At 73.0% G+C, this 115,343-nt stretch carries 94 protein-coding genes and 2 pseudogenes (1 of these 96 running past the window's edge); 41 read left to right on the forward strand and 55 right to left on the reverse strand.

Annotated elements, in window-relative coordinates; all coding sequences use genetic code 11:
* Positions 1 to 537 precede the first annotated feature (537 nt).
* The 5 genes from ACZ47G_RS27425 to ACZ47G_RS27445 all read left to right on the forward strand — a co-directional run bounded on the left by ACZ47G_RS27425 (position 538) and on the right by ACZ47G_RS27445 (position 7,227).
* The gene (locus ACZ47G_RS27425; RefSeq protein ID WP_465747050.1) at positions 538 to 1,287 is read left to right on the forward strand and encodes a G1 family glutamic endopeptidase; all 750 of its coding nucleotides are present in this window, start codon (positions 538 to 540) and stop codon (positions 1,285 to 1,287) included.
* 305 nt (positions 1,288 to 1,592) lie between these two features.
* Complete coding sequence (locus ACZ47G_RS27430; RefSeq protein WP_465747052.1) at positions 1,593 to 2,720, forward strand: NADH:flavin oxidoreductase; 1,128 nt, start codon at positions 1,593 to 1,595, stop codon at positions 2,718 to 2,720.
* Between the two features lie 51 nt (positions 2,721 to 2,771).
* Entirely contained in the window at positions 2,772 to 3,752 is a 981-nt protein-coding gene (locus tag ACZ47G_RS27435; RefSeq protein WP_465747054.1) for a carbohydrate kinase family protein, read from the forward strand.
* Positions 3,753 to 3,792: 40 nt separating this feature from the next.
* A complete protein-coding gene (locus ACZ47G_RS27440) occupies positions 3,793 to 6,042 on the forward strand; it encodes an HAD-IIB family hydrolase (RefSeq protein ID WP_465747056.1) in 2,250 nt (749 codons plus the stop codon).
* Positions 6,043 to 6,060: 18 nt separating this feature from the next.
* On the forward strand, positions 6,061 to 7,227 hold the full coding sequence (locus ACZ47G_RS27445) for an alpha-hydroxy-acid oxidizing protein (protein WP_465747058.1): 1,167 nt from the start codon (positions 6,061 to 6,063) through the stop codon (positions 7,225 to 7,227).
* 84 nt (positions 7,228 to 7,311) lie between these two features.
* Here ACZ47G_RS27445 and ACZ47G_RS27450 read toward each other — a convergent pair whose 3' ends face one another.
* Positions 7,312 to 9,906 carry a SpoIIE family protein phosphatase gene (locus ACZ47G_RS27450; protein ID WP_465747311.1) on the reverse strand — a complete coding sequence of 865 codons (2,595 nt, stop codon included), beginning with the start codon at positions 9,904 to 9,906 and terminating at the stop codon, positions 7,312 to 7,314.
* 266 nt (positions 9,907 to 10,172) lie between these two features.
* Positions 10,173 to 10,355 carry a hypothetical protein gene (locus tag ACZ47G_RS27455; RefSeq protein ID WP_465747060.1) on the reverse strand — a complete coding sequence of 61 codons (183 nt, stop codon included), beginning with the start codon at positions 10,353 to 10,355 and terminating at the stop codon, positions 10,173 to 10,175.
* A gap of 578 nt (positions 10,356 to 10,933) precedes the next feature.
* Between ACZ47G_RS27455 and ACZ47G_RS27460 the strand changes: the two genes are divergently transcribed.
* From ACZ47G_RS27460 to ACZ47G_RS27480, 5 genes are read left to right on the forward strand one after another with little or no spacing between them, the layout of a single operon-like run.
* Positions 10,934 to 12,196 (forward strand): phenylacetate--CoA ligase family protein, encoded by a 1,263-nt coding sequence (locus ACZ47G_RS27460; RefSeq protein ID WP_465747062.1) that lies wholly within the window; start codon positions 10,934 to 10,936, stop codon positions 12,194 to 12,196.
* Entirely contained in the window at positions 12,193 to 13,629 is a 1,437-nt protein-coding gene (locus ACZ47G_RS27465) for an MFS transporter (protein WP_465747064.1), read from the forward strand. Before ACZ47G_RS27460 ends, ACZ47G_RS27465 begins: the two co-directional genes overlap by 4 nt.
* Positions 13,626 to 14,771: a GNAT family N-acetyltransferase gene (locus ACZ47G_RS27470; protein ID WP_465747066.1), complete on the forward strand. Its 1,146-nt coding sequence runs from the start codon at positions 13,626 to 13,628 to the stop codon at positions 14,769 to 14,771. The genes ACZ47G_RS27465 and ACZ47G_RS27470 overlap by 4 nt, the downstream gene beginning before the upstream one ends.
* A 41-nt stretch (positions 14,772 to 14,812) precedes the next feature.
* Complete coding sequence (locus ACZ47G_RS27475) at positions 14,813 to 15,994, forward strand: LuxE/PaaK family acyltransferase (protein ID WP_465747313.1); 1,182 nt, start codon at positions 14,813 to 14,815, stop codon at positions 15,992 to 15,994.
* A complete protein-coding gene (locus ACZ47G_RS27480; RefSeq protein ID WP_465747068.1) occupies positions 15,991 to 18,540 on the forward strand; it encodes an acyl-CoA reductase in 2,550 nt (849 codons plus the stop codon). The genes ACZ47G_RS27475 and ACZ47G_RS27480 overlap by 4 nt, the downstream gene beginning before the upstream one ends.
* Before the next feature lie 291 nt (positions 18,541 to 18,831).
* On the opposite strand, the gene ACZ47G_RS27485 is transcribed toward ACZ47G_RS27480, so the two are convergent.
* The 3 genes from ACZ47G_RS27485 to ACZ47G_RS27495 all read right to left on the reverse strand — a co-directional run bounded on the left by ACZ47G_RS27485 (position 18,832) and on the right by ACZ47G_RS27495 (position 21,825).
* Entirely contained in the window at positions 18,832 to 19,965 is a 1,134-nt protein-coding gene (locus ACZ47G_RS27485) for an SPFH domain-containing protein (RefSeq protein ID WP_465747070.1), read from the reverse strand.
* 12 nt (positions 19,966 to 19,977) lie between these two features.
* Complete coding sequence (locus ACZ47G_RS27490; RefSeq protein ID WP_465747072.1) at positions 19,978 to 20,208, reverse strand: hypothetical protein; 231 nt, start codon at positions 20,206 to 20,208, stop codon at positions 19,978 to 19,980.
* Between the two features lie 276 nt (positions 20,209 to 20,484).
* On the reverse strand, positions 20,485 to 21,825 hold the full coding sequence (locus tag ACZ47G_RS27495; protein WP_465747074.1) for a GH1 family beta-glucosidase: 1,341 nt from the start codon (positions 21,823 to 21,825) through the stop codon (positions 20,485 to 20,487).
* A gap of 437 nt (positions 21,826 to 22,262) precedes the next feature.
* Between ACZ47G_RS27495 and ACZ47G_RS27500 the strand changes: the two genes are divergently transcribed.
* Positions 22,263 to 23,366: a serine hydrolase domain-containing protein gene (locus ACZ47G_RS27500; protein WP_465747315.1), complete on the forward strand. Its 1,104-nt coding sequence runs from the start codon at positions 22,263 to 22,265 to the stop codon at positions 23,364 to 23,366.
* Between the two features lie 158 nt (positions 23,367 to 23,524).
* Positions 23,525 to 24,700 carry a serine hydrolase domain-containing protein gene (locus tag ACZ47G_RS27505; RefSeq protein WP_465747076.1) on the forward strand — a complete coding sequence of 392 codons (1,176 nt, stop codon included), beginning with the start codon at positions 23,525 to 23,527 and terminating at the stop codon, positions 24,698 to 24,700.
* Positions 24,701 to 24,935: 235 nt separating this feature from the next.
* On the opposite strand, the gene ACZ47G_RS27510 is transcribed toward ACZ47G_RS27505, so the two are convergent.
* Together ACZ47G_RS27510 and ACZ47G_RS27515 are read right to left on the reverse strand one after the other, a co-directional pair.
* Complete coding sequence (locus tag ACZ47G_RS27510) at positions 24,936 to 25,643, reverse strand: response regulator transcription factor (protein WP_465747078.1); 708 nt, start codon at positions 25,641 to 25,643, stop codon at positions 24,936 to 24,938.
* Positions 25,640 to 26,890, reverse strand: a complete 1,251-nt coding sequence (locus tag ACZ47G_RS27515) for a sensor histidine kinase (RefSeq protein ID WP_465747080.1) — start codon at positions 26,888 to 26,890, stop codon at positions 25,640 to 25,642. The genes ACZ47G_RS27510 and ACZ47G_RS27515 overlap by 4 nt, the downstream gene beginning before the upstream one ends.
* A gap of 360 nt (positions 26,891 to 27,250) precedes the next feature.
* Here ACZ47G_RS27515 and ACZ47G_RS27520 point away from each other — a divergent pair, with 360 nt between their 5' ends.
* The 3 genes from ACZ47G_RS27520 (at position 27,251) to ACZ47G_RS27530 (ending at position 30,950) form a co-directional block, all read left to right on the forward strand.
* Positions 27,251 to 29,572 (forward strand): MMPL family transporter, encoded by a 2,322-nt coding sequence (locus ACZ47G_RS27520; RefSeq protein WP_465747082.1) that lies wholly within the window; start codon positions 27,251 to 27,253, stop codon positions 29,570 to 29,572.
* Positions 29,573 to 29,919: 347 nt separating this feature from the next.
* Positions 29,920 to 30,444 (forward strand): hypothetical protein, encoded by a 525-nt coding sequence (locus ACZ47G_RS27525; protein WP_465747084.1) that lies wholly within the window; start codon positions 29,920 to 29,922, stop codon positions 30,442 to 30,444.
* Entirely contained in the window at positions 30,441 to 30,950 is a 510-nt protein-coding gene (locus tag ACZ47G_RS27530) for a CinA family protein (protein ID WP_465747086.1), read from the forward strand. Before ACZ47G_RS27525 ends, ACZ47G_RS27530 begins: the two co-directional genes overlap by 4 nt.
* 32 nt (positions 30,951 to 30,982) lie before the next feature.
* Here the strand turns inward: ACZ47G_RS27530 and ACZ47G_RS27535 are convergent, their stop codons facing one another.
* Complete coding sequence (locus tag ACZ47G_RS27535; protein ID WP_465747088.1) at positions 30,983 to 31,189, reverse strand: hypothetical protein; 207 nt, start codon at positions 31,187 to 31,189, stop codon at positions 30,983 to 30,985.
* Positions 31,190 to 31,266: 77 nt separating this feature from the next.
* Positions 31,267 to 31,590 carry a plasmid stabilization protein gene (locus ACZ47G_RS27540; protein ID WP_465747090.1) on the reverse strand — a complete coding sequence of 108 codons (324 nt, stop codon included), beginning with the start codon at positions 31,588 to 31,590 and terminating at the stop codon, positions 31,267 to 31,269.
* Positions 31,591 to 31,889: 299 nt separating this feature from the next.
* Here ACZ47G_RS27540 and ACZ47G_RS27545 point away from each other — a divergent pair, with 299 nt between their 5' ends.
* The gene (locus ACZ47G_RS27545) at positions 31,890 to 32,450 is read left to right on the forward strand and encodes a hemerythrin domain-containing protein (RefSeq protein WP_465747092.1); all 561 of its coding nucleotides are present in this window, start codon (positions 31,890 to 31,892) and stop codon (positions 32,448 to 32,450) included.
* Between the two features lie 224 nt (positions 32,451 to 32,674).
* Positions 32,675 to 33,184, forward strand: coding sequence for a hypothetical protein (locus ACZ47G_RS27550; protein WP_465747094.1), 510 nt, complete (start codon positions 32,675 to 32,677; stop codon positions 33,182 to 33,184).
* A gap of 109 nt (positions 33,185 to 33,293) precedes the next feature.
* On the opposite strand, the gene ACZ47G_RS27555 is transcribed toward ACZ47G_RS27550, so the two are convergent.
* Positions 33,294 to 34,670: a histidine-type phosphatase gene (locus ACZ47G_RS27555; RefSeq protein WP_465747096.1), complete on the reverse strand. Its 1,377-nt coding sequence runs from the start codon at positions 34,668 to 34,670 to the stop codon at positions 33,294 to 33,296.
* A 264-nt stretch (positions 34,671 to 34,934) separates the two neighbouring features.
* The gene (locus ACZ47G_RS27560; protein WP_465747098.1) at positions 34,935 to 35,147 is read right to left on the reverse strand and encodes a hypothetical protein; all 213 of its coding nucleotides are present in this window, start codon (positions 35,145 to 35,147) and stop codon (positions 34,935 to 34,937) included.
* A gap of 918 nt (positions 35,148 to 36,065) precedes the next feature.
* Between ACZ47G_RS27560 and ACZ47G_RS27565 the strand changes: the two genes are divergently transcribed.
* Complete coding sequence (locus ACZ47G_RS27565) at positions 36,066 to 36,347, forward strand: helix-turn-helix domain-containing protein (protein WP_465747317.1); 282 nt, start codon at positions 36,066 to 36,068, stop codon at positions 36,345 to 36,347.
* A gap of 212 nt (positions 36,348 to 36,559) precedes the next feature.
* On the opposite strand, the gene htpG is transcribed toward ACZ47G_RS27565, so the two are convergent.
* Positions 36,560 to 38,476, reverse strand: a complete 1,917-nt coding sequence (gene htpG / locus ACZ47G_RS27570; RefSeq protein WP_465747100.1) for a molecular chaperone HtpG — start codon at positions 38,474 to 38,476, stop codon at positions 36,560 to 36,562.
* Positions 38,477 to 38,710: 234 nt separating this feature from the next.
* Positions 38,711 to 39,409 carry a hypothetical protein gene (locus tag ACZ47G_RS27575; protein WP_465747102.1) on the reverse strand — a complete coding sequence of 233 codons (699 nt, stop codon included), beginning with the start codon at positions 39,407 to 39,409 and terminating at the stop codon, positions 38,711 to 38,713.
* A gap of 108 nt (positions 39,410 to 39,517) precedes the next feature.
* Between ACZ47G_RS27575 and ACZ47G_RS27580 the strand changes: the two genes are divergently transcribed.
* The 5 genes from ACZ47G_RS27580 (at position 39,518) to ACZ47G_RS27600 (ending at position 42,127) form a co-directional block, all read left to right on the forward strand.
* The gene (locus ACZ47G_RS27580) at positions 39,518 to 39,952 is read left to right on the forward strand and encodes an Hsp20/alpha crystallin family protein (RefSeq protein ID WP_465747104.1); all 435 of its coding nucleotides are present in this window, start codon (positions 39,518 to 39,520) and stop codon (positions 39,950 to 39,952) included.
* A gap of 132 nt (positions 39,953 to 40,084) precedes the next feature.
* Positions 40,085 to 40,399, forward strand: coding sequence for an STAS domain-containing protein (locus tag ACZ47G_RS27585; protein ID WP_465747106.1), 315 nt, complete (start codon positions 40,085 to 40,087; stop codon positions 40,397 to 40,399).
* Between the two features lie 35 nt (positions 40,400 to 40,434).
* The gene (locus ACZ47G_RS27590; protein WP_465747108.1) at positions 40,435 to 40,839 is read left to right on the forward strand and encodes a DUF2267 domain-containing protein; all 405 of its coding nucleotides are present in this window, start codon (positions 40,435 to 40,437) and stop codon (positions 40,837 to 40,839) included.
* 54 nt (positions 40,840 to 40,893) lie between these two features.
* Positions 40,894 to 41,292, forward strand: a complete 399-nt coding sequence (locus ACZ47G_RS27595) for a DUF2267 domain-containing protein (protein WP_465747110.1) — start codon at positions 40,894 to 40,896, stop codon at positions 41,290 to 41,292.
* 631 nt (positions 41,293 to 41,923) lie between these two features.
* Positions 41,924 to 42,127, forward strand: coding sequence for a cold-shock protein (locus ACZ47G_RS27600; RefSeq protein ID WP_030918248.1), 204 nt, complete (start codon positions 41,924 to 41,926; stop codon positions 42,125 to 42,127).
* Positions 42,128 to 42,274: 147 nt separating this feature from the next.
* Here ACZ47G_RS27600 and ACZ47G_RS27605 read toward each other — a convergent pair whose 3' ends face one another.
* Together ACZ47G_RS27605 and ACZ47G_RS27610 are read right to left on the reverse strand one after the other, a co-directional pair.
* Positions 42,275 to 42,667, reverse strand: coding sequence for a hypothetical protein (locus ACZ47G_RS27605; RefSeq protein WP_465747112.1), 393 nt, complete (start codon positions 42,665 to 42,667; stop codon positions 42,275 to 42,277).
* A gap of 126 nt (positions 42,668 to 42,793) precedes the next feature.
* A complete protein-coding gene (locus tag ACZ47G_RS27610; RefSeq protein WP_465747114.1) occupies positions 42,794 to 43,021 on the reverse strand; it encodes a hypothetical protein in 228 nt (75 codons plus the stop codon).
* A gap of 480 nt (positions 43,022 to 43,501) precedes the next feature.
* Between ACZ47G_RS27610 and ACZ47G_RS27615 the strand changes: the two genes are divergently transcribed.
* The gene (locus ACZ47G_RS27615; RefSeq protein WP_465747116.1) at positions 43,502 to 44,593 is read left to right on the forward strand and encodes a LysR family transcriptional regulator; all 1,092 of its coding nucleotides are present in this window, start codon (positions 43,502 to 43,504) and stop codon (positions 44,591 to 44,593) included.
* 126 nt (positions 44,594 to 44,719) lie between these two features.
* Here the strand turns inward: ACZ47G_RS27615 and ACZ47G_RS27620 are convergent, their stop codons facing one another.
* The 12 genes and pseudogenes from ACZ47G_RS27620 to ACZ47G_RS27675 all read right to left on the reverse strand — a co-directional run bounded on the left by ACZ47G_RS27620 (position 44,720) and on the right by ACZ47G_RS27675 (position 62,128).
* On the reverse strand, positions 44,720 to 45,922 hold the full coding sequence (locus tag ACZ47G_RS27620) for a M6 family metalloprotease domain-containing protein (RefSeq protein WP_465747118.1): 1,203 nt from the start codon (positions 45,920 to 45,922) through the stop codon (positions 44,720 to 44,722).
* Positions 45,923 to 45,945: 23 nt separating this feature from the next.
* Positions 45,946 to 47,226, reverse strand: coding sequence for an alpha/beta fold hydrolase (locus tag ACZ47G_RS27625; protein WP_465747320.1), 1,281 nt, complete (start codon positions 47,224 to 47,226; stop codon positions 45,946 to 45,948).
* The gene (locus tag ACZ47G_RS27630; RefSeq protein ID WP_465747120.1) at positions 47,226 to 48,203 is read right to left on the reverse strand and encodes an ABC transporter ATP-binding protein; all 978 of its coding nucleotides are present in this window, start codon (positions 48,201 to 48,203) and stop codon (positions 47,226 to 47,228) included. Before ACZ47G_RS27630 ends, ACZ47G_RS27625 begins: the two co-directional genes overlap by 1 nt.
* Positions 48,204 to 48,223: 20 nt before the next feature.
* A pseudogene (locus ACZ47G_RS27635) lies at positions 48,224 to 49,012 on the reverse strand (ABC transporter ATP-binding protein); the annotation flags it as partial.
* The gene (locus ACZ47G_RS27640; RefSeq protein WP_465747122.1) at positions 49,009 to 50,001 is read right to left on the reverse strand and encodes an ABC transporter permease; all 993 of its coding nucleotides are present in this window, start codon (positions 49,999 to 50,001) and stop codon (positions 49,009 to 49,011) included. The pseudogene ACZ47G_RS27635 and the gene ACZ47G_RS27640, both read right to left, overlap by 4 nt.
* Positions 49,998 to 50,873, reverse strand: coding sequence for an ABC transporter permease (locus tag ACZ47G_RS27645; RefSeq protein WP_465747124.1), 876 nt, complete (start codon positions 50,871 to 50,873; stop codon positions 49,998 to 50,000). Before ACZ47G_RS27645 ends, ACZ47G_RS27640 begins: the two co-directional genes overlap by 4 nt.
* A gap of 20 nt (positions 50,874 to 50,893) precedes the next feature.
* The gene (locus ACZ47G_RS27650; protein WP_465747126.1) at positions 50,894 to 52,573 is read right to left on the reverse strand and encodes an ABC transporter substrate-binding protein; all 1,680 of its coding nucleotides are present in this window, start codon (positions 52,571 to 52,573) and stop codon (positions 50,894 to 50,896) included.
* A 177-nt stretch (positions 52,574 to 52,750) separates the two neighbouring features.
* Positions 52,751 to 54,010 carry an ATP-grasp domain-containing protein gene (locus tag ACZ47G_RS27655; protein WP_465747128.1) on the reverse strand — a complete coding sequence of 420 codons (1,260 nt, stop codon included), beginning with the start codon at positions 54,008 to 54,010 and terminating at the stop codon, positions 52,751 to 52,753.
* Between the two features lie 176 nt (positions 54,011 to 54,186).
* Entirely contained in the window at positions 54,187 to 56,319 is a 2,133-nt protein-coding gene (locus ACZ47G_RS27660; RefSeq protein ID WP_465747130.1) for a prolyl oligopeptidase family serine peptidase, read from the reverse strand.
* Positions 56,216 to 58,291, reverse strand: a complete 2,076-nt coding sequence (locus ACZ47G_RS27665; RefSeq protein ID WP_465747132.1) for an MFS transporter — start codon at positions 58,289 to 58,291, stop codon at positions 56,216 to 56,218. Before ACZ47G_RS27665 ends, ACZ47G_RS27660 begins: the two co-directional genes overlap by 104 nt.
* A 160-nt stretch (positions 58,292 to 58,451) precedes the next feature.
* Positions 58,452 to 60,806, reverse strand: a complete 2,355-nt coding sequence (locus ACZ47G_RS27670; protein WP_465747134.1) for a tetratricopeptide repeat protein — start codon at positions 60,804 to 60,806, stop codon at positions 58,452 to 58,454.
* Between the two features lie 359 nt (positions 60,807 to 61,165).
* Complete coding sequence (locus ACZ47G_RS27675) at positions 61,166 to 62,128, reverse strand: Lrp/AsnC family transcriptional regulator (RefSeq protein ID WP_465747136.1); 963 nt, start codon at positions 62,126 to 62,128, stop codon at positions 61,166 to 61,168.
* 189 nt (positions 62,129 to 62,317) lie between these two features.
* Between ACZ47G_RS27675 and ACZ47G_RS27680 the strand changes: the two genes are divergently transcribed.
* Positions 62,318 to 63,958, forward strand: coding sequence for an amidohydrolase (locus ACZ47G_RS27680; RefSeq protein ID WP_465747138.1), 1,641 nt, complete (start codon positions 62,318 to 62,320; stop codon positions 63,956 to 63,958).
* A gap of 84 nt (positions 63,959 to 64,042) precedes the next feature.
* Here ACZ47G_RS27680 and ACZ47G_RS27685 read toward each other — a convergent pair whose 3' ends face one another.
* From ACZ47G_RS27685 to ACZ47G_RS27715, 7 genes are all read right to left on the reverse strand, one after another.
* A complete protein-coding gene (locus tag ACZ47G_RS27685) occupies positions 64,043 to 64,789 on the reverse strand; it encodes a methyltransferase domain-containing protein (RefSeq protein ID WP_465747140.1) in 747 nt (248 codons plus the stop codon).
* Between the two features lie 3 nt (positions 64,790 to 64,792).
* Positions 64,793 to 65,542: an SDR family oxidoreductase gene (locus tag ACZ47G_RS27690; RefSeq protein ID WP_465747322.1), complete on the reverse strand. Its 750-nt coding sequence runs from the start codon at positions 65,540 to 65,542 to the stop codon at positions 64,793 to 64,795.
* Complete coding sequence (locus tag ACZ47G_RS27695; protein ID WP_465747142.1) at positions 65,539 to 66,408, reverse strand: TauD/TfdA family dioxygenase; 870 nt, start codon at positions 66,406 to 66,408, stop codon at positions 65,539 to 65,541. Before ACZ47G_RS27695 ends, ACZ47G_RS27690 begins: the two co-directional genes overlap by 4 nt.
* Positions 66,408 to 67,706: an aspartate aminotransferase family protein gene (locus tag ACZ47G_RS27700; protein WP_465747144.1), complete on the reverse strand. Its 1,299-nt coding sequence runs from the start codon at positions 67,704 to 67,706 to the stop codon at positions 66,408 to 66,410. The genes ACZ47G_RS27695 and ACZ47G_RS27700 overlap by 1 nt, the downstream gene beginning before the upstream one ends.
* A gap of 158 nt (positions 67,707 to 67,864) precedes the next feature.
* Entirely contained in the window at positions 67,865 to 71,992 is a 4,128-nt protein-coding gene (locus ACZ47G_RS27705; RefSeq protein ID WP_465747146.1) for an AMP-binding protein, read from the reverse strand.
* The gene (locus ACZ47G_RS27710) at positions 71,989 to 72,666 is read right to left on the reverse strand and encodes a DUF6309 family protein (RefSeq protein WP_465747148.1); all 678 of its coding nucleotides are present in this window, start codon (positions 72,664 to 72,666) and stop codon (positions 71,989 to 71,991) included. The genes ACZ47G_RS27705 and ACZ47G_RS27710 overlap by 4 nt, the downstream gene beginning before the upstream one ends.
* A gap of 20 nt (positions 72,667 to 72,686) precedes the next feature.
* A complete protein-coding gene (locus tag ACZ47G_RS27715; RefSeq protein ID WP_465747150.1) occupies positions 72,687 to 73,484 on the reverse strand; it encodes a phytanoyl-CoA dioxygenase family protein in 798 nt (265 codons plus the stop codon).
* Positions 73,485 to 73,862: 378 nt separating this feature from the next.
* Between ACZ47G_RS27715 and ACZ47G_RS27720 the strand changes: the two genes are divergently transcribed.
* From ACZ47G_RS27720 to ACZ47G_RS27730, 3 genes are all read left to right on the forward strand, one after another.
* Entirely contained in the window at positions 73,863 to 74,534 is a 672-nt protein-coding gene (locus tag ACZ47G_RS27720) for a TetR/AcrR family transcriptional regulator (RefSeq protein WP_465747152.1), read from the forward strand.
* Positions 74,535 to 74,642: 108 nt separating this feature from the next.
* A complete protein-coding gene (locus ACZ47G_RS27725; RefSeq protein ID WP_465747154.1) occupies positions 74,643 to 74,837 on the forward strand; it encodes a DUF1918 domain-containing protein in 195 nt (64 codons plus the stop codon).
* A 50-nt stretch (positions 74,838 to 74,887) separates the two neighbouring features.
* Positions 74,888 to 75,580 carry a DedA family protein gene (locus ACZ47G_RS27730; protein ID WP_465747156.1) on the forward strand — a complete coding sequence of 231 codons (693 nt, stop codon included), beginning with the start codon at positions 74,888 to 74,890 and terminating at the stop codon, positions 75,578 to 75,580.
* A 22-nt stretch (positions 75,581 to 75,602) separates the two neighbouring features.
* Here the strand turns inward: ACZ47G_RS27730 and ACZ47G_RS27735 are convergent, their stop codons facing one another.
* The 6 genes from ACZ47G_RS27735 to ACZ47G_RS27760 form a co-directional block, all read right to left on the reverse strand.
* The gene (locus ACZ47G_RS27735; RefSeq protein WP_465747158.1) at positions 75,603 to 76,352 is read right to left on the reverse strand and encodes a PIG-L deacetylase family protein; all 750 of its coding nucleotides are present in this window, start codon (positions 76,350 to 76,352) and stop codon (positions 75,603 to 75,605) included.
* A 127-nt stretch (positions 76,353 to 76,479) separates the two neighbouring features.
* Positions 76,480 to 77,688 carry an MFS transporter gene (locus tag ACZ47G_RS27740; RefSeq protein WP_465747160.1) on the reverse strand — a complete coding sequence of 403 codons (1,209 nt, stop codon included), beginning with the start codon at positions 77,686 to 77,688 and terminating at the stop codon, positions 76,480 to 76,482.
* Positions 77,688 to 78,245, reverse strand: a complete 558-nt coding sequence (locus ACZ47G_RS27745; RefSeq protein ID WP_465747162.1) for a GNAT family N-acetyltransferase — start codon at positions 78,243 to 78,245, stop codon at positions 77,688 to 77,690. The genes ACZ47G_RS27740 and ACZ47G_RS27745 overlap by 1 nt, the downstream gene beginning before the upstream one ends.
* On the reverse strand, positions 78,242 to 79,462 hold the full coding sequence (locus ACZ47G_RS27750; protein WP_465747324.1) for a type III PLP-dependent enzyme: 1,221 nt from the start codon (positions 79,460 to 79,462) through the stop codon (positions 78,242 to 78,244). Before ACZ47G_RS27750 ends, ACZ47G_RS27745 begins: the two co-directional genes overlap by 4 nt.
* 97 nt (positions 79,463 to 79,559) lie before the next feature.
* Positions 79,560 to 80,873, reverse strand: a complete 1,314-nt coding sequence (locus tag ACZ47G_RS27755; RefSeq protein ID WP_465747164.1) for a DUF6271 family protein — start codon at positions 80,871 to 80,873, stop codon at positions 79,560 to 79,562.
* Positions 80,855 to 81,931 (reverse strand): phytanoyl-CoA dioxygenase family protein, encoded by a 1,077-nt coding sequence (locus ACZ47G_RS27760; protein WP_465747166.1) that lies wholly within the window; start codon positions 81,929 to 81,931, stop codon positions 80,855 to 80,857. The genes ACZ47G_RS27755 and ACZ47G_RS27760 overlap by 19 nt, the downstream gene beginning before the upstream one ends.
* A gap of 476 nt (positions 81,932 to 82,407) precedes the next feature.
* Between ACZ47G_RS27760 and ACZ47G_RS27765 the strand changes: the two genes are divergently transcribed.
* Entirely contained in the window at positions 82,408 to 83,754 is a 1,347-nt protein-coding gene (locus ACZ47G_RS27765) for an FUSC family protein (RefSeq protein WP_465747168.1), read from the forward strand.
* An 89-nt stretch (positions 83,755 to 83,843) separates the two neighbouring features.
* On the opposite strand, the gene ACZ47G_RS27770 is transcribed toward ACZ47G_RS27765, so the two are convergent.
* Positions 83,844 to 85,247, reverse strand: a complete 1,404-nt coding sequence (locus ACZ47G_RS27770; protein ID WP_465747170.1) for an amidase — start codon at positions 85,245 to 85,247, stop codon at positions 83,844 to 83,846.
* Positions 85,248 to 85,528: 281 nt separating this feature from the next.
* Here ACZ47G_RS27770 and ACZ47G_RS27775 point away from each other — a divergent pair, with 281 nt between their 5' ends.
* Together ACZ47G_RS27775 and ACZ47G_RS27780 are read left to right on the forward strand one after the other, a co-directional pair.
* Entirely contained in the window at positions 85,529 to 86,881 is a 1,353-nt protein-coding gene (locus ACZ47G_RS27775) for a cytochrome P450 (protein WP_465747172.1), read from the forward strand.
* Between the two features lie 104 nt (positions 86,882 to 86,985).
* Positions 86,986 to 87,705 (forward strand): rhomboid-like protein, encoded by a 720-nt coding sequence (locus tag ACZ47G_RS27780; RefSeq protein ID WP_465747174.1) that lies wholly within the window; start codon positions 86,986 to 86,988, stop codon positions 87,703 to 87,705.
* Between the two features lie 124 nt (positions 87,706 to 87,829).
* Here ACZ47G_RS27780 and ACZ47G_RS27785 read toward each other — a convergent pair whose 3' ends face one another.
* Together ACZ47G_RS27785 and ACZ47G_RS27790 are read right to left on the reverse strand one after the other, a co-directional pair.
* Positions 87,830 to 88,411, reverse strand: coding sequence for a DUF421 domain-containing protein (locus ACZ47G_RS27785; protein WP_465747176.1), 582 nt, complete (start codon positions 88,409 to 88,411; stop codon positions 87,830 to 87,832).
* 60 nt (positions 88,412 to 88,471) lie between these two features.
* The gene (locus tag ACZ47G_RS27790; protein WP_465747178.1) at positions 88,472 to 89,254 is read right to left on the reverse strand and encodes a LysR substrate-binding domain-containing protein; all 783 of its coding nucleotides are present in this window, start codon (positions 89,252 to 89,254) and stop codon (positions 88,472 to 88,474) included.
* Between the two features lie 57 nt (positions 89,255 to 89,311).
* Here ACZ47G_RS27790 and ACZ47G_RS27795 point away from each other — a divergent pair, with 57 nt between their 5' ends.
* The 3 genes from ACZ47G_RS27795 (at position 89,312) to ACZ47G_RS27805 (ending at position 92,740) form a co-directional block, all read left to right on the forward strand.
* Positions 89,312 to 89,731, forward strand: coding sequence for a DUF5997 family protein (locus ACZ47G_RS27795; protein ID WP_465747180.1), 420 nt, complete (start codon positions 89,312 to 89,314; stop codon positions 89,729 to 89,731).
* Between the two features lie 160 nt (positions 89,732 to 89,891).
* Positions 89,892 to 91,673: a DUF885 domain-containing protein gene (locus tag ACZ47G_RS27800; protein ID WP_465747182.1), complete on the forward strand. Its 1,782-nt coding sequence runs from the start codon at positions 89,892 to 89,894 to the stop codon at positions 91,671 to 91,673.
* Positions 91,674 to 91,981: 308 nt separating this feature from the next.
* Positions 91,982 to 92,740 (forward strand): hypothetical protein, encoded by a 759-nt coding sequence (locus ACZ47G_RS27805; RefSeq protein ID WP_465747184.1) that lies wholly within the window; start codon positions 91,982 to 91,984, stop codon positions 92,738 to 92,740.
* A 103-nt stretch (positions 92,741 to 92,843) separates the two neighbouring features.
* On the opposite strand, the gene ACZ47G_RS27810 is transcribed toward ACZ47G_RS27805, so the two are convergent.
* From ACZ47G_RS27810 to ACZ47G_RS27835, 6 genes are all read right to left on the reverse strand, one after another.
* Positions 92,844 to 94,184, reverse strand: a complete 1,341-nt coding sequence (locus ACZ47G_RS27810) for a glycosyltransferase (protein WP_465747186.1) — start codon at positions 94,182 to 94,184, stop codon at positions 92,844 to 92,846.
* 724 nt (positions 94,185 to 94,908) lie between these two features.
* On the reverse strand, positions 94,909 to 95,163 hold the full coding sequence (locus tag ACZ47G_RS27815; RefSeq protein WP_465747188.1) for an ADP-ribosylglycohydrolase family protein: 255 nt from the start codon (positions 95,161 to 95,163) through the stop codon (positions 94,909 to 94,911).
* The gene (nadE, locus tag ACZ47G_RS27820) at positions 95,160 to 95,999 is read right to left on the reverse strand and encodes an ammonia-dependent NAD(+) synthetase (protein ID WP_465747190.1); all 840 of its coding nucleotides are present in this window, start codon (positions 95,997 to 95,999) and stop codon (positions 95,160 to 95,162) included. The genes ACZ47G_RS27815 and nadE overlap by 4 nt, the downstream gene beginning before the upstream one ends.
* 153 nt (positions 96,000 to 96,152) lie before the next feature.
* Positions 96,153 to 98,207: an ATP-dependent zinc metalloprotease FtsH gene (gene ftsH, locus ACZ47G_RS27825; protein WP_465747192.1), complete on the reverse strand. Its 2,055-nt coding sequence runs from the start codon at positions 98,205 to 98,207 to the stop codon at positions 96,153 to 96,155.
* Between the two features lie 302 nt (positions 98,208 to 98,509).
* The gene (locus ACZ47G_RS27830) at positions 98,510 to 99,127 is read right to left on the reverse strand and encodes a mycothiol-dependent nitroreductase Rv2466c family protein (RefSeq protein WP_465747326.1); all 618 of its coding nucleotides are present in this window, start codon (positions 99,125 to 99,127) and stop codon (positions 98,510 to 98,512) included.
* A gap of 109 nt (positions 99,128 to 99,236) precedes the next feature.
* Entirely contained in the window at positions 99,237 to 100,808 is a 1,572-nt protein-coding gene (locus tag ACZ47G_RS27835) for an alpha/beta hydrolase (protein ID WP_465747195.1), read from the reverse strand.
* Positions 100,809 to 101,331: 523 nt separating this feature from the next.
* On the opposite strand from ACZ47G_RS27835, the gene ACZ47G_RS27840 reads away from it, so the two are divergent.
* From ACZ47G_RS27840 to ACZ47G_RS27850, 3 genes are all read left to right on the forward strand, one after another.
* Positions 101,332 to 101,466, forward strand: coding sequence for a hypothetical protein (locus ACZ47G_RS27840; protein ID WP_465747197.1), 135 nt, complete (start codon positions 101,332 to 101,334; stop codon positions 101,464 to 101,466).
* 207 nt (positions 101,467 to 101,673) lie between these two features.
* Positions 101,674 to 101,901: a hypothetical protein gene (locus tag ACZ47G_RS27845; RefSeq protein WP_465747199.1), complete on the forward strand. Its 228-nt coding sequence runs from the start codon at positions 101,674 to 101,676 to the stop codon at positions 101,899 to 101,901.
* Between the two features lie 60 nt (positions 101,902 to 101,961).
* A complete protein-coding gene (locus tag ACZ47G_RS27850) occupies positions 101,962 to 103,131 on the forward strand; it encodes a hypothetical protein (protein ID WP_465747201.1) in 1,170 nt (389 codons plus the stop codon).
* Positions 103,132 to 103,299: 168 nt separating this feature from the next.
* On the opposite strand, the gene ACZ47G_RS27855 is transcribed toward ACZ47G_RS27850, so the two are convergent.
* The 4 genes from ACZ47G_RS27855 to ACZ47G_RS27870 form a co-directional block, all read right to left on the reverse strand.
* The gene (locus ACZ47G_RS27855; protein ID WP_247470271.1) at positions 103,300 to 103,737 is read right to left on the reverse strand and encodes a hypothetical protein; all 438 of its coding nucleotides are present in this window, start codon (positions 103,735 to 103,737) and stop codon (positions 103,300 to 103,302) included.
* Complete coding sequence (locus tag ACZ47G_RS27860) at positions 103,734 to 105,884, reverse strand: site-specific integrase (protein ID WP_465747203.1); 2,151 nt, start codon at positions 105,882 to 105,884, stop codon at positions 103,734 to 103,736. The genes ACZ47G_RS27855 and ACZ47G_RS27860 overlap by 4 nt, the downstream gene beginning before the upstream one ends.
* Positions 105,881 to 107,656: a hypothetical protein gene (locus ACZ47G_RS27865; protein ID WP_465747205.1), complete on the reverse strand. Its 1,776-nt coding sequence runs from the start codon at positions 107,654 to 107,656 to the stop codon at positions 105,881 to 105,883. Before ACZ47G_RS27865 ends, ACZ47G_RS27860 begins: the two co-directional genes overlap by 4 nt.
* 92 nt (positions 107,657 to 107,748) lie before the next feature.
* Positions 107,749 to 109,374: a site-specific integrase gene (locus ACZ47G_RS27870; RefSeq protein ID WP_465747207.1), complete on the reverse strand. Its 1,626-nt coding sequence runs from the start codon at positions 109,372 to 109,374 to the stop codon at positions 107,749 to 107,751.
* A gap of 63 nt (positions 109,375 to 109,437) precedes the next feature.
* On the opposite strand from ACZ47G_RS27870, the pseudogene ACZ47G_RS27875 reads away from it, so the two are divergent.
* The 3 genes and pseudogenes from ACZ47G_RS27875 to ACZ47G_RS27885 form a co-directional block, all read left to right on the forward strand.
* A pseudogene (locus tag ACZ47G_RS27875) lies at positions 109,438 to 110,082 on the forward strand (NUDIX domain-containing protein); the annotation flags it as partial.
* An 80-nt stretch (positions 110,083 to 110,162) separates the two neighbouring features.
* On the forward strand, positions 110,163 to 110,558 hold the full coding sequence (locus ACZ47G_RS27880; RefSeq protein WP_465747209.1) for a PadR family transcriptional regulator: 396 nt from the start codon (positions 110,163 to 110,165) through the stop codon (positions 110,556 to 110,558).
* A complete protein-coding gene (locus tag ACZ47G_RS27885; RefSeq protein WP_465747211.1) occupies positions 110,555 to 111,154 on the forward strand; it encodes an HAAS signaling domain-containing protein in 600 nt (199 codons plus the stop codon). Before ACZ47G_RS27880 ends, ACZ47G_RS27885 begins: the two co-directional genes overlap by 4 nt.
* A gap of 429 nt (positions 111,155 to 111,583) precedes the next feature.
* Here ACZ47G_RS27885 and ACZ47G_RS27890 read toward each other — a convergent pair whose 3' ends face one another.
* Together ACZ47G_RS27890 and ACZ47G_RS27895 are read right to left on the reverse strand one after the other, a co-directional pair.
* Positions 111,584 to 112,261, reverse strand: coding sequence for a DUF6461 domain-containing protein (locus tag ACZ47G_RS27890; protein ID WP_465747213.1), 678 nt, complete (start codon positions 112,259 to 112,261; stop codon positions 111,584 to 111,586).
* Positions 112,262 to 112,936: 675 nt separating this feature from the next.
* Complete coding sequence (locus ACZ47G_RS27895; protein WP_465747215.1) at positions 112,937 to 114,490, reverse strand: purine-cytosine permease family protein; 1,554 nt, start codon at positions 114,488 to 114,490, stop codon at positions 112,937 to 112,939.
* Between the two features lie 71 nt (positions 114,491 to 114,561).
* On the opposite strand from ACZ47G_RS27895, the gene ACZ47G_RS27900 reads away from it, so the two are divergent.
* Positions 114,562 to 115,343, forward strand: partial view of a TetR/AcrR family transcriptional regulator gene (locus ACZ47G_RS27900; protein ID WP_465747217.1) — the 5' portion only. It continues 4 nt past the right edge of the window; the window shows 782 of its 786 coding nt (coding positions 1-782); the start codon lies at positions 114,562 to 114,564; its stop codon lies off the right edge, out of view.

The following is a 115,343-nucleotide window of genomic DNA, read 5'->3' on the forward strand; positions in this document are numbered from 1 at the left end:
TCCTTCGAGCCGCCTTCCAGCGGGCCCTCCGGGCGCTTCGTTCTTTCGTGTTTCCAGCTTATCAGATGTTTTCCGCTCCGTTTCCGGGGCTTCGTTCATCCAACTCGCTTGTGTCTTCCGGGGCTTGACGCCCTGTCCGACGTTTCAAACTCTAGCCGACCCCCGCTCCGAAAAGCGAATCCGGCCGCATTCCCCATAAACAGCCACAGCGAATAAGCACCGGGCGAACCCGCGAGTACGCGGAAACGACCGGCACGGATCCGGAAGTGGTGTTTCAGGGGAGTGGCCGCCCCGGGACCGTCCGCGCTGACGCGTGTCCGGTGCTCCCTGCCGAGCGACTGGGAGACAGTACGCCCTGCCCGGCGCCCGGCACAAATCGCGGCGTGAGCGGCGCCGGGGCGGCCCGTCGGCCCGCCCCCGCTGGGCCGACCAGGGGATTCCGGGACCCGTCCCCGCTCCGCGCCCCGTCACCCCGGTCCCCGATCGCTACCTTTGTCGACGCTTGGTCAACTCCACCCCCCTCACCTGGGATCAACCATGCCCAAAGCCCGTCGGCACGCCCTCGTCACCACGACTGCCCTGCTGGCCCTGCTCGCCAGCGCATCACCAGCCGTCCCCGCACCCGTCTCCGCCCTCCTCCGGGCGCCGATCACCGCGCACCACCACGGCGACGGCGTGCTGCACGGCACCAGCAGCAACTGGTCCGGCTACACCGCCACGGGCGGCAAGTTCACAGCCGTCAGCGCCGACTGGGTCCAGCCGGCCGTCTCCTGCACCAGCACCGACGCCTGGTCCGCCTTCTGGGTCGGCCTCGACGGCGACGGCAGCAAGACGGTCGAGCAGATCGGCACCGAGGCCGACTGCTCCAGCGGCGCCCCGGTGTACTCGGCCTGGTACGAGATGTACCCGGCGTACCCGACCGACCTGAAGAACCCCGTGCGCCCCGGTGACCACTTCACCGCGAGCGTCACCACCAACGGCAGCGGCTCCTTCACCCTCACCCTCCGCAACACCACGGCCGGCTGGAGCCGCGCCGTCGCCAAGTCGCTGAAGGACGCCGCCCTGGCCTCCGCCGAGGTGGTCGCCGAGGCCCCGTCCAGCCTCTTCGGCGTGCTCCCGCTGGCCGACTTCGGCGCCGTCGACTTCACCGGCGCCGCCGTCAACGGGCACCCCCTCGGCGCCTCGAACCCCGCAAGCGTGGACATGGCCGAGGACGGGGTCGCCAAGGCCACCACCTCGGAGCTCAGCTCCGGCACCGACTTCTCGGTGACCTGGCACCACAGCTGACCCCTTCCCCCCGACCGGCGCCGTCGGCCACCGAACAGTGGTCGGCGGCGCCCCAGGTACCCCTCAGCCGCTCGCCGCCCACCACCAGCCACCAGCCGGCGGGCGGCGGGCGGTTCCCACGTCGTGATGCGCAGCGATGCGCAGTGGCGCTGTCGTGGCGCGTCGTGGTGCGTGGTGGCACGTAGTGGCGTGGATCACAGCGGGTTCCGCCCGCCCGGCGAAATGCGGGGGCCGCCGAGGTGGTTGGCACGGGCAACCGCTTCCGCCCCCCCGGCGCACACCACCGCTACCCGCGAGGAATCCGCATGACCGTCACCGAGCCCGCCGCCAACCGCGCGGCCGAGATCCTGTCCCGGCCCGTCACGATCAACGGGCTGACCGTGCCCAACCGCATCGCGATGGCGCCGATGACCCGCAGCTTCTCCCCGGGTGGCGTGCCCGGCGAGGACGTCCGCTCCTACTACGCCCGTCGCGCCGCCGCGGGCGTCGGTCTGATCGTCACCGAGGGGACGTACGTCGGCCACGAGTCCGCCGGCCAGAGCGACACCATCCCGCGGTTCCACGGCGAGGAGCAGCTCGCCGGGTGGGCCGAGGTCGCCGAGGCCGTCCACGCGGCGGGCGGCACCATCGTGCCGCAGCTCTGGCACATCGGCATGGTGCGCAAGCAGGGCGACCCGCCGTTCGCCGACGCCCCCGCCGTCGGCCCGTCCGGCATCCGGCTGGACGGCACCGAGGGGACGGGCCGGGCGATGACCCGGTCCGACCTCGACGCCGTCATCGGCGCGTTCGCCGAGGCCGCGGCGGCCGCCGAGCGGATCGGCTTCGACGGCGTCGAGCTGCACGGCGCCCACGGCTACCTGCTCGACCAGTTCCTGTGGGCCGGCACCAACCGCCGCACCGATGCCTACGGCGGCGACCCGGTCGCCCGGACGAAGTTCACCGCCGAGCTCGTCGCCGCGGTGCGCGCCGCCGTCTCCCCGGCGTTCCCGGTGATCTTCCGCTACTCGCAGTGGAAGTCGGGGAACTACGACGCCCGCCTCGCCGAGACCCCGCAGGAGCTGGAGGCGATCCTCACCCCGCTCGCCGAGGCCGGCGTCGACGCCTTCCACGCCTCGACCCGCCGCTACTGGGTGCCGGAGTTCGACGGCTCGGACCTCAACCTGGCCGGCTGGACCAAGAAGCTCACCGGCCGCCCGGCCATCACCGTCGGCTCGATCGGCCTGGACGGCGACTTCCTGCAGGCCTTCGCGGGCGAGGGCTCGCCGCTCCAGGGCATCGACAACCTGCTGGACCGTCTGGAGCGCGACGAGTTCGATCTGGTCGCCGTCGGCCGCGCGCTGCTCCAGGACCCGGAGTGGGCGGCCAAGGTCCTGTCCGACCGCTTCGCCGAGCTGCGCCCCTACGACGCCGCCGCGATCCGCACCCTGAGCTGACCCTCGACGGTCACAGCCCCCCGCCCGGGCCCGGGCCCGTATGCTCGCCGGATGGAGACGAACGGGGCCTTAGCGCCGTACGAAGTCCTGGTGGCCGGGCCGTACTTCACCGACCTGGTGTTCCACGGCCTGCCGCGGCCCGTGCGACCGGGCACCGAGGTCTTCGCGGACGGCTTCGGCCTGGTGCCGGGCGGCGCCTACACCCTGGCGATGGCGCTGCACCGGCTCGGGCGGCGGGTGGTGTGGAGCGCGGACTTCGGTACGGACCCGTTCAGCGCCCATGTGCTGTCCTGCGCCGGGCAGGAGGGTCTGGACGAGGCGGCCTTCCGCCGGCACCCGTTCCCGGTGCGGAGCCTGACCGTCGCCCTGTCGTCCGAGGGCGACCGGGCGATGGTCAGCTTCCAGGACCCGGTCGACCCGGAGCCGCTGGCCCCGCTGCTCCGGCGGTTCCGCCCGCGTGTCCTGATGATTCCCCAACTGCGCTGGGACGAAGGGACGGTGGCGGCCTGCCGGGCGGCGCGGCAGCTGGGCACCCTGGTGGTGATGGACTGCCACGACACGCCCGCGACCCTCGCCGACCCGGCCGTCCGCGAAGTCCTGGCGCTGGTCGACGTCTTCACCCCGAACGACGGCGAGGCCCTGCGCCTCACCGGCGCGGAGGAGCCGGACGAGGCGATCGCGGCGCTCGGCCGCCTGGTGCCCACCCTGGTGGTCACCCGCGGCGCGCAGGGTGCCACGGCCGTCCGGGGCGGCGAGCGCCATGACGCCGAGAGCGTCCCCGGGGTGGACGCCATCGACCCGACGGCGGCGGGCGACTGCTTCAACGCCGGTCTGGTGCACGGGCTGCTCGGCGGCTGGAGCCTGCCCGACTGCCTCGCCGCCGCCTCGGTCTGCGGAGCGGCGGCGACCACCGGCCCCGGCTCCGGCGCGGCCCTGCACGGGCCGGAGCTGGACCGCCGACTGGACCGCCGGCTGGTGGGCCGGACTGACCGTCAACTCGGCCTGGCCGCACCCGATATCAGCCCGAGGTGAACACTTCACTACCCGCCGTGATCGTGTTAGCGTCCGTCGGATGTCGAGGATTCTGGTCACCGATCTGGACGGCACCCTGCTCGGCGGCACCCGGGACGACCGGCGGCGATTACGGGACGCCCTGGCCCACCACCCCGAGCTGACCACGGTCTTCGCCACCGGACGCGGACTGGCCTCGATCCGTGCGCTCCTCCGCGACCCACTCGTCCCCCGCCCCCGGTGGATCATCGCCGACGTCGGCGCCACCGTCGTCGACGGCACCGACCTCACCACCGTCGACCCGGTCCAGGAGCAGCTGCGAGCCGGCTGGCCGGGCGCCGACCAGGTCCGCGCAGCTCTGCGCCGCTTCCCCCGACTCGCCTACCAGCAGGGAGTCCGCCAGGACGGCCGGTGCTCCTACCACCTCCCGCCGGAGGGCCTCACAGAGGACCTCACCGCCGCCGTCGAAGCCCTCGGCTGCGCCTGGGAGTACTCGGCGGACCGCTACTTCGACGTCCTGCCGCCGGCGGCCTCCAAGGGCAACGCCCTGCGGGCCCTGGCCGGGAAGCTCGGCTGGCGGCCCGACGAGATCCTGGTCGCCGGCGACTCCCTCAACGACCTCTCGCTGTTCCGCACCGGCACCCACGCGGTGGTCGTCGGCGGAGCCGAACCCGCCCTGCTCGCCGCCCTCGACGGGGACCGGCGCGTCCAGCGCCCCGGCCGGCCCGGCGCGGCGGGCATCCACGCCGCGCTCCGCAACCTCGGCTGGACCGCCACGGGCTCCACGAGCTCCACGGGCTTCACAGCCTCTGCGGGCTCAACAGGCTCCCCGGCCTCTGCGGGCTCAACGGGACCCACGAGGTCCACGGGCTCCGCGCCGATCCACACCCCCCGGCCCGCTCCCGAACGGCCCGCCGGCCCGCACGCCCTCGTGGTGGCCTACCACCGCCCGCCGCTGCACTGGAACGGCGAGAGCTGGCAGCCGCCGGGCAGCCCCAACGGCATCCTGCCCACCCTGACCAGCGCCTTCACCGACGACCTCCCCGGCGTCTGGGTCACCGCCCTCACCGGCCGCGACCGGCAGGCCCCGCTCCCGTACCCCGCCTCCGTGCCGCCACTGGCCGCCGTGCCCGTCGACCAGGCCACCTGGAGCGGCTACTTCCACCGCGCCTGCAAGGAAACCCTCTGGCCGGTCCTGATGTCCGAACCCGAGCGGGCGGTCTTCGACGAACGCTCCTGGACCGACTACCGCACCGTCAACGCCCGCTTCGCCCGTCACATCGCCGCCCAGGCCGCCCCCGGCGCCACCGTCTGGCTGCACGACTACAACCTCTGGCTCGTCCCCGGCCTACTGCGCCGGATCCGCCCCGACCTGCGGACCGGGCTCTTCCACCACACCCCGTTCCCCGCCCCGGAGACCTTCGCCACCCTCCCGGTCGCCGCCGAACTGCGCGCCTCACTGACCCGCCTCGACTGGGCCGGCTTCCACACCGAGCAGTTCGCCGCGCACTTCCGCCGGGCCCTGACCGGCCCGCCCCACCGGCCGCGCACCACCGCGCACCCACTCGGCGTCGACCGGCCCCGCACCACCGTCCACCCGCTCGGCATCGACCGGCCGGCCGTCGAGCGGCTCGCCCGCCGGCGCGCAGCGCACCGCCGCCCACCCACCGACCGCGTGGTGCTCTCGGTCGAACGCCTCGACTACGCCAAGGCCCCGGTCCAGAAGGTCGACGCCGTCGACCGCCTGCTCGCCCGCCGGCCGGAACTGCGCGGCCGGCTCACCTTCCGGCTGGTCTGCCCGCCGCCCGAGCCCGGCATCACCGCCTACGACACCACCCGCCACCACCTCGAACGCCGCATCGACGAGACCAACACCCGCTGGCGCCACAGACATTGGCAGCCGATCGACTACCTGCCGCACCGCCTCTCCAGCACCGAGGTCATCGACGAGTACCTCACCGCCGACGTCCTGTGGATCACCTCCTTCCAGGACGGGATGAACCTCACCGCCAAGGAGTTCATCGCCGCCCGGACCGCCCTACCCCACAGCGATGCCCCTGCCGACCCCGGAGTCCTCGTCCTCTCGCGCCACACCGGCGCCGCGACCCAACTCGGCGAGGCCGCCCTGCTCACCGACCCCTGCTCCCCCGAGGACCTCACCACCGTCCTGTCCCGGGCCCTCGACCTCACCCCCGCCGAGCGCCGCACCCGGATGGCCCGCCTGTCCCACCTCCTCGGCCACGACCGCCCCGCCGACTGGGCCCACGGAATCCTCCGCGCCATCCGCGGCACCGACACCACACCCGCATGACCCGAGAGGTTGAGAAGGATGACCCGGCAGTTCGGCGACTACCAGAACGAGATCTACCTCAACGGGCTCGGCGGCGTGCTGCCGACCATGCCGATGACCTTCGCGGACCTGGAGGCGCGGGCCCAGTCGGCGCTGCCACCGTCGGTGCTCTCCTACGTGGCGGGCGGGGCCGGGGACGAATCCACCCAGCGGGCGAACGTCACCGCCTTCGAACGGTACGGCCTGGTGCCGCGGATGATGGTCGGCGCCAAGCAGCGCGACCTGTCCGTGGACCTGTTCGGCCACACCCTGCCCGCACCGCTGTTCATGGCCCCGGTCGGGGTGATCGGCCTGTGCGCGCAGGACGGCCACGGCGACCTCGCCACCGCCCGCGCGGCCGCCCGCACCGGCGTGCCGATGATCGCGTCCACCCTGACCGTCGACCCGATGGAGCAGGTCGCCGCCGAGTTCGGCGGCACCCCCGGCTTCTTCCAGCTCTACACCCCCACCGACCGCGCCCTCGCCGAGAGCCTGGTCCACCGCGCCGAGGCCGCCGGGTTCAAGGGCATCGTGATCACCCTGGACACCTGGATCACCGGCTGGCGCCCGCGCGACCTCGCCGCCTCCAACTTCCCCCAGTTGCGCGGCCACTGCCTGGCGAACTACACCTCCGACCCGGTCTTCCGCGCCCGCCTCGCCAAGCCACCGGAGGAGGACCCGGGCGCGGCCGTCCTGGAGTGGGTGCGGATCTTCGGCAACCCGCTCACCTGGGACGACCTCCCCTGGCTGCGCTCCCTCACCGACCTGCCGATCATCCTCAAGGGCATCTGCCACCCCGAGGACGCCCGCCGCGCCAAGGACGGCGGTGTCGACGGCATCTACTGTTCCAACCACGGCGGCCGCCAGGCCAACGGCGGCCTCCCCGCCCTGGACGCCCTGGCCACCGTCGTCGAGGCCGCCGACGGCCTGCCCGTCCTCTTCGACTCCGGCATCCGCTCCGGCGCCGACATCGTCAAGGCCCTCGCCCTCGGCGCCACCGCCGTCGGCATCGGCCGCCCCTACGCCTACGGCCTGGCACTCGGCGGCACCGACGGCATCACCCACGTCCTGCGCTCCCTCCTCGCCGAGGCCGACCTCCTCATGGCCGTCGACGGCTACCCCACCCTCGCTGCCCTCCGCACCCCCGACGCCCTGCGCCGCCTCTGAACGGGACTCCGGCGTCGGGCTCCCGGGGACCGGGCTTCCGGCATCAGGTTTCCGGGGACCGGGCCCGGGAGCGGCCTTCACCGGCTACAGGCGCTGCTCGGCCCAGATGATCTTGCCCTCGGGTGTGTAGCGGACGCCCCAGCGTTCGGCGAGCCGGGCGACGAGGAACAGCCCGCGGCCTCCCTCGTCCTCCGCGGCCGCGTACCGCAGGTGCGGGGCGGTGCTGCCGGTGTCGGAGACCTCGCAGATCAGCGTGCGGTCGTACAGCAGGCGCACCTTGATCGGTCCGCTCGCGTAGCGGATGGCATTGGTCACCAACTCGCTGAGCACCAGCTCGGTGACGAAGCCGGCCTCGTCCAGGCCCCACTCGGTGAGCTGCCGGGTGGCGTCGGCGCGGACCCGGGACACGGCCTCGGGAGTCGAGTCCACCGCCCACTCGGCGATCCGGTCGGGCTCCAGCACGCGGGTACGGGCGACGAGGAGGGCGATGTCGTCGGTCTGCCGGGCAGGCAGCAGGGCCGCCAGCACGGCATCGCAGACCTCCTGCGGCGATCGGCCGGGGCGGGCCAGGGTGGCGCTGAGGACGTCCAGGCCGACGCCGACGTCGCGGGTGCGGTCCTCGATGAGGCCGTCGGTGTAGAGGACCAGACTGCTGCCCGGCGGCAGCCGCACCTCCGTGGCTTCGAAGGGCATCCCGCCCAGGCCGAGGGGCGGGCCTGCGGGGAGGCCGAGGAGCTCCACCGTGCCGTCCGGGTGGACGACCGCGGGCGGTGGATGGCCGGCCCGGGCCAGCACGCAGCCGGCGGTGGTGGGGTCGTAGACGGCGTAGAGGCAGGTCGCTCCGGTGATCGAGAGCTGCCCCTCGGCCGCGGCCGTCTCCTGGTCGATGTGGGCGACCAACTCGTCCAGGTGTCCGAGGAGCTCGTCCGGCGGCAGGTCCAGCGTGGCGAAGTTCTGGACCGCGGTGCGCAGCCGCCCCATGGTCGCCGCCGCGTGCAGGCCGTGGCCGACCACGTCGCCGACGACCAGCGCGACCCGGGTTCCGGACAGCGGGATGACGTCGAACCAGTCGCCGCCGACCCCGGCTTGGGCGGGCAGATAGCGGTAGTCGACTTCGAGGGCGCTCTGCTCGGGCAGCCCGCGCGGCAGCAGGCTGTGCTGCAGGGTGACGGCCATCGTGTGCTCGCGGGTGAAGCGGCGGGCGTTGTCGACGGAGACCGCGGCCCGGGCGGCCAGCTCCTCGGCCAGGGACAGGTCGTCCTCCTCGAACGGGCTCGTGTCCCGGCCGCGCCAGAAGCAGGCGACGCCCATCAACACACCCCGCGCCGTCAGCGGAACGGCGATCAGCGACGCCAGGCCGAACTCCAGCACCGCCTGGGTGCGCTCGGCGTCCTGCCTGCGCCACCCGGCGTCGACGGCCAGCTCGGGGACCAGCGTGGAGCGCCCGCTGACCAAGCCCGCCGCCTGCGGGGTGCTCCCGGCCCAGGTGACCAGCTCCCCCTGGGGGTACAGCGGCGAATCGTCCCGGACGCCGGTGACCGCCACCCGCCGCAGTACCACCGGGGCCCCGACCGTCAGTGCCGTCGGTTCGTCGCCGCGCAGGACCTCTTCGGCGAGGTCGACGGTGGCGTAGTCGCAGAACTCCCGGGTGGCCATCCGGGCGAGCTCCTCCGCGGTGCGCCGGACGTCCAGGGTGGTCCCGATGCCCACGCTCGCGGCGTACAGCAGCCTCAGCCGGCTGCGGGCGACCTCGGCCTTCCCCGCGAGGGCGAGCAGCTCGGTGGAGTCGCGCAGGGTGGTGACGCTCCCGGGCGGGCCTCCCCCACTGCCGGTGGGGCGGTGGTTGACGGCCAGCAGTAGGTCGCCGACCGGGATCACCTCGTCGGTGACGGCGCGGCCGGAGGTCAGCAGTCCGGTCGTACGGGGCGCGAGGCCGAGGTCGGCCACGGCGCGCCCCTCCGCGTCGGCGGGCAGGTCGAGCAGTCGGCGCGCCTCGTCGTTGGCGAGCAGGACCCGGCCGTCGCCGCCGACGATGACCACCCCTTCGCGCACCGCGTGCAGCACCGCGTCGTGGTGCTCGTACATCCGGGTCATCTCCTCCGGCCCGAGACCGCGGGTCTGCCGCAGGAGACGCCTGCCCACCAGCGCCGTTCCGGTCGTGGCCAGGCCGAGCGCGAGGACACCGGCGCCCAGGACGAGGGGCAGCTGCCGGTTGATCGCGCTGCTCACATTGGCGACCTTCATCCCGGAGGAGACGATGCCCACGACCGCGCCCCGGGGGTCCTCCACCGGGACCACCACCTGGTACTCCTGGCCGAGCGGGCCGTGCACCTGCTCGACGGTGACCCGGCCCTGCAGCGACGGCCCGATCGTGCCGACGAACTTCTTGCCGATCTGCTCCGGCTGGGGGTGGGTGAAGCGGATGCCGTTCCGGTCGGTCACCACGATGAAGTCGACCTGGGCGGCCTTGCGGGCCGCTTCGGTCAGCGGTTGGAGGACCGCGCTGGGATCGGGGCCCTGCATCGCCGCCACCAGGCCGGGGCCGTGGGCGAACGCCTCGGCCGCCGCGAGCGAGCGGTCGCGCGCCGCCGCGAACCGGTCGCTGCGGGACTCGACCAGCAACGCGCCGACCGCCACCACCACGAGCACCAGCACGATCAGCACCTGCAGGACGAACATCTGACCGGCCAGGCTGCGGACGCCCGTCACCGACCGCAGCCAGCGCGCGGCCGGACCCCGCGGGACCGGACGCGGCTGCCCACGCCCCCGGCGGCCACCCGCTCGGCCGGCGGACCGGGGGGAGGGCCGGGGAGAGGGACCCGCTTCCTTCGCCATACACCCATGGTCCCGCTCGTGCCCGGAACGGACCCGGCCACGGGCCGGCCCGCCGGGGCGCCCCGTGGACACCGGGCCCGTCTCACCCGAGGCGGCCCCTCCGACCGGGGTCAAGCGGGGCCGGGCCCGGTCGTCGGGACGGGCATGGCGTGCCAGGTGTTCGCGAGGACTTCCAGGGTCACCAGACGCATGGTGGTGTCGGCCTCGGGGAAGTAGCACCCGCTCTCGCCGGTGGGGGTGAAGCCGAAGCGGGTGATCGCGCGCAGGGCGTCGGTGTTCTCCATGGAGGTCATGCCTCGACGTCGAGGCGGATGCCGCCGACGGGGCACCGGTCCGACGCCGGATCCCGCCGAAAGGCGGAGGCCGTACCCCCCGGACGGCGGGTGGCAATTCCGACATCCGAGCCGCAATCAGGCAGCCTCACATGAAATGTCGTGAATTCAACTAAGGAATTCGCGTAAACCGATCGATCAGAGCGCGGGATCCTCGCCGATCCGACCGCGGCGAGATCCACCCCACCCTTCGCACACCGTGCGCCGGAGACGCGCCGACAAGGAGGCCTTGGGTCGTGTCCGCACCAGTCTGACGGTGACTCAACTTGGAATCCAATGGCATATGCGGGTGATAGCCTTGCTTTCTGCGAGCGGGTGACCCCACAAACCCCGATGTCGCATCAACCGGCGAACCATCAGCGCAGCGCCACCGAACCTCGGTGCGCGCGCCCGGTCCGTTTCCCATCCCGTGACCTGCCGAGTCGCAACGGAATCGAATTCCACCGATCATCGGCGCCACGAACACCCTCCGACCCGTCGGGCGAAGTCGCGCACCACATGGCCTCGCTCCGCCCTCGCACGCCCAAAAGCAGGAATTGATGCCCGTTCAACCCATTGCGGAACTCATACGCTTCGCGCGCCGCAACTCGCCTTTCTATGCCGACCTGTACGCCGGCCTGTCCGCCTCCGCCGCGCGGTTGACCGATCTTCCGGTCGTCCCCCAGGCCGAGTTCTGGCAGGCCAACACGCCTCGCGGCAACCGGCTGCTGACCGGGCCACTGGAGGAGGCGGTCGTCTTCAAGAGCGGTGGCACCACCGGCTCGCCGAAGTTCTCGTTCTACAGCAGGGAGGAGTGGCGGGAGTTCACCACCTCCTTCGGTGCCGGACTGGTCGACGCCGGGCTGCGTCCGGGGCACCGGGTCGCCGATCTCTTCTACGCGGGCGACCTGTACGCCAGTTACACCTTCATCCTCGACTCGCTGCACCGCTCGCCCGTCTCCAACGTCCGGCTGCCGATCGGCGGGGCGGCTCCCCTGGAGTCGACCGCGCAGACCCTGGAACAGTTCGAGGTCGAGGTGGTGGCCGGCACCCCGACGACGCTGTGCGCGCTGGCCGACCACCTCCTGGCCTCCGGTCGTGAACTCCCGTCCGTGGAGCTACTGCTGTTCGGCGGCGAGGGCCTCTACCAGGACCAGCAGCCGCTGCTGCGCAAGGTGTTCCCCAACGCCCGTGTCTCGTCGATCGGTTACGCCGCCGTCGATGCCGGGCTGCTCGGCCGGCCCGTACCGGGACCGGACACCCGGGTGCACCGGGTGTTCACCCCGGAGACGGTGGTGGAGATCCTCGACGACCACACCGGCGAGCCGATCGGCACCGAGGGCGTACCTGGCCGGGTCGTGGTCACCGACCTGCGGCGACGGCTGATGCCCGTGCTGCGCTACCCCGTCGGGGACCGCGCGGAATGGACCGACGCCGCCACCGGGCGGTTCCGCATCCTCGGCCGGGCCCAGGAGGGCGTACGGGTGGGGCCGGTGTCGCTGTACACCCAGGACGTCCTCGACCTCGTCCGGGCCGCCGACCCGGCCGGTCGGGTGATCGGTGTGCAACTGGTGGTGCGCCGCTGGGAGGGCCGGGACGGGCTGGTCCTGCGGCTGGCCTGCGACGGGAACCCCACCGGACTCCCCGAACTGGCCGCCGCCGTCAGGTCCGGGATCCACACGGCGCGGCCGCTGTACCCGGAGGCGGTCGTTGCCGCCCACGTCCACCCGCTGTCCGTCACATGGGTGCGTCCGCACGAGCTCGCCGTCAACGCGCGGACCGGCAAGCTGATCCGCGTCCTCGACGAACGGCCGCACTCGTGACGGCGGCCGAGGCGGCCGACCGCCGCCTACCGCTCGTGCTGCGCAACCGGCGCTTCGCCGCCGTCTGGGTCGCGCAGGTCCTCACCCAGGCCGCCGGACGGATGTTCCAGATCGGCGCCGTGTGGTGGCTGATCGGCTACGCCGCAGGCCCGGACCGCGGCCTCGCCTCGGGCGCCTTCCTCGCCGTCAGCACCCTGCCCGCCGTCGCGCTGGCGCCGCTGGTGGCCGCGCTCATCGCCCGACACCCGCACCGCACGGTGCTGGGCGCCTCGGCGGCCGTCGCCGGCCTGGTCGCCCTCGGCACGGCGGGCTGGACGTACGCCGCGACACCGCCGATGGCCGTCACGTACGGTGCCGCGCTGCTGCTGGCGGGCTGCCAGGCGGTCTTCGACCCCTGCCTGACCACGTCCGTTCCCGAACTGGTCCGGGACGCCGACATCGAGGCCGCGACCGGCTTCGAACTCGCCACCCAGTCCCTGGCCGGCCTCGCCGGCGGCCTGTTGGGCCCGCTGGTGGTCGACGGCTCGGGCCTGCCCGGCATCGTCGCCGGGAGCGCCGGTGCCTACCTGCTGGCGGCCGCCCTGATCGGCGCGACCCGGTTCCCCGCCGCCCCGGGCGCACCGACCCCGGGCGCACCGACCCCGGACGGTCGGCCGCCCGCCGGACAGGACGCACCGACCCCGGGCGCACCGACCGCGGGCGCACCGACCGCGGAGGGCCGGTCGACCGCCGCCCGGCGGCCGCTGCGCCGCATCCTGGCCGAACTCCCGTTCATCCGCCGAGTGCTCCTCTGCTTCACCGCCGCGAACGTGTTCACCACCGCGGTGTTCGTGGTGATGCCGCTGTACACCCGGACGGTGCTGCACGCGGACGGCTCGACCGTCGCGGCCCTGGAGGCGGCCCTCGGCGCCGGCACGCTGGTGGGCTCCTTCACGGGCGGCCGCCTCCCGGGCACGCCGACCGCGGTCGGCGCCGGGTGCCTCGGCCTGATGGCCGCCGCGCTCGGTCTGCCCGGCCTGGCCGCCGGACAGGCCCCGGCCGTCGGGTCGATGGCGGTCGCCGGCTGGTGCGTGGGCGTGATCGGCGTGCGGTTCGTGGCGCTGTTCCAACGGCTGGTACCGGCCGAGGACCGGCCCGGGTTCTTCGCCGTCATGCAGGCGTTGCTCGGGGCGACCTTCCCGGTGTCGTCGCTGGCGTTCGGCCTGCTCGGCGACCACCTGTCGCCGCGGACGCTGTGCCTGGTCCAGGCCCTCGGTCTGCTGCCGGTCGCCGCCGTGCTGTGGTGGACCGACCGACACGAACCGGCTGCCCGCGAGTCCGGCCGACGCGAACCGGCCGCCCCCGAGTCCGCGACAGTCGCGGCGAAGGCCTCGGCCACGGCCCCGGCGAGGGTCTCGGCCACGGCCGCGCAGCCGATCGGGGACGCGCGATGACCGCGACGATCGCCCCGGCGGTGCCGCAGGACGTCGCGCAGCTGCGGCAGCTCTACTTCGACGTCTACGGCCACGGCTACCCGGTCGCGCTCGGCAGTGACCCCGCGGAGATGCGCCGCCTGATCGACGACCCGCACACCCACTGGTTGACCGCACGCCACGCGGGCACCGGTCGGCTGGCCGGGTCCGTGGCGGTGCAGACCGACCCCGGCGGCCGGATCGGCAAGCTGGTGGGCCTGGCGGTCCACCCGGAGCAGCGGGGCGGCGGCCTCGCCGCACGGCTGACCGCCTCCGTCTGCGCGGACGTCTTCGCCACCGGCACACTGGACTCGGTCTACGCGACCGTCCGCGTGGTCACCCCCGGCCCCCAGCAGGTCTTCGCCCGCAACGGCTTCCAGGCCCTCGGCCTGATGCCGAACGCCGTCGAGGTGGCCGGATGCGAGAGCCTCGCACTGGTCGCCCGGCACGCCGACGGCGTCCTGGCCCGGCGGGAGAACGTCGGCGAGGTACCCCGGGCCCTGGTTCCGCTGTTGGATGCTGCCCAGCAGAGCACCGGCGTCGACTACGGTCGCCCCCGCCCGACGGACGCCCCCGCCCCGGCCGTCGACCGGACCGCGCCGGCGACGGCGCCGATGGAGCTGATCACCGCACCGGGCTTCGTCCGCCGCCGCTTCCTCGAGCTCTTCCCCGATCCGGGAGAACGGTTCTTCCCGCTGCACGTCCCGAACGCCGTACTCACCCCACCGGACGGAGCGTTCGAGGCGTACGCCGACCTGGACCGGGCCGCGGCGAGCTGCTCGCTGATCGCGGTACACCCGTCCCCGGCGGCCGTCGCCGGGGCGCTGGAGCCGCTGATGGCGGCCGTCACCCGCGCGGGCGCCGACTACGTCGAGACACTGCTGCCACTGGCCGACACCGCCGGACTCGACGCCTTCCTGGCCGCCGGGTTCATCCCGAGCGCCGTCTATCCGGCGATGCGCCGGATCGGCGACCGGTTCCACGACTACGTGGTGCTGTCCCGCACCAGCCGTCAGATCGACTTCCGGGCCGCGGCCGTCAGCGGTCGGCTCCAGCCGTACCTGCTGGCCTACCTCACCACCTGGACATCGACCTACCTACCCCTCCCCGAGGTTTCCCCGTGACCGTCCACCCCGAGAACGCCCGTCCCGAGAACGCCCGCCTCGTGAATGCCCGTCCCGAGAACGCCCACCTCGCGCCCGTCGAGGTTCCCGACCCGGCCACGCTCCCGCACGTCCAGCAGCTCTGCGACCTGGCCTCCCCGTACACGGCCGGGCCGGAGGCCGACGCCCTGTTCGCCGCCGCGATGGCCGAGTCCCACGCGTGGCACGCGCAACGCTCGCCGTTCCTCCGATCGCTGCTGGACGGACCGGTGGAGACCCCGGCGCCGACCGTCGGCGAGGGGGTCCGCACGCCCCTGGTGCACGCCAACTTCTTCAAACGGCACGAGGTGCTCTCCATCCCCCGGGAGGAGGTGTTCCTCCACCTCACCTCCTCCGGCACCACCGGCCAGAAGTCGCAGATGTTCTTCGACACCTGGACGATCCGCTCCGCCCAGCGCATGGTGGCCCGCATCTTCGACCACTACGGCTGGATCACGCCCGATCAGCCCGTCAACTACCTGCTGTACAGCTACGAGCCCGCTCCGCAGCTGAAGCTCGGCACCTCGTTCACCGACAACTACCTCTGCGACTTCGCCCCGGCGAACCACACCACGCACGCGCTGCGGCACACCGGCAGCGGCCACGAGTTCGACGTCCACGGCTGCATCGAGGCGCTGCGCCGCTACGCCGAGGACGGCCTGCCGGTACGGATCCTGGGCTTCCCCGCGTTCCTGCACTTCACCCTGGAGCGCATGCGCGCACTCGGCCTCCCGCCGCTCCGACTGCCGGCCGGCTCCCTGGTGCTGCTCGGCGGCGGCTGGAAGGGGCACGCCGACCGGCAGATCGGCAAGGAGCAGTTCTACGCCGGGGTCACGGAGCAGCTGGGCGTCCCCTCGGAACGCATCCGCGACACCTTCGGCTCGGTCGAGCACTGCGTGCCGTACATCGAGTGCGAGCACCACCGCCTGCACGTCCCGGTCTGGTCGCGGGCGGCCGTGCGCGACACCCGCACGCTGGAGCCACTGCCGTACGGCGAACGCGGCTTCCTCCACCTCGTCTCCCCGTACATCACCTCGGTGCCGGCGCAGAGCGTCGTCATGGGCGACCTCGCCTCGCTGCACCCCGCGCAGGAATGCCCCTGCCCGCTGCCCACTCCGTGGTTCACCGTCCACGGCCGCGCCGGGGTCAGCCGGAACCGCAACTGCGCGGCGGCCGCCGCCGAACTCCTGAAGGGAATGTCATGAACCCCCAGAACCTCGAACTCGCAACGGCCGGACCCCACTTCTGGCAGGGCTCGTTCATCGACGACGACGAGGCCGCCCGGCGGCTGGCCGAGCTTCCCGACCTCGCCGCACGAACCCTGGCCGAACCCCTGCCCACCGAACTGGTGCTGAGCGCCTGCGAACGCCTCGCCGACGCCCTCGGCACGTCGGGCAGCCCGGTCCGCACCCGGCTCCTCGCCGAACTCACCGGTGGCGGCGTCGAGCCGGACGAAGCGGCGGCGACGCTCGCCGAGATCACCGGTGCGATCGCCCGCCCGGCCCTGGAACGCAAGCTCCGTCGCGAACTCGGCGGACCGCGCCCCGAGCGGCTCACCCGGCCCGACGCCCGGGAGACCACCTTCGAAGCGTGGGCCCCGGTCGGGCTCCTGGTCCACATCGCCCCCGGCAACGCCGCCGCCGTGGCCCCGCTGAGCGTGATCGAGGGCCTGCTCACCGGCAACCTCAACGTGTTGAAGACCAGCAGCGCCGACACGCCGCTCGCCCAGCACCTGCTGGCCGAGCTGGCGGCCGCCGACCCGACCGGGGCCCTGGCCCGCCGGATCGTCGCGCTCCGCTTCCCCTCCGCACGCACCGGGTGGCTGCGGCTGATGTGCGAGGCCGCCGACGCGGTGGCGGTCTGGGGCGGCGAGGACGCCGTGCGCGCGGTCTCCGAACTGATCCCGGCCGGCTGCCGCCTGGTCGAGTGGGGGCACCGGGTCTCCTTCGCCTACCTGACCCGTGACGCCTGGTCGGACCGGTCCACACTGGACGCGCTCGCCGCCGACGTCTGCCGCTTCGAACAGCAGGCCTGCTCCAGCCCCCAGGTGGTCTACCTCGACACCGAGGACGACGACGAGGTCTTCGCCTTCGCGGAGCGCTTCGCGGCCCACCTCGCCGACGCCTCCGCCCAGCTGCCCCGGCCGGAACTCGAACCAGCCGAGCACGCCGAGATCACCACCACCGAACTGGTCGCCCGGTTGGAGGAACATCTCGGCCTCACCTGGGTCCTGGCCGCCGAGGACGGGTCCTGGCGCGTCCTCGCCGACACCCGCCCCGCCCTGGCCGCCTCGCCGCTCCACCGCAGCGTCTGGGTCAAGCCGCTGCCCCGCACCTCGGTCATGACCGTGCTGCGCCCGATGCGCCGGTACCTGCAGACCGCCGCGATCGCCGGCAGCCGCGCCGATGTCGCCCGGCTGTCGCAGGCGGTGGTCGCCGCCGGCGTGCTGCGGGTCACCCCGGTCGGCGGGATGCTCGACGGCTACCACGGCGAGCCCCACGACGGCGTCTACGCGCTCCAGCGCTACAGCCGCCGCGTCAGCGTCCGGACCGACGGGGCCTTCGCCGCCACCGCCTGCCTGGACGACCTGGCGGCCCCGGCCTTCGTCCCCGCCCCGCCGAGCGGCCCGCTGCTGGACAAGGCCGGAGTGCAGGAGCAGCTGCGCACCCTCGCGCCCGAGCACGCCCACCTCCACTTCCGCAGCGGCGGCAGCACCGGCGCCCCGGCCCTGTCGGTGTTCACCAACGCCGACTACGACACCCAGATGCGGGCCGCCGCCGACGGCCTGCTCGCCGCCGGGTTCGCCCCGGCCCGGGACCGCGCCGCCAACCTGTTCTACTGCGGCGGCATGTACGGAAGCTTCATCAGCTTCTTCTCGATCCTGGAGCGTCTCAACGCCACCCAGCTCCCGATCGCCGCCGGCCCCGACCACGCCGCCACCGCCGAGGCGCTGGTGACGCACCGGGCGGACACCGTGTTCGGCATGCCGTCCTACCTCTGGCAGCTGTTCCACGCCCAGAGCACCGTGCTGCGCGCGTACGGCGGGATCCGCAAGGTGTTCTACGGCGGCGAGCACTTCACGGCCGAACAACGCCGGGTGCTCACCGAGGAGTTCGGCGTCGAGCTGATCCGCTCGGCGGCGTACGGCAGCACCGACCTGGGGCCGCTCGGCTACCAGTGCACCCACGCCGAGGGCTCGGTCCACCACGTCCTGACCGACCTGCACTCCCTGGAGATCCTGGCCCCGGAGGCCGACCGCCCGGTATCCGCCGGCCAGCCGGGCCGCCTGGTCTTCACCAGCCGCACCCGGGCCGGGCAGCGCCTGGAGCGGTACCAGATCGGCGACCTCGGCCGTGCCGTCGAGGGCGTCTGCCCCTGCGGCAGCCACACCCCTCGCATCGAACTCCTCGGCCGGTACGGGGACGTCGTCCGGGTCGGCACGTACTTCCTCAACGTCCGGCGCTTCGCCGCGGTGGCGCAGGAGGAGCTCGGCTACCAGGGCGAGCTGCAGCTGATCCTGGACACCGGTGAGAGCCGCGAGCAGGCCGTCGTCCGGCTCGACGGGCGGTACGCCCAGGACGGGACAGCCGCCCGCGCCACGTTCCTGACCGCCATCCCGGAGCTGGGCTCGGCCGTGGCCGAGGAACTGCTCGACTTCACGGTCGAGACCGTCGACTCCGCAGCCTTCGAACGGACGCCCACCAGCGGCAAGCTCCGGATGGTGATCGACCGACGGCGGACCACCATGTGACGCCACCCGCGCTCGGCCGGGACACCCTTCTCCCGGCCGAGCCCGGCCGATCTCCGTCGAACAGGCTGTCACGCTGTCCGGGCCGGGATCCCCAGCGCGGTGGCCCGCCCCCCGGGGCCGTTGACGCGGCTCGGGCCGCACTGCGGGGCGCCTCCGACGACCACATCAGCCAGAACTCGCCGGCTGTGTGGAGGAGTTGCACGCCCCTCCGACCGCGCCGCAGGACGCGACACGGTTCAGGTGGATGCATCGCGGATCGGTTGTTCCGCGCAGCCGGAAACCTCCGCCTACCTACTGGCCTGCCTCGAGCCCGGCCCGCTCGTCGTTCCGGTCGGCGCGGCCCTGCTGCCCGCCCAAGCCTTGACGGACCGAGTCCAGGATCGTCAGGCCCTGGCTGACCAGGCCCGCGGCGATCTCGCCCAAGCCGTCGGTGCCATTGAGCACGTTGACGTTGGCGCCCGCGAGCCCGCCCGCCGCCTCCTTGACGATCTGCGGCAGCTGATCGATCAGCATCCGGTCCAGCGCCACCCGGCCGTGCGAGGCCGCTGCCTCGGCCTGGATCTTCATCCGCTCCGCCTCCGCCAGCGCCACGACCCGGATCCGCTCGGCCTCCGCCTCAGCCGGCTTCACGATCTCGGCGACCAGTTGCTGCTGGCGCAGCTCCGCCGCGCGCTGGGCCAGCTCGGTCTGCGCCGCCAGCACCTCCCGCTGCGCGTGCGCCTGCGCCAGCGGGCCGGCCTGAGCGGCCTCGGCCTGGGCGCGGTCCACCTCGGCGCTGTACTGCGCCTTCACCACCGCCGTCTGCCGGGCGTACTCGGCCTGTTGCCGGGCGGACTGCTGCTCGGCCTCCGCCGCGGCCTGGGCGGCCTGCGCCTGGGCGATCTGGGCCTGCCGCTGGATGGCAGCCCGGTGCGGGGCCGACATCGCGGCGATGTAGCCGGTGTCCCCGTCATCGATCGACTGGATCTGCAGCGAGTCCACGATCAGCCCGATCTTCGCCATCTCGGCCTTCGAGGTGTCCAGGACCTCAGTGGCGAGCTTCTGCCGCTCCGTGACGATCTCCTCGACCGTCATCGAGCCGATGATCGCCCGCAGGTGCCCGGCGAAGATCCGGCCGGTCAGCACGGACATCTGCTCCTGGTCGGAGAGGAAGCGCTGGCCTGCGTTGACGATGCTCTCTCCGTCGTTGCCGACCTTGAAGGCGATCACCGCCCGTACCGTCAGCGCGATGCCCTGCTTGGTGACGCAGGTCTCGGCGACCTCCGCCTCACACATCGCGAGGGTCAGGAAGCGGACCTTGCGGAAGACCGGCAGGACGAACTTTCCGTGCCCGGTCACCACGCGGAACGGCGCGCCCGAAAGCCCCCGCCTCCCACCGGAGATCAGCATCGCCTGGTCGGGCGCGGGGACGCGATAGCCGAACATCCTGGTTTCTCCTCAGAGAGTCTCGTCGGTCGGGTCGGTCCACTCGATGACGTCGACCTGGCGACTGCCGCGTGATTCGATCACCAGGACGGCCGTCCCCTCCGGCAGGGGCTCCTCCGACCAGGCGAGGAACGTCTCCGACCCGCCCCTGATCTTCACCAGCACCTCACCGGGACCGGCGGCTCCCCGGGTGCCGATCACCAGCACCCCCGGACAACCGATCACGGCCTGGTCTGACACCACCGGCGACCTCACTCTTCTGTCGAATGTCGCGCAAACACCCTGGGAGCCACCGGCAACAGCAGCGCACAGGCACACGACCACGTCACCGTACCGGAGCAGCCCGCCTTCCGGGATGTCACGCGGCACTCGCGCCGTCGAAGGGACGTGCGGGGGCGTGTCGAACCGTGCTGGAGGAAGTAGCACCGCGCGCAGGACCAAAGCCCGCCGGCGCGAGGGCTGCTCCAGCGCTCCCCGCTCGGTCGGCCTGGCCGTCCTTCTTGACCGATCGACCTACAACTACCGGCCGCTTCGCGCTCGATGAGTGGCGATCAGGTCGCGGTACCAGGCGTACGAGGCCTTCGGCGTCCGTTCCTGTGTCGCGAAGTCGACGTGGACGAGGCCGAAGCGCTGGTGGTAGCCCTCGGCCCATTCGAAGTTGTCGAGGAGGGACCAGGTGTAGTAGCCGCGGATGTCGATGCCTTCGGCGATGGCGGCGGCGAGGGCGTCGAGGTGGCTGGCGAGGTAGTCGATGCGGGGCTGGTCGGGGGTGGTGGACTCGTCGACGGAGCAGCCGTTCTCGGTGATGGTGATGGGCGGGAGGGCCTTGCCGTAGAAGTCGCGGAGGCCGAGGAGGAGTTGGCGGAGGGCGTCGGGGACGACGGGCCAGCCGAAGGCGGTGTGGGGGGCTTCGGGGATGGCGACCAGTTCGAAGGGGAGCTCGGGGTCGGTGGGGGCGGCGACGCGGGTGGGGTTGTAGAAGTTGAGGCCGAGGCCGTCGAGGCCGGGGGTGTGGATGAGGTCGAGGTCGCCGGGGTGGACGGCTCCGTAGATGTCGTCGGGGACGCCGAGGGCGGAAAGGTCGGGGTAGCGGCCGAGGAGGACGGGGTCGGTGAACAGCCGGTTGTGGAGGGCGTCGTAGGCCTGGGCGGCGGCGAGATCGGGCTCCGTCGGAGAGGCCGGCTCGACGGGGGTGAGGTTGTTGGAGAGCATCACCTCCAGGCCGCGGTCGTGCAGGATCGACGCGGCCAGGCCGTGGCCGAGGAGCTGGTGGTGGGCGGCCGGGAGGGCCTCGAACATCAGGGTGCGGCCGGGGGCGTGGGTGCCGAGGGCATAGCCGAAGACGGTGTGGACGAAGGGCTCGTTGAGGGTGATCCAGCTGGGGATGCGGTCGCCGAGGCGGTCGGTGACGATCGCGGCGTAGTCGGCGAAGCGGTACGCGGTGTCGCGGTTGAGCCAGCCGCCGTGGTCCTCCAGCGCCTGTGGGAGGTCCCAGTGGAAGAGGGTGGGCAGCGGGGTGATGCCGGCCTCCAGTAGCGCGTCCACCAGCCGGTCGTAGAAGGCGAGTCCGGCCGGGTTGACGGCGCCCGCGCCCGTGGGCAGCACCCGGGGCCAGGAGACTGAGAAGCGGTAGCCGTCCAGCCCGAGGCCCTTCATCAGGGCGATGTCCTCGGGGTACCGGTGGTAGTGGTCGCAGGCGACCGCGCCCGTGTGCCCGTCGCGGACGGCGCCGGGCCGGGCGGCGAAGACGTCCCAGACGGACGGGCCGCGGCCGTCCTCGTCGACCGCCCCCTCGATCTGGTAGGCGGCGGTGGCGGCGCCCCAGCGGAAGCCGGGCGGTAGGTCGAAGCGGTCCGGCATGGCAGCCTCCTGACGGAACATGAGGGTGACTCATGTTACCGACGCGCCCCCGAAACACCAGAGGCAGGCACCACCGATGACACCCGCGCACCCACGTGACCCCCAGTGGGTTGTGCCGCAGGTCCGCCAGGTCTGCCAGGTCTGCCAGGTCCGGCATCGCCGTCTCGCGCCGCCGAGTCCGACCGGCGCCCGCGGGCGGCGAGTGGTCCTCTCCCCGCCCTGGGCCAGGAGCACGGTCCTGCCCGGGGGCGTCTCCCGGAGCCGACTCCCAGACTCGGTCTCGTCCTGGGTGCGGACGAACTCCCCCACCTCCGAATGGTCCTCTGGATCAAGGCCGGAAATCACCGGAACGGTCCATCCAGAGGGGTTCCTCCGTGTACGAGAACACACCGCACAGCCGCGTCCAGCGTTCCCGCCGGGGCGGCCGGCACCGGGCGGTGGCGGTCGTGACCGCCGTGGCCGCCGGTGTCCTGGCGGCCGGCGTGCTGGCACCGACCACGGCGTTCGCCGGCGGCAGGCCGGACGGCGTCCAGCAGAGCCTGAACGCCCTGGTGAAGGACGACGGTCTGCCCGCCGCGCTCGCCTCCGTGAAGGGCCGTGACGGCCGCACCCGCACCTACACCGCTGGCGTCGGCGACCTCGCCACCGGGGCCAAGCCCCCCGTCGACGGTCAGGTACGCGCCGCCAGCAACACCAAGACCTTCACCGCCGTCGTCGTCCTCCAACTCGTCGCCGAGGGAAAGGTCGGCCTCGACTCACCCGTAGAGACCTACCTGCCGGGGCTACTGCGCGGCGACGGCATCGACGGACACGACATCACCGTCCGGCAGCTGCTCCAGCACACCAGCGGCCTGCCCGAGTACGTGGACAAGGACTCCATCCTCACCAGCCCGAAGCGGTACTACGAACCGCGCGAGCTCCTCGACGCGGCTCTGGCCCAGAAGGCCCACTTCGCCCCGGGCACGCGCTGGGAGTACAGCAACACCAACTACCTGCTGGCCAGCCTGATCATCCAGAAGGTCACCGGGCGGCCGCTCGGCGAGGAGATCACCAAGCGCGTCATCGACCGCATCGGCCTGCGCCACACCTACTTCCCCACCCCGGGCGACACCACCATCCACGAGGCCCACCCCAAGGGCTACAACCGGGAAGCCGACGGCTCGCTCCGCGACTACACGGAGCTGGACCCGTCCTGGGGGTGGGCGGCCGGGGCGATCGTCTCCACCAACACCGACCTCAACTCGTTCTTCACCGCGCTCCTCGGCGGCCGACTCCTGCCCCCGGCACAGCTCGCCCAGATGCGCACCACCGTCCCCGCCGAACTCCTGGGCCCCGGTGTCCGCTACGGGCTGGGCCTGCAGAGCAGGCCGCTCTCCTGCGGCGGCCTGGCCTGGGGCCACGGCGGGACCATCCCGGGCTACAGGACCACCGGGGGCGTCACCGACGACGGCCGCGCCGCCAGCATCGCGGTGACGGCGATCCCGAGCGACGAGGCCGGTCAGCACATCGAGGCCATGGTGGACGCGGCCCTGTGTCGCTGACCCGCTGACCCCGCCCGGTCGGGCCTGAGCATCCGCGTTCCGCACCGGCACCACCAACGGGTTCCGCGCGCCCCGGCACGCCTCGGCACGCCCCGGCACGCCCCGGCGCGCGGAACCCGCACACCCCGGCAGTTCCCCTTCAGCAGAGGAGTTCCTCCGTGAACGAGCACGTACAGCACAGCCCGGCCCGCCGGAACCGCCGCGGTCGGCACCGGGCGGTGGCGGTCGTGACCGCCGTGGCCGCCGGTGTCCTGGCGGCCGGCGTGCTGGCACCGACCACGGCGTTCGCCGGCGGCAGGCCGGACGGCGTCCAGCAGAGCCTGAACGCCCTGGTGAAGGACGACGGTCTGCCCGCCGCACTGGCCTCCGTGAAGGGCCGTGACGGCCGCACCCGCACCTACACCGCTGGCGTCGGCGACCTCGCCACCGGGGCCAAGCCCCCCGTCGACGGTCAGATACGCGCCGGCAGCAACACCAAGACCTTCACCGCCGTCGTCGTCCTCCAGCTCGTCGCCGAGGGAAAGGTCGGCCTCGACGCACCCGTAGAGACCTACCTGCCGGGGCTGCTGCGCGGCGACGGCATCGACGGACACGACATCACCGTCCGGCAGCTGCTCCAGCACACCAGCGGCCTGCCCGAGTACATGGAGGCCCCAGCCCTCGCGGACTTCACCACCGTGCAGTTCCGCTACTTCGAGCCCCGCGACCTCCTCGACGGCGCCCTCGCCCAGAAAGCCCACTTCGCCCCGGGCGCGCGCTGGGAGTACAGCAACACCAACTACCTGGTCGCCGGGCTCCTCGTCCAGAAGGTCACCGGACGACCCGTCGGCGAGGAGATCACCAAGCGCGTCATCGACCGCATCGGCCTGCGCCACACCTACTTCCCCACCCCGGGCGACACCACCATCCACGAGGCCCACCCCAAGGGCTACTACCGGAGCTCACCGGACGCACCGCCGGTCGACTACACCGACATGGACTCCTCGATGGCCTGGGCGGCCGGGGCGATCGTCTCCACCAACACCGACCTCAACTCGTTCTTCACCGCGCTCCTCGGCGGCCGACTCCTGCCCCCGGCACAGCTCGCCCAGATGCGCACCACCGTCCCCGCCGAACTCCTGGGCCCCGGTGTCCGCTACGGGCTGGGCCTGCAGAGCAGGCCGCTCTCCTGCGGCGGCCTGGCCTGGGGCCACGGCGGCACCGCCCCCGGCTACCGGTCCCGCGGCGGCGTCACCGACGACGGCCGCGCCGCCAGCATCGCGGTCACCACCGTCCCGTCCGAGGACGGCGCGCAGCACATGGCGGCCGCCCTGGACGCGGCCCTCTGCCGCTGACCCACCCCCAGGTCCGGCTCCCGCGCGGGGCCGGACGCCGAACGGCCTCGCGGCTCCCCTGGACGGGGCCGCGGGGGCCGTTCGGCTCGGGGCGGCTCGGCCCAGCTCGGCCCAGCTCGGCGCAGAGCGGCGCAGAGCAGCGCAGATCGGCCCAGCTCGGCCCAGCTCGGCCCAGCTCGGCCCAGCTCGGCCCAGCTCGGCGCGACTCGCGGCAACCGGCCCCGCTCCGCCCGCTTCAGCCGTCCGCGTTCCCGGACCGGACCTCGACCAGGCCGGTCTCGTAGGCCGCGATCACCGCCTGGGCACGGTCCCGGACGCTCAGCTTGGCGAAGACGCCGGTGATGTGGTTCTTGACCGTGGAGACGCTGATGCCCATCGCCAAGGCGATCTCGGCGTTGTCGAGGCCGGTGGCCAGCAGGTGCCACACCTCGACCTCGCGGGGCGTCAGTTCGCCCGGGCCGGACACCGAGGACGGCACCGGCGGCGACGGACGCGGCAGGTCCCGCGCGGTGACATAGGTGGAGATCAGCCGAGTGAGCAGGCGCGGCGCCACCGCGGCCTCCCCCGTGTGCACCGTGCGCACGGCGGCCGAGAGCTCCTCGGGGGAGCAGTCCTTGGGCAGGAACCCGGACGCGCCGGCGCGCAGGGCGGCCACCACGTACTCGTCCATGTCGAAGGTGCTCAGCGCGAGGACCCGACACGCGGGCAGTTCCCGGGTGAGCCGTTCGGTCGCCTGGATCCCGTCGAGCACCGGCATCCGGATGTCCATCACCACGACGTCGGGCCGGTGCCGGTGCGCCAGGTCGACCGCTCGCTGCCCGTCACCGGCCTCGGCGACCACGTCGAAGGCCGGGTCGGGCGACAGGATCAGGGCCAGGCCCCGGCGCACCAGCGGCTGGTCGTCCGCGATCAGTACCCTGATCCGCTCCAGGGTCTCCGTCATCCGAGTTGTTCCTCACCGTCGACCGGCGCCACCGGCAGGCTGGCCGCCACCCGGAAGCCACCGCCGTCCGCACCGCCTGCCACCAGGCTGCCGCCGAGCAGCGCGACGCGTTCGCGCATTCCGATCAGACCGTACCCGGTGCGGCCCGCCCTCGGTCCGGCCGCACCACTCGCCCCCGCCACGGCGCCCACCAGCGCGTCGGCCGGCGTGGCGGTGCCGTTGTCGGACACCTCGACGGTGATCCGGTCCGGGTGGTACGTCAGCCGGACCCGCGCCCGGACCCCCTGGTCCCCGGTCCGGCCGCCCGCCCGGGCGCCGCCGGCGTGCTTGCGGGTGTTGGTGAGTGCCTCCTGGACGATCCGGTACACCGCCAGGCCGGTGCTCGGCGGCAGCCGGCGCTCCTCCCCCAGGACGTCGAACTCCGTGGGCAGACCGGCCTTGCGGGACTCCTCGACGAGCCGTCCGAGGTGTCCGGCGCCGGGCTGCGGTTCGGCCGGCCCCTCGTCCGGCTCGTCGCCGGCCCGGAGCACGTCGAGCAGTTGGCGCATCTCGCGCAGCGCCATACGCCCGGAGCCCTCCAGGGTGACCAGGGCGTCGCGCACCACCTCGGTGTCACCCCCGAGGTTGGCCCTGGCACCGCCGGCCATCAGCTGCATGGTGGTGATGTGGTGGGCGACGATGTCGTGCAGCTCCCGGGCGATGCGGCGCCGTTCCTGCGCGACCGCGCGGTCCTCCAGCAGCCTGCGCCTGACCTCCACCTCGTGCTGCCAGCGCTTCAGCGCCTCGGCGGCGGCGACGACCAGCGCCGCGGCGAGCACGTTGACCGCCAGTCCCACGAGCGGCGGGGGCAGCGGGAGCCCCCGGCCCAGCAGCGGTACGGCGGCCGCCGCGAGGGCGGCCGGTACCACCACCACGGGGCCGCGCGAGTGGGCGACCGCGAACAGCGCGACGCAGAGCGTGCAGTTGAAGTGCTGCGGCACCGGCCCGCTCAGGTTCAGGGCCAGGCCGAGGACCAGCACACCCGTCAGTGACGCCAGCGGGTAGCGACGCCGGGTGAGCAGCGGCACGGCCGCCAGGACGAGCAGCGCCAGCGCGCTCAGGGCGATCGGCCGGCCCTCGCCCGGGGCGCCGAGCGAGTAGCCGAGCAGGTCCAGGACGGCCGCTCCGACGGCCACCAGCGCGTCGCTGGCCGTCCAGGGCAGGCCGTCGGATCTCGGCGGCGGCAGGGGCCGGTCGTGCGTCGACATGCTGGGGGTGGTCCTTTCTGTGGCCGGTCGGCCCAGGCTTCCGCCCGTTCACCGCAGCCGTCGTACCCGGCGAGCCGCCCCTGCGGAGACCTTCGCTCCCAGGGGCGTGCGCGTCCTGGAAGGGGGCGTCCGCGCCCCGGAAGGGGGCGTCCTCGGTCCATTCTCGCAGCGGCTCCCCGGCCCCGGACCGGCACCCGGGACCGATCCCCGACCAGGCCCCTGGTCCTGGTCCGGGCCCGGTGGCGGGCCCAGGTCCTGACGGCGTTCTCCTCCCCGGCACGGACGAGAGGGCCCGGTACGCCGTGATGGTCTGGAGACGTGCCGGGATCCCCGGCGACAGCACCACAGCCGGAGGACATCGTGATCCGCGCCCTGACCGGATTCTCCACCAGGAATCCGTGGAAGGTGATCGCCGCCTGGGCGGTCCTGGGAATACTCCTGACCGTCCTGAGCCAGACCCTGATCTACCGGGTGACCCAGACGCAGACAGCCGACTTCCTGCCGAAGAGCTACGACTCGGCCGCCGCCATGAAGATCGCCGAGGACCGCTTCGGGACGAAGCCCGACGCCAACCCGGTGACCGTCCTGGTCGCGCGGGCCGACGGCGGGAACCTGACCGCCGCGGACCGGCAGCAGATCGACGCCGGGGCGAAGCGGCTGAGCCGGCTCAGGATCACCATGCCCACACCCAAGGACGCCGCACCGCTTCAGCGGGACTACTCGCAGGTCCCCCGGGTCGACCCGGCCATGACCGCGCCCGACGGGACCTTCGAGCTGCTCTCCGCCAACCTCACCGGAAACCCCGCCGACCCGGGCCTGGAGAACACCTTCCGGGCGTTCCGGGACAGCACCCGGGCGGAGTTCGCCGCCCAGGGACTGCGGACCGGCTTCACCGGCGCCCTCGCCGACCAGGTCGACTCCGCCGACGACGGCAAGACCCTCGCGACCGTCGCGTCCGCCTGCGCCGTCGGCCTGATCATCCTGCTCCACGTCCTCGTGTTCCGCAGCGTCCTGGCCGCGCTGCTGCCGCTGATCGCGGTGGCCCTCATCAGCGGCGTGGCCGGCGGTGCCGTCGTGGGCACCGCCCTGCTCACCGGCATCAAGCTCGACCCGTCCGTACCGAGCCTGATCGGCGTGGTGCTGCTGGGCATCGGCATCGACTACTTCCTGTTCCTGATGTTCCGCTTCCGCGAACAGCTGCGGGCCCACCCCGAACGCCACCACCGTGCCACCGCCGCCGAGGTCAGCCGCAAGGTCGGCACCGCGATCACCTCGGCCGCGCTCACCATCGTCGCCGCCTTCGCCACCCTCGGGGTCGCCAGTTTCGGACAGTTCCGGGTGCTCGGCCCGGCCGTCGCGGTCTCGGTCCTGGTCATGCTGCTCGCCAGCCTCACCCTGATGCCCGCCGTACTCGCGGCCTGCGGACGCGCGCTGTTCTGGCCCTCACGTGTCCTCAAGACCGTGCCCCGCGACGGCACCGCCGCCCGCTTCGCCGACCTTGTGGCCCGCCGGCCCGTGGTCATGGTCCTCGCGTCGCTCGCCCTCCTGGCCGCTCTGGCCGGCGGGCTCGCCGGGATCAGGATGGACTACGGCCTGGGCGGCGGACCGCGCACCGCCTCCCAGACCACCGCCGCCGAGATCTCCCGTGCCCTGCCCGCCGGCGTGGCGGACCCGACCAGCGTCTACGTCGAGACCAAGGGCGCCGCCCCGCTCTCCCCCGGCGCGCTGGACGGCCTCGCCCAGGGCCTCACCCGGGTCACCGGCGTCGGCCAGGTCGCCGAGCCGGTCCTGAGCGGGGACCGGCAGGCCGCCAGGATCGACCTGTTCCTCACCGTGGACTCGCAGTCCCAGCAGGCCCGTGACCTGGTCTCCGGACCGATCCGCGCCGCCGTCTCCCGGAGCACACCGGCCGGCCTGAGCGCGCACGTCGGCGGGACCCCCGCCGTCTTCGCCGACGTCTCCACCGCCGTCGACCGCGACCTGCGGCTGGTCTTCCCGGTGGCGGCCGCACTCATCGGGGTGATCCTCCTCCTGCTGCTGCGCAGCCTGCTCGCGCCGGTGGTCCTGATGCTCTCGGTCGGCCTCGGCTTCGCGGCCACCCTCGGCGCGGCAGCCCTGCTGTTCCAGCACGCGATGGGCAAGCCGGGCGTCAACTTCACCCTGCCCCTGGTCCTGTTCCTGTTCGTGGTCGCGCTCGGCACCGACTACAACATCCTGATCAGCGACCGGATCCGGGAGGAGATGGAACACCCCGGGCCGCCCCGGGCCGCCGTCGCCCGAGCCCTCCGGCACACCGCCCCGGCCGTCGCGACCGCGGGCCTCGTCCTGGCCGGCTCCTTCGCCAGCCTCGCCGTGACCCCGCAGCCCTCGACCCAGCAGATCGGCTTCGCGACCGCGCTCGGCATCCTGCTCTCCGCGTTCCTGCTGTCCATCGTCCTGGTGCCCGCCCTGGCCGCGCTCCTCGGCCGCAGCCTGTGGTGGCCCCTGCGCCCCGGACGCCCCACCGGCCGGCCCACCACCCAGCACCGGGCCGACGCACCGCAGGCACCGGCGTGGGAGCAGGCACCGGCATGGTCGCAGCGGGCCACGCAGCACCCGCAGGCGGACACCTTCCCCCACCCGTACGCACCGCACGACGCAACGGACGCGAACCCGTCCTCGACCCCCTGGGGACACCACTGACCCCAACCACCACGGCCCCCCGGCGGAACCACCGCCGGGGGGGCACCGCCCGGGACACCGCGCGGGAAGGCCGCCACCGTCCTTTAGGCCGGGCTCCACATCGCCGGCGTCTTCATCCCGTCCGCCCGCCGATCCGAAGGAGAGGGCCCAGCCGCAGTAGGCGCCGGGCACACCCCGATGCGGCGGCTGTGTCGTGGGCGCACGAGCGCCGGGCGGCGGCTCGCGGCACGATGAGACGGACCGGACAGTTCGGCTCCCCTGGCCGGCTCGTGGGCACCGAGCGTCCAAGCGCTCGGTGGTCCCGCGGATCGGCCCTTCATCCGGGAGGAATCGTGGCCCCTCAGCCGTTGGCCGAGCCCCTGCACATCTACCTGAACGATCACCTGAGCGGCGCGTTCGGGGGCGCTGCGCTCGCGGACCGCATGGCCCGCAGTCACTCCGACGGCCGCCGCGCGGGCGACCTGCGGCGCCTGGCGCACGACATCGAGCAGGATCGCGACGATCTCGTGCGGATCATGACCCGGCTCGACGTTCCTGTCCGGCGCTACCGGACGTGGCTCGGCCTCGCCGGCGAGCGGCTGGGCCGGCTCAAGCCCAACGGGACCGTCGTTCGCCGCGCCCCGCTCAGCGACCTGATCGAACTGGAAACGCTACGGGCCGGGGTCGAGGGCAAGGCCGCGGTGTGGCGGGCGCTGCGCGCCATCGCCGACACCGATGAGCGCCTCGACCGGGCGGAACTGGATCGCCTGGCCGAGCGGGCCGCCGAGCAGGGCCGCACCCTGAACGGCTGGCACCAGGCGGTCAGCGCCGCCGTGCTCGCGCACCGAGCCAGGACGGGGCGGTCCGGTACCGGTTCGGACAGCGGGTGGTGAGCAGCCCGGTGCCGACCGACGAGGCGGGCGAGGGCCGGATGGTGCGTGAACTCCACGCGGCGCTCCTGGCGGCCGGGAGCACGGTGGCGGTGGCGGAGTCCCTGACGGGCGGTCTCCTGGCGCTCGTACTCACCGAGGCTCCTGGTGCGAGCGAGGTGTTCGTCGGCTCGATCACGGCCTACACCAACGGCGTCAAGCACGGCGTTCTGGGAGTCGACAGCGCCCTGCTGGAGCGGCACGGCGCCGTCAATGCCGAGGTGGCCCGGCAGATGGCGGCCGGCGTCCGGCGGCTGATGGGCAGCACCTACGCCCTGTCCACCACCGGCGTGGCCGGTCCGCAGTCGCAGGACGGCCGGCCGGTCGGCACCGTGTTCCTCGGGCTCGCCGACGCGCACGGCACTCGCGTCGTCTCCCCGCAGTTGCGCGGCGACCGGCACACGATCCAGCAGCAGTGCGTGGGCGAGGCGCTGCGCCTTCTGCAAACCCACCTGCGCCCATCGCCCTGACCTTCCGGAGCCCGGGCGCCGTACGCGCGGGGTCAGCGGTGAGGGTCAGGGTCGGCTTCCTCGTCGACGTCATCGGCCTTGGCCCGGACGTCTGCGGGGGTGGGAGCCGTGATGTTGCGCTCCTCCGCGGACCGCTTCCGGACCGAGCCGCCGTCAGCGTCGCCGTCGCCGTTGCCGTTGCCGTTGCCGTTGCCGGGCGAATCGTCGTCCGCGTCTCGGGTGCCCTTGTCCGTGCTCATCGCATCGTCCTCTCGTCATGTCCGGTGTCGGGTTCGGTGCGCCCGGGCCGGCCCGGGCATTGATGGCCGGTGCCTGGTCAGTGCCCGAGGGCGTTGGCGAGTTCCTTCTTGGTCATCTTCGAGCGGCCGTGGATGTTGCGCTGCTTGGCCTCGTTGTACAGCTGCTCCTTCGTCGGCCCCTGGGAGCCGGAGTGCGAACGCTGTCCGCCGCGCCGGGAGGAGGAGGTGTCGTGGGTGGAGGAGCGGCTGGCCGTCCTCGACTCGCCGTGCCGGGCCCGTTCCTTGTTCACGGTCCGGGCCGCGATCTCCTTGGCCCGCTTCTCGCTCTCTCCCCGATCCAGGGCACTGTCCTTGATGTGCTCGTACTGGCGTTCACGCTTCTTGCTCGATCCGGCAGGCATGGCTCCTCCTTCTGGTTCTGCGCAGCGGCGTCTACCCCGAACGTAAGGGCCGACTCGGGGGCACGCCCGTGCACATCCCGGCGGTGCGCCGTGCGGCACTTCCCAAACGCCGGCTCCGGCCACGTTCCGAGGGCTTGTTCCCGGCCTCGGGGCTCGGGGCCGGGGACCTGGCCGCGGTCGGCCTCCGTTCGGGTGGGGTGACGTCGCCGTCGCTCACCTCACGTGCCTGTTGGGGAACGACTGCCGGCTGGCCGGGACATGCCCGGCCCGGACTGATCAAGCGAGAGGCAAGGTGTGTCATGGGACACGGCGGAAACGTGATCGACGAACTGATGACCGACCACCGGGAGGTGGAGGAGATGTTCGCCCGGATCCAGGCGATGACCGGCGGCGGCCAGCAGCTACGGGATGCGGTCGACAAGGTCACCATCGAGCTGGTGCGGCACTCCGTCGCCGAGGAGCAGTACCTCTACCCGGCGGTGCGCGAGCACGTCCAGGGCGGCGACCGGCTCGCGGACAAGGAGATCGCCGACCACGGCCGGGTCGAGGAGATCCTCAAGAAGCTGGAGAACACGAAGACGGACGACCCGCAGATGAGCCCCCTGCTCCAGCGCCTCATGGACGAGGTCGCGGCCCACGTCCAGGACGAGGAGAACACGCTGTTCCCCATGCTGCGCCAAGCGTGTGAGCCGGAGCAGCTGAACGACCTCGGCGACAAGATCCGCCGGGCCAAGTCCATGGCGCCCACCCGTCCGCACCCCGCCGCACCCGACAGCCCCGCGGCCAGCAAACTGCTGGCGCCCGGTGTCGGCCTGGTGGACCGCGCCCGCGACTTCGTCACCGGTCGCGGCAAGGCCTGACCACCCCGCGGTCAGCAGGCGACCCAAGCAGCCGGGGCCGGGCCGGGCACGTCCGGCCCGGCCCCGGGCAGCCCGATCGGGCAGGCGTGATGCGCGTCATGCCGTCCTCCGGAGGAGGCGGCCTACACTGGTCGGCCACGAGCGGGGCAGCGCGGCTCCGCACCGGACGGCTCGCACCACCGGCAGCGGACACCGGCGAGCACCTTCCCGAGGGACCGATCCCCGTGCCCGACCTGACACCCGTCATAGCCGCCTGCACCCGCTGGCTGCTGAACGCCTACCCGACCCCGGCCGGCGCCTTCAGCCGCGCGCTCGCCGAGAGCCAGGCCCGACAGGCGACCGCCCTGGCAGCCGCCCTGCGCTATCCCACCCCGATGGACGTCCAGCTTCTGGACCTGCTCGGCCCCGGCGGCGCCGACCGGCTCGACTGGCTCACCGGCACCGACCCCCACCCGGAGGACACCGCCTGGCGGACCTGGGTGGACGAGACCGTCGTCAGCTGGGCCGCCTGCATGCTCGCCGACCCCGCCCTCGCCGCGCACGCCCACCAGGCCCTCGCCACGACCGGGCACCACACCGGAACCGGGGCACTGCGACGCCTCACCGAGCCCGGCACCCGCGACACCGAGGCCGCCGCCCTCCTGCGCCACCCCGACCTCCTCGAACCCGTCGCCGCCCTGCACCGGAGCCAGCTCGTGGAGCGGCTGAACGTCGAGGGCGCCCCGCTGGCGTGACACCGCCGACCGGGTGAGCCGGCCCTCCCGGGCCCGCGACGCGCACAACGGCGGCGGTATGCCCGGGACGGGCAGACGAGGACCCCGAACTCACGACGGCCGGACGGGGTCAGCCGTGCTGCAGGCAGCGCTTGAGCTCGTTGAGGTCGTAGAAGTGGCTGTCCTCGGCGACGGGCTTGCAGGAGGGCCTGAAGGCGGTCTCCTTCTCGTTGTAGAGCATGCGGACGAGGTACCTGGCGGGCTCTCCGTGCGCGGGCGTGTTCGCGAACAGATCCCACTGGACGTTCGCGGCCATCGGTGCGACCTCGGCGCCGCGCCAGGAGTTGTTCCGGTAGGAGTACGGCGTCCCGGGCTCGGCGGGTTCGGTGCTTCCGGGCAGGCCCATGAGGGCCGCGAGCGGTTCGATCTCCTCGGCGTGGGTGAACCGGAGCACCGCACCCTCGTCGCTGGTGCCGCCGGCCTTGGCCTCGGCCTGGGCGAGGAGGTCGTCCAGGAGGACGCCGGCCATCTTGTACGTGATCGTGCGACCGCTGAAGGCCGGGCCCTTCTGGTAGAACTCCTCGGCGTCGTCCAGGTAGGCGAACCACTGGGCGTCGCGCGGGGCGAGGAAGCGGGTGAGGTCGACACCCGGTGCCTCGACGCTCAGGTCGGGCGCCGCGCTGTAGAGCTGGTACAGCGAACGGGCGAAGGACACCTGCTCCTCGGTGGACATCGCCGCGGTGAAGCCGTCCTGGAACAGGCGCCCCGCGACGTGCCGCGCGGCTTCGGCGGTCCGTGGGTCGTTCCCGATCCGCGCGAGGACGGCGGTCAGATCCGGGTCGCTCTTCAGGTAGGCCTGGTAGTCGGCGTTCTGCGGCTGCTTGTGGAAGTACAGCAGGTCCTTGTCGGTGACCGGGGCCTTGATCAGAGCGGCCAGCGCGGGATCGCCGGAGGTGAGCCCGCTCGTGAACGCGTCGGCGCTCGCGACCGCTCGCGGGACGCCTGAGGTCTCCACCACGATGGGCTCGTGCCGGGCTGCGATGGTGTCGAACAGCGACGGCAGTCGCTCTTCCATGCGCAGCGCGGTCCGGCGGTGCTCGTCGGCTCCGCGTCCGGAGAGGTTGCCGTAGCCGAGCGTGGAGGCCGCGTCCAGGAGCGATCGCACCTGCGGACCGAGGTCCGCGCCGAGGCCGGTGAGGGCGTTCTGCTGCTGGGCCGTGCGCAGGACGGCGAGCACCGCGTCGCCGTCGTCGCCGTTCGTCATGGCGCGGGAGCCGTGGCGGGCGACGTTCTCGGTGAACACCGGGCTGAAGCCCTGCGGCGGCTTCTGGTAGTGGTTCGGCTTCTCCTGCGGTGCGTAGGGGGCCTTCGTGCCGTAGAGCTCCTGATGGGCGTGATGCGTACCGGTCCAGTCGCGGGCCGACGCCGCGCCCGCCGTGGACAGCACGCCGGCGCTCAGGGCGACCGCGACGGCGACGACGGCGGAGAGGGTGGCGTGACGATTCATGTCGTCCTTCGGGGTCGCTGTGTCCTGTCGGCCGGTGGTGGCGACCGGATCTTCGCAGGGGCGCGGGAAAGGTCGCGGACGCCCCATGGTGCCCCGGGTGAAGGGAAGTTGAACGCTGACAGACGCAGGCTTCCGGGGCCGGCCGGGTGTGACGGCGACGTCGAAACTCGGGCTTCGGGTGGGCGAAGTGCCGGTCGGCGACGGCGAGGCGGGCGGCCCGCTACCCGTCCGCGTCGGCCACCGGCAGCTCGGGCAGCGGCGGCGTCACCTCCGCCGGTGGTCGGCGGGTGGGCGGGCGGTGTCGAGGGCGTCGCGCAGGGCGTACAGGTCGGCGATGGTGGCCCGTTCGGCGAGGCGGGCCAGCAGCCGGCGGATGGTGCGGTCGTCGCCGTCGCGGACGGCCTCGGTGATCGCTTCGATCAGGACTGCCTGCCCGTGTCGGCCGGTCTCCGGTGCTGCGGCCACCAGGTCTTCCACTCCCGCCTCCTGCGCGGTGCTGCTCGGTCCTCGGCGAGCGCGGCGGCGGCCGGGGGGTACCGCCGCCGCGCAGCGGGAGACTACCTCACGCACGGCCGACGCAAAATCTATGCGCGCCGGAGTAGACATTGCTCGCGGGCGGGTCTAACGTTTCTCTCGTAGACAGCAGTCGGCGATACCGGCCAGACACGAACTGGCCGGGGTTGTTGGACAGAAGTTCGCAGTACGGTCCGGCAGCGGAGTTTCGAAGCCAGCAGGTGCAGGACGGCGACGGGACTGGCTGCCGGACCGGGCGGCCCTCAGGTATCAGGGGCCGCCGGCGGTATCGAGCAGTACGCAGTTCAGCAGTACGCAGTTCAGTGAGTGCGGTACCAGCAGTCGAGAGACAGGCAGGACCTCGGCAAAGGCGTCAGGCTGCGGGCGCGCGTGTCGAGGGGTCCGGGCAGTGAGGTTGCGGTCCATCGCCGGTGCAGGACGGCCGGCGGGGCCGGGCTGCCGGACGGGGTGGGCCACCACGGCCACCGACCAGCAGGTGCAGTACCGGCAGTACAGCAAGTGCAGTGCAGCAAGTGACAGTTCAGTACAGAGGATGAACGGAGGACGCAAGCGCCATCAGGATCGCCCGGCCGGTGAACACGCGCCCGGGCGGACACCGCAGACCCCCCGAAGGCACGAAGGACGGTGGTTTCCGGTCACGCATACGCGATCCCCGCACTCCCCCTCCCCCGGGGCAGTGCGGACGTAACAGGACCGGCCCAGGCCGGTAGATGGTGTTGTTTCCCCTTCGGGGCCCCGGAGCCGCAACGGCGCCGGGGCCCCTCGACGCGTTCTCCCGAGAACCAGAGAGGTGCAGTGACTACTACGGCCAGCCCCGACACACCCGACAAACTCGACGACGACGACTACCCCGCGTACACGATGGGTCGCGCCGCCGAGATGACCGGCACCACCGCCGGCTTCCTACGCGCCCTGGGCGAACACCGCCTCATCACCCCACTGCGCTCCGACGGAGGCCACCGCCGCTACTCCCGCTACCAACTGCGCATCGCCATGCGCGCCCGCGACCTCGTCGATCAGGGCACGCCCATCGAAGCCGCCTGCCGCATCGTCATCCTCGAAGACCAACTCGAGGAAGCCCTGCGCCTCAACGAACAACTCCGCCGCTCCCAGTCCGACCAGGAGCCCCCCGCGGACACCTGATCCGCGATCGTCCGGCCTGCGGCGCGGTTTCTCCGCGCGCAGGTCGGCTGTGCGGCCACCCGAGGAACCAGCGGCGCAGCGGCGCCGGAACTCGCGGTGCGCGCAGCCTGTGGCGCCCTGCGCGGCGGTGGGCCGCCGGGTGACGCGCCGGCCGGGACGGGATGCGGCCGGCCGGGCCTCGTCGTGCCGCGGCCGGCCGAACCCCGCGCCGGTTACAGGGTGCGGGTCAGGTGGTCGGCGAGGAGCCGGGTGAAGCGCGCGGGGTCGGGAAGGTCGCCGCCTTCGGCGAGCAGGGCGCTGCCGTAGACGAGTTCGGCGGTCTCCGCCAGCGCGGGGTTGTCGGGGTCGGCCTGGTGCGACGTGCGCAGCGCGGTGATCAGCGGGTGGTCGGGGTTGAGTTCCAGGGTCCTTTTGACGGAGGGAAGTTCCTGTCCCATCGCCCGGTACATCTTCTCCAGGGTGGGGGTCATGTCGTGGGCGTCGCCGACGATGCAGGCCGCCGAGGTCGTCAGCCGGGAGGACAGGCGGACCTGCTTGACGTGCTCGGACAGGGTGGTGGTCAGCCAGGGCAGCAGGACGGCGAAGTCCTGCTCGTGCCGGGCCTTGTCGGAGTCGGTTTCCCGGTCGTCGTCGGCGGCTTCGTCGAGGTCGACCAGGCCCTTGGCGATGGACTGCAGCTTGTGGCCGTCGAAGGCGGGGACCTGGTCGGCCCAGACCTCGTCGACGGGGTCGGTGAGGATGAGGACCTCGTATCCCTTGGCCGCGAACGCCTCCATGTGGGGGGAGTTCTCCACCATCGCCCGGCTTTCGCCGGTGAGGTAGTAGATGGCGTCCTGGCCGTCCTTCATGCGTGCGACGTACTCGCGCAGGGTGGTGGTCTTCTCCGGGTCGTGCGTGGAGGCGGCCGAGATCAGTTCGAGGAGGGAGTCGGCGTTGTCGGCGTCCTCGATCAGGCCTTCCTTCAGCACGCGGCCGAACTGGGACCACAGCTTGCCGTAGCGCTCGGTGTCCTTGGCCTGCATGTCCTTGATCGCGCCGAGGACCTTCTTGACCAGTCGCCGGCGCACGCCCTGGATCTGGCGGTCGTGCTGGAGGATTTCGCGGGAGATGTTCAGCGACAGGTCGTGGGCGTCGACGACGCCCTTGACGAAGCGCAGGTAGTTCGGCATCAGCGCGTCGCAGTCGTCCATGATGAACACGCGCTTGACGTAGAGCTGAACGCCGCTCCGGGTGTCGCGGGAGAACAGGTCGAGGGGTGCCTGCGAGGGGATGAACAGCAGCGCCTCGTACTCGAAGGTGCCCTCGGCGCGCATGTGGACGGTGGCGGCGGGGTCGACCCAGTCGTGGCTGATCTGCCGGTAGAACTCGTGGTACTCGGCCTCGGTCACCTCGCTGCGCGGACGGGCCCACAGTGCCTTCATCGAGTTGAGGGTCTCGACGGTGTGCGTGGTGGTTCCGTCGGCGTCGGTGCCCTCGGTGGCCATCCGGATCGGCCAGCGGATGAAGTCCGAGTACTGCTTGACGATCTGGCGGATCTTCCGCTCGGACAGGTAGTCGGCGAGCCCGTCCTCGCTGTCGGCGGGCTTGAGGTGCAGGGTGACCGAGGTGCCCGTGGGCAGGTCGTCGACGGCCTGGATGTCGTAGGTGCCCTGGCCTTCGGACTCCCACAGGGTGCCGGAGTCGGTGCCGGCCCGCCGGGTGCGCAGGGTGACCTTGTCGGCGACCATGAACGCCGAGTAGAAGCCGACGCCGAACTGCCCGATCAGGTTCTGTGCCGCGGCGGCGTCCTTGGCGTCCTTGAGCTTGGCCAGCAGGCCGGCGGTGCCGGACTTGGCGATCGTGCCGATCAGCTCCACGATGTCGTCCCGGCTCATGCCGATCCCGTTGTCACGGATGGTCAGCGTGCGGGCGTCCTGGTCGACTTCGAGGGCGATGTGCAGGTCGGAGGTGTCGGCCTCGAGGGCGGGATCGGTCAGCGATTCCAGCCGCAGCTTGTCCAGTGCGTCGGAGGCGTTCGAGATCAGCTCGCGCAGGAAGATGTCCTTGTTCGAGTAGATCGAGTGGATCACCAGCCGGAGCAACTGACGTGTCTCGGCCTGGAATTCCAGCGTCTCGACGGTGCTGTCCACTCTGGGGGCTCCTTTTCCGGGTGAGGCGTGAGAAACGGGTTCGGCGTGAGCAACGGGTTCGATGTGAGCCCGGGCGGCTCTCGCCGACGGCAGTGGCATGGTAGGCGACCGGGCGGCCGGCGACCGCGGGTGCACCTGGCGCACTCCGGTCGCCGGGGACCTGGCCGCCAGGTGTCGGACGGTCGGGGTGGACCGGTGCGCGGTGTCGCGTCGGCGGCGGCGGCGGCGGCGAGGTCAGGTACGCCGTTGGTCGCTGTCCTGGCGGAGCCGGTCGGTGTGGCGGGTGAGGTCGTCGAGGCGGGTGGCCAGGTCCGGGTGCGCCGGGCCGAGGTGGGGGCGCATGGCGGCCAGGGGGGTGACGAGCTCGGCCGGGTCGGGGGTACCGAGGGCGGTGGTGAGGGCGGCCTGGGCCGACCGGGCGCGGGGGTCGAGGCCGGTGAGGGCGGTGAGCTGGGCGGCGAGCACCCGCAGGTCGGCGGCGTGGTCACGGGCCCAGGCGGTGACGGCGCGCTCCGCGGCCCGGCGGTCGCGCGCGGCCTTGACGCGTTCGGCGCCGGTTTCGGTCTGCCGCGTCCCCGTGGTGCCGCCGGCGGGCTTGAGGCGCAGGTAGCGGTTCTCGGCCGCCTGGCGGCTGGCGACGCCCATGGGGTGGGCGAGGTCGGCCCAGGTGGCGCCGGCCTCCCGGGCCGTCTCCACCAGTGGAGCCTCCCAGCCGGCGAGCCGGCCGCGCAGGTCTCGCAGCAGCGCCAGGGCGGCCAGGGCCTGCTCGGGGCCTTCCTGCGCCTCGGGGCCGGCCGTGGGCTGGGGGGCGGGGGCCTGGGCGGTCCGGACGGCGTCGTCTATGGCGGCCAGGGCCGCGGCGGCGGCGAGGAAGGAGGCGGGCTCGACGGGCGCGGGAGGGCCGGCGGCGGGTGTGCGGGGCTTCTCGCTCATGAAGTCACTCTATAGGCGACACCAAGACTTGTCATCGGATGGATGACGCGCTAGAAAGGTGTCAGGTGAAGCGCACTGGCCCCCTGATCCTTCTGGAGGTGTTTCGCGATGCTGATGCGCACCGACCCGTTCCGCGAACTGGACCGTCTGACCCAGCAGTTCCTGAACACGACCGGCACCTGGTCCCGTCCGACTCCGATGCCCCTGGACGCCTACCGCGCCGGCGACGAGTACGTGATCTGCTTCGACCTGCCGGGCGTGGACCCGGAGGCGATCGACATCGACGTCGAGCGGAACATGCTGACCGTCAAGGCCGAGCGCCGTCCCCGCCGCGAGGGCGACGAGGTGAAGTGGGAGCTGTCCGAGCGCCCGCTTGGCGTGTTCTCCCGCCAGGTGATGCTCTCCGACACCCTCGACCCGGCCGGGATCAGCGCCGACTACGACGCCGGCGTGCTGACCCTGAGGATCCCGGTCGCCGAGAAGGCCAAGCCCCGCAAGATCGCCATCAGCCACAGCGGCTCCCCCAAGCAGATCCAGGCCTGACCCGCCCCCGTTGCCGTTCCGTGTCGCCCCGGTCCCCCCGCGGGGCGACACGGAACACCCCGGCCGAACTCGAGGCCCTACTTCCCGAGCGCGTGAGGCGTCGTGCAGGCCGTACTGGACCCGGAAGCTGCCATGCACACCCAGTTCTCGGCCCCGTTCGTGGTCAGGGCGAGCGGCGACGTCGACCTCGCCGCCGCCCCGCGGCTTCGCCGCGACCTGGCCCACGCACTGGCTGCGCACCACGACGTGGTGCTCGACCTGTCGGAGGTGGAGTTCATGGACTGCGCGGGTCTTGGCGCCCTCGTCGAGGCCCTCAACCAGGCTGACCGGCAGGGCCGCCGGCTCGCCCTGCGGGGGACCGGCCCCCGGGTGGCCCGGCTGCTCGAACTGACCGGCCTCCACCGGCGCCTCGCCGCGCGACCCCGAACGGCCCCGTCCCGCCGGTGACCACATCCTTCTCGACGACGGAGGGAGATGCTGCCGTGACTGTCCGCTGGGAGGCGTTCCTGGACCAGGTCCGAGAACGCGGCGAATACGACACACCCGAGGAGGCCGAACGGGCGGCGCGCGTCGTGCTGGCCCTGCTCGGCGCCCACCTCGTCGGAGACGTGCGGGCCGAACTCGCCGCGCGCCTGCCCGAGACCCTCGCCCTCGTCCTGCTCAACCCCCTCCAGGCCACCGAACCGCTCCCCCCGGACAGGTTCGTGCGCGCCACCGCGGCCTGGATCGAGGGTGCCACCGAACAGACCGCCCTGTGGGACATCGGCGCCGTCCTGTCCACCGCCGCGGACGCCGCCGGCGGCGACCTCATGGACCGCGTCCTGTTCCAGCTGCCCCCCGGCTACGACCTCCTCTTCGGCCGCCCCGCTCCAGGCCACCGCCTCTGACGACATGCCCGCGCCGCCGCCGCGCGGCCGGCCCGCCCCCGGAAGGCCACAGTCATGACCCGGCACCGCCACCTGATCCAGCAGGTCCGCACCCTGGGCCGCTACACCACCGACGAAGAAGCCTCACGCGTCCTCGACGCGGTCCTGGCCGTCCTCGGCTCCCAGCTCACCGGCGAGGAACGCTGCGACCTCGCCGCCGCCCTCCCCGAGCGGGCCCGCGCCGTGTTCGCCGCCCAGATCCCCCTGCCCGGACCGGTCGCAGCCCCCGCCTTCGTGGAGGCCGTCGCCCGCAACCTGGGCACCAGCCTCACCGCCGCCCGCTGGGACACCTCCTCCGTCCTGGCCGCCCTCACCGACCTCGCCGGCGACCACCTCACCGACCGCCTCCTCGCCCACCTGCCCCGCGGCTACGCGCTGCTGTTCGGCCGCGCCGACCTGACGGTCGCCGCCTGAGCGGCCGGAGTGGGCGGTCGGGAGCGGGCGGTCGGGAGTGGGCGGGAGTGGGGACGCCCGCCCATCGAGGCGTTCCCGCTCCCGACCGGGCGCCCGTTCCGGTGACGCTGTCGGCAACGGGTGCAACGGGCGCAACGGGCCGCGAACAAAAAGGCGAGCCGCGCCGCATCCGATGCTCCAATGCGCCGGAAGACGCGGCCCGGTGTCTTTGCAGCGCATTCGATCTTCGGAATGCACGGGCCCGGTACGTCGCCTTCGCGCGACCGACGCAGAGGAGGCAGCGGCTCCACAGCGGCGCGATTCACCCTCCCCGGGGATTCACCGGATCCCGGGTCCGGCGGCGCACTCAACCACCCAGCTGTCCAGGCGCATTGGCGGCGGCGCCAGGCCGGGCCGGACCACCCCGGAGGAGGGCTTCTGTCGGATGGGGGCTGAAATATCCCACCGCGGCGGCCCGTGGCCTGCTAGAGTCGTCTTAGTTGCAGTAGTGGTTCCCATGAACTTTGTGTGCGCCTGCTGATGTATCGCAGGCGCATTTCTGTTTCCCGGCTTTCCCCGGGTGGGCGCTCATCGCGGCGACTCGAAGCCCGCACAGTGCGGGCTTCGGACAGCCCCTTGAAGGAGAATTTTTATGGCTAATGGCACTGTGAAGTGGTTCAACGCGGAAAAGGGCTTCGGCTTCATCGAGCAGGAGGGTGGCGGCCCCGACGTCTTCGCCCACTACTCGAACATCAACGCCAACGGCTTCCGCGAGCTGCTCGAGGGCCAGAAGGTCGAGTTCGACGTCACGCAGGGCCAGAAGGGCCCGCAGGCCGAGAACATCCGCCCGCTGTAGTTTTTCCGCCACGGCACCCGCCTGGTAGCGAGGGGCCCGCACCGCGTGCACGACACGCGGTGCGGGCCCCTCGGCATAACGTCGGACGCCTAACCCGTTCGGCCCCGGCTGCCATCCGACCCGGGCGCGATCAGGTAGGCCCCGGCTTCACTGGTCGGAGTAGCTGAGGTCTCCCACCGTCCAGCTGTTGATGTCGGCGATCGCGATCCGGTACATGCCGCCGGCGTGCGGCAGTCCGTAGCTGCCCTGCAGGATGCGGGCGACGTGCAGGTGAAGGTGCGTTGGGCGTCCGGCGGCACGAAGTGCCGAGCCTGTGCCGTCCGCGCCGTCGGCGCTGGGCGGTGCGAACAGGGCCGCGAAGGGCTTCAGGTGCTCCGAGTCGGCCAGCACTTCGGCCACTCGCTCGTACCACAGGCTCTGCGGCGCGAGACGGCCGGTGATGACCGCCCCCGGGACGACTACGGTCAGGGGCATCTGGTTGCTGCGCTCGGTCTCCACCATTGCGGCGATGTCGACGAGCAGCCCATCGGGGTTCGACATGCCACCAGAGAATAGTGCCCCCGGGAGCCCGCACGCACGGACACCCCCGGACGGACCGGCTCGCCGGCCGGGGGCGCCGTCCACGGACCGGTGTCGCGGGGGTGGGTTCGTCGTTGCGCGAGCGTCCTACGGGCTGCGCTGCGGGCGGCGGGCGCCGTTCGACGTGGTGCCGGTCACCACGGTGCGAGGGGCAGCGGAGCCGACCACGGGGCCGACCACGGGGCCGGTGCCACGGACGGCGAGGAGCACGGGCTTGCGCAGCGCGGTGGCGCCGGTGCCCGCAGGGTCCAGGTGGCCGCTGCCGCCGAGCCCGCGATGTGCCGGCTCGCGGGCGGCGGCGTGGGGATCGGCCACGTGCTGGGTGTCGCCCACTCGGCGGGCGTGACGGCGGGGTCGGGCGTCCGGACGGCCCGGGTGGGCCCACGGCCGTTCACGGTCAGGCAGATTGCACTGTTCATGTCACCCTCCGAATGCCATCGACGGTGGTGCCGGGTCGTGAGCACGGACGGCCGCGTGGCGCCGGGAGATCCGGCTGAAGCCTCGGTGGGTCGGTCGACTCGGTGGCCGACCAGCCGTCCTGTCATTCACGCTAGCGGCAGCGCAAGGCCGGACCCGTGGTACCCGGGGCGGAACCTCGCAGCTGGGGCGGCACCTCGGTACTACGGCAGATCGGGACGGCGGGGTGAGCACCCGGTCAGCCGAGGAGGGGGCGGCACCCGGGCGCCCGGCAGCGCGGACGCGGCGGTGGCGACGGCATCGAGGGCGCGGTCGGCGGAGGGCAGCCGCTGCCCTGGCCCCCTGTCGGAAAGGACTTGATCTCCATACCATCTCGCCATGGAGCTCGAATTCCGGCACCTCCGGATCATCTGCAGCATCGCGGACAGCGGCAGTCTGACGCGGGCCGCCGCGTCGTTGCGGCTGACCCAGCCCGGCCTCAGCGCCCAGTTGACGCGGATCGAGCGGGTGCTCGGTGGTGAGCTGTTCAGCCGTGCGCAGTCGGGGGTCGTCCCGACCGCGTTCGGGGAGGAGGTCCTCAGCCGGGCGCGCGCGGTGCTGCCGACCGTCGACGAACTGCTGGAGGTCTCCGCCCTCACCGCGAAGACGGGCCGTTCGCAGCACCGGTTCCGGCTCGGTTCCGTCAACGCCCCGCTGTTGGGCGGGCTGATCACCGCGATCAGGTCGCACCATCCGGAGGCCGAGATCAGCTCGCGGAGCCAGGGATGCCCGGTCCCGCTCCTGGAGGACGTCGCGGGCGGTCGTCTCGAAGCGGCCGTGGTGGGCGACAGCCCCGGTTACGGGAGCGCGCTCCCCCCGAAGGTCGTCGCTGAACCGATCGCCACCGAACCGCTCTTCCTCGCGCTGCCGGCAGCTCATCCGTTGGCGGCCCTGGCGGAAGTCAGGCTGGAGGACCTCGACGACGAGGACTGGGCCGCTCCGCGACCGGACAACGACCGGATCCGTGAGTACTGGTCCAGGACCCTGCTCGGTCTGGGCCACCGCATGCGTGTCGTCCACGAGGTGGAAGGCCGGCTTCTCCTGGACGTCGTCCGCAGCGGCCACGCGGTGAGCTTCTGTCAGGCCACCTTCGAGGAGATGCCGGGCATTGCCGTCCGTCCGGTCGCGGGGAACCCCCTCTGGTACCGGCATCTGATCGCCTGGCACGAGGAGGGGCCACTGGCACCGCTGGGTCCGTTGCTCGTACGGGGCGCCGTCGAGGCGTACGAGCGGGCCTGCGCGCGAAGCGCGGTCTACCGGAACTGGCTCGAACGCCACGAGGGCGCCTCGCCGACCACCGAGGCGGGCCGTCGGTCGGGTATCCGTCAGCTCGGTCCGGCCGCGACCAGTTCGCGCACCATGGCGACCAGCGCCGGGACGGCCGAGTGGGTCGGAGTGCCCGCGTGCCAGGCGAGCAGCAGCGGCACGTGAGGGCGCCGAGCGCGGCCAAGGAGTGCCCGAGCCGCAGCGCATAGCCGCCGCCGAGTCGGCATTCCGTACCTGCGGGAGGGCGTGCTCGACGGCGTCCGCGTCGAGGAGTGGGACCCGGTGATCGGCTCACTGATCGGACGGCTCGACGGGTGACCGCTCGGTGACCTTGACGGTGTCGGACAGCGGTCCTCGGCGGAGCACGTCGATCCGGACCCCCGTGGTGGGATCGGTGAAGGACTGACCGGGCTGGTAGGCGGCCATGTCGAGGGCGGTGCAGCCGGTCGGCGGGGTGGCGCCCGGGTTGCCGTTGACCACCTGGACGGGGCCGTGGCCGGTCTGGGTGGAGGTGTCCACCTTGTAGATCAGCACGCCGGTGGAGCAGGCCCTGTCGTCCGCGCCGACGGCCCGGCGGGACTCGGCGACGTAGGCCGTCGTGTCACCGGTCCTCACCACGGCGATCTTGGTGCCGCCGGGCCGTTCGACGGCCTTCAGACGGACCGTCCGGCTGCCGGCGGCGGGCACGCAGGCGACCTGGCCGTCGTCGATCCAGCCGAACTTCCAACGCTCCCAGCCGGTGTGCTGCGGGGCCGGGCCGGCGATGTCGCCCATCAGGTCCCAGCCGCCGACGTAGGGGTGCACGTCGGGTCCGGTGAAGGCGTACAGGTCGGGCAGGCCGAAGGTGTGGGAGGTCTCGTGGTCGGCCACCCGGTAGCCCCAGTGGTACCTGTCCTGGCCGAAGGTGATCGCCCACTTGATCCGGGTGCCGTCGGCGGTGATGCCGGTGGTGGTCGGGTCGTAGAGGTAGGTGGGCGAGAAGCTGATCGCCGAGGCGGACTTGGTCGGGACGATGTAGAGCATGTCGTACTTCGAGAAGTCCACGTGCGGATCGGCCGCCTGGACGGCCTGCTTCACGTACAGCTCCTGCTCCTCGAAGGTGATGCCGCGCTGGAACCCGTACGAGGCGGAGGTCTGCGGCATGGTGATCCACCGCTTCAGCGGATCGATCTCCAGGTGCAGCCTGCCGTAGGAGTCCTGCTCCATCCAGTCCTGGGCGGGGGCGAGTTCGCGGTAGTAGTCGTCCGGGGAGCCGGTGGCCGGCGCGTCCGGGAAGTCGACGAACAGCATCAGCACGTGCTTGGTGCCGAGCGGTTGCTGGAACTGCGTGTAGTCGGTGGTGTGGCCCTCGTCCGTCCAGCCGGTCCTCCCCGGCAGGGCGCACTCCGAGGCCGGGGCGCCGCCCCTGTCGCGGGCGGTGCCGGCCATCGCCGGGGTGGTCGCGGCCAGGGTGAGGGTCAGCGCCAGGGCGGCGGCGAGCGGGTGCAGTCTCATCGGTGCCTCTTTCCGGTGATGCGTCAGCCACGGTGGGCGGCGAGGTCCATCAGGCGGGCGAGTACGCGGTCGCCGGAGGCGGTGATCCCGTCGTGCTCCCACTCGTTGGTGACCCAGGCGCGCAGCGAGCCGACGGAGCGGGCGGTGCGCAGTGACAGGCCGGCGTCCACGTACATGTCGTCGTGGTAGACGGCCGCGGCGATCGGGACCCGGTTGGCGGCCAGCCGGTCCGGGGCGTAGAGGGCGGGCCAGTCGGTGCGTTCGGCGAGCAGTTGGACGGCCTCGGCGAACGGGCGCAGCCCGGTGACCTCCTCGAACATCCAGGGGTAGAACATCTCGCCGGTGAACAGCAGCGGGTCGGCGTCCTCGGCGAACCCGGGGTGCCGGGCCATGGCCCGGGCGGCGGCCCAGCCGGTGGCCGCTCCCGGGCGGCCGTAGATCGACTCCTGGAGGGCCGCGAAGAGCGGGTTGTCCGTGAAGCCGGTCAGGTTCGCGACCTGCTGGAGGAAGGTGGCCGAGGGCTCGCCGTCCGGGTCGAGGGCCTCGTCGAGGAGCCAGTGCAGGCGCTCGAAGCCGTCGCCCATGCCGAGGGCCAGCCCCAGGGTGCGCAGCCGGCGGACGGTCAGCCGGTCGCCGTCCGGGAGGTGGACGGCCCGGTGGTGGAGCAGGTCGGCGATCCGGCGGACCAGGCGGCGGTCCTCGGGGTAGCGGGCGTAGTAGGTGCCCACCTTGTCCCGCACGCGGGGGTAGGTGGCGGCGTAGACGTCCTCGGCGGTGGCGTCGAGGCCGGGCAGTCCGCCGGTGACGTAGCAGGCGCGCAGGCCCTCGGGGGCGAAGGAGAGGTAGCTGAGGGTGATGAAGCCGCCGTAGCTCTGCCCGAGGGTCTCCCAGGGCTCGTCTCCGCACAGGTGCCGGCGGATCAGTTCCGCGTCGGCGACGATCGAGTCGGCGCGGAGGCGGGCAAGGTGGTCGGCCAGTGCGCGGGCCGAGGGGAACCGGGCGGCGCTCCTCGCGGTGAGCGGCGTGGAGCGGCCGGTGCCGCGCTGGTCCAGCAGCAGCACCCGGTGGGTCTTCAGCGCGTGGCCGAGCCAGCCGGCGGTGGCGTTCAGCGGGCGGGGGGACTTCCCGCCCGGCCCGCCCTGGAGGTAGAGCAGCCAGGGCAGCCGTTCACCGGCCCGTACCGGGTCGACGACCTCCCGGGCGAACAGCTCGATGGTTCCCCGCGCGGGTTCGGTGTGGTCGAGGGGCACGGCGAAGGCGTGGTCGGTCACGGCGAGCCCGGGCAGCCGGTACTGGGCGCGGATCACGGCGTCCTCTCGGGGTAGCGGCAGGGGTAGTGGCAGGCCACTTGCTGTCCGAGGGCGATCGTCCGCAGCGGCGGGCGCTCGGTGGCGCAGAGTTCGTCGGCCTTGGGGCAGCGGGTGCGGAAGCGGCAGCCGCTGGGCGGGTCCAGCGGGCTGGGAAGGTCGCCGTGCAGCACGATCCGCTCCCGGGAGGCCTCCAGGTCCGGGTCGGGTCGCGGCACGGCGGACAGCAGGGCGTGGGTGTACGGGTGAGCGGGGGCGGCGAACAGGGTGTCGCGGTCGGCGGTCTCGACGACCGAGCCGAGGTACATCACGGCGATCCGGGTGCTGATCTGGCGTACGGCGCCGAGATCGTGGGCGATGAACAGGTAGCTGAGCCCGTACTCGTCCTGGAGGTCCTTGAGCAGGTTGAGGATCTGCGCCTGGACCGACACGTCGAGCGCGGAGACCGGCTCGTCGCACACCACCAGTTTCGGGCGCAGGGCCAACGCCCGGGCGATGCCGATGCGTTGGGCCTGTCCGCCGGAGAACTCGTGGGGGTGGCGGTCGGCGTGCTCCGGCCGTAGGCCGACCCGGGTCAGCAGTTCCTCGGCCGGCCGGTCGGGCTCCAGCCCCTGGTAGCGGTAGGGGCCGGCGAGGATCCGGCGGACGGTGTGCCGGGGGTTGAGTGAGGAGAACGGATCCTGGAAGACCATTTGCAGGTCCCGGCGGACCGGCCGCAGGGCGTTCTCGTCCAGTGCGGCGAGATCGCGTCCGGCGAACTCGATGCTGCCCGACGTGGGGTGCTCCAGGCGGGTGATCAGCTTGGCGACGGTGGACTTCCCGCAGCCGGACTCGCCGACCAGGCCCAGGGTCTCACCGGGCTCGACGGTCAGGGAGACCCCGTCGACGGCCGCGACGTGGCCGGCCCGCCGTCGGGTCAGACCGTGGCGCACCGGGAAGCGCTTCACCAGGTTCCGTACGTCGAGCAGGCTCATTCTGCGGCTCCCAGGGTGGGCAGGCGGTCCGGCAGTGGTCCGTCGATGCGCGGCACGCAGGCCAGCAGGCCGCGGGTGTAGGGCTGTTGGGGCCGGTGGAAGACGTCCCGGACCGGACCGCGTTCGACCGCGCGGCCCTGGTGCATCACCACGACCTGGTCGGCCAGTCCGGCGACCACGCCCATGTCATGGGTGATCAGCATGATGGCCGTGCCCTTCTCCTCCCGCAGCTCGCGCAGCAGTTGGAGGATCTGCGCCTGGACGGTGACGTCCAGCGCGGTGGTCGGCTCGTCGGCGATCAGCAGGTCGGGTTCCAGGCACAGGGCCATCGCGATCATCACCCGCTGCCGCATTCCGCCGGAGAACTCGTGCGGGTAGCTGCGGGCGCGCCGTTCCGGTTCCGGGATGCCGACCCGGTCCAGCATGCCCACCGCGACCCGGTGCGCCTGTCGGCGTCCGGCGCGGTGGTGCGCCCGGTACGCCTCGGCGATCTGGAACGCCACCGAGTAGTACGGGTTGAGGCAGGACAGCGGGTCCTGGAAGATCATCGCGATCCGGTCGCCGCGCAGCCGGCGCAGCGAGCGCCGGTCGAGTGCGGTCAGCTCCCGCCCGTCGAAGCGGATCTCGCCGCTGACCCGGGCGTCGCGCAGCAGGCCGAGGACGGCGAGGCTGGTGACCGACTTGCCGCTGCCGGACTCCCCGACCACGCCGAGCACGTGACCGGCGTCCAGGTCGAGGTCGAGCCCGTCCACGGCGCGGACGCCGGAACGGAACTCCACGGCCAGGTTCCGTACCGTCAGCAAGGTCATCCGACGGCCCTCACTCTCGGATCGAGCACGGCGTACACGAGGTCCACCAGCAGGTTGGCGAGCACCACGAAGGAGGCGGCGAACAGCGTCACGCCGAGGATCACCGGCTGGTCGGCGGAGGCGATCGCGTCGGCCGCGAGCTTGCCGACGCCCGGCAGGCCGAACACCGACTCGGTGATCAACGCGCCGCCCAGCAGGGCGCCCAGGTCCATGCCGAAGATGGTCACGATCGGCATCAGGGCGGGCCGCAGGGCGTGCCGCCGCACGACCGTGATCTCGGGCAGGCCCTTGGCCCGGGCGGTGCGCACGTAGTTCTGGCCGAGGCTCTCCAGCATCTCGCCGCGGGTGACCCGCGCGTAGATCCCGGCATACAGCATGGCCAGCGTGATCCAGGGCATCACCATCGACTGCGCCCAGCCGACCGGATCGGCGGTGAACGGTACGACCTGCGGGTACGGCAGCAGTTCGAGCCGCACCACCAGCAGGTACTGCAGCACCAGGGCGGTGAAGTAGATCGGCAGCGAGACCCCGCCGAGAGCGGCCGTCATCGCGGCCCGGTCCCACAGGCTGCCGCTCCGCAGGGCCGAGACCACGCCGGCGCCGACGCCGACGGCGAGCCACAGCACGGCGGCGCCGACGGCGATCGAGAAGCTGACCGGCAGCCGGCTGGTGAGCACCTGCCAGACCGGCTGGTTGGTCTGGAAGCTGAACCCCAGGCACGGGAAAGGGCAGTTGACGGCCTGCGCACCGCTGCCGAAGGTCCGCCCCGAGACGATGCCGGCCAGGTAGTCGCGGAACTGGACCAGCGGCGAGTGGTTCAGCCCGAGGGTGGCGCGGATCTGCGCGATCCGCTCCGGACTGCACGCCTTGCCGCAGGCGCCCTGCGCCGGGTCCGCCGGCATCAGGTAGAAGATGGCGAAGGTGGCGGCGCAGACCACCAGCAGGATGGCCGCCGTGACGGCCAGTCTTCGCAGCAGGTAGAGGATCATCGTCGCTGGCTCCGGGGGTCGAGCGCGTCGCGGACCGCGTCGCCGAGCACGTTGAAGGCGAGCACGGTGACGAACAGGAAGGCGCCGGGGATCAGGAAGTAGGCGGGGTCGGCGGCGTACCAGGGCACGGCGGTGGCGATCATCTGCCCCCAGGAGGGGGTCGGGGCCTGGACACCCACGCCGAGGAAGGACAGGCCGGCCTCGGTGGCGATGTAGCCGGGGATCGACATCGTGGCCACCACCAGGACCGGGCCGGTCAGGTTGGGCAGCACCTCGCGCAGCAGCAGCGCCCGCCGTGAGGCGCCGAGCACCCGGGCGGCCGCCACGAACTCGCCCCGCGCGAGCACCATCGCCTGTCCGCGCACGATCCGGCCGACGTACGGCCAGCCGAAGAAGCCGAGGACCACGACCAGGAGCAGCCTGCGGTCCACGCCGGGCGCCGCCGAGATCAGCGCGATCATGAAGATCAGGCTGGGAAAGGACAGCAGCAGGTCCATGGTGCGTCCGATCGCGGTGTCGACCCACCCGCCGAAGAAGCCGGCGACCAGGCCCAGCACCGTTCCCAGCACCACCGACAGCACGGTGGCGAGCACGGCGATCAGCAGTGACACCTGCGCGCCGTACACCACCCGGGCGAGCACGTCCCGGCCGTTGACCGGCTCCACGCCCAGCCAGTGCCGGGTGCTGATCCCGCCCGCGGCGCCGCGCGGCAGGCCGCCGAGCGCCGGGTCCACCGCATCACCGTGGAAGGCCGTCGGCGAGCTCCCGGCGATCCAGCTGATCAGCGGCGCGGCGACCGCGACCAGGAGCAGCACCGTCACCACGGCCAGCGCGAGGGCCGCCGAGCGCTGGGCCGACAGTCGTCGCCACACGGTCGTTCGAGGCAGCGCGGTCACTTGCGCAGCCCCAGCGAGACCAGGTCGAGCCGGCCCACGTAGGCGATGTGCCCGTACGCTCCGGCGACGTCCGGACCGACCAGGATCGGCGCCTTGTCCCACAGGAACGGCACCACCGGGGCGTCCTGCGCGATCTGCCGGGCGAGCTGCCCGTATGCCGCCCGGGCCGCTTCCGGGTCGCCCATCGCGGCGATCTCGTCGATCCGCGCGTCGACGGCCGGGGAGTCGTACTGCGCGTAGTTGTTGTTGCCCTGACCGGTGATCAGACGGCCGTCGAACACGATCGGCAGGTACGTCGAGGCACCGGGCCAGTCCGGGGACCAGCCGGCGATCACCAGGTCGTGCTCCTGGGAGGTGTTGCCGACCGTGCTGTAGAAGGCCGAGGAGCTGATCTCGTCGATCTTCACGGTGATGCCGGCCCGACCGAGCGAGGCCTGCACCGCCTCGGCCTGCGCCTTGCCGGCGGCCGAGGCGGGCGCGTCGAGGGTCAGGGTGAGGCCGGAGGCGTGTCCCGCCTCGGCGAGCAGCTCCTTGGCCTTGCCCGGATCGCCCTTGCCGTCCTGGCTCGGGTACGGGTCCTCGCTCTGGTAGCCGAGCGAGGGCGGCAGCAGGCTGGTCGCCAGGTCACCGGCGATCGGGCCGCCGCGGGTGGTGCGCAGGGCGTCCTTGTCCAGCGCGTACGCGATGGCCTGCCGCACCCGGACGTCGTCGAGCGGCTGGTGCCTGGTGTTGATGCTCAGGTACCGGGTGTTGATCGAATCACCGGTGACCAGCCGGCTCTTCACCTGCGGGTCGTTCAGCACCCGCCCGACCGAAGCCGGGCCGATCGGCTCGAACGCGACCGCGTTCGCGTCCTCCCCCTGACCGGCGATCAGCCGCTGGTCGACCACCGCCGCGTCCAGGCCCAGGTCGATGACGACCTTGTCGGGCAGGCCCTTGCGGACGGTGTCGGTCGCCGGGTCCCAGTCGGTGTTGCGCACCAGGGTGAGCTGCTTCTTGGGATCGAAGCCGTCGATCTTGTACGGGCCGGAGGAGAACGGCCTGGAGTCGTAGGTGACTCCGGTGTCCTTGTCCTGCGGCACCGGGGCGAACATCGGGAGCGACACCGCCGAACCGAAGTCGGCCACCGGGCGGTTGAGATGGAAGACGATGGTGCTGTCGTCCGGAGTCCCGATCGAGGCCAGGCCGCCCGGGTCCTTGTACGGCCCGTGGTAGCCGTCGCCGCCCACCAGCCACATCCGGGCGTACGGCGGCCCTTCGGGAAGCTCGGCGGCGAAGGTCCGCTCGACCCCGTACTTGATGTCCGCGCTGGTGATCGGGCGGCCGTCCTCGAACTTCACTCCCGGTTTGAGGGTGAAGGTCCAGGTCTTCGCGCCGTCGCTGGGACGGCCGGTGTCGGTGGCCAGGTCCGGCACGGTCTTCCCGCCCGCCTGGCCCGGTGCGGCGGCGAAGGTGGTCAGCGTCCGGTAGATCAGCCGGCCCACGTCCTGCGAGGACGTGACGTAGTTGCGCGCCGGATCGAGGTGCTCCAGGTTGAGGGTGGACAGCACGTGCAGCGTGCCGCCCTTCACCGCGGCCGCGTTCGACCCGGTCGCACCGCCGGATCCGGTACAGCCGGCAACCGACAGCAGCCCCAGGGCCGCGCCGAGGGCCAGCCCGGCTCTTCCGTGTCTCACGTCTCCTCCATGCACGATGTGACATTTCGTGTGTGGCAGGAGGATGTCCGACGGGAGGGCCTTCCAGAAGATCCCAGCACCCCATCACATCGTGTTATGGAGCACCGGCAAGGCGGGTGCTCGCACTGGTCCCGATCGGCCGGCGCGACGCGTGGCTCCGCTGTGCTCCCGGGACGGTCACTCGACCTCGTAGAAGCCGTCACCGTCCAGGTAGCGCGCCGTCAGGATGTCGTGCAGCACGGTGCTCTCCGTCTCGTGCACCAGGTAGACCCGCATCGGGTACGTCCAGTCGTCCACCGACCGGTGGATCCGGCCGCCGGGGCGGACGGTCAGGAGGAGGTCGTGGAAGCTGTCGAGGGCTTGCAGCCGCGCCAGCTTCGGGTAGTCGCGCAGGACGCCGGAGACCGGCGAGACCATGTTCACCAGCCCGGCGTGCCGGGGCAGTTCGTAGCCGCTCTCCCAGCGGGCCAGGAACCGATCCGGGTCCACGTACGCGTCGACGGTCCAGTCCAGCTGGCTCTCGCCGATCGCGGCCTTCACCGGGACGTGGAGGTCGGCGCCGCAGGCCCGGGCGGCCGTCTCGATCAGGCGCGGCCCGTGCGGGGTGAGCTTGAGCTCGGTGTGCGCGGGACCGTCGAGCACGCCCAGGGCGTCGAGGACCCGGCAGGTGTACGCGGCCAGCGCGTCCTGGTCGGCGCCGTGCCGGCGCAGCAGTGCGGCGCTGGCCCCCAGGTCGCGGACCCCGTTGGCGCTGATGTGGTGCATCTGCCAGATGTCGGTGACGTGGTGCCGGCCGCCCAGGCTCACAGTGTTCACGATGTACTCGCCGCCGACGAGGTACTCCTGGGCGAGCACCTCGCGGTTGCGGGCGCCCAGGGCGCTGTCGGCGCCGATCAGCGCCTCGAAGGCCGCGCGGACCTGCCCGGCGTCGTCGCAGAAGTGGATGCCGTCGTTGCCCGCGCTGCGGACCGGCTTCAGCACCACGCGGCCGCCGGCCTTGGCGTACCAGTCGAGCAGGGTCTCGAGGTCGGTGGCCAGGATCTGTTCGACGGCGGGGACCCCGGCCGCGCGCACGGTCTCCATCATCCGGTACTTGTCCCGGCGGGCGCTGCTCAGTTCCGTCCCGTTGGTCCGCAGCCCCAGGGCTTCGCTCAGGACGTCGGCCAGTTCGACGCCGCTCTCGATCCCCGGCAGCACGCACCCCGGCGCGAGCCGGGCGACGGCCTCGGCCGTGCGCGCGGCATCCCCGTGGTGCACGACCTCGGCGACGAAGTCGTCCGGCCGGAAGCTGCGCTCGTACGCGGGGTTGGTGGTGGCGGCGCTGCGGATGTGGACGCAGTCGAAGCCCCGCTCCCGGAAGATCGGGGCGAGGCAACGGCCGCTGGAGTAGGCGTCGACGATCGCGACGACGCGGCGGGCGGGCGGCTGGGCGGTCATGCGGACCTCATTGTCGTCAGGGATGTCGGGACGGCGTTCCGTACGGCACTCGGGGCGGTGCCCGGGGCGGTGCTCGGCGCGGTGCCCGGGGCGGTGCCCGGGACCGTGCTCGGGGCAGTGCTCGGGGCACGCTCGGGCGGGACTCGGGGCACGCTCGGGGCGGCGCGCGTGCGGCGTCAGGGCAGTTCGAGGCCGGTGTGGTGGGCGAGGAACGCGAGGGTGTCGGCGGCCAGCGCGGCCACCCGGGTGGTCGACCGGCCCCGGTGCCCCACCTCGGACTCGCTGCGCAGCAGGACCGGCGCCGTCCCGCTGGTGGCGTGCTGGAGCGCGGCGCACATCTTCCGCGCGTGCATCGGGTCGACCCGCGCGTCGTTCTCGGAGACGGTGAACAGGACGGCCGGGTACGCCTCCCCCTCCCGCACGTGGTGGTACGGGGAGTAGCCCAGGAGCCAGTCGAGTTCCTCGGGGTCGTCCGCGGATCCGTACTCGCCGGCCCACAGGTGCCCGAGCCCGAAGTGCTCGTACCGGACCATGTCCAGCAGCGGTGCCTCGCAGACCACGGCCCGGTAGAGGGCGGGCCGTTGGGTGAGCGCGGCGCCGACGAGCAGGCCGCCGTTGGAGCCGCCGTGGATCCCGAGCCGGGCCGGGGTGGTCCAGCCGCCGTCGACCAGGGCCCGCGCGGCGGCGTGGAAGTCGTCGAACACCTGCTGCTTGTGCTCGCGCATCCCGGCCCGGTGCCAGTCCTCGCCCTCCTCGCCGCCGCCGCGCACATGGGCCACCGCGTAGACGCCGCCGGCCTCGACCCAGGCCAGGACCGACGGGTCGTAGGCGGGGACCAGGGAGGAGCCGAACCCGCCGTAGCCGAAGAGGATCGTCGGCCGCGGCCCGTTGCGGTCGGGCGGCTCGACCACCAGCATGCGGACCGTCGTGCCGTCGGTGGAGCGGTAGGCGACGTGCGAACTCCGTACCTCCGGGACCCGCACCAGGCCGGGTGCGGCCGCCCAGACGCCGGTGGTGCCCGAACGCGCGTCGTAGCGCAGGATCGACCCCGGCGAGGTGCTGTCGGTGTAGGAGAACCAGGCCTCGTGACCGCCCTCCGGCCGTTCGTGGAGGCCGCCGATCGCCCCGACGCCCGGCGTCGGCACGGTACCGAGGCGCTCGCCGGTCTCCAGGTCGTGGACCGTCACCTCGTTGACGGCGTGCCGGGTCCAGCAGACCAGCAGCCGCGGCCGGTCCAGTTCGGGGCCGTCCAGGATCGCGAAGTCGCTCAGCACCGCCTCCGGGTCCTCCGGCACCAGGTCGCGCCAGGACGCGTAGGACAGGTCGGCGGGGGCGGCGACGCAGAGCCGCGAGCGCGGAGCGTCCCGGTCGGTGAACAGGTAGGCCCGGCCGTCGCGCCACACGTACAGGCCGGTGTCGGCGTCCTCCCCCACCTGGACGGGGCGGAACACCGGCTGCTGCGGCGTACCGGCGGAGAGGTCACCGAGCCAGAGGTCGCTGCGGTTCTCGGTGCCCCGGGACGCACCGAGGCTCAGCCAGCGTCCGTCCTGGCTGACCAGGATGCCGTAGTCGGTGCCGTCCGGGAGGCCCTCCCCGAACACCAGGACGTCATCCCGCTCGGGATCGGTGCCGACCCGGTGCAGGTAGACCCGGCGTCCGCGCACCGGCGGGACGGCGGTCGGTCCCTCCTCGTCGGCCGCCGGTCGCTCCTCGTCGGCGGCCGGTCCCTCCTCGTCGGCGGCGGGCAGCTCGCGGACGTAGTAGTAGGCGGCGCCGCCGGGGAGCCAGGCGACGGCCGAGTGGCGGGTGCGCGGGACGGGGCCTTCCAGCAGGGCGCCGGTGGCGACGTCCAGCACATGGAGGTGGGACTCCTCGTTGCCGCCCCGGGAGACCTTGTAGGCGAGCCGCCGCCCTTCGTGGTCCGGCTGCCAGGCGTCCAGGGTGGTGCCCCCGGAGGGGTCCAGCCGCAGGGGATCGAGGAGCACGCGCTCCTCCCCGGTCGGCTCCACGGTGAGCAGCACGGCACGCTCCTGGTCCGGCAGACGGCGGGTGAAGAACTGCCGCCGGCCCCGCCAGACGGGGGCGCCCACCGCGCCGGTCCCCAGCAGTCCGGCGATCCGCCCGCGCAGACCGGCCCGGCCGGGCAGCTCGCCGAGGACGCGGTCGCACAGCTCGCGCTGCGCGGCGGCCCAGCGCCTGGTCTCCTCACTCCGAGGGTCCTCCAGCCACCGGTAGGGGTCCTCGACCACTCTCCCGTGCAGCTTCTGCGCCTCGGAACTCCGGTGTGCGGGCGGGTAGTCGAAGGTCACTGTCCGGCTCCTCGGCGGATGGCTGCTCGACGGATCGGGCCTCGGCGGGTGGCTGCTCGACGGATCGGGCCTCGGCGGGTGGCTGCTCGACGGATCGGGCCTCGGCGGGTGGCTGCTTCGGCGGCAGGCGCTCGGCGAGGGTGTGGAACCCGCCGCCGAAGAAGACCAGGGGCGCCTGCCGCTGCCCGTACCGGTCCGGCTCGGTGCAGGAGGGGGCGTCGGTGAAGGAGAGGACCTCGGCCAGGACGATCGAGTGGTCGCCGGCCGGGACGACCGTCCGCACCGCGCATTCGAGCCACGCGGTACCGGCCTCCAGCAGCGGGGCGCCGGTGTCCTTGCCCGGTCTCCAGGGATGCCCGTCGAACTGGGCCTCGCCCGACGGCCGGTCGCGCTTGGCGAAGTGCACCGCGGTGTCCCGCTGCCCGGCCGAGAGCACGGTGATCCCCAGCGGGGCCTTCTCGGCGATCAACGCGTCCAGGCGCGAGCCGCGCTCGACGCAGACCAGGACGAGCGCCGGGTCGAGCGAGACGGTGACGAAGGAGTTGACCGTGGTGGCGTGCGGGATCCCGTCGTGGACCGTCGACGCCACCGTCACGCCGGTGGCGAAGGCCCGCCCCGCCTGCCGCACCAGCGGTGCGGCCGACGCCGGGTCGGGCTCGGCCGTCCCGTACGCCACCACAGGGGTCTCGCGGTCCTCCGGGGCCTCGGGCGCGTCGGGCGCGTCGGGAGCGTCCGGGGCCTCGGGCGCCCGGTCCCCGTGGCGGCGCAGTGCGGCGGCGCCCACCAGGGCCGAGGCCAGCGCGGAGGCCGCGGCCACCAGCAGCAGGACGGTGAAGGAACGCCGCATCGATCCGGTGCCCGTGCCGAAGCCGGTGACCGCCATGAACAGCAGGATGCTCACCGTCACGCCGGCGAAGGTCCCGAGGGTGAAGAGCCCGGACACCCGGCCCGCCACCGCGACCGGCTCGTTCTCCAGGATCCGCGACTGGAAGAGCACCGCGAACACCTGACCGGCCGCCAGCATGACGGAGCTGGCGGGGACCGCGACCCAGGCATTGGTCACGAAGGTCATGCAGGCCAGCGACCCGGCCACGACCAGGGCGGCGAGCACGCCCGGGCGCTGCCCCCGCTGCTTGCGCAGCCGCCCGGCGAGGGTGGCACCGATGACCGCCCCGGTGCCGTTGGCGAGGTTGATCACGCTCAGCCAGGTGGCGCCGCCGCCGAGGAAGTCCCGGGCGACCACGTTCGGGTAGACGTTGATGAGCCCCGCGCCGGCGTTCAGCGCGAAGACGCTGACCAGCAGCAGCCTGCTGTTCCCGGTCAGCCGCGGCCTGCCGGAGCCGGCCGCGGCGGAACCGTGCCGGGCGGTCGTCACCGCGGGCGCCGGCATCAGCCGCAGCAGCAGCAGCCCGGAGACGACGAAGGTGGCGATGTCCAGCGAGGTCAGCGTGGGCAGGTCGCTGACCTGGAGCATCAGGGGCGCGGCGGCGGTGCCCAGGATGAACATCGACCAGTCGATCCTGGACAGCGACGCCAGTGCCGCGGGCAGCCGGTCGTCCGGCAGGACCCGCCGCAGGTAGGCGGTCTGCGAGGCGGTGAAGAACGGGGTCAGCAGGCTGAGGAACGCCATCACGCCGATGGTGGCCGCCGAGGTGAAGCCGGCGCCGGCCGACACCACCACGAGCAGCACCGCGAGCACCGCGGCGCGCAGCGCGTCCAGCCCGATCAGCGTGCGCCGGGTGTCCCGGCGGTCGGCCAGCGGGGCCAGCAACCGCGAACCGAACAGGATCGGCAGGTACACCAGCACGATCGCCGTGGTGAGCACCGCGTTGGAACCGTGGTTCTGGTTGTAGGCGTAGTACACGACCCCGGTGCGGAACAGCCAGTTGCCGAACTGGCTGACCGCGTAGGCCGACAGCAGCGCGCGGAGGGAACGGCGTTCGGACGGTTCGCTGCGCTCAGCGGGTGGCACGGTGGTGCTCCTTGTCGATGCCGGCGGTGCACGCACCCGGAAGCCGCGCGCTGATCAGTCGGGGTCAGTCGGAGTCAGACGGGGTCAGAGGGGGGTCAGACGGAAGCCGATCGGATCCGATGGACGCCGATGGGCTCCCATCGGAGGTGCCGGAGCTGCGCTAATCCGCCGCGCCGGCCGAGGCTTTGGCGAGCCGGGCGTGCAGGTCGTCCAGATCGGTGGCGTCGGCGCCGCGCTCGGCGGCGAGTTCGACGTCCGCGCGGGCCCCGGCCGGGTCGCCGAGTTCGAGGCGCAGCACGGCCCGGTTGTAGGCGTAGTCCGGGTCGTCGGAGAGTTGGACCGCGCGGTCGAGGCAGCCCAGCGACTCCTGCGGGCGGCCGCTCGCGTGCAGGACGTGGGCGAGGTTGTTCCAGGCCTCGGTGAGCTTGGGGTTGCGGGCCACCGCGGTCCGCAGGCTCTCCTCCGCCTCGTCCGCGCGCCCGAGTTCGGACTGGGCCAGGCCCCGGTTGCTCCACGCCTGGGCGTTCTTCGGGTCGTGGTAGACGGCGGCGTCCAGGCTGACGAGTGCTTCGGCGGGGTTGCCCCGCTTGAGGTGGAGCACCCCGAGCCCCAGGTGCGCCCGCGCCTCCCCGGGCTTGAGTTCCACCACGCGCCGGAAGTCGCGTTCCGCGCTGTCCGAGTCCCCCCGCTGGACGTGCAGCCGGGCCCGGTTGAGGTGGGCCTCGTAGTACGGCGGGCACAGCGCGATGGCCCGCTCGTAGTACTCCAGTGCCTCCTCGAACCGGCCGGTGCGCTGCAGCATGTTGGCCAGGTCGTTGGCGTACTCCCCGTAGTTCGGGTCGAGGCCGATGGTCCGCTGGTAGACCTCGTAGGCCTTCGGGAAGTCCTTGACCATTTCGTGGATCTGCGCGGTGTTGTAGACGAGGATCGACTGGTGCAGCGCGTACTTCTCGTCGCCGTAGATCTTCTGCATCCGGTCCATGCCCTCGGTGCAGAGCGCGAGCGCCTCGTCCATTCGTCCCTGCCGGGCGCGGATGTAGGCCAGGGCGTTCTCCGCGAAGACCTTGATGTACTCGAATTTGGGGTGGTCCTGGAATTCGGTGCCGAGCTTCTCCAGATTGAGCAGGGCGAAGCGTTCGGCGGTGTCGAGGTCGGGCGGCGACTGGTAGCGGCCGTGCGCCATGCTCTGTGAATAGAGCACGGTGGGGGTGTAGAGGCTCTGTGGGAAGTGCTGGTAGAAGGCGTCCAGATACGGAATGGAGACGTGCGCCAGTCCGAGCGAGTACAGCACGAAGGACATGCGCAGGTAGACCAGGTTGTGGGTCTGCCCGCCGCCGGGGAGGGTGCGCAGCTGGGGGTCCGCCCAGAAGCGGGAGAACAGGTCGAACCAGGTGTCGTAGAGGCCGATCTCCTGGAGTGAGATCGACAGCGGGGCGAGCGCCACCATCCGGTCGGCGGCGTCGCGCAGGCCGAGGTGGTGGACGGGGTGGAGGACCTCCTCCGGCTCTCCGGCGAGTCCGGCGAGCACCTCCCGGTGGACCCTCTCCCTGGTGCCGCCGTCGTACGTCTCGTAGTTGCGCAGCACGATCGGGTCGTCGTCCGCGCAGTGCGCCTGGACGTACCGCTCCAGCAGCTCGTACCTGGGCCGTTCGCCGAGCAGGCTCAGGTAGAGGTCGAGGTGGGTCTCGAAGGTGAGGTAGTCCGGCAGCGAGACCTTGGCGTCGAGGCACCGCAGCAGCGCCGAGAGCCGGGCCGGCCTGCCCTGCGACAGCCGCCACAGGTGGTCGAACTGCTTGGCGGCCAGGGTCCCGTAGCCCCAGGCCTCGATGAGTTCCCGGGCCTCGTCCTTGGAGAGCGGCGGCAGTACGGCCTGTGCGGCGTGCTCGACGAGGCCGATGTCCGGTTCGCCGTTGACCAGCAGGACGATCCGCAGCCGGCGGCAGAGCGTGCGGCGGCGGGCGACGATGTCGAGGAACCTCATCACCGTGGGCGGGAGCCGCTCGGCGTTGTCGATGACCAGGGTGTGCGGCTGCCCGTCCCGGGCGAGGAAGCCCTCCAGGAACTCGTACACGCCGTTGAGCAGCTTGTCCTGGTACTCGTGGAAGTAGAACCTGGTCCGCTCGTCGCGGTCGGCCACGCCGGTGAGGTCCTTCGGCATCCGGTAGGCCGGGGACTCGCGGTGCGGGAAGAGCCGTTTCAGTGACTGTTCGGCGGCCGCGACCAGTTCAGGGGCCTCGGCTTCCGCGACGGCGATCGCCCGGTCCAGCAGGGGCTGCAGCCCGGCCAGGTATCCGTGGCTCAGTTTGTCGCCGTTGCCCTCCACCGCGGTACCGGCGGCCCGCCCGTTCGCCCCGGATTCCAGCCAGGCGCGCACCGTGTCGGCCTTTCCGCTGCCGTCGGGCGCGGTGACCAGGAGGAACAACGGGCCGTCCGGGTCCGCGGAATCCAGTCGCCTGTCCGCCGTGTCCAGCTCACCGAAGAAAGCGGCGCGCACCCGCGAATGAAGAGCAGTCATACTGGATTCTCCCGGTCTCCCGAATCGTCGCGTCCGTGGGAGTGGGAGGCCCCGCGAAGGACCTCCCACCGAATTCGCCTTAACCGGCGACGTACGGCGTGGTGGTGCGCACGGTGTCCTGCTTCTCCGCGACCTTGACCTTCATCCTTTGTCACCTCCTCACCCTGTCGTGGGCACCCGGGCGATGGCATCGGGCGCCCACAGCGTGCAACTGAAGACATGATCATGTCAAGGTATTCATTCGATTATTGACGCCTTTTCCGGGAACTCCGATAGCGATCGAATAACCTCCGCCGGCCTTTTGCGCGCCCTCGGTGATACGGGCGGTGTTCACGCGACGGAAGGGGCTCGTGGTGGACTCACCGACGGATGAGGCCGGTGCGTTTGGCGGTGGCCAGGAGCGGGGTGGTCTCGACGGTGGTGATGCCGGTCAGCGGGCCGATGATGGCGACCAGGAAGGTGTAGAGGGCGTCGAGGTCGGCCGCCGCGAGCGCGATCAGCAGGTTGGCGGGGCCGGTGGTGGCGGCCGCGAAGCGGACCTGGGGGTGGGCGCCGAGGGTGCGCGCGGTGTGCTCCAGCGCGCCGGGTCGCACGGTGATCCACAGCAGGGCTTCGGCCTGGGCACCGAGCAGGGCGAGGTCCAGTTCGGTGGCCAGGCGCAGGACTTGGCCGCGGAGGAGGGCATCGAGCCGGCGGCGGACGGTGAGCGCCGTGGTGCCGGTGCGGCGGGCGAGGTCGGTGTAGGTGGCGCGGCCGTCCTCGGTCAGGGCGGCGATCAGGGCGGCGTCCTGCGGCGTGACCGAGGAGGCGGCCGGGATCGCCGCCGGCGGGTCGGGGGCGAGCCGGGCGGTCTCCTCGGCCGTGAGCAGACCGGCCGTCCAGCGGAAGGCGGTCGGGAAGACCCGCAGCAGGGTGTGGGCCGTCCAGGAATCCACTCCGTCGGTGGCGGGCAGGTCGCGCAGCAGCAGGGTGTTGCGGGCGTCCGGGCCGTCCAGGAAGAACACCGCGGAGATCTCGTCGCCGCCGCCGAGGACATCGACCCAGACGGTGTCGGGGCGCCGGGCCAGGGCGCCGGCGAGCTGCCGGATCCGGTGCGGGCGGCAGCGGACGCGCAGCGCGACGGGGATCAACCGGGGAAAGTGCGCGGGGTTGCGGACGGCCGTGGCGCGCAGGGTGCCATCGGCGTACAGCGGGGCGGCGTGGCGGACGACGGTGCGCTCCGACAGGCCGAGGCAGTGGCCGATCTCGCGCCAGCCGGCCCGTGGGGAGGCAAGCAGGGCGGCGGCGATCCGGCGGTCCGTCTCGTCGAGCGGTTGGCGCATGATCGGCATCCTAGGGCGCCTGTGTGACCGGCTTCCTCGCCGAACGGCGCCACGCGTACCGGAAACCGTCGATCGGCGCCTACAACAGAGGCACCTGGTCCACGGGTGGGCCGGTCCACGGGTCCGAGGGGGGACCGGCCCACGGGTCCGATGGTGGGCCGGTCGCCGAACCGCTACGGGAGGAAGACCATGACCGAGCACGGAGCCGATCTGCTGATCCGGGCCGCCGCAGTACACACCCTGGTGCCCGGCCAAGCCCCCCAACGGGCCCTGGCCGTACGGGGCGAGCGCATCGCCGCGGTGTCCCCCGACCCGCACGGACTCGACCACCTGGTGACGGCACGCACCACCGTCCACGAGCTGCCCGGGGCCACCGTGCTGCCCGCCTTCGACGACACCCACACCCATCTGATCTTCGCCGGGCACAGCGCGTACGACGTCCCCGTCCACCGGGCGCGCACGATCGCCGAGTTCCTGGGCCTGATCCGGGAACGCGCCGCCCACACCCCCGAGGGGCAGTGGATCCGGACCACCACCAACTGGCAGGAGCTCGACCTCGCCGAACGGCGCCTGCCCACCGCCGCCGAACTCGACCGGGCGACCGACCGCCACCCCGTCCTGGTCAAGCGCGGCGGGCACAACGACGTCGTCAACTCCCTCGCCCTGCGCCTGGCGGGCATCACGGAGGACACCCCCGCCCCGGCCGGCGGCGTGATCGGGCGCGGCGCCGACGGCCGGCTCAACGGCCGGCTGATCGACAACGCCCAGGGGCTGGTGGAACGGCTCGTCCCCCCGGCGGACCGCGACCGGCGCATCCACGGGCTGCGTCTGGCGAGCGGCCGGTACGCCGCCACCGGGATCGGCACCGTCCGCGACTGCGCCGTCTCCCTCGACGACTACGCCGTCCTGTCGGCCGCCCGCGCGGCCGGCGCGCTGCACACCCGGGTCCGCGCGCTCATCTCGGCGCTCGGCCTGACCGCCGCCGCCCAGGTGGAGGAACTGCTCGACGCCATGGAGGGCCTGCGCCACGACGCCGACCCGTGGCTGCGGGTCTGGGGCGTGAAGTTCGGCCTCGACGGCGGCCTGGAGGCCGGGGCCACCGAGGAGCCCTACGCCTGCGACCACACCTTCTCCGGCACCCTGACCTGGGACCCGGACGCCCTCGTCGAAGCCGTCGGGGCCGTGGTCCGGCGCGGCTGGCGGGTCGGCACCCACGCGTACGGCGACCGCGCCGTCCGCGTCCTCCTCGACGTCTACGAGCGGGTGCTGCACGACATCCCCGGGCTGCCGGCCGGCACCCTGGTCATGGAGCACGGCGGCCTGGCCGGCCCCGAACAGCGGGCCCGCGCGGTGGCCTTGGGCATCCCGGTGACCATCCAGCAGCCGCTGCTGCACGACACCGCCGAGGTGGAGCGGGAGTTCTGGGGCGCCGATCGGGTCGCCGCGCTGTTCCCCGCCCGGGGCTGGCTCGACCAGGGCGCACTGGTCGCGGCCGGATCCGACTTCCCCGTCGGCCGGTTCGGCGCCATGCGCTCCGTCTGGGGCCTCACCACGCGCCAGACCGTCATCGGCGTCCAGGGGCCCCAGCACGCCATCGGGTACCACGAGGCCCTCGCCCTGCACACCACCAACGCCGCCCGGCTGCTCGGCGAGGGGCACCTGCGCGGCACCCTCACCCCCGGCCGGCTCGCCGACCTCACCCTCTGGGACCGCGACCCGGCCCACTGCCCCGCCGACGAACTGCGCGACCTCGAACCCACCCACACCCTGCTCGGCGGCCGGCCGGTCCACCAGCCCGGGGCGACGCCGGCCGGCGGTCCGGTGGGCTGACGGACCGGTGGGTTGGCGGACCGGTGGGTTGGCGGACGGGTAGAGCCGGTCCGGGCCCGCCGTCGGGCCGACGGTCGCCGCCCCTCAGGCCGCCGGTTCCCGGTGCCGCCACCGCACCGGGTCGAGGGCCGCCGCCGCACCCGGGGCGGTCGGTGCCGGGGCCCGGTACCCGGCGCAGCCGAGCACCAGCATCTCGCCGTCCCCCGGCTGGAACTCGTACGCCACCCGTTCCACCCGGCTGCCGATGCCGACGCCCGCCAACTCCTCCCGCAGCCGCTCCAGCCCCCGGTACCGCTCCCCGGTGTCGTACACCATGACCGGGAAGAGCCGGACCTCCCGCCGGGCCACCCGGGCGAGTTCCAGCAGCGCGGCCCGCACCACCTCCCTGCCGAGCCGGTTGCCGTACGAGAAGACCAGGTGCGAGCTGAGTACCAGGTCGAAGGAGTCGTCCGGGAAGGGGAGTTCGGGCAGCGCCCCGGCGACGTAGTGCTCCGGGCGGGCGGCGATGTCGGCCCGGAACAGCCGGGCGTTGGCGGTCCACTGCCGGATCATGTCGTCCGCGTCGGCGTACCAGGCCCGGGACCAGCCGCTGGTCTCCTGGACCAGGAGGTCCCGCTTGAAGCCGGTCTCCCGTTCGACCAGCAGGCCCAACTCCTCGCGGTGCACGGCGTATTCGCGGTCGACGGCGACGGCGTCGATGCCCTGCCGGCCCGCTTCCGCGACGAAGCTCGCCGCGCCGCCCGGGCAGTCCAGGACCCGCTGGGCGAGGTCGCGGTCGGTGAGCGCGAACATCGCCCGGTACTCCGCGAAGGAGCGGGCACTGACCAGCACGGTTCAACCCCTTCCGACGAACGGCATGGTGGTCGGCAGCACCACCAGGGACTGGATGGTGGTGTCCGGCGGCTGCGAGGCCATCAGCAGCAGCGCGTCGGTGAAGCGCTCGACCGGGATGGTCGCCTCCACCGCCATCGAGCCGTCGGCCTGCATCGCGGCGGGCTGCGGTCCGCCGTCCGTCGGGGTGACGTTGCCGACGTCGATCTGCCCGCAGGAGATGCCGTACGGGCGGCCGTCCAGGGCGAGCACCTTGGTGAGGCCGAGGACGGCGTGCTTGGCGGCGGTGTAGGCCAGGGAGTTGGGGCGCGGCACGTGGGCCGAGGGCGCGCCGTTGTTGATGATCCGGCCGCCCTGCGGGCTCTGGGCGCTCATCAGCCGGAAGGCCTCCCGGGCGCACAGGAAGCTGCCGGTCACGATGGTGTCCAGGACGCGGTTCCAGTCCTTGAAGGGCGTGTCGGTGATCGGCCGGCGCGGGGCGGCGGCGCCCGCGTTGTTGAACAGCAGGTCGAGCCGGCCGTAGCGGTCACGGACGGCGTCGAACAGTCGGGCGACCTCCTCGGGGCTGCGGATGTCGGTCGGCACCGCGAGCACGCGTTCCGGGTCGACCGCCGCGAGCGCGGCGGTCTCCTCCAGCGCGTCCTTGCGGCGCCCGGCGAGCACCACCGTCCAGCCGGCGCCGAGCAGGGCGAGCGAGGAGGCCCGGCCGAGGCCGCTGCCGCCGCCGGTGACCAGCGCCACCTTCGGGTTCACGGCGTCCACGTCTCCCCCTCGTTGAGCCAGATCCGCAGCATCCGCCGGGCGTACCGGCCGGGTTCGTCCAGGTACGCCGAACGCCCGTGCAGCACCCGGCTGTTGCGGATGATCAGCAGGTCCCCGGCGGCCATCGGCAGGCCGAAGGCGATCTCCGGCCGGTAGAGCACCTCGTCCAGCACGCCGAGCGCCTCCCACTGACGGTCGGTCAACTCCGGTCCGCCACGGTCGGGCGAGGAGCGGACGGTGCGGGTCTGGTAGTAGCAGCCGATCGTGCCGTCCTTCCGGGGGTACAGGATCGGGGTGACGACCAGCTGCGGGCCGGCCCGGCCGGTGCGGTCGAAGGTCCAGTCCTCGGCGAGGGTGGCCAGGGCGTCCGGCCGCTCCCGCCCGATCAGGTCGTGGACGTGCCGGGCGCTCGCCAGCTTGGTCAACCCGCCGCCACGGTAGGCGGGTTGGAGGCAGAGCAGGATCAGCAGGTCGCAGGTGTCGCAGTGGAAGCCGAGTTCGGTGTTGCCGTCGCCGTCCTGGTCGCGCAGCACCGAGGTGAGGTCGCCGCGCCCGTTCTGCGGGACGATCCGGCCGTAGTCCCGGAGCAGGAAGGCGAGCGCCTCGGTGATCTCCTGCTCGGGCCGGTCCGGGTCGACCACGTTGGCGAGGTGGGTGAGCCCGACCGAGTCGACGCTCTCCCGGACGAAGGCCCGCAGCCGCTCGCGCACCGGCTCGGCGGCGCCCCAGCGCCCGGCCCGGGCGTCGGCCCACAGCAGGTCCCGTTCGTCGTCGCCCAGCGGCAACGACCACATCTGCCGCCGGGCCTCCAACTCCAGGCTGTTCCAGCCGATTTCGGTCACGGTGTGCTTGTTCACTACGCCTCCTCGGGCCGGGCCCCGGCCGCGACGGCCTTGGACCAGAGTGCCAGTGCCTCGTCGGTCTGCGCGGCCGTGACGACCAGCGCGGGGATCATCCGGACCACGTTGAGGTGGATCCCGCAGAGCAGGAGCAGCAGTCCGAGGTCGGCGGCGGCCTGCTGGACGCGCAGGGCGGCGGCCGGGTCGGGCGAGCCGTCCGGCCGGCAGAACTCGCTGGCCGCCATCAGCCCGAGGCCCCGGACGTCGCCGATGCCGGGCGCCCCGGCGGCGACCGCCCGCAGGCCGTCCAGCAGTCGGGTGCCCTGTTCGGCCGCGTTCTCCACCAGCTGTTCCTCGCGCAGCACGTCCAGGGTGGCCAGCGCGGCGGCGCAGGCCAGCGGGTTCCCGCCGTAGGTGCCGCCCTGGGAGCCGGGCCAGGCGCGCCGCATCAGGTCGGTCGGCGCGGCGAGCGCGGACAGCGGCAGGCCGCTGGCCAGGCCCTTGGCGGTGATCAGGACGTCGGGCCGGAAGTCCTCCTCGTGCGGGCGGGCGGGCTCGTGCTGGTGGGCCCAGAACCGGCCGGTGCGGCCGAAGCCGCTCTGCACCTCGTCCACCACCAGCAGGAAGCCGTGCCGGTCGGCGCGCTCGCGCAGCCCCGCGAGGAACCCGGCCGGGGCGGGGACGTAGCCGCCCTCGCCGAGCACCGGTTCGACGAACAGGGCCGCCGTCTCGGCGGGCGCGGAGACGGTGGCCAGCACCTCGTCCAGCCCGCGCAGGGCGTGCGCCACCGCCTCCTGCTCGGACAGGCCCAGCGAGAGCCGCAGCCGGAAGGCGGCCGGGAACGGCGCCACCGCGACCCCGGGCACCAGCGGGCCGATGCCCGCCCGGTAGCGGATCCCGGCGGTGCTGAGCGAGGCCGCGCCCATGGTGCGGCCGTGGAAGGAGCCTTCGAAGACGATCACGTTCGGCCGCCCGGTGGCGTGCCGGACCAGCCGCAGCGCCGCCTCCACCGCCTCGGTGCCGGCGGTGGCGTAGCACACCGAGTCCAGGCCGGGCGGCAGTACCTCGCCCAACCGTTCGGTGAGGGTGAGCAGTTGGTCGTGCAGCACGGTGGTGTACTGGCCGTGCAGCAGTCGGCCGGCCTGTTCGCGGACGGCCTCGACCACCCGGGGGTGGCAGTGGCCGGTGCTGGTCACCCCCACACCGGAGGTGAAGTCGAGGTAGCGGCGGCCGTCGGCGTCGTAGAGGTGGAGGCCTTCGCCGCGCACGGCGACGACGGGGGTGGCCTGCTTCAGCACGGGGGAGAGCTGGGACAACGGAGTCTGCCTTCTCTCGGAGCCTGTCGGGTCGGAGCCTGTCGGGTCGGAGCCTGTCGGATCGGAGCCTGTCGGACGGTTCGAGCGGTTCGGTTCGGTTCGAGCGGTTCGGTTCGGTTCGAGTCGGGCCGGATCGGGCCGGGCCGGGCCGGGCCGGGTCAGCGGGGTGGCAGGTGGCCCGCCTCCGCCGCCCAGGTCTGCGCGGCCGACCACCACTGCGGGGTCGGCGCGCTGAAGCGCACGCCCAGCCGGTCCAGCACCGAGGTGGTGTACGCGCCGTCCACCCGGACGTTGCGCTCCTCCTGCTGGGCCCAGGCGGCGGCCAGCCGGGCGGCCGTCGGGTGCTGCCGCTCGACCCGGGCGAGGGCGGCGGCGAAGGTCGCGTCGTCGGTGAGCCGGACCGGGTGGCCGTGGGCGGTGAGCCAGCCGACGAGTTCGTCGTGCGGCGTCTCGTACGGGGTCTCGACGTGGTAGGCGCCGGGTGCCGCGTACGGGTCGAGGGCGATCGCGGCGATCCCGGCGGCCACCGTGTCCACGTGCGAGAACGCGAAGGCGGTGGCCGGCCGGCTGGGGGCGGCGCCGGCCAGCAGGTAGCCGCGGACCAGCTGGTAGATCCGGTTGTCGCCGAGGTTGGCCTGGAAGGCGCCGGTCCGGCTGTGCGCGGCGATGTGGCCGCTGCGGTGCAGGTAGGCGGCGTGCCCGGTGGCCGCCCAGGCCCGGACGGCCTGCTCGGCACGGTACTTGGAGCGTTCGTACGGGGTGCGGAAGTGCTGGCCGATCCACAGGTCGGCCTCGCTGAACCGGCGCGGCGGGCCGTCCACCCCGCCGGACACGGCCAGCGTGGAGACGTGGTGCAGCCGGGCCTGCGGGGTGTGCTCCTCGACCCAGCCGAGCAGCCGGCGCACCGCCGTGTGGTTGGCGCGCTCCAGCTCGTCGGGCGAGGCGACCAGCCGGACGTCCGCGGCCGCGTGCACCACGATCCGGGCGTCCCTGGCCCGCTCCAGCCCGGCCGGGGAGAGGCCGAGGCCGTCCCGGTCGAGGTCTCCGGCGACGACGTGGGCCCGCTCGCCCGCCAGCCGCCGTACGGCCGCGGCGTCGTCGGCGGCCCGCACCAGGCAGGTGACCACCGCGCCGCGCCGCCGGAAGGCGTCCAGCAGGTGGCGGCCGAGGTAGCCGGTGGCGCCGGTGAGCAGCACCCGGGCGGGTTCGCGGACGGCGGCCCGGGGGGTGGGGGCCACCCGGGCGTGCAGCAGTTGCCCGGAGGTGGAGAGCGGTGAGCGGACGGGCTGGGCCGCGGTGGGCCCGGCGAGGGCGGTGGCGAAGCCGTCGAGGATCCGCCGGGCGGCCGGGTGCGCCGTGGCGGGCCGGCCGTACACCAGGTCGGCGACCAGCCGCTGCTCCACCACCCGTGCGGTGAGCCGCAGTTGGTACAGCGGGTCGCCGCCGGTGCAGCGGGCCGTACCGGCCTGCTCGTCGGCGACGGTCCATTCCAGCGCGGGTTCCTCGGGCAGCCGGAAGGTGCCGAGGAAGTTGAAGCCGACGTCCGGGCGCTCGCCGGGCGCGTCCATCGGCCGGACGGGTGTCTCGCGCAGCCGCCGCGCCGTCTCGGCCGGTCCGGCGGCGGCCGAGGGGTCCAGGGCGACGTGCTTGACGGCGGTGAACCAGCCGACGGTGTCCAGGTGTTCGCCGGGGTCGTCGCCGGTGTCCCGGCCATGGGTCTCGACCTCCACCGTGAGCCGGGGCTCGCCGCGCCAGTCGGCGACGGCTCCGGCGAAGGCGTCCAGCAGGACCGCCTCCAGTCCGGCCCCGCCGCCGTGCGCCGCGACCAGTCGGGCGGTGGCGGCGGCGTCCAACGCCCAGCTGAGCGCGGCCGGTCGGGTGGGCGCCCCGACCCCGGGAGCGGCGGGAGCGGCGGGAGCGGGAGCAGCGGGATCGGAAGCAGGAGGGGCGGCGGCCGCCCACTGGTAGAAGTCGCCCGTGGGCGGCGGCTCGGCCACCCCCGGACCGGACCCGGCCCCGTCGAGCACCGCCCGGTACGCCTGGGCGAGGTCGTCCAGCAGGATCCGCCAGGACAGCCCGTCGACCACCAGGTGGTGGGCGATCAGCGCGAGCCGCTGGTCGGTGCCGGGCGGGCCGGTGAACAGGTGGGCGCGCAGCAGCCGGCCGGCCGCCGGGTCGAGGCTGCGGTGGAGTTCGGTGCAGACCCCGGCGACGGTGTCGGCGATCGCGCCGGCGGCGCGGGGGATGCGGGAATGGGAGAGCGGGTCGAGGTCGGTGACGGCGAGCGGTTCGCCGGGGCCGTCGGGGCGGACGGGCCGACGCAGCGCCGCGTGGCGTTGCAGGACGGCCGCGAGGGCCGCCGCGAGCGCGGCCGGGTCGACGGTGGCGCGGCAGCGCAGCAGGACGGACTGGTTCCAGTGCCGCAGGTCGTCGACCGACCGCTGCTGGTACAACCACCGCTGGGCGGGCGCGAGTTGGCCGCCTCCGCCCGGCCGCGGCGCGGCGGCAGCGCCGACGGGCACGGCCACCGCGGCCAGTCCGGCGGCCGTCGGGTGCCGGTAGAAGTCCTCGTAGGCGACCCGCAGTCCGGAGCGCCGCAGCAGGGCGATGGTGCGCATGGCGAGGATGGAGTCCCCGCCGAGGCCGATCACGTCCGTCCGCGGTCCGACGGCGGGCAGTCCGAGCGCGCCGGCCCAGAACCGGGCGATGTCCCCGGCCAGGCCGTCCGCGGCCGGCTCCGCCGACTCGGCGCGGGCCTCGACCAGGTGGTCCACCAGCTCGCCGAGCCGGGCCCGGTCCAGCTTGCCGTTCGACCCGTACGGGAAGTCCGGCAGCACCAGGATCGGCTGCGGCACGGAGTAGCCGGGGAGCCGGTCACGCAGGTGGTCGACCAGCCCCGCCACCTCGACGCCCGGGTCCAGCAGCCTTACTGTGCCGATCAGTTGGTTTCCGAGCGCGGCCTCCCGCAGCAGCGCCGCGGAGCCGGCCACCCCCGGGTAGCCGTCCATCGCCCGCTCGACCTCGGCGAGGTCGACCCGGTACCCCCGGACCTTCACCTGGCGGTCCACCCGGCCGAGGAACACCAGCTGCCCGTCGGCCCGTCGGCGGCACAGGTCGCCGGTGCGGTACGTGCGCCGGCCGTCCCGCCGGACGAAGCCCCGGGCGGTCTCCTCGGGCCGCCCGAAGTACCCGGCGCTGACGCCCCGCCCGCCGATCAGCAGCTCCCCCGCCGTACCGTCGGGCACCGCCCGCCCGGCGCCGTCGACCAGGGTGAGCCGCACCTCGCCGATCCCGCTGCCGATCGGTACGGTCGGTTCCCCGTCGGGCAGTTGGCGGGCGGTGGTGGCCAGGAAGCAGGTCGCGCCGACGGTGGTCTCGGTCGGTCCGTAGTGGTTGACCAGCCGCTCGGTGACGCCGCCGTCGAGCAGGGCGGCGGCGAGCGGGCGCGGCAGGGCCTCGCCTCCGAGCAGCAGGGTGCGCAGCGGCGGGGTGCCGGCCGGGCGGCCCTCCAGCAGGGCGGTCAGGTGCGAGGGGGTGGTCTTCAGGGTGTCGGCCCCGGCCCGGCGCAGGGTGGTCCAGAAGGCGGCCGGGTCGCGCACCTCGTGGTCGGGGACCACGTGCACGGAGCCGCCGGTGGCCAGGGCGAGCAGCCAGGCGGTGTGGCCGAGGTCGGCGGCGAGCGTGGTGACGTGGGCGAGGACGGGGGCGTCGGCCTCGGTGAGTCCGAGCCGGTCGGCCAGCGCGTGCGCGTAGTGGACGGCGTTGGCGTGGGTGACGGCCACCGCCTTGGGTTCGCCGCTGGATCCGGAGGTGAAGGACAGGTACGCGGGGTCGTCCCCGGTGGGCTCGTCGCCCGACCAGGACGGATCCGCCGGGGGGAGGCCCAGGACGTCCACCACCTCCCGGCGGGGCCCGTCGAACCCGTCCTCGGTGGCGAGCACCCGCCCGACCCCGACGGCCGCCAGCCGCCGGGCCAGGTCGGCCGCCGTCCAGTCCGGATCGGTCAGTACGGCGGCGGCGCCGGAGCGCAGTACCCCGTGCAGCAGCACCAGCATCCGGGCGTCCCGGGGCCCGAGCAGGGCGACCCGGTCGCCGCGCCCGGTGCCGCCGGCGGCCAGTCGGGCGGCGATCCGCCCGGCGGCGGCGTCCAGGGTGCGGTGGTCGAGGCTGTGGCGGCCGTCGCTGACGGCGGGCCGGTCGGGGTGGGTGCGGGCGAGGTGGGTCAGCAGCGCGCTGAGCGAGCCGGTGGCGGGCGTGGACCGGACGTGCTGCGTCGCGGAGGTCACGCCGGTTCGTCCCCCGTCCGGATCGGGGCGTCCGGTGGGGCGAGCCCGGCCCGTTGAGCGAGGGTGTCCGGTGGGGCGAGGGCGTCCGGTTGAGCGAGGGCGTCCGGTGCGGCGAGGGCGTCCGGTTGAGCGAGGGCGTCCAGTTGGGCGAGGTCGGCCGGGTCGCCCGCCAAGTACCCTTCCAGCTCGGTGTGTTCGGTCAGCCGGCCGGCCAGCTCCCAGGCCAGCATGCGGTGCAGGCCGTCGACGTGGATCAGCCCGTGACGGATCGTCAGGTCCGCGTAGTCGGGGTGGTCGACCGGCGCGGTGGCGAGGTAGAGCGTGCTGAAGGGCTCCCGGCGGAGCAGCCGCAGCTTCGCCGAGCAGACCGGGTTGGCCGCCGCCCAGTCGGCGCCGCCGGTGCGGACGCGTTCGGCCGCGTCGGCGACGGTCAGCCCGGTGCGCGGGACGAGTTCGAGGTCGCCGCCCTCGCTGAGGTGCCAGGGCAGCACGACGCCGAGGACATCGGCCCGGGTGAGCCGGATCCGCCACCAGCCGCCGGGGATCACGGCGGCGCGTTCGAGGTTCTCCTCGCCGTACAGGTTGGTGTTCGCCTCGTGGGCCCGTTCCACCGGGTGGTCCCGCAGGTAGGCGTCGTGCACCTCGGAGTGGGCGACGGCGGTGACGATCTCCACGGCAGTGCTCCTCAGGCGGTTCAGACGGTTCCGGTGTACTCGGTGAAGTGGTGTTCCGCGAACAGGTCGGGCCACTGGCCGTCGGCCAGGTCCAGTTCGCGGGCCCGGGCGAGCATCCGCCGCCAGTGCGGCTTCACCGGGCGCCAGCGCGCCCCGACCTGGCAGTAGGAGGCGTCGATGAAGTAGCGGGGCCGGCCGGGCCCGTCGAGCGCCGGTCTGCGGGTGTGGAACAGCGCCGAGTTGAGCAGCACCGTGGTGCCGGGCGGCAGCCGGTCGAGGACCACCTCGCCGGGCAGTTCGCCGGTGCCGTGGTGGGCGTAGGCGGTCTTGCCGGCGGCGGTGCGGTGCGAGCCCGGCAGCACGGCCAGGCTGCCGACCCGCTCGTCCAGGCCGCCGAGGTAGTGCAGGGCGTGGACCATCAGCAGCGACGGGTCGGCGCCGTCGTTGGGCTCGCAGTCGTGGTGCCAGGGCTTGCCGGGGATGTCGGGGGCCTGGCGGTCGCTGTGCAGGTGGTGGAAGACGAAGTTCGGGCCGATCAGCCCGGTCAGCGCGCGCAGCAGCGGCGGGTGGGTGAGCAGCTCGCCGTGGGCGGGGAGCTCCAGTTCCAGCACCGGGGGCGGCCCGTGTCGTTCGGGGTCGGCGCAGGCGGCGATCGAGCGGGCCCGCAGGCCCTCGTCCACCCACCGGTCCACCTCGGGGGCGAGGCGTTCGCGCAGTGTCTCGGGGAGCAGCCCGGGCAGGACGAGGTAGCCGGACTCCAGGAACTGACGGCGGTGCTCGGCGTCGAGGGCCTCACGCCCCGTGGAGAACAGCGTCACCGTTCCGACCGCCTCCTTCCGTTCGACGGGACGCACAGCCGGTGCGTCGGGTGCGGGCACAGCGGGACTCGGTACGGGCAAGGGGGCTCACGGGTCCGTCCAGACTTCGGGTGGCGGCGGTGTCGCCCGTCGTCGCCACAGACAGCTGGGATCGCGGTCACCACGAAGAGGCACGCAATGATCACGCAAGGTGATCCGCCCCAGGAGTATGAACCGGCCATCGCGTCCACGACAAGAGCAAAGCCAACCCGTGGACACCTTCCCGCCACCGTGCCGTTCAGCTCCGGCCACCAGTTGATTCCCTCCCCACCGGAAACTCCGGCGCTCCCCCGCCCCGATGATTCGCCGTCGGAACAGCCGATGCGGCAGAGTTGCGCCATGAGCGTCGACGCCCGGAGTCTCCAGCACAGCCCAGGTCCGGCCAGGCGGCGGCCGGTCCAGCAGCGCAGCCAGGAGCGGTACGGCCGCATCCTGGACGCCTGCGCCGGGCTGCTGGACGAGGTCGGGGCGACCGCGCTCACCACCAAGGAGGTCGCCCAGCGCGCCCAGGTGCCGATCGGCACCCTGTACCAGTTCTTCGCCGGCAAGGAGGACCTGCTGGCCGCCCTGGCCACCCGCAACCTCGACCACTACCTCCAGCGCCTGGACGCCCAGCTGGCCCGGTCCGCCCCGGTCGGCCCGGCCGGGTTCACCGACCTCGCCGTGGAGGAGTTCGTCGCGATGAAGCGCGCGGTGCCCGGCTTCGGCCAGGTGGACTTCGGGCTGGCCGGCACGGTCGTGCCGTCCGGGGTGCGGGACGAGACCCACCTGCTGGACGCGGGCGTGGACAACAACACCGCCGTCGCCCTGCGGCTGCAGGCGCTCGGCGGCGAGCTGTTCGAGGCGGGCGACCCGGCGGCCACCACGCTCGCCCTGCGGGTCGCCCTGGAGGCGGCCGACGCGGTGCTCAAACTGGCCTTCCGGGGAGACCCCCAGGGCGATCCGGCCCTGATCGCCGAGTGCAAGCGGCTGGTGCGCGGTTACCTCGCGCAACAGCTGCCCGTCCGCTGACGCCCGGCCCACCGGCCCCGCGAAGCCCGTCCGTCCCGAGCCGTTGCGAGGCCGTCGCCCGCGCAGCACAGTGGATAGCGGAACGGCCTACGACCCGAGGAGCAGACCATGCACGCAGCGGTAGGTGACCAGCTCCACATCCACAGCAGGTCGGTGGGCATGACCGACCAGAAGGGCGAGATCATCGAGGTGCGCGGCACCAACGGCGAACCGCCGTACGTGGTCCGCTTCGACGACGGCCACGAGGGCCTGATCTACCCCGGCCCCGACTGCAACATCGAATCCCGCCTGGCGGAACGCTGACCCACTCCCCCACCATCCCGCGCCGGTCCCGGGCGAGGTGGTGAGGAGCGGTGTCCGCACCGACGACCCCCCTGCCCGGGGCGCTCTCCGGGCTCGCGCCACTGCTGGACCACTACGGGTACCTGGCGGTGGCGCTGCTCGTGCTGCTCGACAACTGCGGCATCCCGGTGCCGGGGCAGACCATCCTGGTGCTCGCCTCGGTCTACGCGGGCACCGGGCACCTGGACTTCGCCGCCGTGCTGCTGATCGCGGCGGTCGCCGCCACCCTCGGCAACAGCCTGGGCTACCTGATCGGCCACACCGGCGGGCGCGCCTTCGTCCACCGCTGGGGCCGCTACGTGCTGCTCACCCCGGCCCGGATGGAACGCGCGGACGGCTTCTTCGCCCGGCAGGGCGGCAAGGTCGTCACGGTCGCCCGCTTCGTGGACGGGCTGCGCCAGTACAACGGCATCATCGCCGGGACCACCGAGATGCCCTGGCGCCGCTTCGCCGTCTTCAACCTGCTCGGCGCCGTGCTGTGGACGGGCGTCTGGGGCACCTTCGGGTACGTCGCCGGGGCCAACATCGGGACGGTGTACCGGACGGCGCTGCGCTACCAGCTCTGGTTCGCGGTCGGGCTGGGTGTGGTGGTCGCGGCGCTGCTGCTGCGGCAGGTGCTGCGCTACCGGCGCCGGCGCCGCGAGGACGCCGACGCCTCCGCCTCCGCCTCCGCCTCCGCCGATGAGCCCCCCGCGAGTGACTAGGTCCTGTCCGGCCGGACAGGGCCTAGCGCAGCGGGAACACCTCGAACGGCACCGCGAAGCGCGTCCCCAGCCGGGTGCCCGCGCCCCGGCCGAACCCCTCCAGGAACTCCCGGGGCTCCGCCATCGCCCCGCCCAGTCCGGCGAGGTACGCCTTGTGCTCCGCCAGTGAGGCGACGCCCAGGTCGAAGGTGTCGGTGGTGTCCACCGCGTGCCGGGCCTCGGGCGAGGCGGCCGCCCAGATCTGCCGGACCCCGTTCCAGGGCTCGTGGCCCTCGTCCAGCAGCTCGCGGAACACCCAGCGGTTCCCGGCGTCGCGCACGCCGTCCAGGGTGGCCCGGCCGACCGCGATGTGGTCGGCCTGGTTGAGGAACACCCCGCCGTAGGTGTCCCGGAAGTTGCTGGTGATCACGATGTCCGGGCGGTGCCGGCGGACCACCCGGGCGATGTCGCGGCGCAGCGGCAGGCCGTACTCGACCACGCCGTCCGGGTGGCCGAGGAACTCGACGGTCTCCACCCCGACGACCCGGGCCGAGGCGATCTGCTCGGCCTCGCGCAGCGGCCCGCACTCCTCGGGGTCGAGCGAGTCGATCCCGGCCTCGCCGCTGGTGACCATCACATAGATCACCTGCTTGCCCTGGGCCGTCCAGCGGGCGACGGCCGCCGCGCCGCCGTACTCCATGTCGTCGGGGTGGGCGACGATCGCCACGGCGGTGCGCCAGTCCTCGTCGACGGGCTCGAAGGGCTCGAAGGGCTCGGGGGTCTGCTCGGTCATGCTGTTCCCTCTCCTGCGGCTCGCACGGCTCATGGTCATACGGTCATACCGCAGGTGACTCTAGAAGCTCGCCTCCCCCACACGCTGTCGGAAACCCTCCCCCGGGCGGGCGACAACCGGCGGGCCGTCAGCTCGCCTCGGGGGCGAGCTGGGCGGCAGGCCGGGGTTGGGGCCGCGGCCAGCTGATCCGGGTGGCGCACAGGGAGACCACCGCGGCGGAGACGGCCACCGCGGCCATGCCCCAGACCAGGCTGGTGCCGCCGGCGATGAAGCCGATCACCGCGGGGCCGGCCAGCAGGCCGGTGGTGCCCATGGCGGCGACCAGGGAGAGCGCGTCCGGGCCCTGCCGGGCGGCGGCGACGTAGACGCACGGGGTGACGGCGGCGACGCCGAGGCCGACGCAGGCGAAGCCGAGCAGGGTCGGCACGACGCCGCCGGCCAGCAGGGCGAGCGCGAGGCCGAGGCCGGCCAGCAGGCTGCCGGTGCGCACGATCCGGCCGTCGCCGAGCCGGGTGCGCCAGCCGTCGGCGAAGATCCGGGCGCAGACCATCATCACCGAGACGACGGCGATGCCCAGCGGGGCGATCCCGGCGCCCGCGTGCACCACGTCCTTGAGGTAGAGCGCCGACCAGTCGTTCATCGCGCCCTCGGTGACGGTGCCGAAGACCATCGCCAGGCCCATCCAGAGCGTGGCCGCGGCGGGCAGGGCGAAGCCTCGGCGCCCCTTCTTCCGCTCCGTCTCAGCGGCGGCCTGCGGCGGCCCGTCGGCCAGCAGGCCCGGCCGGGCGGCCACCACCAGCAGCACCAGCAGCAGGGCGGCCAGGCCGAAGTGGACGGCGAGGGTGCCGGTGAAGGCGTTGACGCCGGAGGCCAGCAGGGCGGCCAGCAGCGAGCCGGCGCTGAAGGTGGCGTGCAGCCTGGACATCGTGGTGCGCTCGAAGCGGGCCTCCAGCGCGGCGCCCTGGGCGTTCATCGCGACGTTCAGGCAGCCGACCGCCACGCCGTCGCAGAACAGCACCAGCAGGGTGACCGGGTAGTTCGGCACCACCGACAGGGCCAGCAGGATCACCCCCAGGGCCAGCGCGGACAGCACCGAGAGCAGCCGGGAGCCGAGCCGCCGCATCAGCACCGCGACCAGCGGGAAGGACACCGCCGCGCCGATCCCGCAGGTCATCAGCAGCAGGCCGATCTGGGCCTCGCCCAGGTCGAGCCGGGCCTTGAGCGCGGGCACCCGGGAGACCCAGGTCGCGTACTGCAGTCCGAGGACGAAGAACAGTGCGCCGATGGCCAGTTGGGACCGGCGGAACTCGTCGCGTGCGGGGGAGGACATCTGCATCAGCCCACTTCGGCTCTGGGCGCGGATCCGGGGCTCGGGTCCGCGGGGTTCGGGGCGGCGCGGTCCAGCGGCTTCGCCATGTAGACCGCCTCGGCGCCGTAGCTCGCGGGCAGCCCGACCTCCGGCCGGGCGCGGTAGCCCAGCCGGGTCCACAGCACCTCGGAGCCGCGCACGGCGACCAGCGAGAGGGTGCGGTGGCCGGCCGCCCGGCCGGCCGCCTCCAGGTGCCGCAGCAACCGCGGGGCCAGGCCCCGGCCGCGGGCCCGCTCGGCGATCACCAGGTCGTGGGCGTGCAGGTTGCTGGACCGCACGGCGCCGTCCGAGGAGGCCCGGCTGAGGTCCGGGCAGCGGAACAGCGGGTACGGCAGGGCGAGCAGGTAGCCGGCGAAGCCGTCCGCGTCCTCCAGGACGAAGCAGGTCGACGGCGAGGCACGGTGCCGGGAGCGCAGCGCCGCACCGCCCTCGGACAGGCCGCTGGCGGCGTAGGCCCGCTCCTCGGCGGCGATCACCGCGGGCCAGTCGGTGTCGCGGAGCAGCCGGATCCGGGTGTCGGTCATGTGTCACCCCGCTCGGTGGAGCGGCCGCCGACGCAGGTGTACGGCAGCGGCGCGAAGCCGTTGAACCCCTGGGTGGCGTAGGCGGTGGCGTACGCGCCGCAGGAGTGGATCCACACCGGGTCGCCGGAGGCGATCGCGCGCGGGACCCGCACCCCGCCGCCGTCCTGGGCGTACGCGTCGTCGCTGTCGCAGGTCGGGCCGGCCACCACGGCGTTGACGAACTGGCCGCCGGGGTGGGTGGGGAACTCCAGGCGGTACTGCAACTGGTCCATCTCGTAGAGGCCGTTGAACTTGCCGCAGCTCAGGTAGAGCCAGTCCTCCCGGGTGCCGTCGAGCCGGTGGCGGGAGGAGAGCCGGGCGACGTGGGCGCGGATCGCGCCGTGGTCGGCGACCAGGTGGCGGCCGGGCTCCAGCAGGAAGTCCAGCGGGGCGGCGTTGACGGCGCGCAGCCGTTCCATGCCCTCGCGGAGCACCGTGAACATCTTGTCCAGCGGTGGTTCGAGCGCTCGGCCGCCGCGGTCGAGCACTCCGAGGGCGGGCAGTCCGCCGCCCAGGTTGATCCGGTCCGGGGTGATGCCGCGCCAGTTGAGCGCCTCCAGCACGGCGGCCAGCGACTCGATCGCGGCGGCCCAGGCCTCGGCGGTCATCTGCTGGGAGCCGACGTGCACGGACAGCCCGGAGGGCACCAGTCCGGCGGTACGGGCGGCGCCGAGCACCCGCAGGGCGTCCTCGGGCGAGCAGCCGAACTTGTGGCTGAGACCCCACAGGGCGCCCTCACCGGTGGTCGCGATCCGGCAGAACACCCGTGAGCCGGGGGCGTGTTCGGCGATCGCGGCGACGTCCTCCAGGCTGTCGGTGGCGAAGTCGCGCACGCCCAGCCGGTAGGCCTCGGCAATGTTGCGGTCGGACTTGATGGTGTTGCCGTAGTGGATCAGCTCGGGTGCCACCCCGGTGCGCAGCGCCTGGGCGATCTCCTGCGGGCTGGCCGCGTCGAAGCCGGAGCCGAGCTCGGCGAGGTGGCCGAGCACCTCGTCGACGGGGCAGGCCTTCATCGCGAACCGGACGGCCACACCGGGTAGTTCGGCGCACAGGGCGGCGTACTGGCGGCCGATGCCGGCCAGGTCGTAGATGACGGTGTCCTCGGTGGCGGCGGCGAGCGCGGAGCGCAGGGCGGCGTGGTCGTGCTGGTCGGGGCGGGGCGCGCGGTCGGCGTGCACGGTCTCGGCCGCGGTCGGGGCGCGGTGGTTGGTCCGCCCCCGCGCATCGGCGTGCGGTTCGGTGGTCTGACGTATCACGGATGAACTCCCGGTGCGGCTAGCGCGGCAGCCGGTCGGCGGGGGTGGTCCTGCTCGCCCGCACCAGCGGGCCCCACGCGTCGATCAGCAGGGCGAAGTCCTCGATGTCCGCCTGCGCCTCGTCGAGCAGACGCGCCCGTCGGGGCGCCAGGTGGTCGGCGAACTCGGCGTACTTGCCGCCGAGTCGCCGGTAGCAGCGGTCGAGTTCGGCGAGTCGCCGGTGGTTCTCGGCGCGGTCCGTCGCGGCGCTGCGGCGGGCGGCGTCGGCGATCGCCGCCGGGCGGACGTGGTGGTGCTCGTCGAGCAGGGCTTCGCCGGCCCGTTCCAGCTCGGAGTAGACGGGGTGGAGGTAGAGCATGGAGAGCAGGAACTTGGCGTAGCGCTCCTGGTAGGCGGTGAAGCCGGGGCCGGTGCGCCGTTCCGGGGTGTAGTAGTTGACGATGTGCCGGTTGTGGGTCACCCCGGGCAGGGTGGCGTCGTGCACGAGGTGGTGCAGGAAGTAGTCGCTGCCGATGGTGTCGGTGGCGGGCGGCAGCGGGACGCGTTCGTACAGCTCGTGGTCGAGGGCGATGTTGCACATGTCGATCCGCCAGATGTCGGGCCGGTCGAGCACGGCGCGGTCGGCGGTGAAGGGTTCGGTGCCGCCGCCGGTGAAGGATTCGGCGACGAGTTCCCGCCGCTCCTGCTCGGTGGCCCCGGTGGGCGCCCAGAGCGCGACCACGTCGTGGTAGGCCTGCGGGTCGAGGGCGCGGATCTCGCCGAGGTCGACGGAGAGTTCGCCGATGAAGGAGGCGCCGACCAGGGCGACCGGCTTGTCGGCGTGCGCCGGGTCGAGGGTGTGCTCGGTGACGGCGGCGGCCGCGTCGGCGGCCTTGAGCCCGATGGTGGCGAGTTCGTGGTCGATCGGGAACACCGGTGCGCCGTCGTGCCACTGGTAGCGGCTGTCGGAGTCGCGGCGGTGCACGGAGGTGCAGCCGAGGGCGGCGGCCAGCAGGAACGCCCGGTTGGTGCAGGCGCCGTAGGAGACGGCGTCGGGCAGCATCAGGTCGAGCAGCTTGTCGGGGCCCGGGGCTCCGGCCCGCTCGATCGCGGCGCGCAGGAAGGCGCGCTGGGCGTCCTCGTCCAGGTGGTGGGTGACCACGCCCGCGGTGGGCGGCAGCGCGGCGAGGGCCGCGGCGTGCCGGGCGCGGGCCGCCGGGTCGGCGGAGTCGAGCACCAGGTAGTGCACCAGGACGCCGAACTCTCGGGCGGCGTGGGCGGCTTCGGCGCCGATCGCGGTGATGGTGTCCGCGCACTCGCGGTTGGTGGGCAGGGTCAGGCAGACGGCGCGCACGGGCGCTCCCCTTCGGCCTGCTCGAAGGTGCGGCCGGTCCAGGACCGCAGGCCGAGCAGCTTCTCGCCGAGTTCGGTGAGTTCGGCCGGTCCGTAGCGCAGTGCCTCGGGCCGGTCGGCGTCCCCGACCAGGGTGCGGTTCCAGTCCGGGGTGGCGAGGGTGCGCCAGGACTCCACCCGGGAGCGGCGCAGCGGCTCGGCCTCCTCCAGGGCGGGCATCATGGAGAGGTACTGCACCGAGCGCACGCCGTTCGCGGAGGTGTTGGGGGCGACGCCGTGGGCCAGCAGGCCGTTCCAGATCAGCAGGTCACCGGCCTTCAACTCGGGCCTGACCACCGGGAACTCGTCGCGGTCGACATCCGGGCGGATCGGGTCGCGGTCGGCGGGCTGGGTGGCCTGCCACTCGTTGTGGCGGCGGAACAGCTCCGGGTCGCACTGGAAGCCGCCGTGGTCGGGGGCGGTGTCGTTGAGCGCGATGATGCCCTGGACGCGCTGCGGGAGCATGGCCCGGGTGGTGTCGACGTCCCAGTGGAGTTCGATGTCGAAGCCCTTGTCGGTGGGTTCGATGAGGGCGCGGTCGCGGTTGCGCACGTTCGGCGGGTTGAGGTTGAGCCGGTCGAGGGTGACCCACAGCTCCTCGCAGTCCCAGACGTCCACGAAGGCGTCGTAGACGCGCTGTGACTGGCGGCTGTCCCAGATGAGTTGGTGGTGGTAGGCCTCGACGAAGCCGTAGATGTGCAGGTGCCGGTCGAGTTCGTCGCGGTGGTCGCGCTCGCGGTACCAGTCCTCGGGGCGGTCGGGCGACAGGCCCTGGAACTCCCAGGCGAAGTCGAGCAGCCGGCGCGCGGCCTCGGTCGGGATGGCCTGCTCGACGACGACGTAGCCGTAGGTCTGCCAGTGCGCGAAGTCCGCCTCGGAGAGCACTCGCAGCGGGTGCTTCTTACGCAGTTCGCGCAGGGCGGTGCCGGCGAGGTAGCTCTCGGTGTCGGCGCTGAAGTAGGGGCGCTGCGAGGCGGCCCGGTACAGATATTCCTCGGGGTGTTCGTCAGGGCTCGGCATGGGCGGTCACTCCGTGGTTCGTGGTCGGTGCAGCGCTTCCTCGGGCGCCCGGTGCGGGCGCGGCGAGCCGGTGGCCGGTCGTCGGCCGGAAGGGGAATTCGGGGCGCGGACCGGATGCCCGTCCGCATGCGCTCCGTCTCGCCTCGGCCCCCGAGCAGCGCACAACGCCACGTCAGGGGGCCAACTCACCCGTCCGGCAAGGGCACTCACCCCACATCAGCCTCGGCCGGACCGCGCTTCCCCATACGTTGGACTAGACCAACTAATGGTGTCAACCCTTTCCCACTGGTAACCGATTGGGAAATCAGCGCAGTTCACAGCGCCTCTGGGGTTCGCTTTATGTTTCGCAGACTGACATAAGGGCGGGTATGTTTCGGGAATTGACATAACCGCGAAGGGTGAACCGAACCGGCCCGCCGTACGTTGGGTCTGTGGCACGCACCCGCCCGGCACCTTCCCGTCCGACACCTTCCCGGTTGGCACGCACCCGGTCGGCGGCTTCCCGGCTGGCCCCGCCCCGCTGGCTGACCGAGGGCCTGCGCCCCCGGGACGCGCCGGTCCCCTGGGCCGCGATGGCCCGCGCCTCGGTGGCACTCGCCGCCCCGCTCGCCGTCGGCACCGCCACCGGCCGGACCGGGTACGGCGCGCTGGTGTCGATGGGCGCGCTGTCCGGCGTCATCGGGGACACCGCCGACGCCTACCGGATGCGGGTGTTCAACATCGCCGTGCCGCAGCTGTTCGGCGCCCTCGGGGTGCTGGTCGGCACCCAGGTCTACGGCTCCGGCTGGACGGCCGTGGCAGTGCTGACCCTGGTCGCGCTGCTCTCCGGCATGATCTCCTCGGTCGGCGCGGTCGCCTCCGTCTCCGGCCTGCTCCTGCTGCTGAACACCGTGGTCGGGGCCGGCCTGCCGATGCCCTCCCCGTGGTGGCTGCCCCCGGGCCTGCTGCTGCTCGGCGGACTGCTGGTGCTCGCCCTCACCCTGCTGGCCTGGCCGCTGCGCGGGGGCACCCCCGAGCGCGCCGTGGTCGCCGACACCTACCGTGCGGTGGCCGCGCTGCTGGAGGCCACCGGCTCCCCCGGCTACGAGGACCGGCGCCGGGCGCTCACCCAGTCGCTGAACCAGTCCTACGACCTGCTGCTGGCCCGCCGGGCCCGCCGGCACGGCCGCTCCGCCACCCTGGTGCGCCTGCTCGCCCAGCTCAACGCGCTGATCCTGCTGCTCTCCGACCTGCTCAACCACCAGGGCTTCCACCTGGTGGCACCCCGGCTCTACGACTCGCTGATCGGCTGCGGCATCGCGCTGGTGGCCGGCTACCTGCTCTGGCCGGAATCCTGGCACACCCGGATCGGCGACCGGCTGGCCGACGCCGTCCAGGACACCGCCTCGTACGTGTCGCTGGCCTTCACCACCGCGCCCGGCCGGGACGAACCGGCCCGGGCCCGCTACCGGCGGCGGCTCTACCGGGACCTCTCCGCGGTGCGCAGCGAGTTCCAGCGGGCGCTCACCGAGCCCCCGCCGGTCGGCGCCCGGGCGGAGGCCTGGTGGCCGCTGGTGATCGCGGTGGAGCGGATCGTGGACACCACCACCGCGACCAGGGTGCGGATCGAGCACGGCGCGGCGGTGCCGACCCCGGCCGAGGTCGGTGCCGTCGCCCGGGAGCTGACCGACCTGGCCGAGGCGCTGCGCGGCGGCGCGCCGCTGCCGCCGGGCGGCCCGGACGCGCCGGGCGCGCCGGCGCCGGACTGCGCGATGGCACCGGACTGCGCGCTGGCCCGGCTGCACCACGAGGTGCACGCGGCCCGGTCGGTGGCGGCCGGCTGAGGGCGGGTCCTGCTCAGTCCCGGACGCGCCGCTCAGTCCTGGACGCGCCACCCAGTCCCGGACGCGCCACCCAGTCCTGGATGCGCCGCTCAGTCCTGGATGCGCCGCCAGGGCCGGTCCGCCTCCAGTGCGAAGGCCAGCTCCAGCAGCAGCCGCTCCTGCCCGTGCGCGGCCGACAGGTGCACCCCGATCGGCAGCCCGCTGGGCGCCGCCCCGGCGGGCAGGGCGATGCCCGGGCCGCCGGTCACGTTGTTGACCGGGGTGAAGGCGACGTAGCGCAGCAGCCGCTCGACCAGCTCGTCGAAGGCGACGTTGGGGCTGAGGTGCCCGATCGGCGGGGCGGTGTGGGCGAGCACCGGGGAGAGGATCGCGTCGTGCTCGCGGAAGATCCCGGCGTAGACGGCCTCGGCCCGGCGCAGCCGGCGCAGCACGCCGGGGATGCGCGGGAACTCGGCCTGGAAGCTGCGGCGCAGCCCGGTGGTGAGGCCGTCGAGCCGGCCGGCCCGGAAGCTCGGGTCGAGCATGACCCGGCCGGTGAGCGCGATCACCCAGGCGATGTAGCCCCAGTAGGAGAGGAAGTCGCGGGAGAACTCCTCGCCGAAGGGCAGGGTGGCCGGCTCCACCCGGTGGCCCATCGCCTCCAGCCGGGCGGCGGTCTCCTCGACGGCCCGGCGGGTCGCCTCGTCGGTCTTGGCGGTGGGCGAGTCCACCACCAGGCCGATCCGCAGCCGGCGCTCGCCGGGGCCCTCGACCAGGCCGAGCGGGGGCAGTGCCGGGTTGCGGTGGTGGCGCTCGGCGGCGGCGAAGAAGGCGGCGGTGTCGCGCACCGTGCGGGTGACCACCCCGTCGGTGACCAGGTCGATCGGCAGTTTGCCGCCCTGGGCGTTGGTGACCAGCCGGCCCCGGGTGGGCTTGAGGCCGACCAGTCCGCAGCAGGCCGCCGGGATGCGGATCGAGCCGCCGCCGTCGTTGGCGTGGGCGATCGGCACCACGCCGGCGGCCACCAGGGCCGCCGAGCCGCCGGAGGAGGCGCCGGGCGAGTGGGAGGTCTTCCAGGGGTTGCGCACCGGCTGGGCGGTGGCGAACTCGGTGGAGGCGTTCAGCCCGAACTCGGGCAGCCGGGTCTTCCCGAGCACGGCCAGGCCGGTGGAGAGGAACTGGTCGGCGAAGGGCGCGTTGCGGCGGGCGGGGCGGGCCCGGTAGGCCTCGCTGCCCATGGCGGTGGGCAGGCCGCGCAGGTCGACGTTGTCCTTGAGGTAGGTCGGTACGCCCCAGAGCGGGCCGCCGATGCCCTCGCGGCTGATCCGGGGCCGGTCGTGGCTGGCGTGGGCGACGGGCAGCAGCGTGCCGTCGATCCGCCCGGCGCGGGCGACGGCGGCCGCGACCAGTTCCCGGGGGTTGACCTCGCCGGCCCGGACCATGGCGGCCAGGGCCACCGCGTCGTGCGTGCCGAGGGCGTCGTCGGTGAACGCGTGGGCCCGCTCGTCGGCCATCCCAACTCCCAACCGGTAGTACCAACTGGCTTTACCGGTCGGTATACCAGCCGGTAATCGTACGGAGGTTCGCAGTGTAGGCGCGCGGCACCGCCCCCGGATACCCCCACGCGACGGCCCCGAACCGGCCGTCAGGTCCGTCATGGCGCACGGCCGTTCTACGTACGCCCCCGCGTTCACCCCACCCGCCGGGCGCCGGCCGTTCCACCGGCCGTTTCGCCGACGGGCGCCGGGAAAGATCACGGACGCCCGACGAACCCGCCCTCCCCGAGGTGACGCCCGTGCCCACCCAGTACCGACCGACCGCCGCCCAGTACACCTCGGCCACCGCCCCCGGCGCGCTCCCGCTGCTCGGCCACGCCCCCGCCCTGCTCCGCAGCCCGCTCGACTTCGTGGCCGGCCTGCCCGCCCACGGCGACCTCGTCCGGCTGCGGCTCGGCCCGCTCGACGCCCACGTCGTCTGCCACCCCGAACTGGTGCGCCGGCTGCTCACCGACGACCGCACCTACGACAAGGGCGGCATCGTCGTCGAGAAGGCCCGCGCGGCCTTCGGCAACGGCCTCGCCACCTGCCCCGCCGCCGACCACCGGCGCCAACGCCGCATGCTCCAGCCCGCGTTCCACCGCGACCGGCTGCCCGGCTACGCCACCATGATGGCCGCCGAGATCGCCGGCACCACCGCCCGCTGGCGCGACGGCGACGTGGTCGACGTCCCCGCCGCGATGTACCGGCTCTCCACCGCCGTCACCGCCCGCTGCCTGTTCGCCGCCCACGAGCGGGCCGGCGCGCTGCCCGTCCACACCGCCATGGACGTGGTCGCCCGCGGCGTCGCCCGGCGGACGGTGCTGCCGCTGCCCGGCGCCGACCGGATCCCCACCCCCGGCAACCGCCGCTTCGCCCGCGCCCGACGGGACCTCCGGGAGATCACCGACCGGCTGGTCGCCGACTACCGCGCCGCCGGCACCGACCACCACGACCTGCTCTCCACCCTGCTCGGCGCCCGCGACGAGGACGGCCGGGGCCTGACCGACGACGAGATCCACGACCAGGTGGTCACCTTCCTGCTGGCCGGCATGGAGACCACCGCCGCCACCCTCTCCTGGGCCTGGACGCTGCTCGCCGCCAACCCGGCCGTCCGCGAGCGCCTGCACACCGAACTCGACACCGTCCTCGACGGCCGCCCCGCCCGCCACCAGGACCTGCCCGCCCTGCCGCTCACGGCCAGGATCGTCAGCGAGACCCTGCGGCTCTACCCGCCCGCCTGGATCCTCAGCCGCACCGCCACCACCGACACCGAACTCGGCGGCCACCCCCTCCCGGCCGGCGCCACCCTCCTCTACAGCCCCTACCTGCTGCACCGCCGCGCCGACCTCTTCCCCTGCCCCGACCGCTTCGACCCCGACCGCTGGCTCACCACCGCCCGCCCGGCCGCCGGCAACTACACGCCCTTCGGCCTCGGCGCCCGCCGCTGCATCGGCGACGCCTTCGGCACCACCGAAGCCGCCCTCGCCCTCGCCACCATCGCCGCCCGCTGGACCGTCACCCCCACCCGCGGCCGGCCCATCCGGCCGCACCGCAGCGTCTCGCTCTCCCCCCGCCCGTTCACCGCGACGCTCGCCCGCCGCATCCGCTGAGGGGCGCCCTCACCCGTCGTCCGCCGGCATTCGGTACTGTCCCGAGGTGGCCGACCGCATCCGGGCCGGCCGGACCAGCCGCTCGACCGGGACACCATCAGACCATGAACGCTCGACGCCCGTTGGGGCTCCTCACCGGGCTGCTGCACGCCGTCCGCACGTACCCCCGCCGCTCGCCGCTGACGCTCGTCTACGTCGGGCTGCTGCTGCTCGGACACGCCTGGGTCGAGTACGGACTGTCCGAGGCGCAGGCCGACGACCTGCGCGGGTACATCAGCACCAACCTCGACAACCTGCACGACCACCCGGTCCGCGCCCTGCTCGGCAGCGCGCTGCTGTACGACGGCACGCTCACCGACATCGCCTCCACCGGCTTCGGCGGCACCCTGATCACCCTCGGCCTGGGCATCGTCGTCGGCCTGGCCTGGGCCGAACGCCGCTTCGGCACCCCGCGCGCCGCCGCGGTGTTCTTCGCCGGGCACGTCGGCGCCACCCTGGTCACCGCCCTGGTGATCCTGCTCGCCCTGCACCAGGGCTGGTACCCGGAGAGCGTGCGCGAGGCCTCGGACTACGGCATCAGCTACGGCGCCCAGGCCGCCCTCGCCTTCGCCACCCTCGCACTGCCCCGCTGGGCCCGGCTGCCCTGGGGCGCCTTCGTGCTCGTCTGGCCGCTGGCCGGCGACCACGACTGGCCAGGACCGCTCCCGGAGTTCACCACCGTCGGCCACCTGCTCGCCGCCGCCCTCGGCTTCGCCCTGGCCGCCGCCACCGCCCGCGGCCGGCGCCACGGCACCAGCCTGGCCGCCGCACCCACCGAGGGCTGACCCGCCCCGGGCCGGGGTCCGCCGTCGTGGGCGTGGGGCGTGGGGCGTCTCAGCACGGGGGCCGTCAGTACGGGACCCGTCAGTACGGGATCCGTCAGTACGGGATCCGTCAGCGCGGGATCCGTCAGCGCGGGGGCCGGCGGTCGGCGGCGATGGCGGCCAGCAGCCGCTCGATCGACTCCAGCCGCTCCCGCAGCTCCTCGACGTCCCCCTTGGTGGCACTCCGCTCGACCGCCCGGAGGGTCACCAGCAGCTGCCCGTCCGGCTCCAGCCGCGCCCGCGCGACGTCGCTCACGTCGTCGCCGTTCTGCACCCGGATCGCGTGCTCCAGCTCGGAGGGGCGCAGCGCCAGCTGGTGCAGCGCGCCGGGCACCAGCTCGCCGTCCCGGACCACCGTGGTCGGCGTGCCCTCCAGGATCCGCGCGGCCCGCGGGTCCCGGGCCAGCCAGCGGGTCACCCCGGCGTTCACCGCGATCAGGGTGACCGCGCCGATCGCGCCGCCCAGCAGGCTGTTGTCGTTGCCGATGATCGCGTTCTGCACCACGTTGGAGAGCAGGAAGACGACCACCATGTCGAAGGTGTTCAGCCCCGCCAGCCCGCGCTTCCCGGCGAGCCGGAACAGCACCAGGATCAGTACGTAGACCGCGATCGTCCGGAGGATCTTCTCCACGATCGGAATCTGGACGACCACCAGGTCATGCCACACGGCCCCGCTCCTCCCACCACGACTGTCCGGAACGGGGCCGACGCTACTCCGCGGGCGGGGTCAGGAACGGCGCTTCGGCTTGCCCCGCCGGGCGGCCGCCGCGCCCCGGCCGCCCGCCGCCGGCTTCGCCTTGGGCTTGGGCTTCTGGGACTGCTGCTGCGGCTTGCGCTGCGCCGCGGCCTTCTTCGGCTGGGCCTTCTGCTGGGTCTCGGCCGCCTGCCCGGCCCCGCGGCCGCGCGAGCTGTTGACGGTGCGCCCCCGGACGATCCCGATGAACTCCTCCACCAGCTCCGTGGTGCGCTCCTGCGGCCAGGACAGCGCCACCTGCGACTGCGGCGCCTCCACCACCGGCCGGTAGGTGAGGTCCCGCCGGTGGTGCAGCCGGGCCAGCGACTGGGGCACCAGCAGCACCCCGACGTTGGCCGCCACCAGCTCGACCGCGTCCGCGGTGGTGTCCGGGCGGGCGATCGCCGGGCGCCCGGGCAGGGTCTCGGCGGTGAAACCGAGGGTGTCGTCCAGCGGGTGGAAGACCACCTCGTCGGCGAGGTCGGCCAGCGCGACCTCCTCGGCGGCGGCGAGCCAGTGGTCCTTGGGGAAGATCACCACGGTGCTCTCGGTGTACAGCGGGATCGCGCTGAGCACGTCCTTGTCGACCGGCAGCCGGACCAGCCCGGCGTCCACCGCGCCCTCGCGCACCGTCCGCTCGCCGTCGGTGGAGGGCACCGCGACCAGGTCGAGCGGGACGTCCGGGAGCCGCTCGACCCAGACCCGGGCCCATTTGCCGGGGGTCACGCCCGGAACGTACGCGAGCCGGAAGGGCGGGTTCACCTGCATGTCTGTCACAGGGCAAGGCTACCGACCGTGACCGGAAGCGCCCGCGCACTCCCTTACCCTTGTCACATGACATCGCTCAAGCAGAAGACCAGCCAGACCATGAAGCCGGAGACGGCGGCCAAGAAGCTGGGGATCTACCTCGCCGCGGCGCCGACCGACTTCCAGGAGGGCGTGGTCTCCCGCGAGGAGCTCAACGCGCTGCAGGCCGAGCCGCCGCAGTGGCTCCAGGAGCTGCGCAAGAACGGCCCGCACCCGCGCCCGGTGGTCGCCGCCAAGCTCGGCATCTCCATCTCGGGCCTGGCCCGCGGCGGCGTGACCGAGGCCCTCACCACCGAGCAGATCGACGCGATCAAGGCCGAGAACCCGCTCTGGCTCCAGCACGAGCGCGCCAACCAGGTGGACGTCCGCAAGGAAGAGGCCCGGATCAAGGCGAAGCACGAGAAGGAAGCCGCCGAGCAGGCCGCCAAGGAGACCCAGCGCCGCTGAACCCAGCCCCGGTGACGGCGCGTTCACCACGAGCGGACGGAACTCGTTTCCGTCCGCCGTGTATTGACCGCGCCGTCGCCGACTCCGAATAATCGGCCCGATCGGGGGCCGCACCAGGGAACCCGTGTCGCACTGACCACACCGGACCCGGGAGCACCCGATGCCCGCTCAGCCCGCCGACCCCGCCCAGCAGGCCGGCTCCGCTCCCAGTGCCAGGGCCGACGCCGCGCCGCAGGCCGAACTCGCCGCGCTCGCTGAACCCACCGAACTCGCCGGACCCACTGAACTCGCCGCGCTCGCCGAGGAGTTCTTCACCGCCGAGAACGCCCACGACCCCTTCGAGGCGACCCTCGCCGGCACCGAGGGCTACGCCCACGAGGTGCCCGACCCGTCCCGGGCGGCCGCGCTGCGCCACCGCGAGGTGCTCCAGGGCTTCGGCGCCCGGCTGGCCGCGATCCCGCTGGACGGGCTGACCGGCGAGGACCGCATCACCCACCGGGTGCTCGCCCGGCTGATCGACAACGACAGCGGCCGGATCGCCCACGGGCTGGCCGACTTCAGCATCTCCGCGACCATCGTCGCCCCGCACAACACGGTGTTCAGCTCGCTCGCCATGACCGCCGTCGACCAGGAGGGCGCCGACGCCTACCTGGAGCGGCTGGCCGGCCTGCCCGGCTACTTCGACGCCGTGCTGCAGGTCGGCCTGGACGCCGCCGCCGAGGGCCGGCACCCGCTGCGCAGCGGAGTGGACGCCGCGATCACCCAGCTGGACGGCTACCTGGCCGCCGACCCCACCGCCGACCAGCTGCTGCGCCCGCTCCAGGGCCGCCCGGAGTTCGAGCGGGCCCGGGCGATCGTGCGCGACGGCGTCCGCCCGGCCGTGGCCCGCTACCGGGCCGGGCTGGCCCAGCGGCTGGCCCCGGGCGCCCGCCCGGACACCGAGGCGGGGGTCTGCCACGTGCCCGGCGGCGCCGAGGGCTACGCCGACGCCGTCGGCCGCTTCACCCACCCCGGGCTGGCCCCGGAGGAGATACACCGGATCGGCCTGGAGACGGTGGCGGCGCTGCGCGAGGAGTTCGCCGAGCTGGGCGGCCAGGTGCTCGGTGTCAACGGCACCGACGCCGTACTGACCGCGCTGCGCGAGGACCGGTCGCTGCGCTTCGGCAGCGCGGCCGAGATCGTCGCCCTGGTGGACGCCGCCCTGGAGCGCGCCCGGCACGCCTCGGCCGACTGGTTCCGCCCGTACCCGATCGCGGACTGCGTGACCAGGGAGATCGACCCGCTGGAGGCCGAGACCGCGCCGCTGGCCTACTACCAGCCGCCGGGCCCGGGCGGCCGGCCCGGCACCCACTGGATCAACACGCTGAACCCGGAGAGCCGGTTCAGCTACGAGTACGAGGCGATCGCCTTCCACGAGAGCGTGCCCGGCCACCACCTGCAGCTCGCCCTCGCCCGCACCCTGACCGGGCTGCCGCGCTTCCGGCAGCAGCCGAGCGCCCAGCTGACCGCGCACGTCGAGGGCTGGGGTCTGTACACCGAGCGGCTGGCCGACGAGATGGGCCTGTACAGCTCGGAGCTGTCCCGCTTCGGCATGCTCTCGATGGACGCGCTGCGCGCGGTGCGCCTGGTGGTGGACACCGGGCTGCACCACTACGGCTGGTCCCGGGAGCGGGCGATGGCCTTCATGCGGGACAACACCGCCACCCCCGAGGCCAACGTCCGCAACGAGATCGACCGCTACATCGCCTGGCCCGGCCAGGCCACCGGCTACCTGATCGGCCGTCGGGAGATCGTCCGGCACCGGGAGCGGGCGCAGGCCGCGCTCGGCGGGCGCTTCGACGTCCGGGAGTTCCACCACGAGGTGATCGGGCACGGCAGCCTGCCGCTGGGCGTGCTGGAGGACCTGATCACCGACTGGATCGAGACGCTGCGCCGGTACTGAGATCCCCTCGGGGCGCGTCCTGACATCCGTTCGGGGCGCGTCCCGGGATTCCGTTCGGGGCGCGTCCCGAGATTCCGTGCGGGGCGTGCACCGGGATTCCGTTCGGGTCGTGCACTGACATCCGCTCGGGTCACGTACTGACATCCGCTCGGGTCGCGGAAACGATTCCGCGCGCCCGTGACGGTCCTCCCGCGCCGGACCGTGCGTCACCCCTTCGGCCTCCTCGACACGGTAGTGTCCGCTGACGCGGCCTCCGGCACCCTCGCCGGCCGGTCGCCCGTACTACCGCAACGACCTGGAGGAACTCCGTGCCGGCTCCCGCCCGAGGCGCCCTCGCCATAGCCGCGGCCGTCCTGCTCGCCGCAGCCGCCGGCTGCTCGTCCGGCGGCGGCCAGACCGCCAAGGGCGGCTCGCACGCCAAGGAGAGCTCCCACGCCGGCGCCCGCACCTCCGCCCCGGCGGCCCCGGGCGACGCCGCCCAGCCCGTCCCGGCCGCGGTCGTGACCGGCCCCGGCCCGAAGAGCTCCTACGACGCCCAGCCGCAGCCCGCCGCGGGCAGCTGCCACTACCGCTACACCGCGGACAAGCAGCCGCTGCCCGACCCGAACTGCACCCCCGGCGCGATCAGCCCGGCCGTCAACCAGGGCAACATCAACGACACCATCTGCAAGCCGGGCGGCTACACCTCGACCATCCGCCCGCCGGTCAACGTCACCGGCAAGGAGAAGACCGAGAACGCCAAGTCCTACGGCTACAGCGGCCCGATGGGCGACGCCGAGTACGACCACCTGATCAGCCTCCAGCTCGGCGGCGACCCCAACGACCCGCGCAACCTCTGGATCCAGCCGCCCTCCCCCGGGCACGTCCCGGGCAAGGGCCCCAACAACCCCAAGGACTCGGTGGAGACCCACCTGCACACCGCGATCTGCAAGGGCCAGGTCACCCTGACCGCCGCGCAGCAGGCGATCGCCACCGACTGGACGACGGCCGAGGCCAAGCTCGGCATCAGCAAGGGCGGCGCCGCCGCGCCCACCCCGGAGGCGGACGCGGACGGCGACGGCAGCTGACGGAACGTTCCGGCAGCCCCTGCCCCTGCTTCGGCTTCGGCTTCGGCTTCGGCTTCGGCTTCGGCTTCGGCTTCGGCTTCGGCTTCGGCTTCGGCTTCGGCTTTCAGAGCGTCTCGACCAGCTCGGCGATGGTGTCGAACGGCCGGTACTCCGCGAACTCCGCGCCCAGCGCGCGGGCCCGTTCGCGGAACCGGCCCTCGCCGAGCACCCGCTCCACCGCCCGGCCGACCGCCTCCGGCTCAGGGCGGCCGGTGCGCAGGTCCAGCCCGACACCGGCCCACTGCACCCGGGCCGCCACCTCCGGCTTGTCCTCGCTCGCCCCCGCCACCACCAGCGGCACCCCGTACCGCAGCGCCGTCTGCACCCCGCCGAAGCCGCCGTTGCTCACCAGCACGTCGGTGTGCGGCAGCAGTTGGTCGAACGGCACGTACCCGGCGGCGCGGACGTTGCCCGGCAGCCGCCCGCCCAGCAGCTCGGTCAGCACCTGGGGACCGTCCGGGCGGGCGGTGGCCGCCACCACCAGGACGTCCCGCTCGGCCAGCGCGCGGACCGTCGGCGCGACCAGCTCGGACAGGTCGTCATTGGCCAGCGTGCCCTGGGTCACCACCACGACCGGCCGCTCCCCGGTGACCTCCGCCCACCACTCGGGCAGCGGCTGCTCCTCGCCGTCCTTCCCCGGCAGCCCTCCGATCAGCCGGTAGGAGGCGGGCGCGTCGCCGCGCGGGTACTCGAAGCCCGGCACGGTCAGCTGCAGGAACACGTCCGGCACCGTCACCGCCGCCAGCCCGCGCGGGCCCTCCGGCAGCCGGACGCCCACCTCCGCGAACACCTTCTCCGCGTACCGCTGCAACGGCTCGCCACGCCGGTCCATCTCCTCCTGCAGCGCGCGGTTGCGGATCCGGCCCTCCTCCCCCGGCAGCGGCGGCAGCGCCAGCCCGAACGGCGCGGTGTCCACGCTCGGCAGCATCGACGGCGTGGTCCCGACCCCGATCAGCGCCGGACGCTCCGCCCGCGGCCGGTCGAGCGCCAGCGGCAGCGCGCCCTGGACGAAGGAGTCGGCGATCACCACGTCGGCCGGGAACTCCGCCAACAGCGCGAGCAGCGCCCGGTGCTGGTGCGGGACCGGGTCGAGGAAGATGTGCCGTACGTCGAAGCCGATCCGCTCCGGACCGGGCGGCAGCTCCGCCCGCCCCGGGAAGGACGCGTCGAGGTCGCGGTCGTCCCAGTCGGCCTCGGCGGGCAGCGCGGCGAAGCGCACCCCGGCCCGCCCGGCGGCCTCCGCGAAGCGCGAACCACCGAGGAAGACCACCTCGTGGCCGCGCGCGGCGAGATCGGCGGAGATGGCCAGCAGTGGGCTGACGTGCCCGTGCGCGGGCAGGGCGGTGGTGATGATCCTGGACAGCGGAAACTCCTGTGGTCGGGCCCGGTTCGTTCTGCGACGCACGGTAGCCAGGGGCGGTAGACGACCGATCAACGGATCATCTATCCGGCACGGTGCCCCCGTTCGCGGTCCTCACCGCCGCCGACCGTCGCCGCTCCGGCGCCGGTCCGCCACTCCGCCACCGGTCAGTGCGCCGAGTCGTAGGAGGCGCGCATCTGCGCCGTCGACCACTCGGGCTGCCTACCCCGCCGCGCGGACCGAATTCGGCCAGGTACGGCTCGATGTCGAGCACCGGCGGACCGGCCACCGCGTCCAGGCCGGTGACGTGCAGGTCCAGGCCGTCCACCCGCACGCGCGCAGCGCGAGACGCCGAGCCGGTTGGGGTGGTTCCTGCCGCGCTGGGCGGAGGTGCCCACCAGCGGCCAGTCGGTGTTGCCCCGGGGGCGCCGGACGCCGGTCTCAACCTTCCGACGGGGACGCGGTCGCTGTGGTAGACCACCTCCGGGTGTGACAAGTCCGCCAGCCCGTACAGCGCCTCCTCGGTGAACTGCTCCTCGTCCAGCCGGATCACCGCCCCGACGCTCCCCCAGGCGTCGTCCCGCACCTCCCCCGTCCCCCCGACCACCCGGGCTACCGGACGCACCGTCACCTCGGCCATGCCGCTTCCCCCTTCGGAGCAGCACCGTTCCCCTCCGTACGGCAGCGATCCGCCCGCACGGACGATCCCGGGGGCACGAGGGCCGGCCGGGGGGCCGTCGCCGGGACCGCTCCCGACCCGCCCGGCCGGCTACGCCGCCAGCCGCTCCGCCATGCGCAGCAGGTCGGGCGCCCGCAGAACGCGTCCGCCGGAGCCGGGGAGCTGCACGTGCAGCGGCTCGGTCCAGCGGGCCGGGACGGCCGCCAGGCCGTAGCGGGCGCCGGCCAGACCGCCAGCGACGGCAGCGACGGTGTCGGTGTCGCCACCGAGGTCGAGGGCGTCGCCCACCGCCGACCCGAGGATCGCCCCGGCCGCCCGCCCGTTCCGCCCGGCCGGGTCGGTCACGCCTGGGCCGGGGTGATCGGCAGGCCGCGCTTGTGCTCGGTGCGGCGGTAGTGGCCGAGGACGGTCTGGAAGACCTGCTCGCTGACCGGGTGGCCCTCCAGGAAGTCGTCCAGGTCGTTGTACTCGACGCCGAGGGCGTCCTCGTCGGGCTTGCCGGGGGCGAGGTTCTCCAGGTCCGCGGTGGGGACCTTGCCGACCAGTTCCTCCGGCGCCCCCAAGTGGGCCGCCACCGCGCGGACCTGACGCTTCGTCAGGCCGGAGAGCGGCATCACGTCGGCCGCGCCGTCGCCGAACTTGGTGAAGAAGCCGACGGCCGCCTCGGCGGCGTGGTCGGTGCCGACGACCAGGCCGCCATTGGCGCCCGCGGCCGCGTACTGGACCACCATCCGCTGGCGGGCCTTGACGTTGCCGCGCACGAAGTCCTCGTGGGCGTGGTCGCGGAAGGTGAGGCCGGCGGTCAGCAGCGCGTCGAAGGCCGCGTCGGTCGCGGGCTTGACGTCGACGGTGAGCAGTTCGTCGGCCCGGATGAAGTCGAGGGCGCGCTGGGCGTCGGCCTCGTCCGCCTGGACGCCGTACGGCAGCCGCATCGCGGTGAAGGAGGCCTGGTACCCCTCGGCGCGCAGCCGCTCGACGGCGAGCTGGCAGAGCCGACCGGTGGTGGTGGAGTCCACCCCGCCGCTGATGCCCAGCACCAGGGTGCGCGCGCCGGAGGCCCGCAGCTGGTCGGCGAGGAAGGCCACCCGGCGCTCGGCTTCCTTCGCGGGGTCGGTGACGGGCACCACCCCGAGGGCCAGGGCGATCTCGCGCTGGACGTCCGCGGGCAGGGTTTCGGTCATGGTCGGCTCCTTCGGGTCGGTACCACGACATCATCCACCCGGGCCTCGGCCGGGCCTGCGGCGGCCCCTGGCCCGCACGGCCCCGCACGGCCCCGTTCGGCCCCGGGCGGCCCCGGGCGGCCCCGTTCGGCCCCGTTCGGCCCCGGGCGCCCCTCAGGACGGGACTGCCGGGCCCGGCCCTCCGCCCGTCTCCGGCGCCGGGTGCCGGAGGATGTCGAGCACCACGCGGCCGTCCACCGTCTCCTGGGCGACCAGCAGCGCCGCCAACTCGTCCAGGTGGTGCCGGTGTTCGCGCAGCAGCGCGACGGCCCGGCGCTCGGCGCCGCGCAGCAGGGCGGCCACCGCCTCGTCCACCGCGCGCTGGGTCTGCTCGGAGTAGGGGCGGCGCAGCAGGTCCTCGGGGTGGTCGCCGAGGTACTGGGGGGAGCCGCTGGAGTAGCCGACCGGTCCGATGTCCGGGGAGAGGCCGAACTCGCGGACCATCCTGGTGGCCACCGAGGTGGCGTTGGCGAGGTCGTTGGCGGCGCCGGTCGAGCCCTCGCCGAAGACCACCAGTTCGGCGGCCCGCCCGCCGAGCTGGACGGTGATCAGGTCGTTCAGGTAGCCCTCGCTGTACAGGTGCCGCTCCGCCTCGGGGAGCTGTTCGGTGGCGCCGAGGGCGACCCCGGCCGGGAGGATGGTCACCTTGGCGACCGGGTCGGCGTGCCGGCACAGCGCGGCGGTCAGCGCGTGCCCGGACTCGTGCACGGCGACGGCGTGCCGTTCCTCGGGCAGCAGCGCGTTGGAGGACTCCCGGCGTCCGAGCAGCACCCGGTCGCGGGCGTCGTCGAGGTCGGCGGCGGTGATGGTTGCGCGTTCGGCGCGCACGGCGTTGATGGCGGCCTCGTTGACCAGGTTGGCGAGGTCGGCGCCGGAGAAGCCGGGGGTGCCGCGGGCGATCCGGTCCAGGTCGGCCTCCGGGGCGAGGGTCTTGCCGCGGGTGTGGACGGCGAGGATGGCCGCCCGCTCGGCCTGGTTGGGCAGCGGCACGGTGACCTGTCGGTCGAAGCGGCCGGGGCGCAGCAGGGCCGGGTCGAGGGCGTCCGGCCGGTTGGTGGCGGCGATGACGACGATGCCGGTGCTCTGGTCGAAGCCGTCCATCTCGGAGAGCAGCTGGTTGAGGGTCTGCTCGCGCTCGTCGTTGCCGCCGATCCGGCTGCCGCCCGCGCGTCGGCCGCCGACGGCGTCGATCTCGTCGATGAAGACGATGGACGGGGCGCGCTTGCGGGCCTCGTCGAACAGGTCGCGGACCCGGGAGGCGCCGACGCCGACGAACATCTCCACGAAGCCGGAGCCGGTGACGGACAGGAAGGGTACGGAGGCCTCGCCGGCGACCGCCCGGGCGAGCAGCGTCTTGCCGGTGCCCGGTGGGCCGACCATGATCACTCCGCGCGGCCCCTTGGCCCCGGCGGCGGCGTAGCGCTCCGGGCTGCGCAGGAAGTCGACCACCTCGCTGACCTCCTGTTTCACCCCCTCGTACCCGGCCACGTCGGCGAAGCCGGTGGCGGGCCGCTCGGCCTCGATGATCTTCGCGCGGGAGCGGCCGATCGCGCTCAGCCCGCCGCCGAGCGAGCGCGCCGCCATCCGGCCGGACCACAGGAACAGCCCGCCGAAGATCAGCAGCGGCAGGAACAGCAGCAGGGTGGACCAGATCGAGCTGCCCCCGCTGGAGCGGCTGCCGGTGACGCTCACGTGCTGGTCGGAGAGCGCCCGGCTGAGCTGGGAGGTGTCCAGGGCGGTCGGGAGCTGGCTGGTGAAGTGGGTGCCGTCCTTGAGCGTGCCGGACACCCCGCCGGTGTCGCTGACGTCCACGGTCTGCACCTGGCCGGCGTCGACCCGGTTGAGCAGGTCGGTGTAGCCGTAGCGGGGGCCGACCGGGCTGGGCTTGGCGAGCAGCACCAGGAGCAGCAGGGTCACCAGCACGGCGACGGGCAGCAGCCAGCGGCGCAGTGCGGGGGGCGGCGGCTTGGGCGGGGTGCCACCGGGGCCCCGGTTCGGGCCGCCGCCGGGGCCTCCACCGGGACCGCCGCCGAGGCCTCCACCGGGACCGCCGCCGAGGCCTCCACCAGGGCCTCCACCACGGCCGGGCGGGTCGGGCCACCGGCCGGGGCCTCGGCCGGGCGGGGTCGCCGGGTGGCGGTCAGCGCGCAGACGCGTTCGTCCGATCATCCACGCTCACCGCCTCTCGGGCGCCGCCGGGCCTCAGCCGCCGGCCCCGCGCGGACTTCCCGCTCAGGGCCCACCCCTCCATGGTCGCCCCTGCGGCCCCGGACGGGAGCCGGAGCCCCGGACGGCACCCGCCGCCGGCCGTCGGACGTCGGACGTCGGACGTCGGACGTCGGACGTCGGCGGTCCAGAGACATCCCGGGTGGGGCCGGGGCACCCCTCGGGAGGAGCCGTTCCTCGGGAGAAGTCGCTCCTCGGGAGAAGTCGCTCCTCGGGAGAAGTCGCTCCTCGGGAGAAGTCGCTGCTCAGGAGAAGTCGAGCAAGTCCGTCCGGGTCCGCTTGAGCTCGAAGAACTTCGGGTAGCCGGCCAGCAGGCGGACGCCCTCGAAGACCCGCAGCGCGTCCTCCCCGCGCGGGATCGCACTCAGCACCGGGCCGAAGAAGGCCACCCCGTCCACGTGGATGGTCGGGGTGCCGACCTCCTCACCGACCGGGTCCATGCCCTCGTGGTGGCTCTTGCGCAGCGCGATGTCGTACGCGGTGCTGGTGGCCGCCTCGGCGAGTTCCTCGGGCAGTCCGGCCGCCACCAGGGCCTCGCGGATGACGGTGTCGTCGGCGGGCCGGTCCTGGTCGTGGAAGCGGGTGCCGAGCTCGGTGTACAGGTCGCGCAGCACGTGCTGGCCGTGCTGTTCGGCGGCGGCGATGCAGACTCGGACGGGGCCCCAGCCGGTGGTCATCAGGCGCTGGTAGCGCTCCGGCAGGTCGGTGCGGCCCTCGTTGAGGACGGACAGGCTCATCACCCGGAAGGTGAGGTCGAGTTCGCGCTGGCGGGCGACCTCCAGGATCCACCGGGAGGTGATCCAGGCGAAGGGGCAGACGGGGTCGAAGTAGAAGTCGACCTTGGTGGCCCCGGTGTTCACGATCTCGTTCTCGTGCGCGCTCTTGTTCTGGTTCTTGTTCACGTGGATGATCTTAGGGCCGGATTGGACCGGCATCCAGGGCCAATCGGATCCACTTCCAGTGGTCCACTTCTCAGCTGCAGGTGGCCCCGTCGGGAGGAACCGTACCGTCCAGCAGGTAGGCGTCCACGGTCTTCTTCAGGCACGGGTTGCCGGTGTTGTAGCCGCCGTGGCCCTCGCCGTTGAGGGTGACGGTGATGCCGACGCCCGAGCCCAGCTGCTGCGCCATGGTGCGGGCGCCCTCGACCGGGGTGGCCGGGTCCCCGGTGGTGCCGACCACCAGGATCGGGGCGGCACCCTGGGCGGAGACCTCCGGGTGGTCGGTCTTGCCGGGGACGGGCCAGCCGGTGCAGCCGGTCAGACCCCAGGCGGTGAAGTCGCCGAACACCGGGGAGGCGGTGCGGAACTGCGGCAGCTCCTGCTCGACGTCCTGGTCGGAGTAGCGCTGCCGGGCGTCCACGCAACTGATCGCCCGGTTGGCCGCGTCGAGGTTGTTGTAGTGGCCCTGCGGGTCGCGCCCGAGCAGCGCGTCGGCGAGCTGGAGGAGGGTGTCGCCGGTCCCCGCCTGCATCGCCTCGGTGAGCCCGGAGGCCAGCGCGGGCCAGGCCTGCCGGCTGTACAGGGCGCTGGCGATGCCGGTGACGGCCAGGCTCTCGGTGAGCTTGCGTCCGCCGCTGGTGGGCAGCGGCGACTGCGCGATCTTCTGCAGCAGGTCGGTGATCCGCGCGGTGCCCTCGGTGCCGCCGGCGCCGGTCGGGCAGGCGGCCGCGTCCTGGGTGGCGCAGGCCTTCATGAAGTCGTCCAGGGCGAGTTGGAAGCCCTGGGCCTGGCCGAGCGCGTTCTGCTGCGGGTCCTTGGTCGGGTCGACCACCGAGTCCAGCACCATCCGGCCGACCTCCTGCGGGAACAAGTGCGCGTAGACGCCGCCGAGTTGGGTGCCGTAGCTGATCCCGAAGTAGGAGAGCTTCCGGTCGCCGAGGACCTGCCGCATCAGGTCCATGTCCCGGGCGGCGCTCTCGGTGTCCACGTACGGCAGCACCGCGGCGGAGTTGTGCTCGCAGGCGGCGGCGAACTGCGCGTTGCTGTCGTCCAGGGCCTTGACCTCGGCGGGGGTGTCCGGGGTGCCGTCGACGGCCGCGTTGGCGTCCATCCCCTGGTCGTCCAGGCACTTCACCCCGGCGCTGTCGCCGACCCCGCGCGGGTCGAAACTCACCAGGTCGTAGCGGGTGTTGAGGGAAGCGTAGGCCGAGGACAGGGCGGGCAGGGTGGCCACGCCGGACGCGCCGGGGCCGCCGAAGTTGAAGAGCAGCGAGCCGAGCCGGTGCTGTTCGTCCTTGGCCTTGCTGCGGATCAGCGCGAGGTCGATGGTCTTCCCGTCGGGCTTGGCGTGGTCCAGCGGGGCCTTGAGGGTGGCGCACTCCCAGTCGCCCGCGGGCGCGGTGCCGCCGCCCTGCGCGGCGCTCGGGGCCGGGCAGGGCTTCCAGTCCAGCCGCTGGGCGGCCAGTCCGGTGGCGCTCGCACCGGTGGCCGGGGAGCTGGGCGCGGGTTCGGCGGCGGAGCGGCTGTCGCCCTGGCAACCGGAAAGGGGGGCGATCAGCAGCGCGGTCAGGCCGAGTGCGCCGGCGCCGCGGACGACGGTGTGCATGGGGCGGTCCACCTCTCGGTTGGCCGGGCTGGTGCGCCGGGCTGGTCTGCCGGGCTGGTCTGCTGCCGCACCGGCCCGGCGAGTGCACCGGCGCGCGGCAGGACGGCGTACGCCCTGGTGCGTCGGGGAGGCGTACGCCCCGGCGCTCAGCACCGTCGACGCACCACAGACCCTAGGGGCCGGGGCTGGGCGACGCCCGTCGGAGTCTCCGGACGGAGGGCGTGCGCCGAACGGGCTACCACCGGCCGACCGGGTGAGGGTTCAACCGGGCCACGGGGTGGCAGCCTTACCGCCGGTCGCCGGTGCGTCGCCGGTGCGCCATGGATACGTCGTGGATGCATCGCCGGTGCGTCGTGGCTGCGTTGCGGATGCATCGCCGGTGCGTCGTGGCTGCGTTGCGGATGCATCGCCGGTGCGTCGTGGCTGCGTCCTCGGCATACGGAGGCTCCCTTGCGGCTCCGTTACGGGTCCGTGGTGGACCGGCGGTGGGCACGGCTCGGACAGATCGTGAACAGGGGGCGCGTTGAACGACGACACCGACTTCGTCAGCGTGGACGTCTTCATCACCACCAGCCGGCAGGAGATCCTGCTCCAACTGCGCGACGACAAGCCGGACATCCGGTGGCCCGCCCACTGGGTGGTCCCCGGCGTTCATTAGGCAAGTGCGTTGTCGGGCAACGAGGTGTCGGCTTGCTTGGAACACGCCTCGGGACTGGTGAGCTCGCATGTTGAGGTGTCGTGTATTCCAGCTCAGAGCGCCCCGATCGGTCACTTTGGGTCATGCGGGCGGTGTCCAGGGTCCGGCCCGGAGTGAGTATGTTCGTCCGATGGCGCGTTCGAAGCGCCTCGGGAGGGGAGAGTGCCGGTGGACGTCGTCGCGATTATGGAAGCACTGGCTGAACAGGGCGTAACGGTGCTGTTCAAGGCCGACGCTGAGCGGATGGCAGAGAGGGACAAGCCTTGGACCTTCGTCGCCAGTGGAGCGCCGTTGCGCGAGGACGTCCTTGTGCGAACCGATGCCGCGTCTGTGGAGCAATGCCTCGCAGTGTGCTTGCCCCGCCTGCGTGAGCTGGGCTTTTCGTTCCCTGAGTGAGAGAGCGGGTGTGACCGAACCGCCGCCCTGGATGTCAGTGGCGGCTGCTCACATGAGCCCATGGACACCGTGCACACGACCGCCGCCCTCCTCCCGGACCCCGCCGAGCTCCGCGCGCACCTGCGCGCGCTGGCCGTGCTGGACCAGGCGATCTGCCGCGACCCGCGGTTCTCCCGCTACTCCTTCTCCACCACCTGGGGGCCTGGGACGGAGGCGGCCCTGATGGACAACGGCTCGGGTGACGACTTCTCCGTCCTCTTCACCCCGGCCGGTGTGCTCGTCCGCGGCTTCGACCACGAGTCGGAGATGAGCCCGTACGGCACGGATGACGAACAGGTCTGGCCCGGTGTCATCGACGAGGTGCCCGCCGCGCTGCGCCCGCTCCTGGACGACCCGGCCTTCGTCGACGAGGGCCTCGGCGCCCCGCGGGTCACCGCCTGCCTGTGGTGGGAGACCGGCGGCAGCGCCTGGCGCACCGGCTCGGGCATCGAGTTCCCCTCGGGCAGCACGGACCCGGACGGCTCCGGGCACCTCTTCCGCCTCCTCACCGATCGCTCCCCCGAGGCCGTCCAGGCGCACTTCGAGGAGGACTACGGGCGACCCGTCCCCCTCGACACCGTCCGCCACGTCCTCGCAGGTCACCCCCTGACCCCCGAAGCCGCCCGCGGCCTCAACCCGGCCGCCCTCTCCGACGAGGCCCTGCTCCGCCGGATCACCGCCGACCCCGAGGTCGAGGCGTACCTCGCCTGCGACGGCGAGTTCGACCTCACGCGGACCGACCCCATCGAGTCGGTCGCCCTGCCGGCCGGTCTGCCGGTGGAGCCCGTGGCCGGCTGCAACGCGGGAGGCACCCACTACCTCTGCGGCCCGGCCGGCTCCGACAGCGTCCGCCCCGTCCTCTACACCGACTCCGAGGGCCAGGCTTCCCTCATCGCGGAGTCCCTCGCCGAGGCCCTGACCCTGGCCATCGTCCTCCCCTCCTGGCACGACGCCCTGGCCGGCTTCCGTCCTCCCGCGCTCAACGCCGACTACCTTGAGGACAACCCGGACCACCCCGAGGTCCGCGACCGCCTCCTCGCGGCCCTCCGCCTCCCCCCGGCCACCGAGCCCGAGGTCCTGGCCCGTCTCCTCACCACGGCTGCCCGCACCGTCCCGGACGGCTTCCTCCCTTCGGTCGAGGGCGAGGAGGACGCGGCCTTCGAACCGATGCTCCGTCTGCCGGCCGAGTAGGACAGCCCCGCCGCGCGCCGCCTTCCGGACCCGACGCACCGCTACGGCGAAGCCACCATGGGCTTGTGGTGGAGGGCGTTGGCCGGTCATACCACCTTGGCTGCGGCGACCCCGCTGTATTGATGTTCCCCGAGGCCGGAACACGTGCCAGCCCTCCCGGGGCGGGCCTCATCCGGACCGGTTCCGCCGACGTGCGGCGGGAAGGCGGGTGATGGTCCCTGACTGTTCAAGTTGCTCCCGGGCGTGCGCGAGCTCCAAGTCGAGCTCGGCGACGATCCGGCGCAACGCGGCGCTGACGGCTTGCTCGTTTGCGAGCTTTTTCGTGACGGCAGCCAGCTTCTCTTTCACCTCGCCGTACCGGTCGGCGAGTTCTTGCATGGCGGCCGGGGTGGCGTTCTGAGCTTTGACGCGGGCTTGGAACTCCTCGATGAGGTCTCTGTGGTCGCCGTAGGCGACGTCTCGTCTCAGGTTGGACTCGCGTAGCAGCTCGGTGGCCGTGAGCCTCCCGGTTTCCGACCGCAGTGGGGTGCCGGCAAGGAGACGGTTTGCGGCACTCCGCAACGCTGCTCGCTCGGCTTCCCGGTCTCGAACGCGTCGATTCGTCATGCGATGCCCCTTCCGTCTTCCGTCGCACTGTCGCGGTGGCGCTCGATGATGGTCAGGTGCTGAGCGGCCTGGGCGGCAGCCCGGTCCCGACGCGGCTGGGGCGCCAGTGGGTCCGCGGCGTCTGCTTGCAGCTGGACGAGTTCCTGTTGCAGCTCGGTGATGTCGCGGTCGGTGTACGCGAGATTCACGCACGTTGATCGGCAGTCGGCTTCATCTGGGGCGTCAGCGCCGGGCAGGCCCAGGGCGAGCTTGTCCTTGCGGCAGGCAGCCGTCGCGGCCCGCCACACACACGTCATGCCCTGGCCGTGGTGAACAGCCGGGTCGGCTTGTTCGAGGAGCCGCTCGGCGTTGCGTACCCCCGCCACGGCACGTCCGGCGAAGGGAGCGGATTGTGCGACGCGGTCACGGTATTCCTGGGCGGAGGGCCCGCTGACGTGCTCACCGGACTCAAGTCGGCGTGAGTCCTCCTCGATCTGGTCGATGATCAATTCGAGTTTCTCCACAGCGACGTCCTGGAGCCACGCGGGGTCCTCGTTGCCGGCATAGCTGAGCGTTACTTTCGTATCCACGTGTCCGTACTGCAGCGCGGCCGCGATCAGCCCTCGTGGTCTGCGGACGATGAACCGGGCCAGGGTCCGGCGGAAGCGGGTTGCGTAGATGCGGCCGGCGGGGTCGGCCGGGATGGCGTCGGCACCGTCCGCTCGCCGGAAGCCGGAATTGATCCAGGAGATCAGGTCCTGGATGTCGTCGTTCATGGTCGTGCCCTTGCGGGCGTTGGCGCTGGACGGACGCTCGTGGTGGGCGGAGACGAGGCTGGACGGGAAGAGCAGGGGGAGCTCGTGCAGGCTCTCGGCAAGTGCGATGGCCGCGTGAACGACGTCCACCACGACCCACGGTCTCAGGGGCTCCGTCAGGTCCGGGCTGTCCGGTGCACGGTCGAAGCCCTTGCCGCGGTAGCCGTTGACCTGCAGTTCACCTGTCTCCTCATCGTGGGTGCGGCAGCCGCGGCGCAGGTTGAGTACCTCTCCTGGGCGCATGCCGGAGAGGTAGCAGATGGCTGTGAACAGGGCAGCACTGAGCAGCCGCACCATGGTCGGAAGTTCGCTGACATCGATCGGGGTCGATCGCCAGGGTGTGCCGTTGACATGGCCGGTGATCTTTCCGACGCCCACCGCGGGACTGATCGGCAGACCGCTGAGGGCGAAGAGCCGCCTCTGCCCCGGGGTGAGGCGAGTGCGCTGGTCCTTCCGGATGCCTACGAGCCGAAGGACGTGGTTGCCGGCAAGCTCCAGGCCGTGCTCACCCACCTGACCTGGCAGGGCGATGTTGTTTTCCCTGCAGTGTTCGATGTGGGCGAGGAACCGCTGCTGCGTTGGTCCGGTGTACTTCGTCTGTGAGGGATGCTCGCCGGCTTCGAGCTGCTGGTACTCGCGCCAGGCGTCCCGGATGTCGGGGCCGATCTGTTCGATCATCACCAGCACCCAGGCCAACAGCGCCTCCATGGTCGCGTCCGAGATGCGCGGGGTCTTGTTCACCCACCGCTTCCTCACCACCGCGCCGACGACTTCGTTGGCAGTTTGGCCGGGCCAGGGGAAGTCACAGCCGAGACGGCCTTCAGCGGGGAGGTGATCGCGGAAGAGCCACAGGATGCGCACCGCGCCGATCAGGTCAGCTTTCCGGCCGTCAGTGCGGTCGAGGTCGAGGACGTACGTCCGGAAGGCGTCGAGGTCCTGGTTTCGGACGTCGGAGAGGGTCTTGAAGCCCTGGTCGGCCAGCCATCGTGCGATCACCCGCATGTCGATGATCCAGTAGGGGAACGTTCCAATGCTCGCCTGCTCACCTGGACTCTGTCGGCCGTTTGGCTCGACGGGGACAGGATGGTCGAGGGCGGCCAGGAAGAAGGCGCGAAAGTGGCGGCGCAGGGCCTGGGGGAAGGTGGGCCACCACACGGCCGGGATGGCGGCATGGGCGTCTCGGTGGGCCGGCTGGATGTGCCAGACCTCGTCGGCGTAGCGCGACATGCGTGAGGCGGGAGTGCCGATACGGACCGGCCGGTTTCGCAGGATGATCACGTCTTCGGCCGGCCAAGCGATGTCCTCGCCTGTGGAATCGGGCCGTGCTGTAGCGACGCGCTGGGGATCGATCATCGCAGGTCGAGCCTTCCTGCAAGGAGGTCTGCGACCAGGCGTTCTTGATGCGGGGGAAGGGGGCCACGGGCGTCCGTCTGCTCGGCGGGCGTGTAGTGGTCGATGATGTCCCGCAGCTGGTGGACCGTTGTCTCATACCTGACGCGCCAGAGGTGGGGATCGAGGTTGGGGCGCAGTGCCAGCAGCCGGTCGTGGACCGCGACCTGGACCGGGAGGTGATGCGGCAGCGCACGGGCGTTCTTGCAGTTCAGACAGACGAGGAACGACGCGGTGCAGGGCTGCCCTGGCGGAGAGTGCGGGCCGTCGTGGTGGTCGGTGCACGCGGTCACTACGGTGTCTTGCTCCCCTGTGAGCATGCGCTTGAGTACCTCCGCCTCCAGTCCCGCCTCGGCCGCAGCCCCAGTCGGGTCCGCTGCGGCCCTTTCCAGGAACGTCGGGGTGAACACGGGGACCTCCGCCGCCGCTCGTGCCTTCGCGATCTGCTCACGAAGCGCCTGCCCGACCAGGACGCGGCCCTGGGACTGGACGGTCGAACTGCGCCGGAGGTAGTGATCGCGCAAGGTGCGAGCCGTGTGCGCCACCGGCCGGCGCTGGAGTTCGAGTGCGGTCTGGCGGATGCGACGTACGTCTATCGCCGGCTTGTCGGACTCGCTGTCCTTCGACGGCGAGAAGCCGTGGGACAGGGCCCAGTTCCTGGAATGCGGGCTGGTGCTCCACTGCCCTTGCCGTGACCGAACGGGCGGCGAATAGGACAGGAACGCGGCGGACTCACCGCTGAGCTGCCGTGCCACCTGGGTAAGTTCCAGCAGCAGTTCATACAGCCGCAGAGGAGAGCGGAACAACTTCGAGTCCCCGTTCTGCTCTCCGACGACTTCGCGGAGCGAGGACGGCAGGTCCTCCAGAGCCATGACCATGTGCTCGTGTTCCGGCCCGCGCCGCGGCTTCGACTCCTCGATCAGGGCGACGGCCAGGGCTCCGAATCCGCCATCGGGCCGCGTGTGGGCAGCGGGCCACGTCTTGACCGTGCCGAAGTTCTCCGCAGTGAGGGCGCACATGAGCAGCGCAAATGCCGTCGACTCGTTCCCGGTAAGGCACAGCATCCGGCTGATCCCCTTGAAGCCGCCCAAGCGCAGGACCTCCCACGTGTGGTCTCCCCTCCCGGAAGCCGACGGGCGCCGCGGAAGGTCCCCTGTCCTGGCGAACAGGTCCAGCAGCCTTCCCAGGTCCTCCTCCCGGCTTCCTGCCTCCAGGTCGCCGGACCGGAAGGCGGCCAGGAGACGCAGGCCCTCGCGGATCCGGTCACGACAAGTGCGGATGTCGTGGCGCAGAGCAGTCATGATCTGCTGCCACTCACCATCGCTGTAGGCGAAGATCCTTCCATCAGGTGTCCCGGTCGGAAGCCTGGTGCGCAGCAGTTCTCGACGCGCGTCCGCGGTCAGCTCGTCACGGGGCTGCATCATGCGGCGCAGCGCCTGAATGTACTGCCGCAAAGCCGTCGGCACTTCCTCGTAGCGCTTTCGGAATGCCTGGAAGTGCGCCGCCGTAAGTTCACCTGGTCGGGAAGGGACAGGATCGGCCTTGGCCAGTACTGTCGCGAAGTGTTTGAGGACGTCGAAGTACCCCTGCGCGGTGCTGGTGCGCTTGCTGCCTCCGCGGGGACCGCAGCGGCTCGCGAGCAGCTGTGCCATCCACTGCTGCATCTCGGTAGGGACCGGAAAACCAGAGAGGTCGAAAACCCGGCTCAGACCGCTCTGTTCCTCGTAGAAGACCACCTTCGTCCCGCCTCCCTCAGCGGGAAGCCGTTCGGGTGCCTGCCAGTCTGGTCCGGGCTGGGATGCGCGGCGTCCCCCTCTGCCGCCCCCGCTCATCGAGAACCCCAGCGGCCGCCGCCGGCGGCGGCCGCTGCCGCAACGGGAGCGATGGTGGAGCCGCCATGGCGGGCGAAGACACGCACCAGCGCGTCGACACCGGCCTGCTCGTCGTCGTCGAGCAACGCCATCAGATAGGACAGCTGCAAACCGGTGAAGGGCTCCAGGTAGTGCTCTCGGGAGGTGTCCGGGTGCTTGTGCCCCAGCAGAATCGACATCTGGAGCCAGATATCTCCGAGCTGGTCGCGGAAGTCCTCGATCTCCTCCGCAGAGAAGCCTTCGAGACGACGCTCTTCCACCAACGACAGGATGCAGAACCACTTCAGGGCAAAGCTGTGCCGGCACATGTGGGGCGTTGCCCACAGCGGGCACGCGCCGCGGACCCGATCCCGCTCCTCTCTGCTGAGACTGCCGGCCGGGTCCGCCGCCCGGACCCACTCCTCCGCGATGCGCTTGTTCGCCGCGTCGAAGGTGTCCTCCCAGCTGTAGACCTTCTTCGGTAGCCCGCTCACCGACAGCCACAGCCACAACGGTTCCAGCCCCTGGGGAGTACGGCGGTAGAGAAGCCGACGCTCATCGGGAGCAAGCACGTCCAGCGCAAGTGCCGCGGGCCCGCTTTCACCCTCGACCTGCAGTTCCCGGGTCCGCGGGTTGTGGCCCGTGACGATCCGTACCCCGCGCAGCCGCTCGTACCGGCCCGCACGCCGGGCACGGCGGATCGCCTCCGCCCTCGACCCCTCCAGAGGATCCGCGTACCCCTCCACCTGCTGCAGCACCCGCCGCGGAATCCAATACGTCCGCCCCTCCTCGGCCCCCTTGACGCACTTCTCCGCCAGCCACGCCTCCCCCATCCGTTCGCCGCCCGGCGAGGGAAGCTCCACGTCCAGGACACTGGCCCACTCACGGATGCGCAGCCCGGTTCCGTACAGACCGTCGACGAAGGCGCAGTCCCGGTCTTCGTTGAAGCCTCGCCAGCCTGGCTTACGCACCCCGTCAAACCCGTAGCCGCGCAGTCCGATGTTCCGCCACTGCTCCAAGGCCGACCGCAGCAGCCACTTCACCTGACGCCGGGTCGATCCAGCAGGCCGCAGGGGATCGCGCCGTCGGCGCGCGTAGCCATGCCCAGATGCAGCGTCGCTTTCATCCACGAAGCCGGCGTGCACGGTCGGAACGGGATTGAAGATCCCGTAGCGCTTGCTCGCCCACGAGTAGAAGGAGTTGAGGCCGGCTCGATCGGTGTCGAAGGACATCGACCTGATCCGCTCTTCGTTTCGCAGGTCGGTGAGTCGCCAGTCCTTGAACGCCTCAACATCCCGCACCGTCGCGTCGTCCCACGAGCGGCCGATGGCGTCCAGGAAGTCGAGCCACACGACCAACGTGTACGCGTACCGCCTCCAAGTCCCGGACTCGGAGACCGCCATCTTCCCCTCCCTGAAGAAGAGGTTGATCCGGTGGTCCGGCCGGCCAGACGGCGAGAGGATCACGGGAGTGCCATGCCGTGCGCCGTTGCGAGCGGCTCTCTCGTGCAGACTCCCGAACCTCAGGACATCAGGATCGTCGCCGAGCTGATCCGGGACGGTGAAGTCGTAGAAGTCGACGCTCCAGTGCTCCAGAACATCCATGAGTCTCCCCAACACGGTTGCAACCGACAACGTGGAGGAGCCTAAAGAACCGGCGGCCACCGCGAGCCCGGAGAGACGCCGTACCGGACGGCGGTGCGCGAACTGCGCGAGGAGACCGGGCTGGACGTGCCCGACCTGCTCCCCTTCCACCCGGTGCTGGCCGCGACGGACCACCGGGGCCACCGGCGGCGCGCCTTCCACGCCCAGGTCGACGTCGACCCGGCCGAGCTGGTCCTCGGCGAGGGCCAGGAGCTGCGGCTGGTCCCGTTCGCCGAGGCCCAGCGGATGAAGCTGCCGCCCGCACTCAAGGGCTACCTGCGCCAGCTGGAGGCCCGACTGGCGGTCGGACGGACCCATGACTGGGCGGTGGTCGACGACATCCACCGCCACCTCTCCGACCACCGGGACAGCCTCGGACTGCCACTGCTGCCCCTACAGGTGGTGAAGATCCAGGAGGAGGCCGGGGAGGTCGCCGAGGCGCTGCTCGGCGTGCTCGGGGCCAATCCGCGCAAGGGGGTCAGCCACTCGATGGCCGATCTGCAGGGCGAGCTGTGCGACGTGATCACCGCCGCGATGGTCGCGCTGCGGGACACCACGGCGGATCCGGGCGCCGTGCTGGCCGAGCACCTGGCGGGGTGGCGGCCTTCGCGGGCGTCGCAGTCGTCGCAGCCGTCGCGGGTGTCGCAGCCGTCACAGCGGGAGGCGTAGCGGGAGGCGTAGCGGGCCGATGTGCCGCCCCCGCATCGCCGTGCGTGCACTACCTTGCGTCGCCTGCTATCTTGCATTGCATGGTACCTGGCACCGCAAGCCCCGAGCCTGACGTTCCACCCGGTTCGTCCGGTTCGCCCGACGGCCCGGTCGCGACTCAGCTGCGCAAGGGAGTCCTGGAGTACTGCGTCCTCGCACTGCTGCGCGACGGCCCGCGCTACGGGGTCGAACTGCTCCAGGAACTCGGCCGGTACCCGATGCTGGCGACCAGCCAGGGCACCATCTACCCCCTGCTGTCCCGGCTGCGTCGCGCCGGGCTCGCGGACACCTTCCTGCGCGACTCGGCCAGCGGCCCGTCCCGCCGGTACTACACCCTCACGGAAGCCGGGCGGAGCGCGCTGGAGGAGTTCACCGCGCTGTGGCCCGCCTTCCGTGCCACCGTCGACCACGTCCTCGCCCCAGGAGACCACCCGTGAACAACCCCATCGAGCACCCCCTGGTCCGCGCCCACCTCGACGCGGTCGCCCGCAGCACCGCCACCCTGCCGCCGGAACGCCGCCGCGAACTGCTGGCCGACCTGCGCGAGCACATCGAGATCTCGCTCACCGACACCCCGCTCACCGAGGCGACCGTCCGCGCCGTCCTGGAACAGCTCGGCACCCCCCGGCAGATCGCCGATGCCGCCCTCGCCGAGGAGGGACAGACACCGCCCGCCCCCGAGCCGGCGGGCCGGACCAACCTCACCCTGGCCCTCGCCGTGCTCGCCCTGCCACTGGCGCTGATCCCGGTCGCCGGGCCCGTACTCGGGTTCGCCTCGGCCGTCCTGGCCACCGTCCGGGTCACCAAGTCCCGGCAGTGGACCCGGCGCGAGAAGCGCCAGGCGGCACTGCTCCTGCTCTCGCCGCTCCTCCTCACCCCGGCGATCGCCCTGGTCGTCATGGTGCTCTCCTCCGGACTCACCCCCACCGCCCTGCTCGCCACCTGCGCCCTGGGCTTCTGCCCGAGCCTGACCGCGGCCCTGCGCCTCTCCCGGTCCGCCGCCCGGGTACGCACGGCAGGCCTCGCCGCCTGACGCCGCCGCGGCCTCCCACCCGGGCCGCGCCGGCCAGACCGTCCGACGGAGCAGCCCCATCGCCTCGCAGCCCGCCGGCCTCCGCCGGACGACCGGCCCTGGCCGACAGGGCGGCCGACTCCCGTACCACGAAGGGGAATCGTCCACCGGGGCGAACACCCTCCGGTCGAGGCTCGTGCCCCGGGGCCCGGCGATCCAAACCGGCGTCAGCGGAATCCCCGCACTCGGGCCCTACCGCGCGCCCCTGACACCACCCTTGGCGCCGGGTCAGTAGGCCGATCGGCAGCCTGGGCTGGGGAATTCGGTCGCCGGAACCTGCCGATCGGCACATGTGCGGGTGGGTGGTGGCGGGTGAGGATGGCGGTCGACAGGGCCCCTCCGGTGGGCCCGGGAAGGACCTCCGCCATGACCGCCCCTCGCCTTCTCAGCTCAGCGCAGTTCCAGCCCCGGCTTGCCGCGCACCACGTACGCCGGCAACCGCACCTCGCCCAGTACCGCCGGGGGCAGGCGCAGCCCGAACCGCCGCCCGACCGCGCCGAGGCTCCGCTGCCGCACACCCGCGCAGGGCGAGCTCCCAGGCACGCAAGAGGTGACACCGTCCGCCTCCAGGACGTTGGCGGCGACCAGCTCCGGCACCAGCAGGTCCGGCTGCTGCCCCCAGCGCCAGCGCTCCTGGCCGAGGCCGAAGCCGCACAACACGGCGCCGTCCCGGGCGTAGTCGAGCAGAGCCGGCGGCTGCTCCGGCATCGGGCGGAAGTGGACCACCTCCACGCCCTCACGCGCTATCTCGGTGAGCAGTTCACCGCCGGTGGAGTCCCCGTACTCGATCGCGAAGGACCAGCCGTCCGCCTCGCCGACCCGGATCACGCCGTCGCCGTCATCACCGGGGCGGTAGACCTCGATGTCCAGGTCCCAGATCTCCCTGCCGCTGATCGGCCCGGTCACCGCGGCCGGGTCGGCCCCCATCCGACGGGCGAGTTCCTCAGGCCGGATCCCCCGGGCGAACACCACCCCGGCCACTTCCCCGCCCGCGTCCGCCAGCCACTGGATGCCCTCACCGTCCCGCCCCTCGGCCTCGCGCGAACCATCATCGATGACGCCGATCATGACGCCCCTCCCCTCGCGCCCGCCCTGCGATGGCCAGGCACAGCCGGTCCGCACCATAACCGAGATCTCCGACATCCAACGCCGAACGCGGGGGCAGACGATCGGCCGGGCAGAGCAACTCCCCTGGGGCACAACACCATTCACCAACCCCACCCGGTACGACATTCCCACCCCCTTCCCCGAGGCCAGCCGGAACACCACCTTGGCCCCCGATGTCCCCAGCTCACCCGGGCCCGATCACCCCCTCCACCGCGACGACGGCGCCCCCGCCACCTCACCCTCAGCCGGGCCCGCCACCTTCCCGTGCCCTGCCCAAACGGCCCCGACACCAGGAGGACAGCCCCCACCACCCCAACCAGGCCGACCCACACCCAAAACCCCAGCACAGGAAGTCGAGCCGGCCGACTTCCTGCACCACACCCCAACTCCCGGAAGCACGCCCACCCAGGCCCACCCAGCACGACCCCCGAACCCCGAAGGCCAACGCCAACACAGGAAGTCGAACCCACCGACTTCCCGTCCCCTACCCAAACGACCCCGCGAGGCCAAGAGGCGACCGCCCCGGACCCGCAACCACCACCGACCCCACACCGGGCGCGCCCAAACAGGACCGTGCAGGAAGTCGGACTGGCCGACTTCCTGCACGCTGGTCAACCGCCCCTACTACCCTCGGCCTCAACCCCTCCGGCGCAGCACCGTCCTCCGCGCCATGAGGGCGTAGACCACGGCGGCCACCGCGATGCCCACCGGGAGGGCCAGGTCGACGCCCGTCAGGGCCGCGACGGGGCCGGTGTAGAGAGTGTCGACACAGAGGGCCGAGGTGGCCACGCCTGCCAGGAGGGCGACCGCGCCGGCCGGGTTGACGCCCGCGCGGTACCAGAAGGGGCTGCCCGGGGTCTCGTCGGCGAGGGCCCGGCCGTCGTAGTGGTTGCGGCGCAGCAGGATGTCGGTGGCGTAGATGGCGGTGCTGGGGCCGAGGAGGACGACGGTCAGCTGGAGCACGTTGCTGACCGTGTCGAGGAAGTTGGAGACCAGCAGCGCGTACAGGGTCAGCGCGACGGCGACGGTGCCGTCCACGAGCACGCTGAGCGTCCGGCGGATGCGGATGCCGACGGCCTGGAGGGCGAGGCCGGCGCTGTAGGCGGTGAGGGCATTGACGGCGATGGTGCCGACGACGAGGGAGAGCAGGAAGACCGGGTTGAACCAGCCAGGCAGGATCTTCTGGAGCGCGGCCTGGGGGTCGGTCATGTCGACGGCGGTGGCGCCGAGCACCCCGAGTCCGCCGACGGCGACGCTGGGGAGGAATCCACCGAGGGCGGTCCAGCCGAGGACGGCACGCGGGGAGGTGGTGGCCGGGAGGTAGCGGGAGAAGTCGGCGCTGGTGGTGTACGAGAGCGGGCCGGAGGCGATGAGGGTGACGCCGGCCAGGACGGCGGCCCACAGTCCGCCGCCGGTGAGCGGTTCGGGCTGGCTCCATCCGAAGTCGGCATGCTGGAGGACGGCGTAGCCGACGACGGCGAAGGAGGCGGCGAGGGCCAGGGTGATCGGCAGGTAGAGCCGCACGATCATGGCGTGCCCGTACACGCTGATGGTGAGGGTGAGCACCACGATCGCGATCACGATGGTGATCTTGATCGGGATGTTCGGGGTGATTCCGACCTCCTCGGCGAGCGAGAAGGCCGCGACGGCTGCCGCTGCGAGGTTCAGTGCGAAGTAGCAGACGGAGATCATCCACCCGGTGACGGCGTTGTTCGCTCGGTTGCCCCGGACGCCGAACATCGCCCGCGTGATCACCTCGCTGGGCGCGCCGGCGGCCGGTCCGGAGACGGCCAGCAGGCCGGTGCTCAGCCAGAACAGGTTGCCGACCACGACCACCGCGAAAGCCTGCCAGAGACTGAGCCCGGTCAGCACGAGGGTCCCGCCGACCACCAGGTTGAGGTAGTTGACGCTGGCTGCCGCCCAGACGGCGAAGAGTTCGCGGGCGCGGCCGCGCCGTTCGGTGTCGGGGATGACGTCGATGCCGTGGACTTCGACCCGGCCGTTGCGTTCCGGCCGGGACGGCCCGGACGGCATGGACGGCATGGACGGCATGGACGGCATGGACGGCTGGGGCGGCGTGGACAGCTGGGGCGGCGTGGACAGCTGGGGCGATACGGACGGCTGGAGCGGTGGTCCGGCGGGTCCGGTGGGGGAGTCGGGCTGGGGATGGTCCGGGAGCGTGGATGCCATTGGGGGCCCTCCGTGGGGGTGTCGTGCCCGCCTGCTTGCTTATTGGTCGCACACTCAATAGCATCCGGCACATGACGTCAAGCGTTCAGCGCAAACGGATCCGGAAGTCCCCCGACGACCGCCGGGCGGAGATCGTCGGGGCCGCTGCCACGGTCGCCCTCACCGAAGGCCTGGAGTGCATCACCCTGCGCCGGATCGCCGAGCAGCTGGCCGTCAGACCGGGCCTGATCAGCCACTACTTCCCGGCCGTGGAGGATCTCGTCGCCGAGGCGTTCGGCAGCGCCGCCACCGCCGAGCTGGGGACGCTGCTGCCCGCCGACCCGCCGGACGGGTCCCCGCTGAACCACCTGGCCCGGTTCTTCGCCCGCGCCACCGGCCCGGCCTACGACGACATGAGCCGGCTCTGGCTCAACGCCCGCCACCTCAGCCGCTACCGCCCCCTCCTGCGCGAGCGCGTGCTGGGCCAGGAGACGCTGTGGCGGGGCCGGCTCTCCGGCGTCGTCCACGCGGGGGTCGAGCAGGGCGAGTTCCGGACCGAGGACGCCGTCCTGACGGCCGTCCGGATCCTGGTGGTGATCGACGGCCTCGCCTCGCACGCCAACACCGGCTTGGGCAACCACCCGTCGGCCGTCGTCCGGCTCGCCGCCGCCACCGCCGAGCGCGAACTCGGCCTGACGGAGGGCACCCTCACCCTCCCCGAGCCCCCCGAGGCGATCACCAATCCCGCCGACCCCACCGACCCCACCAACTCCGCCGACCCCGCCAATCCCCCGGCCGCCCCCGCCACCGCGCCTGCCTCCGCACCCGTCACCACCCCGGCCCAAGCCACCGCCCAAGCCTCCTCCGAACCCAC

The organism is Kitasatospora sp. NPDC030952, assembly GCF_055571335.1.

Excerpts from the sequence above, each read along its gene's own strand:
- ACZ47G_RS27425 (WP_465747050.1), top strand. The coding sequence starts at position 538 with ATGCCCAAAGCCCGTCGGCACGCCCTCGTCACCACGACTGCCCTGCTG.
- ACZ47G_RS27430 (WP_465747052.1), top strand. The coding sequence starts at position 1,593 with ATGACCGTCACCGAGCCCGCCGCCAACCGCGCGGCCGAGATCCTGTCC.
- ACZ47G_RS27435 (WP_465747054.1), top strand. The coding sequence starts at position 2,772 with ATGGAGACGAACGGGGCCTTAGCGCCGTACGAAGTCCTGGTGGCCGGG.
- ACZ47G_RS27440 (WP_465747056.1), top strand. The coding sequence starts at position 3,793 with ATGTCGAGGATTCTGGTCACCGATCTGGACGGCACCCTGCTCGGCGGC.
- ACZ47G_RS27445 (WP_465747058.1), top strand. The coding sequence starts at position 6,061 with ATGACCCGGCAGTTCGGCGACTACCAGAACGAGATCTACCTCAACGGG.
- ACZ47G_RS27450 (WP_465747311.1), bottom strand. The coding sequence starts at position 9,906 with ATGTTCGTCCTGCAGGTGCTGATCGTGCTGGTGCTCGTGGTGGTGGCG.
- ACZ47G_RS27455 (WP_465747060.1), bottom strand. The coding sequence starts at position 10,355 with ATGACCTCCATGGAGAACACCGACGCCCTGCGCGCGATCACCCGCTTC.
- ACZ47G_RS27460 (WP_465747062.1), top strand. The coding sequence starts at position 10,934 with ATGCCCGTTCAACCCATTGCGGAACTCATACGCTTCGCGCGCCGCAAC.
- ACZ47G_RS27470 (WP_465747066.1), top strand. The coding sequence starts at position 13,626 with ATGACCGCGACGATCGCCCCGGCGGTGCCGCAGGACGTCGCGCAGCTG.
- ACZ47G_RS27480 (WP_465747068.1), top strand. The coding sequence starts at position 15,991 with ATGAACCCCCAGAACCTCGAACTCGCAACGGCCGGACCCCACTTCTGG.
- ACZ47G_RS27485 (WP_465747070.1), bottom strand. The coding sequence starts at position 19,965 with ATGTTCGGCTATCGCGTCCCCGCGCCCGACCAGGCGATGCTGATCTCC.
- ACZ47G_RS27495 (WP_465747074.1), bottom strand. The coding sequence starts at position 21,825 with ATGCCGGACCGCTTCGACCTACCGCCCGGCTTCCGCTGGGGCGCCGCC.
- ACZ47G_RS27510 (WP_465747078.1), bottom strand. The coding sequence starts at position 25,643 with ATGACGGAGACCCTGGAGCGGATCAGGGTACTGATCGCGGACGACCAG.
- ACZ47G_RS27515 (WP_465747080.1), bottom strand. The coding sequence starts at position 26,890 with ATGTCGACGCACGACCGGCCCCTGCCGCCGCCGAGATCCGACGGCCTG.
- ACZ47G_RS27535 (WP_465747088.1), bottom strand. The coding sequence starts at position 31,189 with ATGAGCACGGACAAGGGCACCCGAGACGCGGACGACGATTCGCCCGGC.
- ACZ47G_RS27540 (WP_465747090.1), bottom strand. The coding sequence starts at position 31,590 with ATGCCTGCCGGATCGAGCAAGAAGCGTGAACGCCAGTACGAGCACATC.
- ACZ47G_RS27545 (WP_465747092.1), top strand. The coding sequence starts at position 31,890 with ATGGGACACGGCGGAAACGTGATCGACGAACTGATGACCGACCACCGG.
- ACZ47G_RS27555 (WP_465747096.1), bottom strand. The coding sequence starts at position 34,670 with ATGAATCGTCACGCCACCCTCTCCGCCGTCGTCGCCGTCGCGGTCGCC.
- ACZ47G_RS27565 (WP_465747317.1), top strand. The coding sequence starts at position 36,066 with ATGGGTCGCGCCGCCGAGATGACCGGCACCACCGCCGGCTTCCTACGC.
- ACZ47G_RS27575 (WP_465747102.1), bottom strand. The coding sequence starts at position 39,409 with ATGAGCGAGAAGCCCCGCACACCCGCCGCCGGCCCTCCCGCGCCCGTC.
- ACZ47G_RS27580 (WP_465747104.1), top strand. The coding sequence starts at position 39,518 with ATGCTGATGCGCACCGACCCGTTCCGCGAACTGGACCGTCTGACCCAG.
- ACZ47G_RS27585 (WP_465747106.1), top strand. The coding sequence starts at position 40,085 with ATGCACACCCAGTTCTCGGCCCCGTTCGTGGTCAGGGCGAGCGGCGAC.
- ACZ47G_RS27595 (WP_465747110.1), top strand. The coding sequence starts at position 40,894 with ATGACCCGGCACCGCCACCTGATCCAGCAGGTCCGCACCCTGGGCCGC.
- ACZ47G_RS27600 (WP_030918248.1), top strand. The coding sequence starts at position 41,924 with ATGGCTAATGGCACTGTGAAGTGGTTCAACGCGGAAAAGGGCTTCGGC.
- ACZ47G_RS27605 (WP_465747112.1), bottom strand. The coding sequence starts at position 42,667 with ATGTCGAACCCCGATGGGCTGCTCGTCGACATCGCCGCAATGGTGGAG.
- ACZ47G_RS27615 (WP_465747116.1), top strand. The coding sequence starts at position 43,502 with ATGGAGCTCGAATTCCGGCACCTCCGGATCATCTGCAGCATCGCGGAC.
- ACZ47G_RS27620 (WP_465747118.1), bottom strand. The coding sequence starts at position 45,922 with ATGAGACTGCACCCGCTCGCCGCCGCCCTGGCGCTGACCCTCACCCTG.
- ACZ47G_RS27630 (WP_465747120.1), bottom strand. The coding sequence starts at position 48,203 with ATGAGCCTGCTCGACGTACGGAACCTGGTGAAGCGCTTCCCGGTGCGC.
- ACZ47G_RS27640 (WP_465747122.1), bottom strand. The coding sequence starts at position 50,001 with ATGATCCTCTACCTGCTGCGAAGACTGGCCGTCACGGCGGCCATCCTG.
- ACZ47G_RS27655 (WP_465747128.1), bottom strand. The coding sequence starts at position 54,010 with ATGACCGCCCAGCCGCCCGCCCGCCGCGTCGTCGCGATCGTCGACGCC.
- ACZ47G_RS27670 (WP_465747134.1), bottom strand. The coding sequence starts at position 60,806 with ATGACTGCTCTTCATTCGCGGGTGCGCGCCGCTTTCTTCGGTGAGCTG.
- ACZ47G_RS27675 (WP_465747136.1), bottom strand. The coding sequence starts at position 62,128 with ATGCGCCAACCGCTCGACGAGACGGACCGCCGGATCGCCGCCGCCCTG.
- ACZ47G_RS27680 (WP_465747138.1), top strand. The coding sequence starts at position 62,318 with ATGACCGAGCACGGAGCCGATCTGCTGATCCGGGCCGCCGCAGTACAC.
- ACZ47G_RS27720 (WP_465747152.1), top strand. The coding sequence starts at position 73,863 with ATGAGCGTCGACGCCCGGAGTCTCCAGCACAGCCCAGGTCCGGCCAGG.
- ACZ47G_RS27725 (WP_465747154.1), top strand. The coding sequence starts at position 74,643 with ATGCACGCAGCGGTAGGTGACCAGCTCCACATCCACAGCAGGTCGGTG.
- ACZ47G_RS27735 (WP_465747158.1), bottom strand. The coding sequence starts at position 76,352 with ATGACCGAGCAGACCCCCGAGCCCTTCGAGCCCTTCGAGCCCGTCGAC.
- ACZ47G_RS27740 (WP_465747160.1), bottom strand. The coding sequence starts at position 77,688 with ATGCAGATGTCCTCCCCCGCACGCGACGAGTTCCGCCGGTCCCAACTG.
- ACZ47G_RS27745 (WP_465747162.1), bottom strand. The coding sequence starts at position 78,245 with ATGACCGACACCCGGATCCGGCTGCTCCGCGACACCGACTGGCCCGCG.
- ACZ47G_RS27760 (WP_465747166.1), bottom strand. The coding sequence starts at position 81,931 with ATGCCGAGCCCTGACGAACACCCCGAGGAATATCTGTACCGGGCCGCC.
- ACZ47G_RS27770 (WP_465747170.1), bottom strand. The coding sequence starts at position 85,247 with ATGGCCGACGAGCGGGCCCACGCGTTCACCGACGACGCCCTCGGCACG.
- ACZ47G_RS27780 (WP_465747174.1), top strand. The coding sequence starts at position 86,986 with ATGAACGCTCGACGCCCGTTGGGGCTCCTCACCGGGCTGCTGCACGCC.
- ACZ47G_RS27795 (WP_465747180.1), top strand. The coding sequence starts at position 89,312 with ATGACATCGCTCAAGCAGAAGACCAGCCAGACCATGAAGCCGGAGACG.
- ACZ47G_RS27800 (WP_465747182.1), top strand. The coding sequence starts at position 89,892 with ATGCCCGCTCAGCCCGCCGACCCCGCCCAGCAGGCCGGCTCCGCTCCC.
- nadE (WP_465747190.1), bottom strand. The coding sequence starts at position 95,999 with ATGACCGAAACCCTGCCCGCGGACGTCCAGCGCGAGATCGCCCTGGCC.
- ftsH (WP_465747192.1), bottom strand. The coding sequence starts at position 98,207 with ATGATCGGACGAACGCGTCTGCGCGCTGACCGCCACCCGGCGACCCCG.
- ACZ47G_RS27835 (WP_465747195.1), bottom strand. The coding sequence starts at position 100,808 with ATGCACACCGTCGTCCGCGGCGCCGGCGCACTCGGCCTGACCGCGCTG.
- ACZ47G_RS27850 (WP_465747201.1), top strand. The coding sequence starts at position 101,962 with ATGGACACCGTGCACACGACCGCCGCCCTCCTCCCGGACCCCGCCGAG.
- ACZ47G_RS27855 (WP_247470271.1), bottom strand. The coding sequence starts at position 103,737 with ATGACGAATCGACGCGTTCGAGACCGGGAAGCCGAGCGAGCAGCGTTG.
- ACZ47G_RS27860 (WP_465747203.1), bottom strand. The coding sequence starts at position 105,884 with ATGATCGATCCCCAGCGCGTCGCTACAGCACGGCCCGATTCCACAGGC.
- ACZ47G_RS27870 (WP_465747207.1), bottom strand. The coding sequence starts at position 109,374 with ATGGATGTTCTGGAGCACTGGAGCGTCGACTTCTACGACTTCACCGTC.
- ACZ47G_RS27880 (WP_465747209.1), top strand. The coding sequence starts at position 110,163 with ATGGTACCTGGCACCGCAAGCCCCGAGCCTGACGTTCCACCCGGTTCG.
- ACZ47G_RS27890 (WP_465747213.1), bottom strand. The coding sequence starts at position 112,261 with ATGATCGGCGTCATCGATGATGGTTCGCGCGAGGCCGAGGGGCGGGAC.
- ACZ47G_RS27895 (WP_465747215.1), bottom strand. The coding sequence starts at position 114,490 with ATGGCATCCACGCTCCCGGACCATCCCCAGCCCGACTCCCCCACCGGA.